General features: G+C 42.1%; 100 protein-coding genes (1 of these 100 only partly in view). 34 read left to right on the top strand and 66 right to left on the bottom strand.

All coding sequences use genetic code 11. From position 1 onward, the window contains the following. The 8 genes from UE46_RS04815 to UE46_RS04780 form a co-directional block, all read right to left on the bottom strand. On the bottom strand, positions 1-666 hold the 5' portion of the coding sequence (locus UE46_RS04815) for an ABC transporter permease (protein ID WP_036058467.1). The gene continues 423 nt to the left of window position 1, outside the view; 666 of the gene's 1,089 nt are visible here — the first part of the coding sequence; it begins with the start codon at positions 664-666; its stop codon lies off the left edge, out of view. Positions 667-747: 81 nt separating this feature from the next. Then, positions 748-2,127, bottom strand: a complete 1,380-nt coding sequence (locus tag UE46_RS04810; protein ID WP_036058465.1) for a sensor histidine kinase — start codon at positions 2,125-2,127, stop codon at positions 748-750. Further along, positions 2,124-2,801, bottom strand: a complete 678-nt coding sequence (locus tag UE46_RS04805; RefSeq protein WP_036058463.1) for a response regulator transcription factor — start codon at positions 2,799-2,801, stop codon at positions 2,124-2,126. The genes UE46_RS04810 and UE46_RS04805 overlap by 4 nt, the downstream gene beginning before the upstream one ends. A gap of 107 nt (positions 2,802-2,908) precedes the next feature. Continuing rightward, positions 2,909-3,637: an amino acid ABC transporter ATP-binding protein gene (locus UE46_RS04800; RefSeq protein ID WP_118907448.1), complete on the bottom strand. Its 729-nt coding sequence runs from the start codon at positions 3,635-3,637 to the stop codon at positions 2,909-2,911. Beyond that, on the bottom strand, positions 3,630-5,063 hold the full coding sequence (locus tag UE46_RS04795; RefSeq protein WP_118907808.1) for an amino acid ABC transporter substrate-binding protein/permease: 1,434 nt from the start codon (positions 5,061-5,063) through the stop codon (positions 3,630-3,632). The genes UE46_RS04800 and UE46_RS04795 overlap by 8 nt, the downstream gene beginning before the upstream one ends. Before the next feature lie 192 nt (positions 5,064-5,255). Then, on the bottom strand, positions 5,256-6,359 hold the full coding sequence (locus UE46_RS04790) for a 5-methyltetrahydropteroyltriglutamate--homocysteine S-methyltransferase (RefSeq protein WP_051492752.1): 1,104 nt from the start codon (positions 6,357-6,359) through the stop codon (positions 5,256-5,258). Between the two features lie 43 nt (positions 6,360-6,402). Further along, the gene (locus tag UE46_RS04785; RefSeq protein ID WP_036058457.1) at positions 6,403-6,780 is read right to left on the bottom strand and encodes a RidA family protein; all 378 of its coding nucleotides are present in this window, start codon (positions 6,778-6,780) and stop codon (positions 6,403-6,405) included. A 67-nt stretch (positions 6,781-6,847) separates the two neighbouring features. After that, complete coding sequence (locus UE46_RS04780; protein WP_036058455.1) at positions 6,848-7,525, bottom strand: hypothetical protein; 678 nt, start codon at positions 7,523-7,525, stop codon at positions 6,848-6,850. 99 nt (positions 7,526-7,624) lie between these two features. On the opposite strand from UE46_RS04780, the gene UE46_RS04775 reads away from it, so the two are divergent. The 3 genes from UE46_RS04775 (at position 7,625) to UE46_RS16470 (ending at position 8,428) form a co-directional block, all read left to right on the top strand. Then, positions 7,625-7,900, top strand: coding sequence for a DUF1294 domain-containing protein (locus UE46_RS04775; RefSeq protein ID WP_118907447.1), 276 nt, complete (start codon positions 7,625-7,627; stop codon positions 7,898-7,900). A 65-nt stretch (positions 7,901-7,965) separates the two neighbouring features. Then, on the top strand, positions 7,966-8,253 hold the full coding sequence (locus UE46_RS04770; RefSeq protein ID WP_036058452.1) for a rhodanese-like domain-containing protein: 288 nt from the start codon (positions 7,966-7,968) through the stop codon (positions 8,251-8,253). A gap of 58 nt (positions 8,254-8,311) precedes the next feature. Next, the gene (locus tag UE46_RS16470; RefSeq protein ID WP_411431050.1) at positions 8,312-8,428 is read left to right on the top strand and encodes a putative holin-like toxin; all 117 of its coding nucleotides are present in this window, start codon (positions 8,312-8,314) and stop codon (positions 8,426-8,428) included. Between the two features lie 409 nt (positions 8,429-8,837). Here the strand turns inward: UE46_RS16470 and UE46_RS04765 are convergent, their stop codons facing one another. The 5 genes from UE46_RS04765 to UE46_RS04745 form a co-directional block, all read right to left on the bottom strand. Next, on the bottom strand, positions 8,838-11,492 hold the full coding sequence (locus UE46_RS04765) for a cation-translocating P-type ATPase (RefSeq protein ID WP_118907446.1): 2,655 nt from the start codon (positions 11,490-11,492) through the stop codon (positions 8,838-8,840). A gap of 118 nt (positions 11,493-11,610) precedes the next feature. Further along, positions 11,611-12,021 (bottom strand): DUF805 domain-containing protein, encoded by a 411-nt coding sequence (locus tag UE46_RS04760; protein ID WP_036058451.1) that lies wholly within the window; start codon positions 12,019-12,021, stop codon positions 11,611-11,613. A gap of 162 nt (positions 12,022-12,183) precedes the next feature. After that, on the bottom strand, positions 12,184-20,379 hold the full coding sequence (locus tag UE46_RS04755; RefSeq protein ID WP_159103070.1) for a SpaA isopeptide-forming pilin-related protein: 8,196 nt from the start codon (positions 20,377-20,379) through the stop codon (positions 12,184-12,186). 403 nt (positions 20,380-20,782) lie between these two features. Next, complete coding sequence (locus UE46_RS04750) at positions 20,783-22,504, bottom strand: ABC transporter ATP-binding protein (protein ID WP_036058449.1); 1,722 nt, start codon at positions 22,502-22,504, stop codon at positions 20,783-20,785. Between the two features lie 130 nt (positions 22,505-22,634). Continuing rightward, positions 22,635-23,294 carry a Crp/Fnr family transcriptional regulator gene (locus tag UE46_RS04745; protein WP_036058445.1) on the bottom strand — a complete coding sequence of 220 codons (660 nt, stop codon included), beginning with the start codon at positions 23,292-23,294 and terminating at the stop codon, positions 22,635-22,637. Between the two features lie 238 nt (positions 23,295-23,532). Here UE46_RS04745 and UE46_RS04740 point away from each other — a divergent pair, with 238 nt between their 5' ends. Both UE46_RS04740 and UE46_RS04735 read left to right on the top strand, forming a co-directional pair. Next, positions 23,533-24,738, top strand: coding sequence for an MFS transporter (locus tag UE46_RS04740; RefSeq protein WP_118907445.1), 1,206 nt, complete (start codon positions 23,533-23,535; stop codon positions 24,736-24,738). Beyond that, positions 24,735-24,986, top strand: coding sequence for a hypothetical protein (locus UE46_RS04735; RefSeq protein WP_036058443.1), 252 nt, complete (start codon positions 24,735-24,737; stop codon positions 24,984-24,986). Before UE46_RS04740 ends, UE46_RS04735 begins: the two co-directional genes overlap by 4 nt. A gap of 206 nt (positions 24,987-25,192) precedes the next feature. Here the strand turns inward: UE46_RS04735 and UE46_RS04730 are convergent, their stop codons facing one another. From UE46_RS04730 to UE46_RS04700, 7 genes are all read right to left on the bottom strand, one after another. Continuing rightward, positions 25,193-26,245 (bottom strand): lysylphosphatidylglycerol synthase transmembrane domain-containing protein, encoded by a 1,053-nt coding sequence (locus UE46_RS04730; RefSeq protein WP_036063256.1) that lies wholly within the window; start codon positions 26,243-26,245, stop codon positions 25,193-25,195. A gap of 6 nt (positions 26,246-26,251) precedes the next feature. Next, positions 26,252-27,274: a glycosyltransferase family 4 protein gene (locus UE46_RS04725; protein WP_118907444.1), complete on the bottom strand. Its 1,023-nt coding sequence runs from the start codon at positions 27,272-27,274 to the stop codon at positions 26,252-26,254. Continuing rightward, positions 27,267-28,550 carry a glycosyltransferase family 4 protein gene (locus tag UE46_RS04720; RefSeq protein WP_118907443.1) on the bottom strand — a complete coding sequence of 428 codons (1,284 nt, stop codon included), beginning with the start codon at positions 28,548-28,550 and terminating at the stop codon, positions 27,267-27,269. The genes UE46_RS04725 and UE46_RS04720 overlap by 8 nt, the downstream gene beginning before the upstream one ends. Positions 28,551-28,779: 229 nt before the next feature. Next, positions 28,780-29,157, bottom strand: a complete 378-nt coding sequence (locus UE46_RS04715) for an OsmC family protein (RefSeq protein ID WP_036063258.1) — start codon at positions 29,155-29,157, stop codon at positions 28,780-28,782. 16 nt (positions 29,158-29,173) lie between these two features. Next, the gene (locus UE46_RS04710; protein ID WP_036063259.1) at positions 29,174-29,773 is read right to left on the bottom strand and encodes a short chain dehydrogenase; all 600 of its coding nucleotides are present in this window, start codon (positions 29,771-29,773) and stop codon (positions 29,174-29,176) included. 18 nt (positions 29,774-29,791) lie between these two features. Beyond that, positions 29,792-30,205, bottom strand: a complete 414-nt coding sequence (gene psiE / locus UE46_RS04705; RefSeq protein ID WP_036063315.1) for a phosphate-starvation-inducible protein PsiE — start codon at positions 30,203-30,205, stop codon at positions 29,792-29,794. 131 nt (positions 30,206-30,336) lie between these two features. Beyond that, complete coding sequence (locus tag UE46_RS04700) at positions 30,337-31,068, bottom strand: gamma-glutamyl-gamma-aminobutyrate hydrolase family protein (RefSeq protein WP_051493074.1); 732 nt, start codon at positions 31,066-31,068, stop codon at positions 30,337-30,339. 151 nt (positions 31,069-31,219) lie between these two features. Here UE46_RS04700 and UE46_RS04695 point away from each other — a divergent pair, with 151 nt between their 5' ends. After that, positions 31,220-33,181, top strand: a complete 1,962-nt coding sequence (locus UE46_RS04695) for a fructose-bisphosphatase class III (RefSeq protein WP_036063261.1) — start codon at positions 31,220-31,222, stop codon at positions 33,179-33,181. Positions 33,182-33,367: 186 nt separating this feature from the next. Then, positions 33,368-34,723 (top strand): aspartate kinase, encoded by a 1,356-nt coding sequence (locus UE46_RS04690; protein ID WP_036063263.1) that lies wholly within the window; start codon positions 33,368-33,370, stop codon positions 34,721-34,723. Between the two features lie 52 nt (positions 34,724-34,775). Here UE46_RS04690 and UE46_RS04685 read toward each other — a convergent pair whose 3' ends face one another. The 19 genes from UE46_RS04685 to UE46_RS04595 all read right to left on the bottom strand — a co-directional run bounded on the left by UE46_RS04685 (position 34,776) and on the right by UE46_RS04595 (position 54,830). Further along, a complete protein-coding gene (locus UE46_RS04685) occupies positions 34,776-37,121 on the bottom strand; it encodes a cation-translocating P-type ATPase (protein WP_036063266.1) in 2,346 nt (781 codons plus the stop codon). 164 nt (positions 37,122-37,285) lie between these two features. Next, a complete protein-coding gene (locus UE46_RS04680; RefSeq protein WP_185426801.1) occupies positions 37,286-38,749 on the bottom strand; it encodes a helix-turn-helix domain-containing protein in 1,464 nt (487 codons plus the stop codon). 173 nt (positions 38,750-38,922) lie between these two features. Further along, positions 38,923-39,900 carry an acyltransferase family protein gene (locus tag UE46_RS04675; protein WP_118907441.1) on the bottom strand — a complete coding sequence of 326 codons (978 nt, stop codon included), beginning with the start codon at positions 39,898-39,900 and terminating at the stop codon, positions 38,923-38,925. Beyond that, positions 39,897-40,334: an FAD synthase family protein gene (locus UE46_RS04670; RefSeq protein ID WP_118907440.1), complete on the bottom strand. Its 438-nt coding sequence runs from the start codon at positions 40,332-40,334 to the stop codon at positions 39,897-39,899. Before UE46_RS04670 ends, UE46_RS04675 begins: the two co-directional genes overlap by 4 nt. A 16-nt stretch (positions 40,335-40,350) precedes the next feature. Continuing rightward, positions 40,351-41,508: a CDP-glycerol glycerophosphotransferase family protein gene (locus UE46_RS04665; RefSeq protein WP_036063274.1), complete on the bottom strand. Its 1,158-nt coding sequence runs from the start codon at positions 41,506-41,508 to the stop codon at positions 40,351-40,353. Beyond that, positions 41,492-42,769: an oligosaccharide flippase family protein gene (locus UE46_RS04660; protein ID WP_118907439.1), complete on the bottom strand. Its 1,278-nt coding sequence runs from the start codon at positions 42,767-42,769 to the stop codon at positions 41,492-41,494. Before UE46_RS04660 ends, UE46_RS04665 begins: the two co-directional genes overlap by 17 nt. A gap of 3 nt (positions 42,770-42,772) precedes the next feature. Continuing rightward, complete coding sequence (locus UE46_RS04655; RefSeq protein ID WP_118907438.1) at positions 42,773-43,669, bottom strand: glycosyltransferase; 897 nt, start codon at positions 43,667-43,669, stop codon at positions 42,773-42,775. Continuing rightward, positions 43,662-44,984, bottom strand: a complete 1,323-nt coding sequence (locus UE46_RS04650; protein WP_036063279.1) for a UDP-glucose dehydrogenase family protein — start codon at positions 44,982-44,984, stop codon at positions 43,662-43,664. Before UE46_RS04650 ends, UE46_RS04655 begins: the two co-directional genes overlap by 8 nt. Before the next feature lie 17 nt (positions 44,985-45,001). Beyond that, positions 45,002-45,919: a glycosyltransferase family 2 protein gene (locus UE46_RS04645; RefSeq protein ID WP_077912609.1), complete on the bottom strand. Its 918-nt coding sequence runs from the start codon at positions 45,917-45,919 to the stop codon at positions 45,002-45,004. Next, on the bottom strand, positions 45,916-46,611 hold the full coding sequence (locus tag UE46_RS04640) for a CpsD/CapB family tyrosine-protein kinase (protein ID WP_051493076.1): 696 nt from the start codon (positions 46,609-46,611) through the stop codon (positions 45,916-45,918). Before UE46_RS04640 ends, UE46_RS04645 begins: the two co-directional genes overlap by 4 nt. Beyond that, on the bottom strand, positions 46,608-47,330 hold the full coding sequence (locus tag UE46_RS04635) for a YveK family protein (protein ID WP_118907437.1): 723 nt from the start codon (positions 47,328-47,330) through the stop codon (positions 46,608-46,610). The genes UE46_RS04640 and UE46_RS04635 overlap by 4 nt, the downstream gene beginning before the upstream one ends. After that, the gene (locus tag UE46_RS04630) at positions 47,309-48,568 is read right to left on the bottom strand and encodes a hypothetical protein (RefSeq protein ID WP_036063284.1); all 1,260 of its coding nucleotides are present in this window, start codon (positions 48,566-48,568) and stop codon (positions 47,309-47,311) included. Before UE46_RS04630 ends, UE46_RS04635 begins: the two co-directional genes overlap by 22 nt. Positions 48,569-48,571: 3 nt before the next feature. Next, complete coding sequence (locus UE46_RS04625; RefSeq protein WP_036063285.1) at positions 48,572-49,612, bottom strand: glycosyltransferase family 4 protein; 1,041 nt, start codon at positions 49,610-49,612, stop codon at positions 48,572-48,574. Positions 49,613-49,776: 164 nt separating this feature from the next. Then, the gene (locus tag UE46_RS04620; protein WP_036063287.1) at positions 49,777-50,526 is read right to left on the bottom strand and encodes a WecB/TagA/CpsF family glycosyltransferase; all 750 of its coding nucleotides are present in this window, start codon (positions 50,524-50,526) and stop codon (positions 49,777-49,779) included. Beyond that, positions 50,526-51,134 (bottom strand): sugar transferase, encoded by a 609-nt coding sequence (locus UE46_RS04615; protein WP_233231013.1) that lies wholly within the window; start codon positions 51,132-51,134, stop codon positions 50,526-50,528. The genes UE46_RS04620 and UE46_RS04615 overlap by 1 nt, the downstream gene beginning before the upstream one ends. A 56-nt stretch (positions 51,135-51,190) precedes the next feature. Continuing rightward, positions 51,191-51,634, bottom strand: a complete 444-nt coding sequence (locus UE46_RS04610) for a DUF4352 domain-containing protein (protein WP_036063288.1) — start codon at positions 51,632-51,634, stop codon at positions 51,191-51,193. Positions 51,635-51,698: 64 nt separating this feature from the next. Next, complete coding sequence (locus UE46_RS04605; protein WP_036063289.1) at positions 51,699-52,016, bottom strand: immunoglobulin-like domain-containing protein; 318 nt, start codon at positions 52,014-52,016, stop codon at positions 51,699-51,701. 2 nt (positions 52,017-52,018) lie between these two features. Further along, the gene (locus tag UE46_RS04600) at positions 52,019-54,067 is read right to left on the bottom strand and encodes an immunoglobulin-like domain-containing protein (RefSeq protein ID WP_036063290.1); all 2,049 of its coding nucleotides are present in this window, start codon (positions 54,065-54,067) and stop codon (positions 52,019-52,021) included. 91 nt (positions 54,068-54,158) lie between these two features. Then, positions 54,159-54,830 carry a helix-turn-helix domain-containing protein gene (locus tag UE46_RS04595; protein WP_036063291.1) on the bottom strand — a complete coding sequence of 224 codons (672 nt, stop codon included), beginning with the start codon at positions 54,828-54,830 and terminating at the stop codon, positions 54,159-54,161. A 344-nt stretch (positions 54,831-55,174) separates the two neighbouring features. Here UE46_RS04595 and UE46_RS04590 point away from each other — a divergent pair, with 344 nt between their 5' ends. Then, positions 55,175-55,813: a Crp/Fnr family transcriptional regulator gene (locus UE46_RS04590; protein ID WP_036063292.1), complete on the top strand. Its 639-nt coding sequence runs from the start codon at positions 55,175-55,177 to the stop codon at positions 55,811-55,813. A 71-nt stretch (positions 55,814-55,884) separates the two neighbouring features. Here the strand turns inward: UE46_RS04590 and ltrA are convergent, their stop codons facing one another. Next, a complete protein-coding gene (gene ltrA / locus UE46_RS04585; RefSeq protein WP_036063293.1) occupies positions 55,885-57,273 on the bottom strand; it encodes a group II intron reverse transcriptase/maturase in 1,389 nt (462 codons plus the stop codon). Between the two features lie 496 nt (positions 57,274-57,769). Further along, positions 57,770-63,124 carry a toxin Cry1Ac domain D-VI-related protein gene (locus UE46_RS04580; RefSeq protein ID WP_233230986.1) on the bottom strand — a complete coding sequence of 1,785 codons (5,355 nt, stop codon included), beginning with the start codon at positions 63,122-63,124 and terminating at the stop codon, positions 57,770-57,772. A 431-nt stretch (positions 63,125-63,555) separates the two neighbouring features. On the opposite strand from UE46_RS04580, the gene UE46_RS04575 reads away from it, so the two are divergent. Beyond that, positions 63,556-64,194 (top strand): Crp/Fnr family transcriptional regulator, encoded by a 639-nt coding sequence (locus UE46_RS04575; RefSeq protein ID WP_036063296.1) that lies wholly within the window; start codon positions 63,556-63,558, stop codon positions 64,192-64,194. Positions 64,195-64,344: 150 nt separating this feature from the next. Here the strand turns inward: UE46_RS04575 and UE46_RS04570 are convergent, their stop codons facing one another. Beyond that, positions 64,345-64,995, bottom strand: a complete 651-nt coding sequence (locus UE46_RS04570) for a GntR family transcriptional regulator (protein ID WP_077912612.1) — start codon at positions 64,993-64,995, stop codon at positions 64,345-64,347. A gap of 142 nt (positions 64,996-65,137) precedes the next feature. Here UE46_RS04570 and UE46_RS04565 point away from each other — a divergent pair, with 142 nt between their 5' ends. From UE46_RS04565 to UE46_RS04550, 4 genes are read left to right on the top strand one after another with little or no spacing between them, the layout of a single operon-like run. Next, entirely contained in the window at positions 65,138-66,586 is a 1,449-nt protein-coding gene (locus UE46_RS04565) for a helix-turn-helix domain-containing protein (RefSeq protein ID WP_118907434.1), read from the top strand. A gap of 26 nt (positions 66,587-66,612) precedes the next feature. Further along, positions 66,613-67,509: an ABC transporter ATP-binding protein gene (locus UE46_RS04560; RefSeq protein ID WP_036063303.1), complete on the top strand. Its 897-nt coding sequence runs from the start codon at positions 66,613-66,615 to the stop codon at positions 67,507-67,509. Beyond that, on the top strand, positions 67,502-68,737 hold the full coding sequence (locus UE46_RS04555; RefSeq protein ID WP_036063305.1) for an ABC transporter permease: 1,236 nt from the start codon (positions 67,502-67,504) through the stop codon (positions 68,735-68,737). Before UE46_RS04560 ends, UE46_RS04555 begins: the two co-directional genes overlap by 8 nt. A 15-nt stretch (positions 68,738-68,752) precedes the next feature. Beyond that, the gene (locus tag UE46_RS04550; protein ID WP_036063306.1) at positions 68,753-69,226 is read left to right on the top strand and encodes a GNAT family N-acetyltransferase; all 474 of its coding nucleotides are present in this window, start codon (positions 68,753-68,755) and stop codon (positions 69,224-69,226) included. 886 nt (positions 69,227-70,112) lie between these two features. Here the strand turns inward: UE46_RS04550 and UE46_RS04545 are convergent. Continuing rightward, positions 70,113-71,129, bottom strand: a complete 1,017-nt coding sequence (locus tag UE46_RS04545) for a PTS sugar transporter subunit IIC (protein ID WP_036063309.1) — start codon at positions 71,127-71,129, stop codon at positions 70,113-70,115. A 264-nt stretch (positions 71,130-71,393) separates the two neighbouring features. On the opposite strand from UE46_RS04545, the gene UE46_RS04540 reads away from it, so the two are divergent. The 4 genes from UE46_RS04540 (at position 71,394) to UE46_RS04525 (ending at position 73,443) form a co-directional block, all read left to right on the top strand. Continuing rightward, entirely contained in the window at positions 71,394-71,573 is a 180-nt protein-coding gene (locus tag UE46_RS04540) for a hypothetical protein (RefSeq protein ID WP_036063311.1), read from the top strand. 41 nt (positions 71,574-71,614) lie between these two features. Then, on the top strand, positions 71,615-72,076 hold the full coding sequence (locus tag UE46_RS04535) for a GNAT family N-acetyltransferase (RefSeq protein ID WP_051493079.1): 462 nt from the start codon (positions 71,615-71,617) through the stop codon (positions 72,074-72,076). Between the two features lie 142 nt (positions 72,077-72,218). Beyond that, on the top strand, positions 72,219-72,743 hold the full coding sequence (locus tag UE46_RS04530; protein WP_118907433.1) for a transposase family protein: 525 nt from the start codon (positions 72,219-72,221) through the stop codon (positions 72,741-72,743). Further along, positions 72,691-73,443 (top strand): ISL3 family transposase, encoded by a 753-nt coding sequence (locus UE46_RS04525; protein WP_143812869.1) that lies wholly within the window; start codon positions 72,691-72,693, stop codon positions 73,441-73,443. Before UE46_RS04530 ends, UE46_RS04525 begins: the two co-directional genes overlap by 53 nt. A gap of 152 nt (positions 73,444-73,595) precedes the next feature. Here UE46_RS04525 and mreB read toward each other — a convergent pair whose 3' ends face one another. The 12 genes from mreB to UE46_RS04465 form a co-directional block, all read right to left on the bottom strand. Continuing rightward, positions 73,596-74,609 carry a rod shape-determining protein gene (gene mreB, locus UE46_RS04520; RefSeq protein WP_036060932.1) on the bottom strand — a complete coding sequence of 338 codons (1,014 nt, stop codon included), beginning with the start codon at positions 74,607-74,609 and terminating at the stop codon, positions 73,596-73,598. 160 nt (positions 74,610-74,769) lie between these two features. After that, positions 74,770-75,072, bottom strand: a complete 303-nt coding sequence (locus tag UE46_RS04515; RefSeq protein WP_036060931.1) for a nucleotide pyrophosphohydrolase — start codon at positions 75,070-75,072, stop codon at positions 74,770-74,772. Positions 75,073-75,121: 49 nt separating this feature from the next. After that, positions 75,122-76,267, bottom strand: coding sequence for a mannitol-1-phosphate 5-dehydrogenase (locus UE46_RS04510; RefSeq protein ID WP_036060930.1), 1,146 nt, complete (start codon positions 76,265-76,267; stop codon positions 75,122-75,124). After that, the gene (locus UE46_RS04505) at positions 76,264-76,698 is read right to left on the bottom strand and encodes a PTS mannitol transporter subunit IIA (protein WP_036060929.1); all 435 of its coding nucleotides are present in this window, start codon (positions 76,696-76,698) and stop codon (positions 76,264-76,266) included. The genes UE46_RS04510 and UE46_RS04505 overlap by 4 nt, the downstream gene beginning before the upstream one ends. A 2-nt stretch (positions 76,699-76,700) precedes the next feature. Further along, entirely contained in the window at positions 76,701-78,785 is a 2,085-nt protein-coding gene (locus UE46_RS04500; protein WP_036060928.1) for a BglG family transcription antiterminator, read from the bottom strand. Positions 78,786-78,800: 15 nt separating this feature from the next. Beyond that, positions 78,801-80,240 (bottom strand): PTS mannitol transporter subunit IIBC, encoded by a 1,440-nt coding sequence (locus UE46_RS04495; protein WP_036060927.1) that lies wholly within the window; start codon positions 80,238-80,240, stop codon positions 78,801-78,803. A gap of 277 nt (positions 80,241-80,517) precedes the next feature. After that, a complete protein-coding gene (locus tag UE46_RS04490; RefSeq protein ID WP_036060926.1) occupies positions 80,518-80,847 on the bottom strand; it encodes a thioredoxin family protein in 330 nt (109 codons plus the stop codon). Further along, positions 80,844-81,284: a flavodoxin gene (locus tag UE46_RS04485; protein WP_036060925.1), complete on the bottom strand. Its 441-nt coding sequence runs from the start codon at positions 81,282-81,284 to the stop codon at positions 80,844-80,846. The genes UE46_RS04490 and UE46_RS04485 overlap by 4 nt, the downstream gene beginning before the upstream one ends. Beyond that, the gene (locus UE46_RS04480) at positions 81,281-82,330 is read right to left on the bottom strand and encodes a ribonucleotide-diphosphate reductase subunit beta (RefSeq protein WP_036060924.1); all 1,050 of its coding nucleotides are present in this window, start codon (positions 82,328-82,330) and stop codon (positions 81,281-81,283) included. The genes UE46_RS04485 and UE46_RS04480 overlap by 4 nt, the downstream gene beginning before the upstream one ends. Before the next feature lie 72 nt (positions 82,331-82,402). Next, positions 82,403-84,730 (bottom strand): ribonucleoside-diphosphate reductase subunit alpha, encoded by a 2,328-nt coding sequence (locus tag UE46_RS04475; RefSeq protein ID WP_118907431.1) that lies wholly within the window; start codon positions 84,728-84,730, stop codon positions 82,403-82,405. 363 nt (positions 84,731-85,093) lie between these two features. After that, entirely contained in the window at positions 85,094-85,282 is a 189-nt protein-coding gene (locus UE46_RS04470; RefSeq protein WP_036060923.1) for a hypothetical protein, read from the bottom strand. A 138-nt stretch (positions 85,283-85,420) separates the two neighbouring features. Beyond that, on the bottom strand, positions 85,421-86,758 hold the full coding sequence (locus tag UE46_RS04465; RefSeq protein ID WP_036060922.1) for an MATE family efflux transporter: 1,338 nt from the start codon (positions 86,756-86,758) through the stop codon (positions 85,421-85,423). A gap of 190 nt (positions 86,759-86,948) precedes the next feature. On the opposite strand from UE46_RS04465, the gene UE46_RS04460 reads away from it, so the two are divergent. Both UE46_RS04460 and UE46_RS04455 read left to right on the top strand, forming a co-directional pair. After that, positions 86,949-87,308 carry a YxeA family protein gene (locus tag UE46_RS04460; protein ID WP_036060921.1) on the top strand — a complete coding sequence of 120 codons (360 nt, stop codon included), beginning with the start codon at positions 86,949-86,951 and terminating at the stop codon, positions 87,306-87,308. Between the two features lie 25 nt (positions 87,309-87,333). Continuing rightward, positions 87,334-87,675, top strand: a complete 342-nt coding sequence (locus tag UE46_RS04455; protein ID WP_036060919.1) for a YxeA family protein — start codon at positions 87,334-87,336, stop codon at positions 87,673-87,675. A 50-nt stretch (positions 87,676-87,725) separates the two neighbouring features. On the opposite strand, the gene UE46_RS04450 is transcribed toward UE46_RS04455, so the two are convergent. Then, the gene (locus UE46_RS04450; RefSeq protein WP_051492925.1) at positions 87,726-91,997 is read right to left on the bottom strand and encodes a putative mucin/carbohydrate-binding domain-containing protein; all 4,272 of its coding nucleotides are present in this window, start codon (positions 91,995-91,997) and stop codon (positions 87,726-87,728) included. A gap of 139 nt (positions 91,998-92,136) precedes the next feature. Next, entirely contained in the window at positions 92,137-93,567 is a 1,431-nt protein-coding gene (locus tag UE46_RS04445) for an aminotransferase-like domain-containing protein (RefSeq protein ID WP_036060916.1), read from the bottom strand. A 343-nt stretch (positions 93,568-93,910) separates the two neighbouring features. On the opposite strand from UE46_RS04445, the gene pdxS reads away from it, so the two are divergent. Beyond that, positions 93,911-94,798, top strand: a complete 888-nt coding sequence (pdxS, locus tag UE46_RS04440) for a pyridoxal 5'-phosphate synthase lyase subunit PdxS (protein ID WP_036060913.1) — start codon at positions 93,911-93,913, stop codon at positions 94,796-94,798. A gap of 1 nt (position 94,799) precedes the next feature. After that, positions 94,800-95,366 (top strand): pyridoxal 5'-phosphate synthase glutaminase subunit PdxT, encoded by a 567-nt coding sequence (pdxT, locus tag UE46_RS04435; RefSeq protein ID WP_036060911.1) that lies wholly within the window; start codon positions 94,800-94,802, stop codon positions 95,364-95,366. Between the two features lie 53 nt (positions 95,367-95,419). Here the strand turns inward: pdxT and pta are convergent, their stop codons facing one another. After that, positions 95,420-96,397 (bottom strand): phosphate acetyltransferase, encoded by a 978-nt coding sequence (gene pta, locus UE46_RS04430; protein ID WP_036060909.1) that lies wholly within the window; start codon positions 96,395-96,397, stop codon positions 95,420-95,422. A gap of 192 nt (positions 96,398-96,589) precedes the next feature. Further along, positions 96,590-97,309: a pseudouridine synthase gene (locus UE46_RS04425; RefSeq protein WP_036060933.1), complete on the bottom strand. Its 720-nt coding sequence runs from the start codon at positions 97,307-97,309 to the stop codon at positions 96,590-96,592. 182 nt (positions 97,310-97,491) lie between these two features. Here UE46_RS04425 and UE46_RS04420 point away from each other — a divergent pair, with 182 nt between their 5' ends. From UE46_RS04420 to UE46_RS04410, 3 genes are read left to right on the top strand one after another with little or no spacing between them, the layout of a single operon-like run. Then, positions 97,492-97,722: a FeoA family protein gene (locus UE46_RS04420; RefSeq protein ID WP_036060907.1), complete on the top strand. Its 231-nt coding sequence runs from the start codon at positions 97,492-97,494 to the stop codon at positions 97,720-97,722. After that, positions 97,719-99,707, top strand: coding sequence for a ferrous iron transport protein B (feoB, locus tag UE46_RS04415; RefSeq protein ID WP_036060905.1), 1,989 nt, complete (start codon positions 97,719-97,721; stop codon positions 99,705-99,707). Before UE46_RS04420 ends, feoB begins: the two co-directional genes overlap by 4 nt. A 15-nt stretch (positions 99,708-99,722) precedes the next feature. Beyond that, positions 99,723-99,878 (top strand): FeoB-associated Cys-rich membrane protein, encoded by a 156-nt coding sequence (locus tag UE46_RS04410; protein ID WP_077912517.1) that lies wholly within the window; start codon positions 99,723-99,725, stop codon positions 99,876-99,878. A 39-nt stretch (positions 99,879-99,917) separates the two neighbouring features. Here UE46_RS04410 and UE46_RS04405 read toward each other — a convergent pair whose 3' ends face one another. Then, a complete protein-coding gene (locus UE46_RS04405; RefSeq protein WP_036060902.1) occupies positions 99,918-100,142 on the bottom strand; it encodes a type IV toxin-antitoxin system AbiEi family antitoxin domain-containing protein in 225 nt (74 codons plus the stop codon). 137 nt (positions 100,143-100,279) lie between these two features. On the opposite strand from UE46_RS04405, the gene UE46_RS04400 reads away from it, so the two are divergent. The 6 genes from UE46_RS04400 to UE46_RS04375 all read left to right on the top strand — a co-directional run bounded on the left by UE46_RS04400 (position 100,280) and on the right by UE46_RS04375 (position 106,927). After that, positions 100,280-101,014, top strand: a complete 735-nt coding sequence (locus UE46_RS04400) for an NADPH-dependent oxidoreductase (protein WP_036060899.1) — start codon at positions 100,280-100,282, stop codon at positions 101,012-101,014. An 18-nt stretch (positions 101,015-101,032) separates the two neighbouring features. Continuing rightward, entirely contained in the window at positions 101,033-101,986 is a 954-nt protein-coding gene (manA, locus tag UE46_RS04395) for a mannose-6-phosphate isomerase, class I (protein WP_118907430.1), read from the top strand. A gap of 119 nt (positions 101,987-102,105) precedes the next feature. Further along, complete coding sequence (gene hemQ, locus UE46_RS04390) at positions 102,106-102,861, top strand: hydrogen peroxide-dependent heme synthase (RefSeq protein WP_036060898.1); 756 nt, start codon at positions 102,106-102,108, stop codon at positions 102,859-102,861. 886 nt (positions 102,862-103,747) lie between these two features. Next, positions 103,748-104,515: an ABC transporter ATP-binding protein gene (locus UE46_RS04385; RefSeq protein WP_036060897.1), complete on the top strand. Its 768-nt coding sequence runs from the start codon at positions 103,748-103,750 to the stop codon at positions 104,513-104,515. Further along, entirely contained in the window at positions 104,502-106,439 is a 1,938-nt protein-coding gene (locus tag UE46_RS04380) for an ABC transporter permease (RefSeq protein WP_036060895.1), read from the top strand. The genes UE46_RS04385 and UE46_RS04380 overlap by 14 nt, the downstream gene beginning before the upstream one ends. A gap of 116 nt (positions 106,440-106,555) precedes the next feature. Next, positions 106,556-106,927 (top strand): iron chaperone, encoded by a 372-nt coding sequence (locus UE46_RS04375; RefSeq protein ID WP_036060894.1) that lies wholly within the window; start codon positions 106,556-106,558, stop codon positions 106,925-106,927. Positions 106,928-107,098: 171 nt separating this feature from the next. Here the strand turns inward: UE46_RS04375 and UE46_RS04370 are convergent, their stop codons facing one another. From UE46_RS04370 to UE46_RS04345, 6 genes are all read right to left on the bottom strand, one after another. Then, on the bottom strand, positions 107,099-107,551 hold the full coding sequence (locus UE46_RS04370) for an MEKHLA domain-containing protein (RefSeq protein WP_036060892.1): 453 nt from the start codon (positions 107,549-107,551) through the stop codon (positions 107,099-107,101). A gap of 18 nt (positions 107,552-107,569) precedes the next feature. Further along, positions 107,570-109,282 carry a thiamine pyrophosphate-dependent enzyme gene (locus UE46_RS04365; protein ID WP_118907429.1) on the bottom strand — a complete coding sequence of 571 codons (1,713 nt, stop codon included), beginning with the start codon at positions 109,280-109,282 and terminating at the stop codon, positions 107,570-107,572. Between the two features lie 536 nt (positions 109,283-109,818). Beyond that, positions 109,819-110,193, bottom strand: a complete 375-nt coding sequence (locus UE46_RS04360; protein WP_036060889.1) for a DUF423 domain-containing protein — start codon at positions 110,191-110,193, stop codon at positions 109,819-109,821. A gap of 15 nt (positions 110,194-110,208) precedes the next feature. Next, positions 110,209-110,496 (bottom strand): DUF5327 family protein, encoded by a 288-nt coding sequence (locus UE46_RS04355; protein WP_036060887.1) that lies wholly within the window; start codon positions 110,494-110,496, stop codon positions 110,209-110,211. Then, positions 110,493-111,068 carry a sugar O-acetyltransferase gene (locus UE46_RS04350; protein WP_036060885.1) on the bottom strand — a complete coding sequence of 192 codons (576 nt, stop codon included), beginning with the start codon at positions 111,066-111,068 and terminating at the stop codon, positions 110,493-110,495. Before UE46_RS04350 ends, UE46_RS04355 begins: the two co-directional genes overlap by 4 nt. A gap of 113 nt (positions 111,069-111,181) precedes the next feature. Then, the gene (locus UE46_RS04345) at positions 111,182-111,562 is read right to left on the bottom strand and encodes a DoxX family protein (RefSeq protein WP_036060882.1); all 381 of its coding nucleotides are present in this window, start codon (positions 111,560-111,562) and stop codon (positions 111,182-111,184) included. A gap of 191 nt (positions 111,563-111,753) precedes the next feature. Here UE46_RS04345 and UE46_RS04340 point away from each other — a divergent pair, with 191 nt between their 5' ends. The 4 genes from UE46_RS04340 to UE46_RS04325 all read left to right on the top strand — a co-directional run bounded on the left by UE46_RS04340 (position 111,754) and on the right by UE46_RS04325 (position 115,207). Continuing rightward, complete coding sequence (locus UE46_RS04340; protein WP_036060879.1) at positions 111,754-112,620, top strand: Cof-type HAD-IIB family hydrolase; 867 nt, start codon at positions 111,754-111,756, stop codon at positions 112,618-112,620. 21 nt (positions 112,621-112,641) lie between these two features. Then, a complete protein-coding gene (pdxK, locus tag UE46_RS04335; protein WP_036060878.1) occupies positions 112,642-113,457 on the top strand; it encodes a pyridoxine/pyridoxal/pyridoxamine kinase in 816 nt (271 codons plus the stop codon). A 160-nt stretch (positions 113,458-113,617) separates the two neighbouring features. After that, positions 113,618-114,181, top strand: a complete 564-nt coding sequence (locus tag UE46_RS04330) for a DUF420 domain-containing protein (RefSeq protein WP_036060876.1) — start codon at positions 113,618-113,620, stop codon at positions 114,179-114,181. Between the two features lie 90 nt (positions 114,182-114,271). After that, on the top strand, positions 114,272-115,207 hold the full coding sequence (locus tag UE46_RS04325) for an LCP family protein (protein WP_118907428.1): 936 nt from the start codon (positions 114,272-114,274) through the stop codon (positions 115,205-115,207). Positions 115,208-115,343: the final 136 nt, after the last annotated feature.

Genomic DNA, 115,343 nt, shown 5'->3' with positions numbered 1-115,343 from the left:
TGCTAACTCTAGATTACCGAGCGACAATTTATCCGCCGTTTTCTCTGAAATATGGAGCGCTACAGCTGTATAAGCTCCTTCTGCACCCTTGTTAGTTTGGTGAACAAGATCCCAGCCGTCCCAGTTCGTAAATAAAACGGGAGAATGACTAAACGTATTGTCTTTCGTAAAACCAGTAATCGTGAATTTTTGGCCAGTGGCACTATCTTTAACCTGGTCATTTAGCTCATATCCTGATTCTTTCAAAGAAATATCCGCGACAACTTCATCTTTTGCTTTCGCCATGTTTCCTTCTGTTATATCAGGTTTCATAAAACTATCTAAGTCTGTCGCGAAATAAGTAATATCTGTTTTCTTATCCTTGGTCGGTGGCGTGATTGTCCCCATTTGGACACCTAAATTGGTCGCCTCCGTTTTCTCAACCTGATCCGTGACTTTATCTGCTTGTGTCTCCGTCAAATTCGACCGAGTTAAGCGATTATCCGAGTCTTTTTGTAATACATAATATGTCGCTTTACTCGAGTTAATCGCGGCACCATTGTCATTTGCCAACCCATTCGCAAGTCCCGACACAAAAAGTACCAACCAAACGATGAGCACCATAATTAATCCAATTAAAAAATACCGCAGTTTTGCGTGTCGTAATTCTCTCCATGCTAAAAACATTCCGTTTCACTCCTCCATCTAAGTTCATACGCTTAGTTTAGAGGAGTTTTGTAAACGGAATGTGAATCTAATTTTACAAATTCAATTTTTCGGTAGTCTTATCGTGAAGATCGTTCCTTTTTCGAGCTCACTTTCTACCGTTATTGTTCCATGATGTAGATCAATGATTTTCTTTGTAATCGATAAACCGAGCCCACTAGAACCTTCCACCCGCGGCCTTGTTTGATCGGTTTTATAAAAGCGCGTGAAAATTTCAGGTAAATCCGCAGCCTGAATGCCAATCCCGTTGTCCGCTACTTTCACAATGATATCCGTCTCATTTTCTGTTAAGCGAATCGTTATTTTGCCTTCTGGTGGCGTATATTTAATTGCGTTTACTAACAAATTAGACCACGCTTGGTATAACAATTCCGCATCGCCTTTATAGGATATATCCGCCAAGTCAATGTCTATTGTCAATCTCTTTTCGCGCCAACTCCACTCTGTCATTTGTAATAGCTGCTTCCATTGTCCTTTTAAATCAAATGTTTCCTGCTTGAGTAGGTCCACTTCTTGATCCAAAGAAGCGAGTGTTAGGAGTTGTTTCGTCAACGTGGATAATCGCGCCGTTTCGTCTGCCATAATCTCTAAATACTTCGCGCGCTCGTCTTTCGTTAATGTCTCCGAGCGTAACAACGTCGCAAAACCTTTCATCGAAGTTAGCGGTGATTGCAGTTCATGAGACACATTCGCGACGAATTCCTGCCTCGCTGCTTCTGATTTTTCGAGTTCCTTCACCATGATGGAAAAGGAATCTGCAAGCTGCCCAATTTCGTCTTTACGCCTGACTTGCAAACCGACATCGTAGTTGCCTTTTCGAATTTTTTTCGTCGCATTCGTCAGCTTCACAATCGGATGAACGATATACCGTCCGCTGATTAGAACGAGTAAAATGCTGATAATCGAGGTGAAAACCAGAATCATCGCAAAGAAAATTCGCAACTCGCCAAACTGTTGCTCCGGATCTTGCCGCACAAATAAGGCTTGTGTTTCTCCATCATTCGTCACCGGTACACCAATCGTATTCCTAATATCATTGTCAAAAAAACCGGTGATAAAAATTCCTGTATCAAATTGATCGATCCCATGATACGTTTTCCCATCCAAAACTTGTTGCACGGTTTCTTGCGGTAGCTCTTTTTTCCGAAATTCACCACCGAAATAAGCCGATTGATTAGCCCCATCTGTTAAAAATAGCTCATAACCAAGCTCACCGATATTGGCCAGATAATCTTTTAGCGCGAGTTCATCGTTTGCCTCATAAAACCCTTGAATTTCCTGCGCCATCTTCGTTACTTTTTGATCATTAAATGGTTTTAACTTCGTCTGATAGTAAATATTCGCGAACACAAAACCGAGCAGGCTGCTGGCGATAATAACAACAAACATCGTTATAATAATGCGGAAATATAGCGTTTTCATGTTAATTCCTCCAATTTATAACCGACGCCGCGCACCGTAGTAATCCGAATGCCATCCATTTTTTCATCAAAATGATCTCGCAACCGCTTAATATGAACATCTACCGTTCTATCACTCCCATCATAATCGCGATGCCAAATCCGCTCAATCAACTCTTCCCTCGTAAAAATGCGACCAGGATAGCTCGCCAACTGGTAAAGTAGCTCAAATTCTTTCACCGGAATCATCAATTCACGCTTCCCAATCGTAATACCGTAACTTTTCTGATCGATAATAATCCGCCCAATCTTAATTTTCACTTCACTCGCTTGGTTGGAGCGTCTAAGCAACGCCCTGATTCGGAAAATTAATTCTTGCGGTTCGAATGGCTTGGTGAGATAATCATCGGTTCCCGCCTCAAAACCACGCGCTTTATCCGTCAACGAATCTTTGGCAGTTAGCATGATCACCGGAATCTCCGCATGATTCTGACGGATTTTCTGGCATAGCGCGTAGCCATCCATTTCTGGCATCATCACATCTACCACCGCGACGTGTATTTGATGCGTTTCAAGTATCGTCTCTGCCTCAACACCATTCCCAGCCTCTACGACATGAAAACCCTCCGCCCGCAAATAATGTCCCGCAAGTTGGCGAATATTTTTATCATCATCTACTACAAGAATATTTTTCATCTTAAACCCACACTTTCTCATTGTCACCTTCATCATATCAAAAAAGTAGCCTAACTAAAAAAATAAACCGCTAAGCGCATCAAACACGTAGCGGTTTCTCTCTATTTTTACAGTACTTTTTCTAAAAAGCTGATGGTACGTTCATGTTTCGGATGATCGAAAACTTCTTCTGGCGTACCTTCTTCGACAATGTAACCGCCGTCCATGAAAATCACGCGATCGCCAACTTCTTTGGCAAAGCCCATCTCATGCGTCACAACCATCATCGTCATGCCTTCTTTGGCCAGATCCTTCATAACGCCAAGAACTTCGCCGACCATTTCTGGATCAAGCGCCGAGGTTGGCTCGTCAAAAAGCATGATATCTGGATTCATCGCAAGTGCTCGTGCAATCGCGACACGTTGTTTTTGTCCACCGGAAAGTTGACTTGGTTTTGCATCTGCTTTATCCGCCAGACCAACGCGTGTTAAGAGTGCCATACCAGCTTTTTTCGCATCTTCTTTGGACTGTTTGCTAAGCTCTGTTGGTGCGAGCGTGATATTTTTTAAAACGGACATGTGCGGAAATAGGTTAAAGTGCTGAAATACCATACCGATGTTCTCGCGCACTTTGTTGATGTCCGTTTTCTTGTCGGTAATATTGTAATCATCGACAACGACCTCGCCTGCCGTGATATCTTCTAGATGATTCATGCACCGCAAAAAAGTACTCTTACCAGATCCAGATGGGCCAATGACGCAAACTACTTCGCCCTCCGCCACTTCTAAATTGATCCCTTTTAAAACTTCATTGGTGCCAAAATTTTTCTTTAGATCGGTTACTTTGAGTTTAGTCATTATTAACTCTCCTTTCCATCACATTGGATAGTTTCGTTAACGCCGTGATGACAATGAGGTACATGATCGCGACAATCAACCAAATAGTGGAGGATTCAAACGTCCGCGCGATGATGATTTTTCCTGATTGGGTTAGCTCGACAAGACCGATAACACTCATGATGGACGTATCTTTCAGCGTGATGACAAACTGATTGATGAATGACGGAATCATAACGCGTATCGCTTGTGGAAGTATGATTTTGATCATGGTTTTGCCGTATGGTAAGCCTAGAGAACGCCCAGCTTCCATTTGGCCTTTATCAACTGCTTGGATTCCGCCTCGGATAATCTCGGTAATATAAGCACCTGCGTTTAAGCTCAAGGTAATAACGGCCGCGACGGTAGCATCCATTTTGAAACCTAGCGCCTCGGGAATACCGAAGTAAACGAAGAACGCTAGTACAATAAGCGGAATACCACGGAAAATATCGACATAAACCGTTGCTATTCCTCTCAAAATTTTACTACGACTCACTTTTAGGAATCCGAATACAAGTCCTAAAGCTGCCGCAAAAACAAGTGAAATCAGGGTTAATTTGATCGTATACCACAGACCGAGTAATAAAGCTGGCGCGCTTTCTACGAGAAGATCCCAGAACGATTTTTGTGTTGTTTCACTTCCGATATACGTGTCTACAATTTTTTTATACTCGCCGTTTGCTTTAATATTCGCAAGTCCAGCGTTGAATTTTTCGAGTAGTTCTTTATTTTGGCCTTTATTTACCGCGAAACCGTAAGAATTACCTTTTTCTTTCTCGGTTACAATTGCGAGGCCGTTTCCTTGTTTGACGCCATAAGCCAGCACTGGATAGTCATCGAAACAAGCCGCTGAATTACCAGTTCTAACATCCGCATACATGCTCGCAGAATCATCGAACGGCACTAGCGTAAAGCCATATTTATCTTTGTTCGCATTGGCAAATTCGAAGCCTTCTGTCCCCGTTTTGACCGCGACCTTCTTGCCACGCAAATCTTCATACGACTTGATCGTATCGTCGCCTTTTTTTATCGCCATCACAATACCTGACTCAAAATAAGGCTCCGAGAAGTCAAATTTCTGCTTGCGTTCGTCGGTGATGCTCATCCCAGCGATAACGCCGTCTACTTGATTACTTGCAAGCGCCTGAACCGCGGCATTAAAACCGAGTGGCTTCACTTTATAATCGAAATCTTGGTCTTTCGCAATGGCTTTTAAGATATCCATATCGATACCGATTAATTCGCCTTTATTATTCTGAAATTCAAACGGGGCAAAAGTTTCGTCCGTCCCGATCTCATACGTTTTCTTTTCGTCCGCGTGCGCAACTGGTACAAAGCTGCCCGCAACCATCGCGAATACAGCTACAAATGACAATAGTAAAAATAAGATTCTTGTCTTTTTCATTGTTTCCTCCCCATTTATGTGATTATGTATATAAAATTTATGTTCTTTTTTTAATGCTATAAAAAGCCAATCCACACTCGATTTTATCATAATGTAACCTTATTGGAAATACCCTTTTCGGATAAGTTTAGTAAAGCATACAAAAAAACCTTGAAAAAAAGGCGCTAATTCAAGGTTTTCTCTATTTTGTTTTTATTTATCCGACCAAATATCCTTCGCGATCGCAACAACGTGAGCCAACTTTGCCCATTGTTCGTCTTCGGTTAAAATATTACCTTCCTCGGTAGACGCAAAACCACACTGCGGGCTCAAACATAACTGAGAAAGTGGCACAAATTCCGATGCTTCTTTGATTCGCGCTTTAATTAACGCAGGATCTTCCAAAACGCCATTTTTCGAGGTAATCAAACCGAGTACAATTTTCAAATCTGGACGTTTTACATGACGTAATGGCGCGAAATCACCAGAACGATCGTTGTCATATTCCAAGAAAAAACCATCAATATTCAAGCCGCCAAAAAGTGTCTCGGCAACGGGTTCATAGCCACCAGAAGCAATCCACGTCGAACGGAAGTTTCCACGACAAATGTGCATCGTAATGACCATATCCGCTGGTTTTTCCGAAATCGCCTCATTGATCAAATCTTTATAAATCGTCTGCAATTCATCGGGATCAAAGCCCCGCGCACGAACAACTTCTCGCTCGGCGTCAGAACATAAATAACTCCAAGAAGTATCGTCCAGCTGCAAATAACGACAACCTTCATCGTAGAACGCCTGAATCGCTTTTTTGTATGCTCGTGCCAAATCATGCAAGAACAAAGCTTTATCTTCTAAATACGGCGAATACTCGATATCACCGCGATAATGTAACATCGCTGGGCTCGGAATCGTCATTTTAGCAACGGCATCCGTCCCCACAACGCTATGTAAAAATCGGTAATCTGCCAGCATCGGATGGTCGGAGAAATCGATAGGCGCTACGATTTTAACAGAATGCGTCTTGGTTTGAACAGCCGCAAATTGGATGCCATTTTCAGCGTCATATCCTTCCACGCCGTCAAGCCCCTCCAGAAAATCGAAATGCCACCAAGCACGGCGAAACTCACCGTCTGTCACCGCCTTTAAGCCAGCTTCTTTCTGCTTCTGAACGATATGCTTGATCTCGTTGTCCTCTACTTGTCGTAACTCAGCGGCTGTTATTTCGCCAGCCTTAAAATCTAATCGTGCCTTTTTAAGGGCCTCCGTTCGTAAAATACTACCTACTTGATCTGCTCTAAACGGTGCGTTTGCCATGTTCTTCTCTCCCATCTGTCTATGTGTCGCCTAGCTTTTTCATTTACGCTTCTGCAATTACTTCGATTTCAATATCCGCATCATTCGGCAATTTAGCGACTTGAAACGCGCTACGTGCTGGATAGTCCCCTTCAAAAAACGATGCATAGATTTCATTGACCGCGATAAAATTACCCAAATCTTTGAATAAGACGGTCGTTTTAACGATTTTATCAAGGCTCGATCCGCCCGCTTCTAGAACTGCTTTAATGTTCGTGAAAGCTTGCTTTGTTTGTGCTTCCACACCTTCCAGCATTTCACCCGTTGCTGGATCAATTCCAAGTTGTCCCGATGCATAAATAAAACCGTTTACTTTTACCGCCTGCGAGTATGGTCCTAGCGCTTTTGGTGCTTGATCTGTATGAATTATTTCTTTTGTCATTTGTCATATCCCCCTAAGTTATCATTTATGTTAGTATTGTATGTCAATTCTGATAGTTTTGCAATCTTTATCTAGGTAACTTCGCTTTTAACACCTCGATCCAATGTACCGCGTTTTGGTGAATCTCTTGTGTCAACGCCTGAATGTTAGATGTGAAAATTTGGACAAGAAGAACCATTCCTTCAATTGTAATCACCGCGACTAAAATAAAGACGAGTAAACTGATCCAATATACATCCACCCGTGATTTTTCGTAGTGCCCAATAATAAAGTACATCAACGCAAAAGGTAAGAATAAGAGCGCCACAATACAAAGCAAAACAGAAACAAGTGTTGAAACCCACCAAGTCGCGAATAGAGAAAGGATAATTATCACGAGTGGAACCGTCATCATGCCACCAATTCCAGCCGCGCATTTGAAAAATGTCACCTCTTTAATTCCCATCACATAACGTACCGCAAGCCAGACAACCATGATATTCAGTAACATCATCACAAGTATGTAGAAGAAAACCTGCCCCGATGACACAAAAATTGTCGTAATCACGCGCTGAATGACAGGAAACCCTTGCAGCGAATTAATAATCACATCTTTCATGTTCCAGCCATATTGGAATGTCAAACATAGAACAAATAACAACACATGAACAAGTCCGAAAGCCCCATGTCTATTTTCTGCTTGCATGCTCGTTTTCACTGGCCTCACAATCGTCATCCCCAAAAAAGTAGCATAATCTCGAATCATCGTCTAATTCCTCCCCTTCATTTCTAATATGATATAATTATAACCAGTTACCCGTTATTTAGCACTTTTAAGCTTTTCCAATTCACTAGGGAGGTATTTATGCTTATATTACTCGCTTCAGCGTACTATTTAATGATGAACGTGATTGGCTTTTCGACCATGGCTATCGACAAAAGTAAAGCCGTGAAACATCAATGGCGAATCCCTGAGGCCACGCTATTACTCTGCGCCTTTTTGGGTGGTGGCATCGGTTCTTGGATCGGCATGTACACCTTTCACCACAAAACACATAAATGGAAATTCAAGTTACTCGTTCCGTTTTCGATTCTACTTCACATCGGAATTATCAGCTATCTCATTTATTATTTCAGGTAAGCAGAGAACTTGTTTCGAAGCTCTCTCATGCGTTAAACTAAAACTATTCGAGAGGAGTTTTTTATATGAGTTTTAATCTAATTTCAGTCGAAGAACTAGAAAACAGATCCGCTACAAACATTATCGACGTCCGCGATACCGAAGATTTTAATGCCGTTCACATTGAAGGCGTGCGCAACATCCCATTAATTGGCCTGCCAAATTTCGTGGATGAACTTGATCCAAATACGATTTACAGCGTCATTTGTTACTCTGGCAATCGCTCCACACAAGCATGCGAGTATTTAAGTGCTCGCGGTTTCCAATGCGAAAATGTCGTTGGTGGAATGAACGCCTGGCTTGAGAAAGAATAAATTTCTCACGTAATTTATGTAAATAAAAAAGTACATTACGCCTATAAAAATAGGTACAATGTACTTTTTTGTTCTATATTATTTGATACTTATACTCGGTTTTGGAAGTTTCATCGTTTCCTTTATCGACCTAATTGTCTTCATTGTGAAAGCAATGCAAAAGGACAAAGAATAATCATCTACTCACTCTTGGCGGGGTAATAGATGATTATTATGATCTGAATTTACTTGCGCCACCGTCATAAACGGCTCTAATCTTAAAGGGAGTCGTGTTTGACTCATGGCTCTCTTTTCGCTTTCATCATATCAAATATCCTCTTTCCTTGCAAACTAGTAATCCAAAAAAATACAAGGTTGAAACAAAACTCAAGATAAAGCAGAAGCGCCTCTTTTCTTCGGGTAGGACGAAAAATTTTGCTTTAAACAAATCGAGCGAAAGCGTTTGTACTCAGGGAGTTTGGTGGAAGCCAGAAGCGGAGCATACTTGTGTATGTGAGAACTGGAAGTCCGCCAAACTCCCTGAGTGCGAACGCTTGCCGCCGATTTATCTTGGTTATGTCCCAGACTCATACTCTTTATCTACATTAAGATTCTTTACGTTTTCCAATCCGTCCCACAATTTTACCTAATTCCATCAAAATAACTGCGCCAAGTGCTAGTCCTGCAGCGATTCCCCACTCGCTTAAACCAAATGATGCCGGAATCGAGAAGATTTCACGCGCGCCGGGAAGTACGGTCACGCCATATAATACGAAACACACACCAACGGCATAAATCACGTATTTATTACTGAAAAATCCTGCTTCGAACGCTGTTTGTTTGTTCGAACGGGCCGCAAAAGTTTGCAAAGTACGCGCTAGAATCAACGTTGTAAACGCCATTGCGACACTGATTTCAGGTGAATGTTGTAAGCCGATGTACTGCGAAATAATAACCGCAGCCCCGATCAAAACACCACGCGTAATCACGGCCTGCATCGTTCCACCCGCAAAAATACCCTCTTTAATATCCCGCGGTTTGCGCTCCATCACGTCTGGCTCCGCTTTTTCCATTCCCAAAGCAATCGCTGGTAACGAGTCATTGACCAAATTGATAAACAGAAGTTGTAGCGCTGTGAAAGGATTAATCCAATCAAATACGAGTGCGAAAAGGATCGCAATAATCGCGCCTAAATTCCCTGCAAACAAGTAGGCAATTGCTTTTTTGATATTATCAAATACCGTACGGCCGACTTCCACCGCGCTCACAATGGATACAAAGTTGTCATCCGTCAAGACCATCGCCGAAGCATCTTTGGCAACATCGGTCCCACTTCCCATCGCCACACCAATATCCGCTTGTTTCAAAGCTGGAGCATCATTGACACCATCACCCGTCATCGAAGTCACCTTGCCTTTTTTCTGCCAAGCTTTTACGATTCGAATTTTATTTTCAGGAGAAACACGTGCATAAACAGAAATATGCTCCAATTTATCATCGAGTTCCTGATCCGATAAAGCGTCAAGCTCTTGCCCAGTTAGCGCGATGTCATCCGGCTCCATCAAGCCAATATCGCGTCCAATGGCCTGCGCTGTCGTCTTGTGGTCACCCGTAATCATTACAGTCCGAATTCCCGCTTTTTTCGACTCCTCAATCGCCGCATAAACCGCTTCACGTGGCGGATCGATCATCGCCGTCAAACCAACAAGCACCAAATCATGCTCATCGTCTAAATCAACATCCGTCTGCGTACCGTCCAAGCGCTTGTAAGCATAGGCCAAAACGCGCAATGCCTGATTCGAAAAGTCCTCGTTGGCCTGCATCAAAGTCGCTTTTAGTTCTTCTGTCAGCGGCTGCTCCTTGCCATCCAAAAATACTTGGCTACAGCGCGCAAACACGACGTCTGGTCCACCTTTTGTCAGCATCGCTTTTTGCCCATCAAATGTATGCACCGTCGACATCAACTTCCGTTCCGAATCAAACGGAATCTCTGCCTCGCGCATATACCGCTCACGAATCTCGTTGTAATTCTTATTATTCTTATTACTAAACGCGATCAGCGCAACCTCGGTCGGATCACCAAGCTCGAGGCCCTCCTCATTAATATTCGAGTCATTACAAAGCACCGCGATATGAATTAAACGTCGCTCACCCTCCGACCACGTATCTGGCGTATCTGGGAAAACTTCCTGCGTTCCATCCGGCAAATAATAATCCACGACAGTCATCTTATTTTGCGTCAATGTCCCCGTTTTATCCGTACAAATCACGCTCGTCGAACCAAGCGTCTCAACCGCCGGCAACTTCCGAATAATCGCGTGCCGTTTTGCCATCTTGTTCGTCCCAACCGACAACACAATCGTTACAATCGACGACAGCGCCTCCGGAATCGCCGCAACCGCCACAGCCACCGCAAACATAAACGCGTTCAAAATCGCTTTCGTCATATCTCCATCATCACCGCCAAGCCAAACACGCCCAGCCTCAATCGCGAAAATCAAGATACACAACAGCAAAATCCCGACACCCAGCTTCTTACTAAAGCTCTCCAATTTTTGTTGCAATGGCGTCTGTTTCGCCTCAGCACTCTCAAGCAGTCCAGCAATTTTTCCGATTTCCGTACCGCCACCCGTTCCAGTCACGACAAAAGCACCACGACCATAAACCGTCAGCGCGCCACTGAAGACCATGTTTTTCCGATCCCCAAGCGCCACGTCCTCCGAAATCACCCGAATATGTTTTTCGACCGCCTCCGATTCCCCCGTCAACATGCCCTCGTCCACTTTAAGCGAACCACTTTCAAAAATCCGCCCATCCGCCGGAACAAAATCCCCAGCATCCAGCAAAACAATATCGCCGACAACGAGTTCCCGCGCAGCAATCGTCAACTTCTCACCGTTCCTGATCACCTTAGCCGCGGGTGCCGACATCTCTTTCAGCGCATCAAGCGACCCTTCCGCCTTCCTCGTCTGCACAACACTAATCACCGAGTTCAGAATCAGCACCGCAAAAATAATCAGTGACTCCACAACCTCGCCAATCAAAATCTGCACAAACGCCGCTGCAAGCAAGACAATCACCATCGGATCCTTAAACGTCTCCAAAAACAGTTTCCATAAAGGATCCCGTAACTTGTCTTTCAACTCATTATAACCATCCCGCTCCAACCGTTTCGTAACCTCAGCCGTCGTCAACCCAGTTTTCGCAGAAGTTTCTAACTCTTCTAATACCTTATCCGCTTCCTCTTGATATCTCTGCATCCCCAAACACCTCATTTTTTACAGTATATTACCCATTATACCCGAAAAACCCCATTTTCAAATCAAAAAACCACGAAATCGCGAAAAACACCTTAACTAAAGATAAAAACTAGGCTCCTCAATGGATACTAGTTTTTTCATCATCATATTTATTGGGTCCGGGGCTCGACTTTGCACACATAAGCAGTAAAATCAAACCTTCCCCAATCGCCGGAATAAGTCCGACAAGGGCAACCCAACCAGTCACATCCATATCGTGAAGCCGCCTCACAATCAAGGCAATAAGCGGGACAATAATGGCTAGTTCATAACCCATCAACAAACCATTGGCAACCGCAACAACGATAATGCCCACATGACTATCAAATCCTAATAAATCAAAAATACTTCCCAATTGCGTGACTCCGTGCAGTATGCTAAAAATGGCGATGTGCCACAATAAAACAAACCAAAATTCCCATCTAACTGATCGGCCTTTAAATTCTGCATAATTCAGCCAGAACAATTTATAGGCAAAAAATAAATGCATCGTTTCCTCCTGTTTTCTTCTTAGTCTGAACTTCTATTATACAGGAGGGAGTCACAAATTGTAAGTTATTTTTTGGTGAATAATCTTACGTTGCAAGAAAAAGCGTTGCTATTCAAGGAGTTTCTGAAGCTCCCCGAACAGCAACGCTTTTCAACGTTCTACTTATCTTTTTCTGCGCGTATAAAGAATGCTTGCCATCGTTGTACTAAAAATCATGAACCCGCCAGCCAGTAAGTACAGCCATTCATCTGTATCACCGGTATGCGGCAACGTCTGCTTACCATTTTCCATCGGTGTTTTTATCGTTGTATTGCTGCCATGATTCATCGGTGTTGGTGTATTGGTATCCGGCTTGTCTGGCGTGCCCGGTTGATCCGGATTCGTCGGTGTCACTACAATCTTCGCGTTGGTTACAACAACCGTAATTGGCTCTGTACTAAGCTCTGGAATCGCTACTTTCTTCGGTGCCGGATCAATCGTATAACCTTTTGGTGGCTTCACTTCCTTGACATAGTACGTACCTGGAACCAATTTAGGGAAATGAACTTTACCATCTGCCTGCGTGATTCCTTTGGCAACGATTTTTTGATTCGCGTCTAGAATGCTATACGATGCGCCTTTTAACGATATTTTCTTATCATCGCGATCAACTTTATGAACGATGATGCTACCAAAATCTTTTTGATTGGTAAATGTTACTTCTTTCACTGCCATTTGGTTTTCATCAATCGTGAACGGTATTTTAGCGGTATTCAACAAATAACCTTTTGGCGCTGTCTTCTCTTGGAAATAATAATTGCCTGGTGCTAAGTCCGTCGCACCTAACTCGCCCAAATTATTGCTCACAAGATTTTCCTGGATGCGCGTTCCACCGTCCGTATATAAGTCAAAAATGGCACCTGCTAGCCGTTCTTTCGTCTCATTATCCGTCTTCGTCAACTTAACCGAACCTGGGATAAGCGTATTTGGCATCGTTACCTTGACTTCCTCTTGTTGCGATGGAACAATCGTGAAGGCTACAGGCGTTGGGTCAAGCTCATACCCAATCGGCGCGCTTGTCTCGATAAACTGATAGTCGCCTGGTAATAAATCAGCCGTTTCCATTTCGCCATCTGAATTCGTCGTTAAATCGCTCTGAATAACGTTGCCATTCATATCCTCTACCTTGAAAACTGCCCCAAACAAGTGGTTATCGCGATTGACGCTATCTTCCTTCAATAGCATCGCTTTGCCGCGTATAAGCTCATTCGCATAATTAATCGTCAAAGTTTGTTGCTGTCCTTTCACCACGGTAAATTTGAGCGGTATCGTCGGTAATTTGTAGTGCGTTGGTGCCTGTATTTCCATCAATTCGTATTCGCCCGGCGCTAGATTATCGATGTAGATATCTCCGGTTTCATCCGTTGCAGCCGTTTCTCCAAGCGAGATATTTAAGCCCAGCGATTTCAGTTTAAATTTAGCACCTAACAAACTCTTAGATGGGTTGATATTATCCGTTTTATGCAGCCGAATCGACCCGGTCAAAAGTGTGTTCTCAGCCTCCAAATACAGCCCTTCTGGTTGCGCTTTTACAATGGTGAACGGTATTGGTGTGCTATCTAACTGATAAAATTCTGGTGCTTGGGTTTCTTGCAAAATGTAGTCTCCTGGATCAAGATTCGGTATCGTTATCTTCCCAAATACGTCCGTCACCAAATTTTCTTGTAGCGTCGCGCCTTCACTATCTGTCAACTTAAACACAGCTCCTGGCAACGCTTCTCCTGACACACTATCCAATTTAGCTAACGACACAGTACCCGGAATAATCTTGTTAAGCGCCTGAACCGCCACAGCCTCTTGTTGTCCTTTTACAATTGTAAAGTCTACTGGTGTTGCATCCAAATAATAACCGACTGGCGCCTCCGTTTCAATAAATTGATAGTCGCCTGGAGCCAAATCATTCACATGGATAAGACCATCTTCGTTCCCAGTCAGACTGTCCTGCACAAGGTCACCATTGCTATCCACCACTTTAAAAGTCGCACCAGCAATCGGCGTTCTTGTTTTCTGATCGAGCTTCGTTAAAATAGCGCCACCTTTTGTCAGCGTATTCGTCGCCGTCACACTCGCAATATTTTGTTGCGATTTAACGATTGTGAACGGAATTGGCGTCGCATCTAACGTATAGCCAAATGGTGCCTCCGTTTCGACAAATGTGTACGCACCTGGCGCTAAATCTTTCGTGGTAATTTGACCATCTTGATCCGTCACTAATCCCGATTGGACCACGTTTCCTTGCGCATCTTTCACATCAAAAGTCGTGCCTTCAATCATGAGCAGTGGGTTCACGCTATCCGATTTCGTCAACATCGCCTTACCAGTTAATAAGGTATTCGTGTATGAGATTGCCAAAGCCGTCTGTTGTCCTTTGACAATCGTAAATGAAATCGGCGTCGTTGGCAGTTGGTAATCCTTTGGTGCCACCGTTTCCATCAGTTCATAATCCCCCGGTGCCAAATTATCAATCGAGAGTTTTCCCTCCTGATCCGTCGCTACCGTTTCGCCAAGGTCTGTATCCGTCGTCACCGATTTCAGTGAGAACTTCGCCCCCGCCAAATTCACATCCGAATCCACATCATCCGTCTTATGCAATGTCACAGCACCCGTTTCCAGCGTGTTCGTCGCCGCTAACTGCACCGCTTCCTGTTGCGCTTTTACAATCGTAAACGGAATCACCGTACTATCCAATTGATAATATTGCGGCGCTGTTGTTTCCTGCAAAGCATAATCGCCAGGATCCAAGTCCGGAATTGTGATTTTACCAAACGTATCCGTCGTCAAATCTTCCTGCAACACATTATTATCGCCATCCATAAGCTTGTAAATCGCACCCGGCAAAGCTTCTCCCGACACGTCATCCGTTTTCGACAACGTCACAGTCCCCGGTATAATTTTGTTCAGAGCACTCACCGATACAGGCTCTATCTGCCCTTTTGCAATTGTAAAAGGAATCGGCGTTGCGTTTAAATAATAACCAGTCGGTGCCGCCGTCTCGATAAACTGATAGTCACCCGGCGCCAAATCATTCACCCGAATCACACCATCAGAACCGCCAACCAAGCCCTCCTGCACCAAATCCCCATTGCTATCCACCATTTTAAAAGTCGCACCGGAAATCGGCGTATTCGTTTTCTGATCTAACTTCGTCAACATGACATCACCTGGCGTAAGCACGTTACTCCCGTCCACCTTCACCGCACCCACTTGTGACTTCCCAATCGTAAACGGAACTGGTGTCGCGTCTAAAATATAGCCAAATGGCGCGCTCGTTTCCACAAACATATAATAACCCGGAGCCAAGTCCTGCGTCGTGATCACACCGTCCGCGTCTGTCACCAAACCCGTCTGCACCGTGTCACCATCCGCATCCAACAGATCAAACGTCGCATCCGGAATCGTAAGCAGCGGATTCACACTATCCCGTTTCGTCAACTGCGCCTTGCCCTTAATCAACGCGTTTGCATAATTCACATCAAGCGCCGTCGTCTGATTTTTAACAATCGTAAAATGGTACGGCGTCGTTGGCAACTGATAATGCATCGGTGCCTTCGTTTCCATCAAATCATACTCACCCGGCGCCAAGCCATCGATGTACAAATCTCCATTAGCGTCCACTTCAAGCGATGCATCCACAACATTTCCCGTCGCACTATCCGTCAACGTAAATTTCGCGCCCGCCAATTTCTGCGCTGCCTGAACACTGTCCACCTTATGGAACATCATCGCGCCCGTCTTCAATGTATTCTCCGCCGTCAACTGCAAAGCATCCTGTTGCGCGAGCGTAATCGTAAACGGAATCGGCGTACTATTCAGCTGATACGCAGTCGGCGCGCCCGTTTCCACTAACGCATAATTTCCCGGATCAAGGTCCGCGATCGTCAACTTACCGGCCGCATCCGTCACAAGCCCCGTTTCCAGCTCATTCTGATCCCCGTCCACTAATTTAAAAGTCGCACCAGCAAGCGTTTCCCCACTCACATTATCAACCTTCGTCAAAACAACCGTCCCTGGAATGACCTTATCCAGCGCGTTAACCGTCACTTCCTGCAACTGCGATTTCACAATCGTAAACGGAATCGGCGTACTATCCAAATAATAACCCGTCGGTGCCGCCGTCTCCACAAACTGATACGTTCCAGGCGCTAAATTCGTCACATGCACCTTCCCAGACGCATCACTCGTCAAATTCGCCTGCACCACATCGCCATTACTCTTTTGCAAGGAGAAAACAGCGCCGGAAAGCGTTAATCCCGATTTCTTATCCTTCTTCGTCAACGTAACCCCGCCCGTTTTCAGCGTATTCGTCACCGTTTTAGCAACACTATTCGTACTCCCCGTCGCTTTTGAAATCGTGATCGGAATCGGCGTCGTGTCCAACTTGTAATCCGTCGGTGCCGCCGTTTCAACCAATGTATAATTTCCAAGTGGCAAATTCGGAATCTCCAACTTCCCTTGCATGTTCGTCGTCAAATTCGATTGCAATGTCGTCCCCGCACTGTTTAGCAGTTTAAACACCGCACCAGCAAGCGGCATATGCGTCACACTATCCTCTTTCGTCAGTGAAATCGTACCCGGAATCAACGCATCATAGGCACTCACCGCAACCGCCGTCGTCTGTTTCGCCGCAATCGTAAACGGAACCGGCGTCGTATTCAGTTGATAACCCGTTGGCGGCGTCACCTCAACAAACGAATAACTACCCGCCGTCAGATTCGTCACTTTAATTTTCCCGCTACTATCTGTTGTCAAATTGTCTTGAATCACATCGCTGCCTTTTTTCAACTGATAAACCGCACCAGCCAAAGCCGTCGTCGTACTCGTTTGATATTTCGTCAGCGTCGCCTCACCAACAAACAGCGCATTTTTCACCGTCACCGCTTTTGTCGTTGCTGCGATATTCACCGCCATCCCCGTTTCCAAGGAATCCGAAATAACATAACCCGTCGGTGCAACCAGCTCTTTTATAATGTAATTCCCATACCGTAAAGCACCAAAAACAACTTGACCATTGCTACCAGAAACGCCCGAGCGTAATACAACCGTCCCCGTCGAATCATAGAGCGCGAGCGTAGACCCAGCAAGCGGTGTCGTTCCACTATCCGTCTTCGTCACCGTAATCGTGCCCCGAACTCCAGTTGCACTACCACCACCGTCCGTCACTTTCACGACAATATCCGATGCCGTCTCCACCTGCTCCGTTGTAATATTGCTACCGGCCAGCTTAATACTATTGCTCACCGTTTCTTTATCATTCGCATCAATAAACGAACTATATTTCAAAATATACGCCGACGAAATCTTATTCGCAAAAGTAATCTTAAACGTCTGTGCCCCCGTCGTGTTATTCGTCGTAATATCTAACGTATAATCCTGCCCCTGCACCAACTCGGCACCTTGCGTAAACGTGCCATTCGCCGCAATCACCGTTTTATACAGATGGAATGTCGATGGAATCAACACTTGGTTACTCGTTGGCGTATCCACAATCGTAGCGTTGGAAATCGTAGACTGACCAGCATTGATATTCGCCGTCCAATCAATATTTTTCCCGTTTTGCACACCCGTTTTTGTCACGTAGCTACCACCACTCGGAATCGCCACCGTACCCGTCCACGACGCAAAATTCTGAGCCCCATCTTTTAACGTCGCCGTGTTTTGGTAAGACGCCACAATTAGCTTATCCGCGATGCTCGTTTTATACGTAATATAATAAGCCATCTGAATACTATGGTTGAAATGTACCGTGATCACACCGCCCGTCGTATCCAGCGTATACTCACTACTCGGCACAATCCCGCCATCCGAATAACTATTTTGCCCCGTACCAAGCGTCATCTTATGCACTTCAATCGTGTTCGACAACAGCGTCTGGTTCGCCGCAATCGGATCTGTAAAAATCGGATCCGCAACAGGCTGCAAATTATAGTTCATGCCAACCGTCCACGTGATTTCCTTCGTCTGAGCGTTATAAGTCCCCGATTTAAAGCCATTGTTCTTCGTATAATCACCCGGGTTCACGTTCACAACGACCGAACTCGTATCATCGCCACTAATATCCGTCCAAATAATCGATGCCACATTTTCAAAGTTGTTCGGCGCCGTCACTTCCGAATAATTGAACGACGTATTGTAGGTCAACTTCAACGTATGCGTCATATTATGCTGATAATTCCCAATCAATTCAATCGTGAATCCCTTTCCATCCGAGTTCATCGCAAGTACATAATCCACACCCGCAACAAGCACACTACTCGCATTATTCATATCCACTATCTTGACCGAATTCTGAACTAGCGTTAAACCATCCGAAGAAAAGCGATCCTTAATAAAAGCATCATTCATAATGTAGTTGTTGTTATTGATAATCTGTTCCCATTGCATCACTTTTGTATTATAGTTCGTGCTCGTGACACGCTTACTAATATTTCCTTGCGTCACTGCCCTCGTCGCCGTCACCGCCGTCGTATTCGGCGCGCTCACCTGATTAGACACCGTCAGATTACTCGTAACCAAATCCGTCGGCACCGTGTCATACGTAATCACATACGCCCCCGTAATCGGCGCATTGAACTGCAAATTAAAACCATTCTGCCCACTATTCGACACCGGCGTCACCGTATACGCACTACTCGGCACCACACTACCAACCGTCGCCGCACCCGCACCATCAATACTCACATTTTTAACAACAATCGATCCCGCCACAAGTCCATACGTATTCGTAAATAAATCGCGGATAATCGCGTTAGACTGCGAGATTGCAGCCGTATCATAATTATAATTAATCGTCCAAGAAATTTTTTGCGTTTTAGAATCATACGTACTTGACTTATTCAAACGTTTCCCACGATTAATATTCACCGTCGCCATCGCCGTAACAGAAGGATTTCCCCTACTCGTAAGCGTCGCGCTATTCGTAAACCTCGTTTTCGTCAAATCCGTAATCGTCGTCGTGTACCTGACCTCATACGCCTTAATCGTATTATCCGCAAACCTAATCTCAAGCGTATTATTCGCATTCGGCACGATCGTATACTCAGAAGGGTCCGCAAGCTCACCAAGCGCATTCGTCCCATCCACAAAAACATTCAATTTGTAGACTTTAATCGACGCCGCATCCAGCGAAAGTCCAGCCTGCATCGGATCTTTCAACACAGCATTTTTCAAAAGTCGTTGATTCCCGTTAACCTGCACCGCCCAATTCACCGAAGTCGGGTTATACGTAGCATTAGCGGCACCTGTTTTAGAAATGCTAGTCCCACCACTCGGTACAAAATGAAGCGTAAACGACATCGCCTCTTCTATTGGAAATGTAATCTCTTTCGTTGTAATTCCAATGACATGCTGCTTATCAAAATACGTTGTAAAATGAAGCTCACCGTGAACCTCCGATGAAGTCTCCGCATTTTCATTAAACGTCATGACCACTTTGTGATCCGTATTCACCACAAATGTCCCATAATCCCCAAGCGTACCCATAATTGGCGCCGTAATAGCAAAAATGCTCGGCAATGTAAACGTGTACGTATCGCCATCTTTAACATTAAGCGAATCCGGCAATGCCCACTCAAACTGAATTTTCGCTGAAGAATCCACAGTCGGTCGATTTTCATCCGTAAAAGGAACACCATCCGCATCTGTAAAAATAACGTTCGTCAAAATGTTCGATGTAATCGCTGTACCTTCAATAGAAGCAACTGATGCACTCGACTTAGCTTTAGGCTTTGTCACTGGATCTTTCTGCTTCTCTTTTGTAACCTCAGTATCTTTATCAGCAATTTCAGGCTTTACCTCCTTTTGCAACAACGGAATATCCACCGTCACTAACTGCGTACCAAGATCAAATTTCAGCGGCAATGACTTTTCTTTTGTATCACTTTTAAGCGTCGCATTTAGAACGATTTCCCCTTGTTGATCCGCCGTAAATCCAGTAGCCTTCTCATTAAATACCACATGCAATGTATGCTTCCCGTTATCCGTCGTAAGCGTCCCGTAAGTCACACCATCAATTTGGAAATCCTCATTCAAATCCTTCTCCAAATCCACATTTTCCGGAATCGTCAAATAAACCTCTTTGCCAGCTAAATTATCTCCACTAGCAATCGTCCAGCCATAGCGAATAGCCAGCTTACTTTTCCCCAATTCAAGTGGCGCCGTATCCGCGCTTATTACCTTCCCGTCCTCATCCGAAACAGCAACACTCGTAAAGAAATCCTTATCCACAGCATTCAGATTTTCAGACTGAGCAGGAATCGCCGTCAAAACCGTAAACGCCACCAACATAACAGTAAGTACCGAAGCAAGTATCCTCTTCATCATTTTCTCCCCCATTTTTAAAGCAAAAAAAGCAGCTACCTCTCTCTCTGAAAAAACCGAATATCTTTCTTATTCGACTATATGTAATGAAAGTAACTCAAAATTCGCATTATAATTATCTAAAATAATATATAAACGAGTGATATTTTTTACAAAAAACACTCCAGAAGTAATAAATACCACTATATACTATTTACAAACATACATAAATTTATAAAATAGGGGAATAATGGTACATTTGGATGGAAAAGGCTAATTAAATCGCGCCAAATCAGACATAAATGTTTTTTATTCTTTTTAAAATAAATTTTCTTATATAATTGTTATTCCTCTTAATTTGGAATTGTTTCCCTTTTTAATACACAAAAAAAGAAGAAACCCAACAAACAGATTTCTTCTCACAATCCTATTCATTTCTGGCAAACTGAGCATCGTGCAAATTACGATACGCCCCGCGTCTTGCAAGCAATTCCGCGTGTGTTCCTTGCTCTGCAATTCCCGACTCATTCACAACAATAATCCGGTCCGCATGCTTAATCGTTGCCAATCGATGCGCAATAATCAACGTTGTCCGTCCCTTCGCCAGCTCATCCAGTGACTGCTGAATCACTAGTTCCGTCTCCGTATCAAGCGCTGATGTTGCCTCATCCAAAATCAAGATTGGCGGATTTTTCAAGAACATCCGAGCAATAGCCAGCCGCTGTTTCTGACCACCAGAAAGTTTCACACCACGTTCCCCGATAATCGTGTCCAAACCATCTGGCATTTCATTTACGACTTTCTCCAAATGCGCCAGTTTGACAACATACAGAATCTCATCATCCGTCGCGTCCAATTTTCCATACGCAATATTTTCCCGAATAGTTCCCGAAAATAAGAATACATCCTGCTGCACAACACCAATCTGCGCCCGTAAGGAAGCAAGCGTCATCTCCTTTATATTCCTACCGTCAACAGTGATTTCGCCATCCGTTACATCATAAAATCGCGGCAACAAATTACAAATCGTCGTTTTCCCAGCGCCAGATGGTCCAACAAAAGCAATCGTCTCACCAGCCTTCACGCTCAAATTAATCTCATCGAGCACTTTTTTCCCAGAATCATATTGAAAAGAAACATTGTTATACGCAATATCTCCGCGCAAATCCGTCACATCGACAGCGCCTAGCTTATCCACAATCGAAGGCTCCGTGTCAATCACCTCAATAAAGCGCTTAAACCCAGCGATGCCCTTCGGATAACTCTCAATCACCGAATTAATCTTCTCAATAGGGCGCATAAACACATTCGTCAGCAAAATAAAACTCACAAACTGCCCATATGTAATACCATCATTGATGACGAAATACGAACCAAAAAAGAGTGCAAACAACGTAATTAGACGCATCAAAAAGTAATTAAACGAAAAACTAAATCCCATCACCTTGTAAAACGTCAATTTCGACTTGCGGTACGTCTGATTGAGTAACCCAAAACGCTCCCGCTCAAACCCCTCATTCGCAAACGCTTGAACAACACGGACACCACTAATCGCATTCTCCACGCCCGCATTAAAACTACCCAAATCCTTAAAAATCTGCGTATTAACACCCGTCATTTTTTTATTAAATAAAATAATCAAGACACCTAAAATCGGCACGAGCACCACCGTCATCACCGCGAGCTTCACATTGATCGTCATCATCAACAAGAACGCACCAACAAGCGACATAATCGAAATGAAAATATCCTCCGGTCCATGATGCGCGACCTCTCCAATCTCAAACAAATCCGTCGTCATCCGCGACATCAATTTCCCCGTCTTCTGATTATCATAATACTCAAACGGCTGCTTCTGCAAATGCGCAAACAAATCCCGGCGCATATCCGTCTCAATATTCAACCCCAACATATGCCCCCAATACGTCACAATATACTGCATAAACATATTCAAAAAATAGAAAAATAACAACGCCAAAGCCGCTGTCACGATCAAACCCCAATCCTTATTCGGCAACAATTTATCAATTACCTGATTCACAGCTACCGGAAACGCCAACTCTAAAAGCGCCGCAATAACCGCACAACCAAAATCAATTATGAATAAAAGCTTATAAGGCTTGTAATAACTAAAAAATCTCTTTAACATCTTCTTACCTCCCCTTTCTGTCACGGAAATTCTATTATAACAAACAAAATCGTTCGTGCCTAGTTGAGATTGATTCTCAATTAAAAAAAGTTCCTGCTACACACAAGAACTTTCCACAAGACATATTCCATTAAAAAATCACATTCTCCTGAATCACATCTAACTTCTTAATAATAATATAACGTTTGCGCATCATGATAACCCCCTCCGCCTTCAACTGCTGAAAAATACGGTTCACACTACTCGCCGAATTAATACCACAAAAATGACCAATTTCCTCATTACTCACTAAAAAATCAATCAGAAATTGGTCCGGCTCCATCTCCACACCAAACAATTTATATAACTCATAGAGCTGCGTACAAATAGCTCCCAGCTTACCATTCATCAACATTTGCTGCATTTTCTTGATAGACTCCAAAAGCCGCGTCCGGTAATAATCTTTCACATAAAATTGTAAATCAGCGTTCGTATTCACATCTTTCCAAAACTGAACCCGATCAATCCGATATAATTCCGCACGCTCTGATTCCACACGAATATTAAAAGGCGCGTTCGCAAACTGAGAGTACTCATCTTTCAGTAGTGAAACAATGTCCATTTTATTAATATAAGCTAGATTAAATTCCCTACCATCCCTAGAAATAATACTTGTCTTGATAATCCCATTTTTCAGTATATACACATACGAATCTTCCAATCCCTCGTAGGTTAAATACTTGCGCTTTCCCCTCGTAATAACCGGAAAATCATGGCTACTTACATACTCACCAAGAATATCATGATTCATTTTTTTAACCCCCATTTTTTGCAATTCCCGCTTATTTATATCCATCATACAAAATTATCCCGCGTTTCTTTTCAACATATGTTATACATTTTTGTATATATCATACTAGATTACCAAATTAAAAAGTAATACGCTACGAAAAGCCCTATAATAATCCTTGTTGCGGAGGTCATTTTTTTCAACTTGCATCACAAAAAGCCTCCAAGTACAACTTATAACCAGAAAGGGACATTAACCTATGAAAGAAAAATTATTTAATAAAGGCTTTGTTTTAATAACACTCATTAACTTCGTCGTCTACCTCGTTTACTATTTACTAATGGTTATCATCGCCGTCATTGCCCAAGAAGAATTGAACGCTTCACTTGGCGAGGCTGGTTTCGCGTCTGGTATATACATCATCGGCACTCTACTTGCCAGACTTTACATGGGCAAAAAATTAGAACTGATAGGCCGGAAGCGCGTTCTGAGGTACGGCATCCTCTTCTTCTTAGTTACAACGATGGCTTACATATATATGCCCTCTATCTCCATCATGTTCCTCATTCGTTTTTTAAATGGCTTTGCTTACGGAACGACATCCACTGCCACAAACGCGATCGTCACGTCCTATATTCCTAAATCAAGAAATGGTGAAGGTATTAATTATTATGGGCTTAGCACTAGTTTAGCGGCAGCAATTGGCCCATTTATCGGCATGATTTTACTCAGCACAACAAGTTTTTATACAATCATTCTCTTTTCCACCATCATCGTATTCCTAACAGCCATCCTTTGCTTCTATCTCCCTGTAAAAAATATCGTGTTAACCGACGAACATCGAAAAGCACTAAAAACGTGGACATTATCAAGCTTTGTTGAATTTAAAGTACTTCCGATTGCTTTTGTCGCGTTTCTAATGGGCATTTCTTATTCCACCGTCTTAACGTTCCTTGCATCTTACGCAAGAGCCATCGATCTCGTCAGCGCTAGTACCTTTTTCTTCGTTGTTTACGCTCTAGTCATCACCTTCACAAGACCGATGTCTGGCAAAATATTCGACGTTAAAGGCGAGAAATTTGTTATGTATCCTAGCTATATCTTCTTAGCCGTGGGACTATTTGTTTTAAGTACCGCCTCCACTAGCTTTGTCTTACTTCTCTCGGGTGGCTTAATCGGCTTGGGTTACGGCACCTTTATGTCGAACGGGCAAGCTGTCAGTTTGAAAGTTTGCGAACCACACAGAATCGGTATCGGCTTATCCACCTATTTTATTGGACTCGACTTGGGTCTAGGTATCGGTCCCTACATCATGGGCGAAATCCATCACGTTTTATCCTTCCAAGGCCTCTACATCATTGCCGGAATCATCGCCTTAGCTTGTATCTTCGTCTACATGTTCTTTTCCAAAAGAGATTTTTCAACACATTCAACTAAAAATTTAAAAGGAAGTGAAGAAATATGAATCCCACCAATATGCTACTAATCACAGCGGCAGGCTATATCGTAGGTTCAAAATTACTAGAAGACGAAAAAAAACAATCCATCACACTCGGAGACGTTCACATCAATAATACGGCTCAACGATTGATCGATCATTTTGAAAGCTTAGAAATAGCAAAAGAACATATTATCGGTTATAAATCGCTATCCACCGACGATAGTCGAAACCTAATCGCTAGATGGCAATCCGATTACTTTACTACCTCATAAGCCTATAAAGGGTCTAGGACATAACCCCGATAAATCGGCGGCAAGCGTTCGTATTCAGGGAGTTTGGCGGACTTCCGGTTCTCATGTACAGTCGTACACTCCGCTTCCGGCTTCCACCAAACTCCCTGAATACAAACGCTTTCGCTCGATTTGTGTAAAGCAAAATTTTTCGTCCTACCCGAAGTAATGAGAAGGGCGTTTTTGCTTTATCTCGCGTTTTGTCCCAGACTCTTTTTTCGTCTATTTTTTGCTCGACGTCCAAATGGAATCATCGCAATTGCTCCAAAAATCGTACAGCTATAATACGTAATCAAACGCCATAATATAAGTCCTATCACTAATTTATCAGGACTAAGCACCATTCCAAAGAACGACGTAAAGCTATATTCCGCGCCACCGCTACCACCAGGCGTTGGAATCGAGGACGACAGCTTCATCACAAACGCATGATATGTCATCACCGTCATTAAGCCAACATCGGTCACGCCCATACTGAGCAATACAAAATAAGGAATACTTAAATAAAACACTAACTGTACAATCGTGTACCCGACACATTCCCAAATTAATCGCTTGTTCCCACTAAAACGCACACTTTCCTCATGAAACGACTTAATCTTATCCGCTGCACTTTCACGGATGCCTTCACGCTTTTCCTTTTTAACGAATAAAAGTGCTGGCTTCAAAAGAAAATGCACAATCGCCGAAGCCACGCGTTCACTTCTTGCGACAGTCATTAGAGCGACAATCACTCCCAAATTAATCACAAAACCAATCAAAATTAAGTATTTAATTTCAAATGTTGTGTGTCCAAGTAACGGGAAGCCGACAATCAGAAAGAAAATGAAGGTTCCGACAATAACAGCTTGATAAATAATAAACTTGATGAGTAAAACGGAGCTAGCAAGGCCAATATCAATTTTACGTCGCGTCAATAAATAGAGTTGCGCTGGCTGTCCACCACTCGCAAATGGCGTTACCGAATTAAAAAACTGCCCAATCATCGTGATCCGAAACGAAGTCCGAAGCTTCAATGCAGGATCCGCTTGCTTGCCAAAACGCTGCAACACAACTGCTTCCAGCCACCAATACAAGAACATAGCTAAGCAGGCGATCCCGATATAGACTAGATTCACATTTTTTAAAACATCGAAAACCATACTCCAGTTCACATTGCGGAATTGAAAATAAATAAAACCAACACTAATCGCAACGACAAGTAAAATGCTGATTACATGCCGGCTCGTATTTTTCCCCATCAACCTCTATCCTTTCAAAAGCCCATCATAAAATTCCTGCCATATTCCTGTTAGTCTGGCTTCTGAATAGTAAGCTGCACCTTTTTTAGCACCATTTTTTGCTTCTTCTAAATAGGCTTTATCTGTCATCATACGTTCCAATTGCGCTTTAAAACCAGGAACGTCAGGTGCCGAGATATAATTGCCAGCAAGGATTCCCTCGTAAAGTTCTAAATCGCGCAACAACACCGAAAGCCCACTACTCATACCTTCTAAAATGGCCATTGGAAACAGCTCATTAAAGGATGGTAAGAAAAGGACGTCCGCCATATTGTAGTACGCGTTCATGTCCGCACGTTCGATAATACCTGGGAACTTTACATTTGCAGGAGGATTATCGTAAATTTCCTTCAACTCTTTATACCCCGCCGTAATTTTTCCGAACGAGAAACCGCCAGCCCAAATGAATTGCATCTCGGGTAACTGTTTTGCGACTTCGATAAAATCAAGCACACCTTTACGATGTTGCACTTGCCCAACACCAATCGCGACAAAAGCATCTTCTGCAATGCCATGTGCTGCGCGAAGCTCTTTCTTTTCCGAATCCGCCATTGGATAGAACGTGTTTGCAGATACGAAATTAGGAATGTATTTAATCTTCTCTTCTGGAATCCCGTATGCCACTAGTTCTGGAATAAACGATGGATTCACGACGACCAATATATCCATCCGTTTGTAAAACAAGATGACGTACTTATAAAAAACTTTTTTCGCAATCCAAGGAAGCTTTAAACTCTCATCTAAAGTCTCCGGCAAAAAATGCACATAGCCGACCATTACACCACGCTTTTTCTTTGCAAATGTTGATAAAAAAAACGGGAAGTCAATCGTGTGATAATGCGTGATCTCAGATTTGCGATATGTATTAATAGCGACATCATACTTATCCGCATGGTGTGTTGTCATTAAATTAACTAATTCTCGATAAGCAGAAGCTACCCCCTGTCCTTTTACTGTTTCCGCAGAGGATAGCATCGTAATTCTATTCATGGTATTTTCTCACTTTCTTCTCACGTTTTTGAAGGACTGCCGCTGGAATACTTAACACATAATTGCTAACCGTATACTGATCGAGCGGTTCATACGTTCTTTCTCCATTAACCCAACCATATTCCTCGCACATTTCCATGTACAATTGTTCAATGTTCGTACCAAATTGTTCCGCTGAAAAATGTTGAATATGTTCTAGTGCATTTGCTACTAATTGTTCTGCTACTTCTGGTTGCATAAGCGTTTCTTGTAACATCGCTGGTAATTGCCAATCTTCTTTAAAACTGCGACCCGTTTTCCGGTCTAAAATCAGATTTTCGTTACTGCGATCAGTTTTTGCAATGACAGGAATCCCAGAAGCCATTGCTTCGATATATGTCATACCTTGCGTTTCAGAGGTTGAAGCGCTCACGAACACATCGCCCAATTGATAATAACGACCAATTGTCTCCCAATCTTGCTCACCTGCAAAAATGACTGATTTTGAAATATCCTCCGTAAATGCTAACTCTTCCAGTTCTTTTCTAGAAGGACCATCACCAACAATCAGCAATTTCGCATTCGGTAACCGCTCCACAACACTCGGAAAAGCTTTCACGATAATATCGATGCCTTTTTCTTGAGCCACGCGCCCAATGGATACGACAACCTTATCCTCAGGTGAAATGCCTAAATCAGTTTTCAACTGCGACAAACCATCCTTATCAAAACGACCTGGTTGGAATGATCTGAATTCCGTTCCAGTTGGAATCACTCGAATCGGATTGGTCACACCATAACTTCTGAGTGACATCTGTACTTTTTCTGTGGGAACAATAACGGTATCCATCGAATCACAAAAAGCACGACTTAGTCGCTGTACAACGCCCTGTCCGATAAGTTTCCCCTTACCAATATAATGCAAATAATCCTCGTACATCGTGTGATACGTGTGCAAAACAGGAAGATGAAATTTCTTCGCCATTTTTTTCCCGAGTAGCCCCATGGAAAATTCAGTATGCGTATGGATCACATCAATTTCTAAACGTTTGATCAGATGGGCGATTTTTTGCGTTCCAGCAATCGCAATTCGTCGCTCAGGAAAAAACACAAACGGAAAGCTTGAAAAACGGAATACTTTGCCTTGCTCCGCTTCCAAGTCAGCCTGTGGATCTGAGGTCGTAAATATATATACGTTATGTCCTCGTTTGGTTAACTCTTTTTCCATCGTCTTAATTGATGTTGCTACACCGCTAATCTGCGGAAAAAAAGTATCTGTAAAAATGCCAATGTTCACTGTTTTCGCCTTCCCTCCACACCATGATTCTAGATCATCGTGCCTTTACCAAAGCTTTTTATTTCAAGCGCTTATCATTCATCCTTATATTATAACAAAAATTACACCAAAAAATCATTTTATTTTTCAACGTTTCCGTCACAAAGAGCTTATCTAATTCCATTATGCTACAATGTTGCGCAAATTGCCTAGGCCTATGGTTTGATTTTATCTCATCCTTGCGCCCATTTTATGAAAAGATAACTTTCTCGATAATTTCAATTTTCGGATCTAAGGACATCGCAACAGGACACGATTTCTTCACAAGATGAAGTGCTTTTTCAGCCTTTATTTGATCTGCATCCGCTACTTTTAAGGTGAAGGTTACTTCGATTTTCTTTAAAACGTGAATCACTGCTTCTTGATCTTGTTCAAACGTGACATGAATATTTTCAATCGTATAATCAATGCGTTTCTTTTCTAAGATTGAATCATAAACATAACCACTGCAAGCTGCTACAGCCGCAACGGTTGCTTGTGTTGGGGAAAAACCAGTATCCCGATTTAACTGCCAATTACCATTCTCATGTATCACGTCAAACCCGTGTTTACCTCTAACTAAATCCATTTTCTAATTCCCCCTACTAATACACTTCATAATTCTGACCAGTTTGTCCGCCTAAAATGCTTTTGACAAATGCTTGGGCGACTTTTTCAACAGGAACTGGGTTAAAGCCAACGAAGAAATCGGCAAACTTATCCCAGGATTCTTGTACTACGTTTGGACTCACACTATTGATCCGAATCGAACGAGGCATTTCAATCGCAGCCGACTTGACGAAAGCACGAATACCACCATTAACCATGGCTGCAGAAGCACCTTGTTTGATCGGATCATCCATCATAATTCCCGTAATAAGCGTGAAACTCCCGCCATCATTCAAATGGTTTAAACCTAGCAAAACTAAGTTCATTTGACCAGCTAGTTTACCATCGATTGATTGCTTATTTTCTTCTGGTGTCATCGTTTCAAGTGGGCCGAAATACGCTGAACCTGCCGCAACAGCCAGCGCATCTATTTTGCCTATTTCTTCATACATCTTCTGAATACTTGCAACGGATGTCATATCCAGCGTCACATCCGCATTTTTTCGGCTTGCTGTAATCACGGTATGCTCTTTTTCCAACTTGGCAACCACCGCTTTTCCAATGGTTCCTGTTGCTCCAACGACTAGTATTTTCATTCCCAATCCCTCCTAAAACTAATTCGTATCACGCCGAAGCGTCTTCGTATTAGCGACAAAAAGCGAGACGATGAGTACTAAAATCGCGCCGGATAGTAATAGTGTGGACGTAGCACTCTCGTGATCAATGATGATGTAACGAACAATCGCCGTAATTCCAATATAAATAAAATAACGTAACGGAAAATGATACTCCATCTCAAAATATTTAATAATCAGGGCTAAAAACTCAAAATAAAGAAAGAAAACTAAAATTTCTTCTGTAACCGTATAAAAATTCTCCGTTGTATCATAGAAAACGCTATGGAAAATCTCCCAAATTTCTTTAAACATAGAGATAACAAGTGTTAGTGCGACCAAGATTAAAGCCACATTTAGCGCTGCTCGCAATATTCTTGGTGTCCGATCTGACCATTTCTTAATAAAATCTATCAACTACTTCCACTCCTATCGTGTGTTCTCTATTGTACCAGAAATTAGACAAATATTCATCCATAAGTATCACGTAGATATCCTCGTCTAGCGTTTTATTTACAGCAAAACTTAGGCTTAGATAAGAATACTTATCCTCTGTTCTCTTCCACTTTTTGTACAAAAGTTCGGAATAACGTACACATTTCAGCACTCTGTTTCACCATGATTTCTGGATGCCACTGCACGCCTACAACAAAAAGATCCCCTTCTCGTTCCAAGCCTTCAATCACACCGTCCGACGCCCAAGCAGTAGCATGAAATTCATCAGCAATGTGTCGAATAACTTGATGATGTAGCGAATTTACCATTGTTTTCTCACCAAAAATAGCACGCAACTCAGAATCTTCTTTTGTCGTGATCGAGTGAATCGGGAATTCTGGATCTGTGCGTTGTAAATGTTGGCGCTCAATATCTGGCGCATAACTGATATCTTGATACAGCGTACCACCAAATGCCACGTTCATCAGTTGCACTCCTCGACAAATCGCTAATACCGGCTTATTTTGAGCAAGCGTCTCTTTTAAAAGCGCCATTTCATAAAAATCGCGTTCTGGCAATGTGGCGCTAAGCTGGGCTAATGGTTCCTCCCCATATAAAAATGGCGAAATATCATCGCCTCCTGTGAGTACAAGTCCATCAATCCGCTCGACAATTTCTTTTGCATAACCATTCTCTGTGACTGGCAAAATAATCGGCGCGCCTCCCGCCTCGGCAATTGCTTTCACATACGTGTCATTCACCGTTGCCCTCGCTTCAAATATATTTTGTGGAAACTCCATACTACGACGTGTTCCCGAAATTCCGATAATAACTGTCATCATTTTCGCATCCTCTCTAAACTCACTTTCTACTATAGTACATAACCATTATTTAAAATTCGAATCATCTGCCTTGCGATTCTTGCCTTTATTCACTATAATGAACTATACCAATTAATAATATCTGGCTTTTACAAAGGGAGGAATTATATTTATGCAAGCAGACCAATTCAAGTATTTAAGTTTGTTGTCTCGTAATTACCCTACTATCGCAAGCACCGCCACAGAAATCATTAATTTAGAAGCTATTCTCAATTTGCCTAAAGGTACCGAGCATTTTCTAAGCGATCTGCACGGCGAATATGAGGCTTTTGAGCAGGTACTCCGCAACGGTTCCGGTGTCGTCAAGCGCAAAATTCATGATGTTTTTGGCGATCGCTTAACGGATGCCGAGATCAATAGTTTGGCAACACTCATCTATTATCCCGAACAAAAATTAGACATTATCCTTGAAACGACGGAAAATTTGGATTTTTGGTATCGCAACACATTAGTCCAATTAATCGAACTCTGCGTCCATGTCTCCTCTAAGTATACCCGCTCAAAGGTCCGCAAAGCAATGCCCGCCGATTTTGAATATATATTACAAGAATTGTTGCACGAAAATCATCTCGTGATGGATAAATCGCTCTATTATCAGGAAATTATCACGAGTATTATTTCGCTTGACCGTGCCGCTGAGTTCATTGGTGCTCTCGCCAGGCTGATTCAGCGCCTTGTTGTCGATCATTTACATATTGTTGGTGACGTTTACGACCGCGGACCTTATCCTGATAAAATCATGGATTCTTTGATGAGCTACCACTCCCTCGATTTTCAGTGGGGCAATCACGATATGCTCTGGATGGGTGCTGCAAGTGGATCGCGCGTTTGTTTGGCGAATGTGCTGCGGATTTCGAGTCGATATTTGAATCTAGATATCATCGAGGACAGCTACGGCATCTCGATTCGACCGCTTGCTCTTTTTGCTGAGGAGAACTACGGCGAGGACCCTTGTACCGACTTTTTACCACAGAAAACGGCGATCACCGAGCAAAGTAAGACCGAGATTAATCAGATTGCGCGAATGCATAAAGCGATTGCAGTGATTCAGTTTAAGCTAGAAGGCGAGATCATTGCGCGTCATCCTGAGTTTGAAATGAACCACCGTTTGCTGCTTAATATGATCGATTATAGCGCTGGGACAGTGACGATTAAAGGCAAAACATATCCGCTCAAAGACACCCATTTCCCAACGATTGATCCCGCTGATCCGTATGCCCTTACAAAAGCAGAACATGAACTGATCGATAAACTTGTTTTTTCCTTTAAAAATTGTGAAAAATTGCAACGTCACGTTTCGTTTCTTTATTCTAAAGGAAGCATGGTACTCACGTATAACGGGAATCTGCTATATCACGGCTGCATCCCATTGAACGAAGATGGTAGTTTTATGGAAATGACATTGAAAGGACAAAAATATGCTGGGCGCGCGCTGCTAGAACAGTTTGAACAAATCGCGCGGGAAGGTTATTTTAGAACAAGCGGCACCCCAGAGAAAAAATACGCTCTCGATATCGTTTGGTATTTATGGACCGGCGCCACCTCTTCCCTATTTGGAAAAAGTGAAATGACGACGTTTGAGCGTTATTTTGTGGAGGATAAGGAGACGCATGTTGAGAAAAAGAATGCGTATTATAAACTGCGGAATGAGGAAGAGATTTGCCATCAGATTTTGATCGAATTCGATTTAGATCCGAGCGGTCATATTATTAACGGCCACACGCCAGTCAAAGAAGGTAAGGGCGAGAGTCCGATTAAGGCGGGTGGCAAGATGTTAGTCATTGATGGCGGTTTCTCCCCTGCTTACCAAAAAACAACAGGTCTGGCGGGCTATACGCTTCTGTACAACTCTTTTGGCTTACAACTCGTCTCCCATCAACCGTTTACTTCGACGGAAGATGCGATCAAGCAAGAAACCGATATTCTCTCGACGCGCCAGGTGATTGAGACAGAAACCGAGCGGAAATTAGTTCGTGATACGGATATTGGAAAGGATTTATTACAGCAAGTTGATGAGTTGAAATGTTTGATTAGCGCGTATCGGCAAGGTTTGATAAAAGAACAACGCAGTTAATAGTAAGCAGAGGTCATTTTTGTCGTGGCTTCTGCTTTTTCAGATCAACAAATTTTAATAATTCTAAAAACATATTGTTTTTTCTAGCAAAAACGTTCATAATGGATACTAATAATGGTCTAGGCATTTGTAAAAGTTATGTTAACAGAATACTTAGCCAAATGAATTAAATCAGGAGTGTGAAAAATGAAAGTTATTAAATTCGGCGGAAGTTCGCTGGCCTCGGCTACGCAACTACAAAAAGTATACAAAATCGTGGTAGATGATCCAAAGCGAAAGTTCGTTGTTGTATCTGCTCCTGGTAAGCGTTTTGCAGATGATGTGAAGGTAACAGATTTATTAATTGATTGTGGCGCGAAACATCTCTTGGGTGAAGCGGCGTCAGATTTGGAGGAGGCAGTCCTTGCCCGCTATGCATCGATTGCAGACGAGCTTGGGCTTGGTGAGGAAGTTATGGCGCGAATTACACGAGATTTCACGGAACTTCTTAATTCAGATAAGACAAACCCAGACCGCTATATGGACCGGATTAAGGCGAGTGGCGAGGATAATAATGCGAAAATGATTGCTGCATTTTTCCGACGTCAAGGCACCGAGGCGCACTATGTCAACCCGAAAGATGCTGGACTTTTTGTGACGGATGAACCGGGAAATGCGCAGGTTTTGCCAGAGAGTTATGATAACTTGTACAAGTTGTTGGACCGCGATGGGATCGTTGTTTTCCCAGGGTTTTTCGGTTACACGAAGGATGGCGAAATCAGCACGTTTTCGCGCAGTGGCTCAGATATTACGGGTGCAATTGTGGCGAATGGCGTGAAGGCCGAAGTTTATGAGAATTTCACAGATGTTGATGCTGTGTATGCGGTGAACCCATCGATCGTGCATAAACCGAATGCGATTGTCGAACTAACGTATCGCGAAATGCGAGAGCTATCTTATGCTGGTTTTTCCGTGTTTCATGATGAAGCGCTCGTTCCAGCCTTCCAAGCAGGGATTCCTGTGCAAATTAAAAATACGAATCGTCCTGAATTGCCTGGTACGCGCGTGATTCACCGTCGCGAAAACACGAATGGCCCTGTTGTTGGGATTGCGAGTGATGGCGGTTTTTGCAGCATTTACATTACGAAATATTTGATGAACCGCGAGATCGGATTTGGGCGTAAAGTATTGGAAATTCTTGAAGACGCCGATTTGACCTACGAGCATATGCCTTCTGGTATCGATGATTTGACGATTATTTTGCGAGAAAATCAGATGGACCGTCAAACCGAAACCACTGTTTTGGATCGTTTGAAAAATGAGCTGGCATCTGATGAGGTAATTATTGAACATGGCATCGCGCTTGTGATGGTCGTTGGAGAAGCGATGAAACATAACGTCGGAACAACCGCGCGAGCTTCGAAGGCTTTGTCTGAGGCGCACGTCAACATTGAGATGATTAACCAAGGTTCTTCCGAGGTCAGCATTATGTTTGGCGTGAAGGAAGATCAGGAGAAAAAAGCAGTACGTGCGCTATATAATGAATTTTTTGACGCAAAATAAAAAATGGATCGACTCTCAAATTCTGAGTCGATCCATTTTTTTCTGTGTTCATTTAGTCTTTTGCGCCAGCCCAGCTAAATCGCATAATCGTGTGGCGGAAAAACCAATACAATGGGCCACATGAAACGAGTAGCGGTACATAAATCAGCATCATTTGCCAATTGAAAATCGATACTAGAGAAAATAGTTTGCCGCCGAATAGGAATAAGCAAACGAATGCTGCCATCATGGTCACAACAAGTACCTTAGTTTTACGTCCAAATGGATGTCCCACACTGATTAGAGCGACGAAACATGTGGCACCTGTTAGCATCACGTTCATCGTAGACGTTTGTGCAAAGCTCAAGCCAAGCATATTTCCGAATCCTAAAATCAACATGATATACGCAATGACGCAAGTCGCTGCTGGGACGGAAGTTTGCAATACTTTGTGCAAAAATTGCCCTTTGATTCGTTCATAGTTCGGTTTTAAAGCTAAGAAGAAGGACGGAATACCGACTGTTAGCGCTGAAATCGGACTCAGTTGAATCGGTTGGAATGGGTATGCTCCCGCTAAGAAAATAAACGCCAGCGCCAATACCGTAGAATACATCGTTTTGATCAAATAAAGCGACGCGACACGTTCAATATTGTTAACCACACGGCGACCTTCGCGCATGACACCAATCATCGAATCAAAATTATTGGATAGCAATACAAAATCGGAAACGCTACGTGCAGCGTCACTCCCTTCTGCCATCGCGATGCTACAGTTCGCCTCTTTTAAAGCGAGTACATCGTTGACACCATCGCCAGTCATCGCAACCGTATGGCCCTCTTCTTTATACGTCCTGATTAAATCTTTCTTTTGATGCGGCGTCACACGACCAAAAACGGTATAGTTTTCAATGATTGGTAACAAATCCGCATCTGCTGCAACTTCGCTCATATCAATGTATTTATCCCCATTTGCGATACCCGCACGAACCGCGACATTCGACACCGTCACTGGATTGTCTCCAGAAATAACCTTGATTGAGACACCTTCTGCTGCGAAAAAAGCAAACGTATCCGGTGCTTCAGCGCGTATATTATCGGCAATCAGAATAAAAGCTAATAACTCGCATTGCTCCGGCAAAACGCTTTCTGTCAATGTTTCCAACGAATGCGCCACTGCCAAAACTCGAAAGCCCTGATTCGCATAGTCATCTAATTCCTGCCGATTCTCCGCGGATAAATCTCTGAAAATAAACTCCGGCGCACCAATCAAAAACGTGCCTTTTTCCGTAAAACTACAGCCGCTCCATTTACGTGCTGAGGAAAATGGAATCCGTTTTTCAATCTGCCATTCAGGATTCTCCGTAAAGTGTTTTCCAAGCGCGATACTCGTCGCATTATTATCAGAAAGCGAGGCAACAATGGCGCCAACACTCGCATCAATCTGAGAAGATGTCACACGCGGATGCTTCAGCACAATATCCGTTACATCCAATTTCCCATCTGTAATCGTCCCCGTTTTATCCAAACACAGCACATCCACACGCGCCAACGTCTCAATACACGGCATCGATTTCACGAGTACTTTTTGCTTCGCTAAATTGATAACTCCGACTGCAAGCGCGATACTCGTCAAAAGTACAAGCCCTTCTGGAATCATCCCAATCATCGCGGCGGCCGTTCCAAGTACCGATTCTTTCAGCGGCAACCCTTGAAAGTATTTCGAGAAAAATAGTGCGAGACCAATTGGAATAATGATAAAAGTCAGCACTTTGATAATTTTCTTAATCGAGCGAATCAGTTCGCTGTCCGGGCGTTTTTCCTGCTTCACTTCCATCGAAATTTTCGAAACAAAACTATGTTCTCCGACAGCCGAAACCTTCACGTAGGCCTGTCCACTGACGATATAACTTCCCGACATTACGTAATCTCCCGCGCGTTTTATCACGGGTTCCGCTTCACCAGTCAACTGAGATTCATCGACTTCCAAACCGTCCGTCTGCGAAATCCTCCCATCCGCACAAATCTGATCTTCGCGATTTAGCACCATCGGATCGTCCAGAACAAGCTCGTCTTGCTCCAACTCGTGAACGGTGCCATCGCGCATCACCTTCACTTTCGCCTGTGTCAAAATCGTGAGCTTATCGATGTTTCGCTTCGCCCTGATTTCCTGGAAAATCCCCATCCCCGTATTGCAGAGCGCAACACCGAGGAACAGCAAGTTTTGATAGCTTCCAACGAGAATAATAAAGCTCGCGATGACCACATTTATCATATTAAAAAGCGTAAACGTATTGTCTCGTATAATTCCTAACACACTGCGCGTCAATGGCTTCAGTGCGTGATTGACCTGTCCATTTTTTATTCGCGCGGCTACCTCATCCGAAGTTAAGCCTGGCGGAATTTGCGTTTTATTTTCCATCTCAACAGATCCTTTTCGCTTTATAATGGCCTCTATATACCTTTTATCATGATCGCATTGTATCAAAAAAAGATAAGAATTCGATGAAATTTATGAGAGATTTTCATAGCTACTCTCATTTTTGCGGGCATATTAAAGTACTACCCGTTTTGAGGGAAATCCATTCACAGATTCAGCAATAAACTGTTAATTCTCTCCCAATCATGCATGTTTGGTAAGCGTGAGGTTCGGTACTGAAGGCACTCCGTTATCACTGTCTCGTCCCGATAATTTTGTACTAGCATATCAACGCCAAGTTCGTGAATCAATTCGTTTGTAACCCGCTTATTAGAGATAAAGGTTACTTTTGAATGCTTGCTGATGAACTCGTTGACAAAGACCTGCATATAATTCATGTACGCTTTTTTACCATCCAATGCAAATAAAATATGCTTCTTCGCTTGATAACTTTGATGCGTGACATAGTAGGTAAACATGGCCAAATTAACAGCCACATCCTCTTTGTATTCCAGCGATTTAATCTCAGGGATATCACTAGTCACCAGTTCATTTAACCAGTGCTCGTAAAGAATAGGATGATTTAACTTCACAAACTGGTTGATTTCATAAAAATTTCTCTGGAAAAGCGGCGTTAGCCTTGATAGTAAAAGTACATTCTCCAAATAAAACATGAAAATACTTAGGCTAGATTCGTCTGGCTTCTCTATTTTACTATCACTAAAGAAAAGTTCAACAAATTCACGCAACCCTTCGTGCCAAGATTTGGACTCATAAAGGCGCTGCATCACTATTTCGTCTCTTTCTTTATACAGATAATTCTCTAATAATAACAGGTCAATATAAATGACTTCATCTTCTGGCATCGCATTATCCAACTCTGGATCCAACGTTTCTCTTGCCAGCTGATGCACGTAATGGTACCTTGGTGTTTTCATTTGCTCTGCTTTAAACGCTTCATCTATCTTAACAAAATGACCCTGCTCGATCCGGTGACTAATCACCTTAATCCAATATAATATACTACGATGCTGTATATAAACATCATACCCCACCTCTTTCATAAAAAAGAGGTAGTTTTTTTCAAAGATATCATATTGCTCTTGTCTTGGGCGATGTTCCATGGACATATCATTAATGTTATAGAAAAAATAGTAATAAAAATAGCGGATATTTTCTTCTTTCCCCTGTATATCAACTGGGTTCGTCGTCAACGTTAATTTGAACTCCGCAAGTAAAGCCCTTAAATGCTGTAAATAGCGATATAAGGTAGATGTCGATAAAAATAATTCATCTGCCCATTCATCAATCGACAAAAATATTTCTTCATAAACATTCGAAATGATTTGAAACAGCGGTGACTGCTTAGATACAACCATCAATAAATCGTCAATCGCCAATTTATCATTGATGCGATAACCTTGTACCTTCGATATTGAAAAAAAATCTCGTTCTGGAAAAGCCTGCTCTAATTCTCGGATATCTCGTTCCAATGTCTTCTGGGAAACATGAAACTCTTCGGAAATTTCTTCTAGTGTAATAGCATAATCAGCGTCATGAATGCGTTGAAGTAGACTCACTTGCCGTTTTATTTTCTTATCTGCAATAATTTGTAAATAAAAATGGTTCATCCTCATCATTCCTTTTACTAGATTCCAAATAGAGAATTCTTCTTAATGAAATTGTATCACTTTATTTTACTTCTAGTCCAGATTGGCATACTTAAATTATTATTTATTAAGAGAAAGCACAAAAAAAGGCCAAAAGCGACTTTTAAATTCACTAATGACACTTTTTCGAACTTTTATCTAATCCAAATATACTGGGCTATGCTTCGCTTTCGTAAAAGAAGGAACATACCTCCATATAGTAAAAACGTGAATATCGTCAAACCAAGCGTGATGCTTATTGGATAACTACTTATAGCCGGCTGACCAGTTATCAGATGGATGGCGTTCGCATATAGAATAAGAAAATAGTAATGTGTGCATAAAATGACAAGACTATTTTTCCCATAAAACGAGAGGATACGTATGTGTTGCAAACGTACGGCAAGGAGACATATCGCGAAAATACCGAGTAATGCGCCAATGAAAAAAACGACCGGTTGACCGATATCCATACTGCGTAAAGTAACGATTTTATAGTTGTTCGCGTACATCGTTAGAACATAGAGGCCAAAACAGCTAGCGAGCGTCCACCATGATAGGAACCATTTTCTTTGGAATAGCTTTCGTTCTCGGCTTATGAGTCCTACCCAGTAAAATAGAAAGGCAACGGGAATAATTTTAATACCAAGTGGCCAGCGAATGCCTTGATCGAGCGTACTCAGGATTGCTAGACCGATGACGGTAATAAGCACAAGCCACGACCATTTTGGCAGATATTTTTTAAAACAGAAAAATAGGATTTCGACTTCAAATAAGACGACTAAAAACCATAATGGGCTATTAAAACCGACTTCTCCGTTTAAAAAGTAGAACTCCATCCATGAAAAGGGATACTGTGCTTTTTCGTAAATAAATTGGAATCCAAACATGATCAGCGCTGTTATTGCTTGAAAAACGAAGAAAGGCACGAGTAAGTTGCGGCTTTTTTTTCGGATGTATGTGCCTAAGCTGCTCTGCCTTACTTGAAACGTGTAGCCGGAAAGAAAGAAGAATAGTGGCATATGAAAGCCGTAAATCCAAATTTTCACGCTATCAGTGGCATAGAAATGTCCCCATACAACAAGAAAAATACCTAGTCCTTTGGCGACGTCTAGCCACTCTATGCGTTTCACTTCACTGTCTCCTTACTGTTTATTCGTTGTAGTGCCGACCGCAGAGCCGTGGAGGATGTTCCACTTGTGTAAGGCAGATAGTGAATGTCCACGCCAACTTCTGCAAATGTTTGTTCCAACTGATTCCACGTGTCGCTTCCCTGCCAATCGCTTCCGACAAACATGACGTCAAAAGGATGCGCCTCATAAGCCTCCATTTTATTCATATTTTTTTGTGGTACGACTTGATCGACATAGCTGATTTGGCTTACAATCTCCATCCGCTCTTCGAAGGGGATGATAGCTTCTTTATTTTTGTAGGAAACAAGTTCATCGATGGTGACACCAACAATAAGATACTCGCATTGTTCTTTCGCTTTTTTCAGTAAGTTAAGATGGCCGATGTGAAACATATCATAAACGCCTGTTGTATAGCCGATTTTATATTTTTTCATGGTTTCTTTTACTCCTTTAATGGCAAAATGCCTTAATTTGGTTGGCGACGGTAAGCGCTGCGTTTCCCTTCTCGTAGGAACCTATTTGTTGGTTGAACAGGGCTAATTTATATTGGTAGGTCGTGGCGTCAAACTGGTGAATTTGGGTGAGAAGTGTCTCTGGGCTTGTCGCGATTGGGAATGGTAGGTCCTGTAGATCGAAGTACATCGCGCGTTCGTTTGCAATGTATTCCGCGGCATCTGGTGTATAAAGAATCGTTTTCTTTCCTGCCATGGCCATGTCAAACATGCTAGAAGAATAATCGGTGATGAGTAAGTCGGCCGCGGCGAGTAATTCCTGCATATCAGGATAATCAGTCGCATTGATGACACCTTCGCTGTAAGACATGTCGCCTGCTAGTTTAGCGATATTGGGATGTAGGCGGACAAGAATTGCCCATTCACCAGAAAATCTTGTTTCCAACGCTTGTTTCACATCCGAAAATTTTTGTAAATACACCGAGAGGCTCGCATCTTTTCGAAATGTCGGGGCATATAGTGCAAATTTCATGGTTGGCTTTGTTTCGAAATACTGTGCGACACGCCCGTGAACTGCAGTGTCTTCATTTATAAGTAGGTCGCATCGTGGGGTTCCAGTTGGTAAAACTTCTCCGTCAAACCAAAAGGAATTTTGATACATTGTGCGGCTGAAATCAGAACCTGCGAGCATGTAGTTGCATTTTTTAGCATCTCGTTTCGCACGATCAAGGTAAGCTACTGGCAACTGATTTTCTGCATCTTGTTCGATTTTTTTGAGTCGAAGTGGGCTGTGCCATGTTTGAATGTACACTTGCTGTCCGCGTTTTGGTGGGCTGTATTTTTGGCGGCAGTTATCGAGCCATATTTTAGCGGTCGCGAGTTCTTGGAGGGCTTGTTTGGAGCCGAATCTTACTGAACGCACGCCATCTGGAAGTGTGGATTCTTGATTCTCTGCAACTAGCCAAACGATGTCAAAATTTTGATTTAGTAGTTCCGCAACGATATATTTGGGACTGTCTCCGTAGCCTCGACCGTAATGCGTGGATACGACGATTTTATTTTTTTGTATCGGTAAAAACCAGTAATGATAGGCGAAATTGCCGTAATGCCAGCGTTGTTTTAAGAGGCACAGCGTTTGTTTAAGTTTTCGAAACATCCTTGATTGGCTCCTTTTCTGAGAAAATATGGCGGTTTTTCCAGACGATGATCACGCGGTAGAGTAGCACGGTGAATTGGGACACGACCGTGATAGCGCACAGCGTGGTGATTGTGAACGTACCAGTTAGGAAAAGTACCGTTAAACCGATGAGTTGGACGATAGCTGAAACAACCGTGGATGCGTTGGCATGTTTTGCGAGCCCCATCGGTGATAGCGTCGGAAAACCTAACATGTATACGAGCGGCGTGATGGCAACAATCGGGAGCAGTATCCGCAAAATTGATCCCGCATCGTAGAAAGCTGCGCCGAGAAATAGCGCCATGAACTCATTTGCGTAGATACCAAGCACGATACAACCAATCGTGACTGGCGGCATGATGATCCACATGATTTTTTTGAGCAAGCGGAAATCGCGATTTTTCACCATGTAGGGGTATAAACTGTCCGCAATTGGTGAAAACGCAGATTTTGCTGTACCTACGAGACGATCTGACGCTACGTACATCCCCACCTTCACGTTTCCGGGTGAGTACATTAAGCCAAGGAAAAACGTGTTGGTAACTTGATACATCGTCGCGGCGATCCGTGAAAAAAAGAATGGACTCGACTTTCGAATCGTTTCGTGAAGATAGCCTTTTTCTAGCGGCACGAACTTAATTCCCAGTTTTTTCGAGACGTGTCGTTGGGCTAAAATGAGGGCCACTGCATTACCAATTAGCGTAAAAAGTGGCACGAAGTAATATTGTTGGGGGGTTTTTAAAAAAAGGAAAATCATGAGTACAAAGAAGGCCTGAATCGCCACGGTCCGAATCGTAATTCGTTTCATTGTTTCCAATCCTCGGTAAAGGAAGTCTGGCAAGAAGGCACTCACCGCAACCGAAGCGAACGTTAGGAGGTATAAAGAGATATCTTGTCGGAACATCGGAACGAAGTAACAAATACTTAGAAGTACTGCGAAACTCAAACCCGTGAAGAGCATTTTAGCGCGCATTACGGCCGTATAAATTTTTGCGACTTCCTGTTTATCCTCCCGATGTTGCGAGATATCAGCGGTGGCCGATAAAATAAAGCCAAAATCAATGACGAGCCGGAAATAAGTCATCATCGCAATCGCAAAACCGACTTTCCCGTAAAATTCGGGGCCTAGTACTCGCGTTTGATATGGCACTGTGATGAGGCTGAAAAAATAGCCAGAAAAGGTAAGCGCGTAGAGGAATAATGTATTGTGTAGTAGCCGCTTTTTTTTCATATCCTTCATATCTTATCTTCTCCTTTTCCTTATCCAAACCCGTGCCATCAAGGGCCAACGAACGAATGGATGCATCGCTATTTTCACTTGAAGTGCTTTGTCATAACTCAGACTATCCATATACAAGATATTACGGCGCTGACTTAAAAAACGTTTGGCAGCGCTTGTGTTAACCATAGATTTTTCCTTGTCTAACAAGCGAATAACACGTTTTTTTGAGTCATACGAGGCACGACTATAATAAATATTGTTCTGCATAATCGAACCCTTGCGATACCTTCTTTTAAAAAACGTTTGGCGAATATACATCACTCGCTCTACTTTCGTAAACAATTGCGGTGTGAAAATTTCATCTTCATGCAGGAGGTTATCAACAAACGTCATCTTATTATTCAAAACTAGCGCGGTGCGAATAAAGAATAGCCAAACAGGTGAATTATAATGCTTGTGTTGCGCTACCAGCCATTCTTTTTGCGTATAGATTTTATCTTCTTGCAAAACCGCGCTAGAATCATACGGATTTGTCGTCATCACGCCATCTTCGGTGAACGGCTCCGCATCAAATTTGACCAAATCCAGCTGTTCCTGTTCCGCAAGCGCAAAGCATCTCGCCAGCATATCGTGTTGCAAATAATCATCAGAATCTAAAAAATAAAGATATTTCCCAGACACGTGTTTTAACCCCGTATTCCGAGCAGCCGACAACCCCTGATTTTGCTGTGAAATAACACGAAGTTGCGGTAATTTTGCTTGATATGCCTCCAAAATCGCTAAACTGCCATCCTGACTGCCATCATTCACCGCAATCACATCAAAATCTTGATACGTTTGCGCAACAAGACTGTCTAAGCAAGCTTCCAAATACGGCGCGACATTATACACTGGTAAAATAATCGAAATACTAGGCAAGCACGGTCCCTCCTATTTTCGCGCGACCGATGGAATAATAGCTCAGTCCCGCATCACGCGCGGCTTGTAAAGAAAAACAATTCCGTCCGTCATACACGAGCGGCTCCGACATCGTCTGAAATAACGCTAAATCCATCTCTTTAATCTCTTGCCATTCGGTGAAAATAAAACAGGCATCGGCGTTTTCCAACACATTCGCAATCGAATCCCCGTACGTTAAACTATCTCCAAAAGCATTCGCTAAATTCGGCAATCCAACGGGATCGTAAACGTGGACATCTGCACCATGATTCAACAATAACTGCAAATTCGGAATCGACGGTGCCTCGCGTAAATCATCCGTTCCTGGTTTGAACGTTGCGCCTAAAACCGCGATTTTTTTACCCGTAAATTGCGGTATATCTTTTCGCGCCGCTTGAATCAACTTAAACCTCTGCTTCTCATTGACCGCAATCGCCGCTTGGACCGTCCGCAACGTGTAACCTTCTTCCTCCGAAAGCCAATGAAGCGCCTTCGTGTCTTTCGGAAAACACGAGCCTCCATAACCGATTCCTGGTGATAGAAACTGCTTGCCAATCCGCGAATCCGTTCCCATACCGCGTGTTACTTCTTCAATATCCGCGCCGACAACCTCACATAGATTCGCAATATCATTCACAAAAGAAATTTTGAGCGCTAAAAAGTCATTCGACGCATACTTCACCATTTCCGCGCTTCGACGGTTCATCGTCAAAATCGGCTGTCCAAAAGGAGCATACATCGCAGTTAACGTTTCCGTTGCCGCCGCACTTTCTGTCCCAATAACAATCCGCTCTGCGTGCAATGTATCTCGAAGCGCCGTACCCTGCGATAAAAACTCCGGATTCGATGCAATTTCGACAAATCCCTGACGATCCTCACCAAGTATTCGCTTGAAATGGCTCGCCAATTTGTCATTCGTCCCAATCGGAACTGTCGATTTTATCACGACTAAGGTCGGCTTCTCGATTGACTCCGCAATTTCTCCACAAACGGCATACAGCGCTTGTAGACTCGCAGAACCATCCGCATTTTCTGGCGTCGCAACACCAACAATGATGACATCCGCGTCAAGGTAGGCCTTTTTATAATCGATCGTAAAGGATAGTTTTCCAGCCTTTTGCGTGGCTTTCACTTCCACTTCTAGACCTGGCTCATAAATCGGTGACTCACCTCGACGCAACTTCTCAATCTTCGCCTCATTTTTGTCTACACAAACGACCGTATGCCCAACACCTGCTAGACAAGTTCCCGTCACTAAGCCTACATATCCCGTGCCTGCTACAGCAATTTTCATATATTCCATCCTCATTTCTATTTAAAATAAACTCTGATTAGATTGATCAATAGCATATACAGATAACTTCCGCTATACGTGGTATTCCAATGTACCTTTCGACCGCGTGCTACAATTGCTTTTTGCCGTTGCCATTTCGTTAAACTTTTATCCGTTGCAATCCCGCGATTCACAATCGATAACAAAAAGGAATCGCGTGCCGTCCTTGTTAATGGCGCCGTTCCCATCCATTTTTCTGAGAAAGTCCATGCGTTCAGTTGCCCCACACGCCCTGCCGTCGCGACATGTTGATGGTAAACCGTTTCGGCGCTTGCTAAATGTTTGATCTCAACACCCGCCTGCTCCATCCGCAACAATAAATCCCAATCTTGATGTTTTTTGAGCCCGTCTGTGAACGGTATTTCGAGCAGAATTTTTCGAGGAATTAGTAAAGTAGAGGTTTGCATAAAGCCAATCGTTTTCCGACCTTTGCGAGAGAACAAGTAATCACCAACAGAGTATACCCCTGCCTGCCAAGGTATATACGGCAAATGATACGACCGATTTGGTTTCCCAGGTGCATACGTTGCAACAGAAGTAAACGCGAGGTGTCGCTCCTCTGGATTCTCATCTAATAACGCGAGTTGCTTTTCCAATTTATCCGGTAGAAACTCATCATCATCATCCAAAAAGGCGATCCATTTCCCAGCGGCTATTCCGACGCCGAGATTTCGAGCGGAACTGCCGCCAACACCTTTTGTTTGGAGCACTTTCACCGGTATTTCACTATTTATATAACGCTGCACAAACTGTTTTGTTACACCTTCTTCGCCATCAATCACGATACAGATTTCAACGGCTGGATACGTTTGCGACAAGACACTCGCTACCGCCCGTTCCAACATCTTCACACGATTTCGCGTTGGTATCACGACACTCACTAAATCGCGCATCATAGATTCTCCTGATAATAATAGTGATCCTGCTTCTGTTTTTGATTATTAAAAATTGCACCTAGAAATAGCTTCGAACTCTGCTCCAATCGCGTACTGGCCTTGCGTGCTCGCTCCGTCACCGTGTAATCGTTGCGAATCACGAGCACCGACGCATCCGTCATCCCTGACAAAACTTGCGCATCTGCTACAGCCAAAATCGGCGGCGTATCCATAATTATATGGTCAAACTTCTCTCCTAGTTCTGCGAGCACTTCTTTCAACCGATCCGACGCTAAAATGGACGCTGGATTCACTGGAATAATACCAGCCTGTAAAATATACAAGTTCGGCGTATCACTCTTAAATACCGCACCTTCCACCGTGGATTCTTTTTTAATAAGTCCCATCAAGCCAAGCGACACGCCATTTCGGAAATACTTATGAATCGTCGGTTTCCGCAAGTCCGCATCAATGAGCAAGGTTTTCTTACCCTTCTGAGCAAACGCAATCGCGAGGTTACTCGAAATAATCGATTTCCCAGAACTCGGATCGGCAGACGTGATCAAAATCGATTTTAGCTTCTGATCAATACTCATTAATTCAATGTTCTCAACGACCATCCGAAACTGTTCCGACAAGGGTGATAAAGGCTTGTTCTGCACGATAAGTTTGCGGTCTTCGCGCTGTACTTCTTTCTTTTTACGTAACATCATTTTTTCTTTCGCCTCCTTGCTGCATTGTCTTCATGACTCGCTGTCTCCGTCGAAGTAATGTTTCCAATCGTTCCAATCACTGGAATTTGCAAACGAGCAACGATCTCTTCTTCCTTCTTAAATCGTTCATCGAAAATCCGTCTAGCAAAACCGATAACAACACCAATCACGAGTCCTGCAAACATTCCCGTGAGCATCCCAACTTTGATATTTGGGCTAATTTTTTGTGAGGTATAGGCGTCTGCCAGCAGCTCGACATTCGAAATTTTCATCATGCTTGGCGTCTCTTTCAAGAAGTGCTTCGTCACAATCCGAACCATTCGAATCGCTTCGTCCGGATTAGCGTCGACCACATGAATGTTAATCACTTGCGAATTTTGCACGCTATCAACGGATACTTTCCCCGCCAGCGCCTCAAGACTCATCTGTGGACCGATTTCCTGTGCCGCACTTTTCAAAATACGCGGGCTCTTGATAACGACGCTATACGTGTTTACCATCTGAATATTCGCCTGAATTTCCGAGTTTTGCACTGCGGAGTTCTGGTCTTGTGCGTTTTGTGTAATGAGAACTTGCGATACCGCTTCGTACTGCGGTGTCACAAAAAATTGCAGATAGCCGAACGTGGCCGCGGCGCAAAGGCACATAGAGGCAATGATAATCCACAGGTTTTTGCGTAAGACTTCCATAATTTCTCTTAATGAAATGGTTTCTTCCATAATGCATCCTTTCCTAAAGCCGGCTTTGTTTTCTCATTTCCAAACGAGATTCCGATAAGGAAAAAAGTAATGATGCCAAGGCTTGTCGTGAGATAGAGTTCTGTAAATAAAGAGGTGATCGCGTACAGGAAAAGCACGAGCGTGAAGGCCTGCGTCGATCCCGACCGCCGATTAATCATGAGTAGAAATAACATGATAATCAGTCCAAAGCACACCACGCCGATATACCCGAACTGCGCTAAAAACATCGCGACATAACTATCATTCAAATACTGCGGATTTTCTCTCGTAAAACCATAGTAGTCATAAAATCGCAACGTATCATAAAGCGACGAGTAATTTTTCACCGAACTTCCCGATCCAAAAGAAGCAAAACCAGCTCCAAATGGCGCGTACATATCGGCTATTTTAAATGCCCCTTGGTAAAGTAAACTACGCGCAGAGGTCGTTGAGGAAAGCAGCCGCGTATCGATAACTTCCCAAAACATAGCGATGAGCGCGACGCCCGGCAAGATCAGATAACTAATTTTAAAACTTTTCTTTTTGGCGTAATATTGGAACAACAACATGAAGAAATAAATCGCGATAAAAATCAGACCTTTATTTCGAGCTGCGAAAAAGATTAGCGTACTGCCCATCAATAAGAATGGGATGTGGTAGCGTACATTTTTTAAACCGAGGAATAACATGCAGAAGAATACGGTTGCGCTTAGATAAGTCGCGTGTGGGAAAAGCAGATATTGCGTTCTGATACCAAATCTGAATTCAGTGGAGGGCCAGATTGGATAGGCTAGATTCACGAGGAGTAGCAAGAATAGAATCCCAATCACCCATTTTGCGTAAAGAACCAATCGATCCGTTTGGGAGGTGAAAAAACCTTCTTGAAAAGCCAATCGACCGAAGAAATAAGCGACAAAACATTTCGAGATGCTCCAGATGTCAAGGATAATAAATGACGTACCGCGAATACCAGAGGCCATATTTCCAAATAAACCGAGGATAATAATGATGAGCATGAGCCCAATAATGATATATTCCTGCGTCATCAATGCTTTTGGTTGCTTCAGTTGAAATAAAATAATCCCGATAAGACATAGAAATGTAATCACGTTATCCAGATTTAATGTGGCCAAATACGCTATGTTTTCAATCGCTGGTGCAAAAAGAATGAGCGTAAGGAACGTAAAAAATAGAAAACTGGCAAAGGCTTGCTTCTCTCGTTTCAAAACTGGCTCCAATAGCTATTCATTCCATTCTGTATAAATTTGATCCCATTTCCGGTTATAGGCTGGCATCGAAAACGCCGACTTGATTTTGTGTGCGGCCGCCGCGCCCATTTTGCTCCGCTCCTCTTCTTGTTCTATCAAAAAGGACATGGCATCATAAAGCGCATCTTGATCTCCAGGTTCGATGAGTAAGCCGTCTTTGCCTTGCTCCATAACATCTGGAATACCACCAACATACGTACTAATATTTGGTATCCCGCGAGCCATTGTCTCAAGTATCGCCATCGGTAAACCTTCTTGATAAGACGGTAACAAGTGAATGAGCGTTTGTTGCATCGCCTGTTCTTTTTCTTCCGCTGTTATCCAACCGCCAATGCGTACGTTGTTCAGTTGTTTTTGCGTGATGATCGCTTGCGCTTGCTTTGTGTCACCATCCCCATACAGATAGATGAGAGTCTCAGGATGCTCGTCTTGTAAACGTTCCGCTACTTGTAAAATATCGTACGTGCCCTTTCGTTCGCCGAGTTGTCCAAAACTGCTTATTTGTGTGCGTTCTACCGGTTTCTCGCTAGGTTCTGGAATTGGAACCGCATTTTGGACGATTTCCATCGGTATTCCATATGCCGCAAAATAAGTTTGCACGTCTTCATTTAGCACGATGATCTTGTCTGCTTTTCGCAAGGTTTGCAGCACGTGTTTTTGTAGTCGCGGTCCACTCATTTGATGATACTGATCGAAGTGAGAGCCATGAATATGCAACAATACTTTTCTCCCACACAGTTTTGCTATCCTTGTCGCGATGGCCTTACGAAAATAGCTGCCGTCTTGCGCCATGTGGATATGCACCAAGTCGATTTTCTTGCCTATGATTCGAAATGGCAAAGATAGAATGCCTAGCGCCGAGTAAAAAGTACGCCGGAACAAGCTGCCTTCTTTCCAACTTTCTGCATAAAATATCGTGTTGTCCGAGGAGCTGAAATGATTTTGAAAGTTTGCAATCACCGTCGCAATCCCGCCCTTCGTCGTCCGATCTGGACCAAACATTAGGATTCTCATTTTTGAAGCCTCTCTTTTCAGCCTATTTTTTTCGTGACTAATTGTCATGTTCTATTGATTCGTTTTTGAGGCGCTGTCTTGTATTGCCCCTACTTCTATTTAACCATGTATCGTCAAAAATGCGTATTCATGTTTGTCTGGACTCTAGACATTTGTAAGAATTTCTAGGCTGGTCTTTTACGCGTTCGTTTCTCTCTTAGCACATGATCTAAAAACACGAGGTTTCCGACGACATATCGTTTTGCGAGTCGCTTCGGTTCTTGCATCATGCGGTACACCCATTCCAAGCTGCATCGTTGCATCCATTTTGGCGCTCGTTTCAATTCACCAGCAATGACGTCAAAACTCCCGCCAACGCCAATCGAAACTGGCACGCCCATCTCATCCATGTACTGATCTACGAAGAATTCCTTTTGCGGGCTTGGTAACGCGACAAATAATAGGTCTGCGTCGCTCGCTTTAACCTGCGCCACAACATCTTCCTCCTGCGCTTCATTGAAAAAGCCATGATGGTAGCCGGCAATCGGTAACGTCGGATAATCGCGCTTCACTTTGGCAATCAGTTTATCAAGAATGGCTTCACTCGTACCTAGAAAATAGACACGGTATCCTTTTATAGCCGCTTGTTCAAGAAGATGTAGCATCACATCGATTCCCGCCACACGTTCGAGCGCAGGTTTCCTGAGTAGTTTCGCCGCCAATACCACGGACATACCATCGGGATTAATTAGCGCCGCCTCATTGATAATTCGTTTGAACCGCGGATTTTTTTTCATCAGATTAATCTTGTCTGCATTGACGCCAGTATGATGCACCGGTGTGCGATTTTTAATATAAACTTCTATTTGATCGATCGTTTCGTTAAAATTCAGGGTATCCAAGTTAGCTTCTAAAAATCGAATACGGTTTGCCACTATATCCCACTTCCTTTTCCAGTGAGTTCGCGCCATGTTTTCATTAAAATAACGAAATTGAAGCGCAGGGAGCGATTTTTGATGTAACGCAGGTCTAGTTCGACCATTTCTTTGAAGCTTAAGTTATTGCGACCACTTACTTGCCATAATCCTGTACAGCCTGGTTTCACAAGTAAACGCAACTTGTCATAGCTTGTATAGTCTGCCACTTCATCTGGTAACGGTGGACGCGGGCCAACGACGCTCATATGACCTTGCAATACGTTTAACAGTTGTGGAAATTCATCGAGGCTTGTTTTTCGTAAAATTTTACCGATTTTCGTAATACGCGGATCTTCTTTCATTTTGAACATGCAGCCGGCCACTTCATTTTGCGCTAAAAGGCTTGCTTTTTGTTTCTCCGCATCCACAACCATCGACCGAAATTTGTACATGTAGAACGGCTTTTGATCTTTTCCAATACGACTCTGCTTGAAAAAAACGGGTGCTTTTATATCGCTTAATTTGATGATGAGCATGATCAAGAGAAGCACCGGGGCACTAATAATGAGCGCTAGTGTTGCGATGGAGACATCTAAGACACGATAACGCCATTCTTTTTCCTCTATCCTTTTTAATTCTTGGGTTTCTTGCGATGAGTAAAACAATCATTTTTCCTCCTCCATCATTTACCAGGGAATGAAAGTAACCATTCAGCCACAGGTTCTTGATCCATTTGGAAAACATAGTTCATCCAACCTTTTTCAAGACTCGCAGGAATTTCAAAATAGATATTCCCAGTAATTGTTTTGCCAGCGGCTACTTCCTGACCAAGGCTATCCGTTTTCATACCATAAATATCATATTCCTTGCCATCAGCATCTTTTAGCGCGAAATTTCCAGCGCCAATACCGATCGGCTTCTCCGTGTTGTTCTTCACTTTCACTTCGATTTTCAAGATACGCTTGCGATCAGTCGCTGCTTTTTCACGCGTCACTTTTGTTGGTGTTACAGTCATTTCCTTAGCTCCTAATGCTTTATTCAAATCGGTCTCTTCGCTATTGCCACAACCTACCAAAACCACAGAAAGGAGCAATGTCGCGAGTATTGTCATTATAATTTTTTTCATAATCCCTACCTTATTTTTAAAAGGGAAACTCTGATCAGCTTCCCTTCGTTATTTTGTTAAAAGTCTACTCTGAAATGGTTACTTTTTTTTCCGCTAATTTCTTATTATCTGGGCCATAACCATAAAGCACCACTACATCGTCAGCTTTAATTTTCTTGTCTAAGGCGTAGAATTTGTAAGTGCCATCCGCCGAAATCGTTCCACCGTAATGCATTTTTCCGTTAACTGAAATTGCTATCTGCTTGATATGACCAGTCAGCGATCCCTTGATATTTGTATCTGTCAGCTTCAAATCGGCGGTTTTGATATCGTCTGCATAGAGGGCTTCGATTTTCAGCGTTTTGGATGTTAATAATCTGCTTTTCGCATCATAAAAATTCATCGTTACTTGGGCATCTCCTTCGTGATTTTGTCTAAGGCGTAGAATTTAACGGTGCCATTCACGACCTCGCCACCCCAATATTTATTGCCGTTCACAACAATACCAACTTGCGCAATAGCTTCACCTGTATAGGTTGCTTTGATATAATTGTCGCCTAGTTTGTAATCCGCCAGGGCAACTTCCCATGCTGACTTCACTTGAAGCGGAAAACTGTGTTTGACCTGTTTCGCGTCATCATACAAGTTCACCGTGACCACATCACCGACCTGCGTTATTTTATCTAAGCCATAAAATTTGAGCGTCCCACTCTCCACTGTTCCACCGTAGTAGCGTTTGCCATTAACATCGATGCTCATTCCTGTTGCAGCGCCCGTGTATGTCCCTGTGATATATAAATCGCCAAGTTGGTACGTCGCGGCTTGCCCCACAATCGGAATCATCGCAGTTAATGCTGTTTGAGCCTTATTGATGCTTGCTTCCAGTTCTTCTTTTAACGTGATATCTGTGATGTCTGCCACAAACTCCAGCGCGCGGTCGATTTCTGCTTGTGTGAGCGCAGGCTTGATATCATTTACCGGTTTGTCATCTTGGAAAAGTTCATTTACTGCCGTTTTCGCTGCAAGCTCTGCGGCAAGTCGTGCATCTTCTAACGCTTCTTTTTGAGCCGTTAACTGTTGTTTGGCCTCGTCCAGTTGCGCTTGGAGTTCTGCTTTTTTCACTCTGTCCATGACACTATCCACACGTTCCTGAGCGGCTTCAATCGCCGCGTCATCCGTAGTTACTTTAATCGTCCCTGCAACGTCCTCATCGATAAAAAGCTTTTGAATTCCTGTTTCCGCTTCTTGTTGGCGAGTCCTTTCTTCTAGTCCTGCTGCCTCACGTGCCTCCAATTGCCCGTTCGCTTCATCCAGTTGCAACTGTAATTCTGCTCTAATCGCGGAATCCACTACCGCATCAATCAATGTTTGCACGTCCGCAATCGCTTTTGCATCTGTCGCTGCGTTGATAACATCCGCAGAGTTTCCATTTTCAAAAAGTGCGTTCAAAGCCGATTCCGCTAGTTCTTGACGAGCTTTATCCGCGTTTTCTAAGACCTCAAGCTCAGCTTTTGCCCTATCCAATATTGTTTGTAACTCTGCTTTTTTAGTCGTATCTTGTATCACTGCAATTAGATTTTGAACGTCATCAATCGTATACACCGTGACTTCTGGCAACAATTCGCCATCTGGATTTTGATCTACAAACAAGTTGCTCAGTGCTAATTCTGCAATCGCTTGATTTTCCATTTCCTCATCGGCTTCTTTTTGAATTTGGGCAACGGATTTCACGAGGTTTAAAGCACTCATCGAATGATTTCCGTTAACATAGGCATACGTCACTGTCCCCGCATCCATTTTGTAGAATACTTTCGTTACATCTGACGTAGCGGTAAATGTGATCGTCCGTGGTGTTGTTTTCGTTGTTGCCGTTCCAAGGTTCGTCTCGACCGCAGTCGTTTTATTGCTTGCTATCACTTGATTATTACTATCTGTAACACCAAACTCAGTGGTGGAACTGAATAATTCCAAGGTCGCGCTACTTTTATTTCGAGTCTCATTACCAGTCAATGTATACTCTTTTCCAGGAACCGTTCGGACTTCTTGGTGGGCAATATACGCCACATTATTTTCCTTAGCATTCGTTGTTAACAGGTTCGCTGAATTTATAAGAAAAGCTATGGTGGTACCCTTCACGGTTGGACTCGCTCCTGCCCCACCTAAACCAACTACGGTCCCAGCTGTAAAATAATTATTAGCGTCCACTGCCAACGTTGCGCTTCCTGAAATCGTCGTGCCTTTTTGATACTTCCACGGCCCAGTTGCATAGACGATACCAGTACGCTGATCTATTAAACTTGGGTTATCGACAACATATGCTGCGGGGGTAACCTCTGGATTTTCCGCTGCCAATCCTTTTCCAGCTAGTATTTGAAATGGCGTCATAACAGTCGTTCCGAGTAGAGATAAAATGGCTAAGGTACTCATCATTTTTTTCATGTTCGTTTTTTTCATATATTCTTATTTTCCTACTTCCTTCTATATTCCCCTTTTTGACAAAAAATTAAAAATATTTAATTAAAAATAATTTCACATCATTATCTATCTAGGCCATCTTGATGAAGAGTTGTTGTTGCTCATTGGTAAAAATCAATTGTTCTTTTTCGAGCGACGTTAAAACCGTGCTTAGTGTCGTCCTGCTTATCCCCATATAATTCGCTAATATCTTCCTTGTGAAGCATGTCGGTATTTTGATAAAGCCATTGCAAACTTCTCCAGTACCGTACCAAAGTGCTACCGAACGAAGGGATAATAATACTTTCTCCACATTCATTTCTCCCATCGATGCAATTTTCTGGGTGTAGCGATCATAAATCAACCGCATATAATTATAATGATACAGGTATCCTTCTTGAATATTCATGACTTTTGCGATCACATCGGTAAGTTCAAATTTCCAAACGACAAGTTCTTTACTTAAGGCTACGGCATGAAAGTCTGTGTTTTCTAGTTGTTTACTGTGATGTAACCCAATAAACCCGCTCTCGCTAGCGAAATCAATAATCTGCGAATTAAGCACAAGCGCTGATACGCCATGTTCAATAGCATAAACAAAATCGGTTTCTTCTACTTGTAACATCAATTCTTCTGATTTTTTGATAATCAGCTGCTCTTTTGGAATGGAGAATATTGTATCATCGAGTAAAATTGGTAATAGTTTCTTCGGGTTGAAATCTTCTTGGATGGCATCAATTGCGTACAGTTCTTGTAATTCCATTACGTTCGCCTCCTATAATAATAATAACAGCTAAAAATCAATCAACCTTTTTACAATTTTGCACGTTTTATCGCGATTTGTGTCGAAATCTTGAACTTTGCTCTTTTTTTCACTCACAGTTGTTAATTCTATTTAATCATGACTGGTGGATTTTACATATTCATGTTTGTCTGAGTTCTAGACTTTTATGAGAATCGCATTTCCCTTCCATAAAAGTCTAGAAATACACGTATTCCGTTCTCATATCTGTCTGCTTTTCTGACAATCTTGAATTTGCTTCTTGGTATATTCATGGTTTAATGGTTATAGAGGCAAAAGCCGTAAGAAATTAGGAGGAGATACTCATGTCAACAAATACACAAAATCAAACAGGAAATTTACTAGCATCTTTACTCGAAATAAATATCCCCAGCGAAAAGATGATTTTACTGAAAAACGACAAAATCGAGCTAACATCTATAAATAAAGAGCCGTACATCTTCATTATCGTATCTGGTGTCGTTGGTATTTCCTCTAATACAAATGCTATGATTGACTTTGCTGGTGAGGGTGATTTACTAGACTACAACGCTTACTCTAGCTATTTATCTGGCCAGGCATTAACAGATAAAGTGACTATATGGAGATTTGGTCAAATGGATATATTTACTCAAATTGCGCAGAATCCAGTCATTCAAATGCAGCACTACCACATGTTACAGTCGATTCAACGTCGTTTAGAGCAGAAACAAATACATGCCACACTAGATACCAAAAATAAAATTGCAGTGTTCATTCATACGTTAGCAGTACGCTACAATACAAAAGTGGACAATCAAGGTATGTTGGAATTACCTCACTATTTTTCAAGAAGAATGATTGCGAATTATGCTGGCGTTAGCCTTGGTACATTGACAACGCACTTGCAACAATTAGCGGTAGAAGATCGTGTAGTTTTCAACAAGCATGTCATTCTTATCAGTGAAAATAACGGTGTTTTATAATAATCGAGTAGGAGGAGCCGTTAGGCTCCGACCTCTCACACCACCGTACGTACCGTTCGGTATACGGCGGTTCAATAGCTTGAGTGTAGTGCCTCGTATCTTTTGGAGATGTCCTTATATCCAATCGATACGAGGTATTTATCTGTCAGTGTACGATGTAAAATGCCACTGCTCGCAATACGCCAGTAGCCTTTTCGAGTATTCGCCCATTGCCAAGCTTGATGCTTATCTGTGCCTAGTTGTCGCAGGCGACTGAATCTCGTTCGTACTCTTTTCCATTGCTTCCAAATATATTGTCTGATTCGACGTCTTAACCAACCATTTATTTCTGAAAGAAATACCTTCATGGATGCAATACCATAGTAATTAATCCATTCTCGTGTTACGCGATCCAATTCTTGGAATATTGCTTCTACGGATCTACCTCTATTTCGTTTGGTGATCCTTTTCAACTTCTCCTTGAATCGCTTTTTGGCCTGATAATGTGGGCGTAGTTTAACGCCGTTTGCTGTCGGTAATAGACAGAAACCTAGAAACTTTCGTTTCGTTGGGCTACCCACTTGGCTTTTCTCAAGGTTTACCGTCAGGTATAGCTCCTTCTCCAAAAATGTGGTACAGCTTACCATGACTCGCTCTCCTGCACGCTTACTACAAACGTAGATATTACAGTCGTCTGCGTAACCCACGAATAGGTGCCCTCGTCGCTGTAGCTCTTGGTCGAATGCGTGTAGATAGATATCGCTGAGAAGCGGAGATAGGTTGCCACCTTGTGGTGTTCCTTTCTCTGTTTCTTGCCTTTCCATACCTACCATGACGCCACTTTGTAGGATGCGCCGAATAAGGGATAGTAGCTGTTTATCCTGGATATGCACTTCAATAAAGCCCATCAATTTATCATGATGTACGGTATCGAAGTATTGCTTCATATCAATATCTACCACATACTTATAGCCCGCTTCATAGAAGCTTTTTGCCTTCCGAATGGCTTGGTGTGCATTTCTTTTTGGACGGAAGCCGTAACTATTATCAGAGAATAATGGGTCAAAGATGGGTTCTAATATTTGTGCAATGGCTTGTTGTATCAGTCTGTCCAGTACACAAGGAATGCCTAATTGGCGCTTCCCTCCATCCGCTTTAGGAATCAGAACACGCTTGACTGGTTGCAGTTTATACTGCCCTGTACGCAGTTGTTCTAGTATGCTTTCTCGGTGGTCGCGTAGATACGGAAGTAGTTCATCTACTGTCATCCCATCGATTCCTGCGGCGCCTTTATTACGGACTACTTTCTGATACGCAAGGTTCAGATTATCTCGATGAATAAGTTTATCTATCAGATTTTCTACACCATCTTGTCTGCCAATTTCACCAGAAAGAATACTATGCGCTTCGTCATAACTTTCGGCTTCCAGCCTATCCTTTTGATGATAGCTCGATCTCTCGATTTTCTGCAGTGAATGCATCCTCTCCACCTCCATTGTTTTCAAGATTGACTATTGTTCAGCCCTTCATATCAATAAAGTTGATACTACTATGGCGTCTGCTGACTTCTTGTGATTCAAAGGACCATCACTTGATCCCCTTGCTTCTGTAGGACATGCCGTCCTTCTTGACGGAAGCCCTCACAAGACCTCCCCAGGTAAGCGCAAATACTTTCCTCCCATGTAGCCACTGCATTTACTGTGGAAGATTCGGGCAGTATTGGACTTTGATTTGTTTGGCAATCTCATCCGTCTTCGCACAGCCTTCTATGCAATTTCTGTTCGTCAGCTCGGGATTTTGCCGCTGGCTTCCTTCAGATTCTACGCACGCGTTGGACACCCTTGCCTTGAGCTAACAGTTCCTACTGCCAAGTCTGTAGTGGACTTTCACCACCTAGCATTTGCGCATGCTGGGCGCACTAAAAAGATCACAATTAAGCTAAGCTAATTGTGATCTTTTTTGTCGTTCTAAAAATACTTATTCAGAGATAGTTACTACTTTTTCGGCGATTTTCTTATTATCTGGGCTGTAGCCGTAAACGATAACTTCATCTGTCGCTGTGATTTTTTTGTCGAGTGTGTAGAATTTGTACATGCCGTTTGCTGCGATCGTCCCACCATAGTACATTTTGCCGTTCACAGAGATTGCTACTTGTTTGATGTCGCCTGTGAATGTACCTTTGATGTTTGTATCTGTTAGTTTCAAGTCTGCAGTTGTTACCTCACCTTCGTAAGCTGCTTGAATTTTTAGCGCTTTCGATGCTAGTAGATTGTTACTCGCATCGTAGTAATTCATAGTAACTACAGAATCTGCGGATTTGATTTTGTCTAGGGCGTAGAATTTGATGTTACCATTCGCAACATCTCCACCCCAGTATTTCTTGCCATCTACAACAACGCCTATTCTTGTTACATCGGAGTTATTGTATGTTGCTTGGATGTAATTTTCACCAAGTTTGTAATCAGCAAGTGTGACTTTCAATGGTTCTACGACTTGTACTGGGAATGAAGTTTTGATTTGTTTGTTGCTGTCGTATAGGTTGACTGTCACTACATCGCCTACTTGTGCGATTTTATCCAAACCATAGAATTTCAATACGCCATTTTCTACTGTTCCGCCGTAGTAACGTTTACCATTAACGTCCACACTCATACCTGTTGCAGCTCCTGTGTATGTGCCTGAGATGTAAAAGTCGCCAAGTGTATACTTCGTTGCTTGTCCAACGATTGGAATGATCGCATCTAGTTGTGTTTGTGCTTTGGCAATGCTTGCTTCTAGGGCTGCTTTCGTTGCTGGATCTGTTACCGCAGCTACCAATTCTTTCGCTTGTTTGATTGTATCTTGTGTCAATGTTGTTGCAATGTCATTGGCTGGATTGTTGCCTTGGAATAACGCGTTGACTGCTTTATCAGCGGCTAAGCGTTCTGCTTCGGCTTTCTCTGCTGCTTGACGTTCTGCCAATTGTTTCGCGGCTTCGTCTAGTTGTGTTTGTAATTCTGCTTTCTTCGCTTCATCTGTTAAAGCGTTGATCACTTTTTGTGCTGCTGCAATTGCTGCCTCGTCTGTTGTTGGTTTGATCGCATTATCGGAACCGAATAGGTCTTCAACTGTTTGTGCAGCTGCATCAGATGCTTGGCGCGCTACTAATTGTTTCGTTGCTTCGTCTAGTTGTGTTTGTAATTCTGCCTTCTTCGCTTCATCTTTTACTTCGTTTACGAGTGCTTGTGCTGCAGCAATTGAGGCTTCGTCTGTTGTGCTATTGATGACATCATTCGCATCGAATAATGCTTGTACAGCTTGTGTTGCTTTTTCAGCGACTAAACGTTCTGCTTCAGCTTTCTCTGCTTCTTGACGTTCTGTCAGTTGTTTCGCTGCTTCGTCTAGTTGTGTTTGTAGTTCTGCTTTTTTCGTTTCGTCTGTTAGGGCGTTGATCACTTCTTGTGCTGCTGCAATCGCTGCTTCATCTGTGGTTGGTTTGATCACGTTATCGGAACCGAATAGGTCTTCAACTGTTTGTGTGGCTACTTCGGATGCTTGACGTGCTATTAATTGTTTCGCTGCTTCGTCTAGTTGTGTTTGTAATTCTGCTTTTTTCGCTGCGTCTTTTACTTCGTTTACAAGTGCTTGTGCGGCTTCAATTGCGGCTTCGTCTGTCGTGCTGTTGATAACTGTATCCGCATCGAATAGTGCTTGTACGGCTTGTGTTGCTTTTTCTGCTGCTTCTCGTTCTGCCAATTGCTTCGCTACGTCATCTAGTTGTGCTTGTAGTTCTGCTTTCTTCGCTGTATCTGTCACGGCATCTACAAGTTTTTGTGCATCGGCAATCGCTGCTGCATCTGTTGCTGGTTTGATGTTATTCGTTGCGTCTACGAGGTTTTTAACTGCGTCGCTTGCTGCATCTTGGCGTGCTTTTTCTGCTGCTACAAGTTGGTCCGCAACCATTTGTTCTGCTTTTTCAATTTCTTTGAGTAACGCTTGTTTTGTCACAACGTCTTCGATACCGTTGACTAATTTCTTCGCGTTATTGATTTTTTGTTGTGTAATATCTGTTGCCGTGGCAGTATGTGCGTCATTTGTGAATAATTTATTCACGGCTGCTGTTGCTTCGGCTACGGATGTGTAAACGCGGATTTCAATGGAACTGTTTTTACCATTGGCAAGCGTCGCGGTGATGACTGTTTTACCTGCGCTTAAACCGACTATTTTACCTGTCGCGTCAATGCTTGCAATTTCGGGATTAGATGATGTCCATGTAGTTCCTAGTTTGCTGGCTGTAATCGCATCTAATTGTACGCTTTCCGTTGTTAAGATGGTACGGTTTCCGCTGTTGATTGTGACCGTGGCACTTGCTTCTGCCGCAGATGCTGCTGCCTCGTCTAAGAATGCTTGGGCTTTATCGATTTCTGCAAGTAAAGCATCTCTTAAATCGCCATTTGGCAATTTACTCACGGCTGCTTCCGCACGGTTAATCGTTGTTTGTGTTGTTGTTGTTGTTTTGATTGCTGTATGATCTGTCGTTGTGAATAGATCGTTAACAGCTTTCTCTGCGGCTGCGCGATCTGCTAATAAATCGGTAGCTTTCGCAAGTTCTGTTTCCAATGCGCGTTTTACTGCTGGATCGGTTACTAAATCAAGCAATTCTTTCGCTTTGTCTAGATCTGTTTGGATAGTTGGATCTTTCAATGCTAAATGTGCACTACTACGGAATAGATCATCAATCGCTTTTGTTGCTGCGTCTTGACGAGCTTTTTCTGCCGCCACAATAGCTGCTTGTTGCTCTGCTAATTGACGTTTCGCTTCATCCAATTGTGCTTGAACGGCTGCTTTTTCAGTTGGATTCGTGATTGCGTCTACTAATTTTTGAGCATCTGCAATGGCTTTTTCATTCGTTGTTGTTTTGATCGTTCCAGTCACATCATTATTGTTGAAAAGTTCTTTCACGCTCGCTGCGGCTGCTTCTTGACGCGCTACTTCTTCTGACGCGGCTAGTTCATTCGCTGCTAATTGACGTTTTGCTTCTACGATATTCGCTTGTAATTCTGCTTTTTTCGCTGGATTCGTGATGGCGTTAACCAATGCTTCTGCGGCTGTAATTGCGGCTGCGTCCGTTAGAAGTTTGATCGTACCATTTACGTTACCGCTGTTGAATAAGTCTTTCACTGCTGTTTCAGCAAGAGCTTGACGGGCATTTTCCGCTTGTTCTGCAGCTTTTTGATCCGCCAATTGTTGTTTCGCTGTGTCTAGTTGTGCTTGTAGTTCTGCTTTTTTCGCTGTATCTGTCACAGCATCGATGCGTTTTTGTGCATCTTCAATCGCTTTCTCATCTGTTGTTGCTTTGATTGTTCCAGTTACATCATTGTTGTTGAAAAGCGCTTTAATGTCTGTCGCTGCCGCTTCTTGACGGGCTTGTTCTGCGGCTGTTTCTGTTGCGGCTGCTTCACGAGCTGCTAATTGACGTTTTGCTTCGGTGATATTCGCTTGTAATTCTGCTTTTTTCGCTGTATCTGTCACAGCATCCACACGTTGTTGTACGCTCGCAATTGTTTGATTGTCTGTCGTCGCTTTGATCGTTCCAGTTACGTCATTGTTGTTGAATAGCGATTTGACTTCCGTTGCGGCTGCATCTTGTCGTGCTTTTTCTGCCTCGCGTGCTGCCAATTGCGCTTTCGCTTCATCTAATTGACCTTGTAATTCCGCTTTTTTCGCTTTATCTGTCACGGCATCGACACGTTGTTGTGCATCTGCAATTGCTTGCGCATTCGTTACGGTTTTGATCGTTCCAGTCACATCATTATTGTTGAAAAGCACTTTGATTTCTGTTGCCGCTGCTTCTTGACGTGCGCGTTCTACAGCTGCTTCACCGTCACGATCTTCTAGTTGGCGTTTCGCTTCGTCTAGTTGTGCTTGTAATTCCGCTTTTTTCGCTGCATCTGTCACCACGTCGATACGCTGTTGCGCACCCGTAATTGCTCCAGCATCTGTTGTCGTTTTGATTGTACCTGTTATATCATTATTGTTGAAAAGTGCTTTGATTTCAGTTTCTGCTGTTTCTTGACGCGCTGTTTCTGCGGCTATAGCTGCGTCACGCGCTGCCAATTGACTTTTCGCTTCGTCTAGTTGCGCTTGTAATGTTGCTTTTTTCGCTGTATCTGCCACACCATTAATGAGTGCTTGTGCATCTGCAATGGCTTTGGCGTCTGTTACCGTTTTGATTGTTCCGGTTACATCATTATTGTTGAATAATGCCTTCACTTCAGCTGTTGCTGCTTCTTGACGCGCTGTTTCTTCTGCTACCGCTGTTTCACGGGCTGCTAATTGATTTTTAGCTTCGTCTAGTTGTGCTTGTAATGCTACTTTTTTCGTTGCATCTGTTACAGCATCGATACGTTGTTGCGCACCTGCAATGGCTTTAGCATCTGTTTCTGTTTTAATAGTGCCCGATACATCATTATTATTAAATAGAGCCTTTAACTCAGCTTCTGCATCTTCTTGACGCGCCGTTTCTGCGGCTATGGCTGCGTCACGCGCTGCCAATTCACTTTTCGCTTCATCTAATTGTGCTTGTAATGCTGCTTTTTGTGTTGCGTTCTCTACTAAATTAATTTGTTTTTGAACATCAGCAACCCAAGCATCTGTTACGTTTGGTTTTATTTTACCATCTGTACTAATTAAGGTCGCTACTGCTTCTTTTGCTAATTGATTGTCCGATTTACCTGTAGTGAAGTCAGTTAGATTTAATGTTTTAACTACATTTAGTGGTGAAACTAACTGAATCATAATACGTGATGTAGTTTCTGTTGCAACGAACGTATGTGAAGCAACTCCACTTCCTGTTGAAATTTTAATATCTTCCGCAACATTAGCAGGTGTAATGATTCCTAGCCAAAAATGACTAGTTGCTGTTGCTGTGGCTTGCGAAAAGTTTGTCGACACTGTATATTCCTTACCAATTTCTGTAGGTATTTTCTGTGCTATCATAAAGTTACCTGATGCACTATATACCGATAAATTGCCTTCTCCAGTACTACTTAGTCGCTTCGTTGGTGCAACTGTACTTGATACGCTACCACTACTTTCTGTGAATACATAAGTATCTGCGGCCAAGTTTGATGTTTGCGTTCCAGTGGTCCAATTTTTCAGTTTCGCCGACGTAGCTGTTGATACTCGTTCAATTGATGTTGTCATTAAATTCGGATTGCTTAACTCAAAATAAGGTGATACAGTAACTTCCTTCTGTACAGCGTATCCTTTTGTCGATAATACATTTAATGGTGTTAATACCGTTGTTCCTAACATAGAAGCAATGGCCAGTGTACTAATTACTTTTCTCATTTTCATGTTTTTCATGTGTTTTAGTTTCCTTCTTTCTTTTTGGTTTTTGTCTCCCTGAAAATCACATATTTTTCTAAATACTCAATCAAATAACTACCTACTATTTTTTAGTTAGCCTCTAACAAACTTCTTAGTTTCCGATAGTAATAACTATTAGGTAAGTTTATCAGGGATAGGTTTTACATGATTTTCATCATAGCGACCTCCTATAAACATCATAACAGCTAAAAAACAAGCACCCTTTTTACAATTTTGCACGTTTTGCCACAATTTGTGTCGAATTTTTGAACTTTATTTTTTTAATTCTGCTTTGATCATTCATTTCTGTCCATTTCGATGACAATAATGAATTCCTCAATTTCGGTATTCGTGGTTTAATGGTTATAGAGGCAGTTAACGAAACGCCATAAAAAATTGTAGGAGGAGATACTATGAAAACAAATACATTAACTTTAGATACAAAGATACAAGCTGGGAAGTTCCTTACTTCTTTAATCGAATCAGATATCGCCAAGGAAAGATTGGACTTAAAAAAGAATGACAAAATCGAATTAACGGCAACGAACAACACGCCTTATATCTTTGTGATTGTAGCTGGTGTTGCTGGTATTTTCTCCAATACAAATGTAGCGATCGATTTTGCTGGCGAAGGGGATTTACTGGATTACAATGTGTACTCTAGCCAACTATTTGGAAAAGCTTTGACAGACGAAGTGACGGTTTGGAGATTTGCACAGAGTGATGTATTTAACAAAATCGCGCAGAATTCAGAGATTCAATTACAGCATTACCATATGTTACAGACGATTCAACGCCGTTTAGAAAAGAAGCAAACACAAGCAACTTTAGATACGAAAAATATGATTGCAGCGTTTATCCACACATTAGCGACACGTTACAATCCAAAAGCAGATGACCAAGATATGATCGAGCTACCAAGATATTTTTCAAGGAAAATGATTGCGAACTACGCTGGTGTTAGTCTTAGTACGCTAACTACACATTTACAACAATTAGCAGATGAAGATCGTGTACTCTTTAATTCGCGCGTACTTCTTATCAGTAAATAAACCACAAAAAATAGCCCTTCATGTAGTCTTATCTACACCAAGGGCTATTTTTGTACAACTATTTACTATATCAAAAAAAATCCCACAAATCGCGATATTATAATGGCATTATCCCACAGAAAGCGCTACTATAAGAAGGAGTGGAGTGGACTAATCTATTAATAACGAAATATAATATTGATACAATTGCTGGATCACATCGGTTGCCCGATCATAATCTCGATCTTCTAACGCCATTAAAAGAAGTCCCACAGCCTCTACTGTACATTGGGCTGAAGTCAATAAAAACTTCTTACCAAATATATTATCAAATTCTGTCAACTGATTATTAATCGCTTTTAAACTTTTACCTAAAATACGCATTTTCGCCTGCTTGCAAAGTTCCAAATAAAACTGCTCACACGAAACTACATAGGACTTATAATCACCATTTTCAAGTCCCATCTTCATACTTTCTAGCGACTGTTTAAGCGTTTTTTTCGAAATTGGAACGTTCATCTCTTTTAGCTTCTGGATAATATACTCCATGTTTAAAAACATGATCTGAAATCTACCCGAATAATAAAACTCTTGACCATGCGTTTCCTTCACACAATACATATTCGTTGAAATCTCGTTCAGCAGTCCTCTTTGACACAACAATATGAGCGCTTGCTCGGCGATATTACTCGACACACCAAATTCAGCTGCCAAATTTTGCACCTCAATCGTGTCGCCTATTTTGTATTTCTGGCAAAGAACATCGGCCTTAATAGCTGCGTATATCTCATCTGCGACTCGTTCATTGTTTAATATCATCATTATTACCTGCTTTATCTCATATTGTTCTCTCACTCATTGTAAACGATATGCGCCAACTAAAAAAGGGCGATATGTCTCAAACTTGACTTTGGGCAACGGCAAAAATAAGAAGTTTTATAACTCAAGAAAGGATGAATGCATCATGAACGGTATTTTAGAAAAAGATAAGGAACGGCAATTGCTCATTATTAAAGTCCTGTTATCTGATTATAAAATCTGGGATCGTCAAGAAATTTGTGAGCGCGTGAATTGCTCTAAAAAAACACTTGCGCGTGATATTAAAAATCTAGATCTTGCATTGCCAGACAAATGGCACCTCGTCAATACAATCGAGGGTATCTGTCTTGAAAAACCACTCGATGAAAATTTTATTCACTTGTTTTCTGCTTTCTTTTCCGAAACCTATTTATTCCGACTATGTTACGATATTTATGATGAAAAAGAGCTTTCACTTGCCGCGTGGTGTAAAGAAAATTTCGTTAGCCCAGCTACCATCTATCGCAAGCTAGCACCTGTTGATCGCTATTTGGAATCCATCCATTTGAAGCTCGAGAATAAGCCACTACATCTCATTGGGAAGGAATCACAAATCCGTTTTTTATACTATGATCTCTTTTTTAATGCTTATCCAGCACGCGATCTTTTCTTTATTGATATTCGTTTTGAAATCATTGATAGCTTTATTGAGGATATTATGAGAAAATTGGATATATATTTCTCACCAGCTGCTAAAATTCAATATGCCGCGTGGATTGGGCTTTCCTTAACACGAATCAAACGAGGCTATCCAATTGATATTCGCGGAGAACGGACAACTAAGACATGGGAAATTTTTAATGCCAAGAACGATCTTGTAAGTAGTTTCAAAATGCTTGCCGATGAACTGCAAATTCAGATTTCTGAAGCGGAATCAATCTTCATCATTTCCTGTATTTTCTTTTGCTCCAAATCGTATACAAGCGAGGAGTCTAAGGCTTATCGAATCAAGGTTTGTAAGGAAACAACACCCGTTACATACCAGCTCGTAGAATCTATCTTTAATGTTCTACCTCAGACCGGCTGGGACGCAAATGACCTACTAGTGAGCCTCATCGATACATTCGCCATGTTTCATGCCGTGGAATGTCCGCTTTTCTTGGCACAAGAACGTTTTTTAATCACGGAAGAACATGTTTTATCCCCTGATTTAGAACGGGAAATTGCGGCTATCTTTCATAAGTTCTCCAAAGAACCGATGTATGCTTATCTACATGAAAATCAGGATGTTTTGATGTATCGTATCGGAATTAGTATCCAAACTGCGATAGAACGCACCAATCGACCTCCTACTTTAACCGCTAAAATTTTCTCGCAAAACGGATTTTTATGGGAGGATCTTGTGAAGAAGACAATTCGCTCACGCTATTCAGTGCAGCAACTCATTATTGTCGGCGGTGGGCATCCGCAAGCTGATTTTATCATTACCGATCTACCACTTCCTCGTAGTGAGATTCCGCAACTTGTCTGGAATACGAATCCAACATCACGCGATTGGCAGATGCTTGACGCCTATTTAGACGCTAAAACACATCAAGAAGATGAACTACTTTAAACCAAAAAAAGGGAGATGATACACAGATGTTACAAGTTAACAATGTATCCAAACAATTCGGCGCGAAAACCGCTGTCGACGATCTACATTTCGAAATTAATCAAGGGGAAATTCTCGGCTTAATCGGCCAAAACGGCGCTGGAAAAACAACAACTTTCCGCCTTATTCTTAATTTTTTACGCCCCAACAGTGGGGAAATTCTTTGGGATAATCAAGATATCACGAAAATAAATACCGATATCATTGGCTATCTTCCAGAAGAGCGCGGCCTTTATCCAAATGTCACGATTGAAGACCAAATTACCTTTTTCGCTGAGTTAAAGGGCTATTCTCGCACTAAAATCAAGCCAGAAATCGATCTTTGGATGGACCGCGCTGAGATCGTTGGGAAAAAGACCGACCTTGTTAAAACGCTATCCAAAGGGAATCAACAGAAAATTCAACTAATCAGCACGATTATTCACCGTCCGAAACTCGTTATTCTGGATGAGCCATTCAGTGGCCTTGATCCAGTCAACGCTGAGATCTTGAAGAAGTTCGTTTTTGACCTTAAAGCAGACGGCGCTACGATTATTTTCTCCAGCCATAGGATGGAAAATGTGGATGAATTATGCGATTCACTCGTGATGCTAAAACAAGGAAAAACGGTATTACGCGGTAAATCAGAGGAAGTAAAAAACAGTTTTGGCCGTAAGCGAATCATGCTTGACGCGCCACAACCAACCGAAGCCATCGAGGCCCTCCAAGGTGTGACGCAAGTTGAGAATCACAAAGGCATTCGTATTGTTCATCTCGCAGACGAGTCCGACGCGAATACCGTATTTGATTTCGTTACAAAAGACGGCTTCATTCCCATGTTTAGCCTAGAACCGCCAACTCTCGAAGAAATTTTCAAATGGAAAGCAGGTGAGGTAAATGAGTAAGTTCTGGGTCATAACGTCGCAAGTATACAAACGCCGTGTCAAAACCAAATCATTTCTGATCTCGCTGTTACTTCCCTTATTGATCGGTGCACTCATTTTCGCACTTCCTAAAATAGTCGATTATTTCGGCGGTGGCGATGAAGCAACAAAAATCGCTGTTCTTTCCGAAAATCCCGCTTTTTCAGCTGTTATTGCCGCCGATAAAGCTAATTTCAAAGTCGATAAAAAAATAAAAACGGAAAAAGCTGCTAAAAAAGCGCTCACAGATGGAGATATTAAAGGTTTCGTTACGATCACACCACTCGGCGATGAAGTCAAAGCCGTTTACACATCGCAAGAAACCGCTGGAAACGCCTTAATTACAGCGCTGCAAAACGATATTACTAGCGTCACACTCCAACAGAAAATCAAAGAATACAATATCACGGAGAAACAACTTGCTAGCCTAACTACACCGATTCCAATTAAAAACGAATTGCTTTCCAATGACCAGTTAACGAACAGCCAAAAAGAAGCGATGAGCGCCGCAATCCTAATGCTAACACTTGTCATCTTCATTTTCGTGATGAGTTACGCCAGCATTGTAGCCGCTGAAATTGCAAATGAAAAAGGGACGCGGATCATGGAAATCATTTTATCCAGCGTTTCCTCAACGACGCACTTAATGGCCAAGCTGACCGCGATTTTGCTTATGTTGCTGACCCAGATCGCCTTTTACGGGCTATGTATCGCTGCTGTCATGATTGTAGGTAAAAACACCGAAGTTATCCAAGGCGTACTCGATCAACTCGCGCAATTCCCGACGTATTATCTAATTTTAAACATCCTATTCGTCGTGCTTGGCCTGCTTCTCTACATTCTCCTATCAGCCATTATCGGTTCGATGGCACCAAATGTCGAGACCGTATCGCAGTTCATGTATCCAATGACGATGCTTGCGATTATCGGTTACTGGGGCTCGATCGCAGCTGCTAATGCACCAACCAACATGCTTGTCGTGATCGGTTCCTACGTTCCTACATTCTCGCCGATGATGATGCTTGCGCGAATGGACTTGCTAGCCGTTGATGCCACTGGTATTTTCATCTCGCTCGGTATTCTTATCCTGACCAACGCCCTTGCATTCTGGCTAGCGATTAAGCTTTATCGTGGCAACGTGCTTCTTTACACCAACGATGGCCTGTTCAAAACTTGGAAAACATCCTTAAAATATGCTAAACGTGATTAGAAAAGAGGTTTTACCATGATAATTAGAAAATCAACAAAAAAAGATGCCGCCGATATGATTGAACTGGAACACCTTACGTGGACTTCTGGAACGACGCCTGGCGAGATTCATTTTAGCAATGAAGCCGAATATATATTAAAAAATCCGCCCGGTTCTAAGGTCGTCGCGGAAATTGATGGAAAAGTTGCGGGGATTCTCGGTTACCACTCGCCCATCCCGCTAAAAAGTAATCAACATGTGCTGGATCTAGATATCGCCGTACATCCAGATTTCCAAAAACACGGCGTCGGCTCAGCGCTAATGGAAGAATTATTCCGTATCGCCAAAGCAGAGGGCAAAGAAAAAGTATCGCTTCGTGTCCTCTCAACCAATGAAAAAGCAATTAACTTCTATACGAAACATGGTTTTAAAAAAGAAGGCCAGCTTCACAACGAATTTATCATTAACGGCGAGTATGTAGATGATATTTTTATGGCGATATTCCTTTAAAATCGATTACTTTTGATCGTTAAAATTGGCTCGATTTTCCATGCATGCTTATATCGACATATCCCAAATGTATCATTTTTTACTATTTATGTTTTAACTTCAGCAAAAGTGGCTATTGTATAGTATCAAAGCGATAGAGGGTGATTGGATGACAGAATCGCACAGACTGAAGAGTAAGCTTATAGGTGAAATGGACAAATTAGCCGCACAAGCCAAGGATCAGTTTAGTAAGTTAACCAATGACATTGTCGGAGCAGCCCGTATTTAAGAAGCACGTTTTTTAAAAAAGATTTCGATTATTGTTTGCACAAGTTATACGTATCCCAAATCTAAATTCTCGTTAACGAAAGCGGTATTTGTTTTTCCTAAGAATATCGTGCGAGTAATCTATATGTTTTGTCTCACATTTAGTGCATATGGATGTATGGACGGGATACCTTGACTTTGCTATAGTCGGATATCGTCTGGTGAAGGAAGTTTTTAAGTAGCTGGTCAGTCTTGCGGGAGCTTGAGGAAGACCACGGTAAATGAAAAGGTCGCGTCAGGAGTTTTGCCCACTCGTCAAGGCAAGGAATGCGGAAAACACGATACGTCGCTCCGAATATATCATGATTGCTTTACCTCACTTTTGATATATTTAGCGAAAAAGTTTCGTTTCCAAAAGTTGAATTCTAAAAATGTCTGCCAGGTAGTGATGTTTGCTAGTCCAAAGTTGTCTGGTAAATATCTGGATTTCCCAATTCTGTCTACCGCTAATTTTTAGATATTCCATCGTATTTCGATTTTTTTAAACCAGTTACTCAGGCAAATTCCGACACATCACGAGGAAAGAGGATGAATAGGTCGCGACGCTTTTACAGGTCACTTCCTACTTCATCCTCTTTTTTTATTCTAATTCTACGCGTAAATCCCCACTTCGAAGCCAGGAAGACTTGAGCAAGAACGGTCTCGCCACTAGTGCAATCGCCGCTGGAATCACAACAGCCACAATTAAAAATGCCCCAAACGATAGCCAGCCATAATTAGCAATCAAAAATAGCGGTGCAACAAAGGCGCATAATCCAAGCCCCGCCACTTCTGCTGATGCTTGCAAGTGAAATACGAGTACCCCGATTGGACTCGCGATCACCGCCGAAATAAGTGGCACAATCATCACCGCAGGCCGCTTAATAATGTTTGGCGTCTGCAATTTTGGCGTACAAATCAGTTGTGCAAAAAACGCGCCCCAATTATTATCCCGGAACCCTAAAACCGCAAAAGAAACAAATTGTACCGAACAGCCTATCAATGCCGCCGCACTTGCCGTTGGATCCAGTTGTAAAGCAATCGCAAGCGCCGCAGAAGATGCTGGACTCAAAATCAAAATCGCAAATATAAGTGAGATAACCATCGATGAAAGAATCGGCGACCCATCAACAAGCGACGTAATCCCACCACTCACCGACGTTAAAACTGGCGCCATGATCTTCGAAAATAGCAACCCACTAATCCCACCAGAAAGCAGGGCCGCCGCAGGAATGAGAATCATATCAAAATTCGTTTTTCCAGTCACGCGTTTACCGACCCAGACCGCAACAATAACCGCTAAAATCGCGCCAATCGGTTCACCACCGACGATCGAAAAGCCGCCATTCTCAAGCGCCAGTATCGCGCCACCTCCAATGACTGATGCCGCTGCTGCACTGATGACCACGAGCGTATTCGCACCGAGACAAATCGCAATTCCCACACCAAGCCCTGGAATCAACAATAATTTACCGACGGCACCAATTTCCGTCAGCCACGTAAACCCGACCATCTGCCCAATTGTCTGTAACAATAAACCCATGCCAAGCGTTACTAAAACCGCATTCGCAATCCCCATCGACGCCTTATAAGAGCGGTCTACAATATAATCCTTCATGCCTTATCCCCTTTTCTCGTTTAATCCTTTCCATCTTATCGAGAATACAGGGTAAAAGCAAAAAAAGTTTTACTTACTAAACAAAAACAGATTTAAAATGCTTGAAACAACACAAAAGTAGCTATTACGAACAAAATAAAGAAATCTTGTTTAATATCTTGTTTAGCCAATTAAATTTTCATTTCATGCCAAAAGTCACTTAATCTTTCTTACATTTTTCTGTATAATAGATAACATATCCTCTACATAGAAAGGAGTTTTTTTATGAAACTTATCGGATTGATCTTGCTTATTTTAGGCATTGTTGGTGTTGGTGTATCGTTTAGTATCGTTGGGATCATCGGCTTTATCGTTTGCCTTGTATCTATTGTTCTCTTCATATTGGGCATCCTATTCATGATCCGTTCCAAGAGAAAAAATAATCGTTCTTACTCATATAGATAGTTCATCACATCACCAAATTTTATTTATCGCGGAGGATTACCATGACTAATACGCGTTTTATCGCTTGGGAAAATCAGTATCTTGAGGATGCGATCCAGTTATATATCGATGTTTTCACCGATGAACCCTGGAATGATATATTAACCTATGAAGAAATAAAGCTATATTTTGATCGCTTGCTAGCTATGAACACGTTTGAGGGCTATCTCGCACTCCATGATACTGGCACGGTTATCGCTGCCTCACTTGGCTTCATTCGTCCTTGGTTTCGCGGTGTACAGTACCATTTAGATTCCTTTTATATTGCTAGTGCCTTTCAAAGTAAAGGGATTGGTGGCGCCTTTTTGGATTTTGTCAAAAATGATTTGGCGCAAAAGGATATTCCAAATATCGTACTTGATACCGAGATAGGTTATCCATCCGACCATTTTTATCGCAAGCATGGATTCAGTAGTAATCCAGATTCCGTCACTATGTATGGAAGTACGAATCGACAAAAATAACGGTTCTATAATAAATGTTGGGGTAGAAAATAATCTACCTCCGCATTTTTTTGTTCTCATTTCAAGACAAAAAAATACACAGTAATATCAAAATCCTTTAAGATAAAAGTGACGAAACCCAATCCAAAGGAGCGATATTACCATGCCAGACCATTTTATCATACAACTCATCGGTTTAGAAAATAAAAACATCCAACTTCTTGATTATTCGATTGAAAATCATATCTGCCACATTCATATCCAACTAAAACGAAAAAAACATGCCTGCCCCTCTTGTAAAACACGGACAGATCGCATTAAAGACTATCGTACGCACACTTTCCAACATCTAAAAGTCGCAGAAAAACGTGTCTATGTGCACTATCGAAAACGCAGATATGCTTGTTCCTGCGGAAAATCATTTGATGAAAAAAATCAAGGACTTGTGGCACGCTATCAGCGTTTTTCGACATCTTGGCATCAAGCAGCCCTTTTCCATAGTATCTCTGCCCCCTCCTTTACCTATACTGCCAGAACGTTTGGAACCACCGCACCTAAAATTATGCGCCTATTCGACGCGCGTACAGAAGCCTTTTCCACGCCTCCCGTCGCTCTTCCTAAAGTCATCGCTATCGATGAGTTCAAAGGGAGATACCGACAAAGGCAAATTCCAACTCATTATCGCTGACCCCATGACTCGTCGCCCCATTGATATCTTAGAAAACCGTCGCGCCAAAACCATTCAACGTTATTTAAGAGAACGCGGGCATCAGGTAGAGATGGTTATCATGGATTTGAGCTCGACCTTCAAAAACGCTGTGCAACAAGCTCTTGACAAACCAGTTATTATTGCCGATTCTTTCCACTTCTCTCGCTACATCTATTGGGCGCTGAATAAAGTCCGCGTTCGTGTCCAACAGCGTTTTTCAGAAAAAGATCGAAAACACGGGAAACGGATACAAAAACTCCTTTTCAAGCGATCTCATAAGCTGGATACAGCGCAAAAAAGCATCATTCGCCGTTACTTAAGCTTGCACCCTGATCTACAAACCGCCTACACCATCAAGGAAGCCTATCAGGCTTGGTTTGATGCCAATAAAGCACAAGAACGCCGCGACGTTCGTCAATCCTTACACGATTTCTATCAACTCGTACAAGACAAACAGCTTCCAGAATTCATAAAAGCTATCGGTACTTTCCGACGCTGGGAAACAGAAATCATCAATGCCTTCATTTACCCACATCTGTCCAATGGTTTCGTAGAAGGAATTAACAACCGAACCAAGGTCATCAAGCGTACTTCTTATGGCTATCAAAACTTTTCACGGTTCCGCGCCAAAATACTTGCCCAGCACTTTATCAAAAATTTTGACATTTCTGTAGGCTAAAAAGAGGTACAAGCCACTATTTCCCTAGCTTGTACCTCGATATTTCACCCCAACAATTGACAAAGAGCCAAAATAACAACTGTATATCTGAAAAAGAAAAACCGAAAGATTGTATAAAAATCTTCCGGTTTTTCTTATGTTTAAATCCCTTTTTATCGTGCCGTTACTTTTTCAACATTTATCAATCGATCTAAATGTTCCACTGCCATGCTCGTTCCAAGTGCTACGGACTCGAACGGCGCTGGCGCCATATGAACAGGTACCATAATTTGACTGTGTATCCAATCTGCAAGGCCTTCTAGTAGTGCACCACCACCAGTAAGTGTGACACCACTTGCACGGATGTTTCCGCTTAGTTCTGGTGGACTCGTTTCTAGTGTCGATTGTATCACACTCAAAATTCGTTTCAAGAATTCATCAATTTCTGCTTGAAATTCAGTCGCCGGGACTTTAATTGTAATCGGAAAACCAGTCACCAAATCGCGTCCTTCAATTTCAATTACAGTGCTGTCAATAGACGTATCACAATGAAGTTGCCATTTCACTTGTTCCGCTGTTTCTAAACCAATCAGAACGTTATACTTATTTCGTATAAGTTGCGCGATATCTCGATCGAGTTCATGACCTGATTTGCGTAGCGTTGCACTCGTAACGATGCCACCATAGGAAACCAGCGATGTTGTAATTTTGCCTGCACCGATGTCTACAATCACGTTTGCAATAGGTTTCTCAAACGGCAGTCCCGCGCCCATCGTTGCTGCGAGCGATCCTTCTATAAAATAAAGCGACTTAACTCCCAGTGAAAACAAGATGTCTCCAATCGCTTGACGTTCAATATTAGTAGCTCCAGGAAGTAACGCGACAATCAAATCCATCTGTTTAAAACGCTTCCCAGTGACCGCACTCACACGACCTTCAACTTTCTTCATTAATCGCAATGTCATCTCAAAATCGACGATAATACCGCCTTGTAGGGGGCTAATAACCGCGATCGAACCCGGTGTCTTCTCTGCCAGCTCTTTCGCTTCATGACCAATTTCTAGAACTTTATTTTTTTTCGTATCATATGCTAAAACTGTTGGCTCATGAAAAATCATTTTTTCCAAGTCTGAGTAGATACTAATATTAGCCGTGCCAATATCAATACCAATTGTTACTTTCCCCATATTCCTTTTCCCACTTTCCTAAATGTTGATTTTCAGATTCGCCTCATCGTTTATAGCTATCCTCTTCTAGTATATCAGGTCTAAAAAATATAATCCATGACGAAACCGTGAACAATCCAAAATAATTGTAAGAATGCATGACAAAAAGTACCCATTGAAGTCAGGTACTCTTCGCTGGATACTTTGTAGCATTTTTTACTAGCTTTGCTTTTACAATCTCATCTATGTTGACATCCATTGCTACCGCCATCTGGGTTGCATAGATAAAAACATCTGCCAACTCCTCTAAAATTTCCGCCTTATTCTCTGACAACGCCTCATTATCTGTCTTCCATTGGAAACATTCGAGTAACTCACTTGCCTCTAGTGTGAGGGACAACGCCAAGTCTTTTGGCATCTTATATTGCTCTTCCCAACCGCGTTCAGCTAAGAATTCATGTACTATTTGTTTCAATTGCTCCATTTTTGCACCCCTACTTCTTTTAGAAAGTAGTGTATCATATAATACAACATCAAGCCAATTTTAAATAAGAATCCTTCACTTTCTCAAAAAGCTTAGAATAACTCTCGATTCCCGTCACATCAGCGATTGCTTTCTCAAGACCAACAGCGGCAACAAGGGCTTGCAATTCCACCGCTTCCGCATCATCTGGATCATTGAATCGCAAGGCAGCAGCAATCGCGTCCGCTAGCGCTTTCGGTGTTTCGTTAAAAGCCTCGACAAATTGACGTGCTGGTTGTACGAAACGATCATTTGGACCAAGTTTGCGCATTGGCGAACGGCCGACACGTGATACATAATCTGAAATGTGCGGATTTTTGAATCTTTCGATAATTTTGTCAATATAAGCTTGATGTTCTTCATGTCCAAAGTCAAATTTCTTTTCTAACAGCGCTCCCGTTTCTTCAAGCGCACTACGAACAGCGAACAAAACTTTGTCATTATGAATTGCGGCTTCAATAGAATCAATATTTTTCATGTGACCGATGTACGCCGTCACCGCATGCCCCGTATTCACTGTGAACAATTTCCGCTCAATATATGGTGTCAAATCATCCACATACGTAATCCCAGGAATCGCTGGCACTGCGCCCTTAATCGCACTCTTTTCCACAACCCACTCATAAAACGGCTCTACCAACACAGTCAACGGATCATCATGCGTTTGGTTCGGAACAATTCTGTCCACCGCAGCATTTGGGAAGGACACGAACTGATCAGCGTACTTCTTCTCGTCTTCCGATAATTCCGCATACACGTTGTCCTGCAACGATTCCGAAGCACCGATCATATTTTCACACGCCATCACAATCAATGGTTTTTCAATCACCGTTCTCGCTCTGATCGCCGCCACCAATGTTTTCGCAATAAACGGTAAAATGGTAGGCCCAACCGCAGTCGTCACCAGCTCCGTTTCTAGAATTGCCGCGATCACCTGCTCCGGATTTTTCTGGCTATTAATTGCACTCACATCCGTGATCAAATCCACCTGCTTCGAATCATCCGCCAAAATCACATTGTATTCTTTTTTCTCATTCAAAGCATTTACAACCGTCTCGTTCACATCCACAAAAGTGACATGATAATTCGCCTCATGAAGTAGCTGTCCAATAAAACCGCGTCCAATATTACCCGCACCAAAATGTACTGCGATCATGCGCTTTCGCTCCCTTCAAAGAAATCAATAATCGCTTGTTTCGATTCAGCCGCAACGATCTGCGCCACGTTCTCTTCCTCCGAGCAAACAATCGCAATACTGCTAAGTAAATCCATATGCTCACCGTCCGCACCAGCAATTCCGATCAAAACTTTCACTTCATTCCCATCAAACGACACGCCATCCGGAACTTGCAAAATAACGATCCCCGAATTCTTAATCATATCCCGCGAATCATCCGTACCATGCGGAATCGCGACCATATTCCCGATAAACGTTGACGTCATCGCGTCCCGCTCCTTCATTTTCTCAATATAAGGCGCATCCACGTATCCTTGCTCCACCAATAATTGTCCCGCGGCTGTAATCGCCTCTTCCTTCGTGCTAAACGCCTGTTTCAACGCAATATCTTGACTATTAAGTGCTACCATCCCTATTTCCTCCTCATATCATATAAAAATTGATTTAATTTACCAATCACAAATGTCGTGATTTCCGCGCCATTCCCTGATTCAAGCAAGCGCGTCGTTCCCTCATTTTCAATCGCCATCGCACTAATAAAACTCATCACTTCGAGTCCCTGCGGCGCCAATTTTTCCGGTGCTAGCAAAACAAGTAATGTTGTCGCCGCCACGTTTCCCCCACCCATCGCTGGTACATCGACCGCATCTTGCAATGAGAAAATCTGAAAAACGGGCTGGTGTACAAACTCATTTCGGACATGAAACAACGCGAGCTTCGTCTCGGGAATTCCAAAACCACTCCATTTTTCCCGTTCCAAGAGCGATTTCAACAGAATTTCCACCTGAATATCCCGCTCCTGCTCAAACATCGCCATACAAACCGCACGCAATGTATCTTCCAAATTATGTTGCGTCTCCTCCATTTTCGCGACCTGAAACCCTTTTAAAATCGCTAAAACCGTGTTCGAATACTCCTGCTGTCCTTCCAAATGATGCACCGCCTCAAGCAACGTCATCTGCTCCTCTTGTTCCTGCGGCGCCTTTTGCGGTACAAACATCTCCTTTTGTTTCAGAAAAACCTCAATCTGCGAAATTTCCCGATCCGTCAACATCGGACTCACCAGAAAATACTCAAAATCAACTTTTCCCAAATCAATCGTTGACACAATCACATCGAAATGTCGCGTATTCCGATGATTCAAAACCTCAAATAGCGATACATTGTGCAAATCCTTGAGCTGAGGTAACGCCTGTTTCAGACGTGTTGCAAGCATTTTCGACGTTCCAATCCCACTCGAACAAACAACAAGGCCCGAGAACACACGACTCTCATTTTTCTGTAATAACGCTGCTCCGAAATGCAAGACCAAATAGCCAATCTCCTCATCAGGAACTTCCCGCTGTTGATAAATTTCGGAAAAGGCCACGCGCACAATCTGGAACAACGACGGATAATCATGTTTAATCGTTTTAATCAACGGATTGTGAATACGCATATTCTGATCTAATCTGCGTAACGCCGGTCGTAAATGCGCGGTTAGGCCGCTTAGTAACGCCGCTTCCTGAAAAGAACTGCCTAGCTCCAATTCCACTTTTGAAATCAACCGTTTGGCAATCGTCACCGCCTGCACATTCTCATTTCCCGAAAACACGCCCGTCTCATCCTGCGCTTTTGCCCCACGAATATGCATCGTCACGTATAGCGCCTCACCCTCCGGTACCACAAACGGTTCCATATCCAAGCACGCAGCTAACAATTCTTTTGCCACAGTAAATTCTGGAAAATTCCGAAAATATTCTTGGTCCGGTTTCATATCCTGCAAATAGTTTCCACTAATCATTCGTTCCACTGAAATCGAGATATGCACGACGAGCGTCAAATAAGCATCATCCGTCATCTCGTACGCCAAATCCTTGCGCCACGCCCGTACATTCTCCTCCACTTTCTGAATCAGCACATTATCAATCACATGAAGTAATCGCTCATCCGCCAGCATCTCAATTTCTTCTTGCTTTTGCTGCTGAAATAGTTGGAATAGCGAGTCCTTTGATCCCGTCGTCGCGATCAAATCACTTAATAAAGCTCGTTTCGTGGCCTCTTCCGCGATCAATTTCACACCATATCCACGTTTGCGCTCAATCTGAGCTCGCCCAATTAGTTCATCCTCAAGCTTCGTTAAATCACTGCTGACCGTCGATATCGTCACATTGAGGTCATTTGCCAGCGCGATTAATTTCACCGGTTCATTTTCCTTCAATAACGTTTTTAAAATAAACTGCTGCCGCTCCATCGGTGTGAATTCATTGTAAGATAAGTCGAGCAATTGCCATTTAAAAGCTTGGCGGCTAGACTCCGATCCAAACACAGACAGCTTGGCATCCTTTCGTTCCAAAGCCAACTGATACGATCCTAGCACCGCCTCTACTTCCTTCAAATCACGCCTGATCGTACGCTCACTCACATCCATATATTCCGCCAAATCCGCCGTTGCTACAGGTTCATGGCTCATTAAAAGCTGCTCTAAAATAAGTCTCGTCCTTGCCGAAATATACATCTAAAATTCCCCCAGTTATTTCTGGTCAGCCAAATTCTCCACTAGCTCATCATATTTATGGCTATTCAAGAAATTGTCGACCGAAATATGATAGGCCTTTGGTAGTTTTTCCGTCGCACGAGCCGTCAAATCCTGATGCGTCACGACAATATCAGCGTCCGGAGGCAACTGCGCAATTGCAAAGTTCACAACCTCAATATCGAGTCCCGCCTTCTTCACCTTGTTCCGCAATACCGAAGCACCCATCGCACTTGATCCCATTCCCGCATCACATGCAAAAATAATTTTTCTCGTCCCAACTGGAATCCCATCCGCTGCAAGTTCCGCATCCGTCGTCCCAACAACCGCGCTAGCTACCATCGCCTTCTTACCTTTCATTGTAGCCATTTTTTGCTCCGCTGTCGCGAGTTCTGCATCATCACTTGCTTTCGAGGTTTTCAATACTACAGCCGAAACTGCAAATGACGCAATCGCTGCAAACAAGACCCCACAAATAATACCAAGATAATCACCACGCGGCGTCAAAGCAAGTATCGCAAAAATACTACCTGGAGAAGCCGTCGCAACAAGTCCTACATTAAATAAGTTAAACGTGATAATACCCGTCATACCACCAGCAATCGCACCAATAATAAGCGCCGGTTTCATCAATACATACGGGAAGTAGATCTCATGAATCCCGCCTAAGAATTGAATAATAATCGCACCAGGAGCCGTCTGTTTCGCCGTCCCGCTACCAAAAATCGTATACGCTAGCAAAATACCAAGACCAGGTCCCGGATTTGCTTCCACTAAGAAAAGAATCGATTTCCCAGTGCTAACTGCCTGATCTATCCCCAGCGGCGCCAGAACCCCCTGATTAATCGCGTTATTCAAGAACAACACTTTACCAGGCTCGACTAACAAGCTAACTAGCGGCAACAAATGATTATCAATTAAGAACTGGACACCCGAAGCCATCGCCGTATTCACAGCCTGAAGCGCAGGTCCAATCGTTTTCAAAGATACAATCGCCAAAATTCCTGCTAAAATCCCTGCTGAGAAATTGTTCACCAACATTTCAAAACCAGCGCGAATTTTTCCTTCTATCATTTTATCGAATTTCTTAATTAACCAAGCAGCGAGTGGACCTAAAATCATCGCACCCAAGAACATCGGCATCGACGTCCCTACTACTGCCCCCATCGTAACTGCCGCACCAACGACACCACCACGCGTATCATAAACCAATTTACCACCCGTATACCCAATCAAAAGCGGCAATAAATATTTAATCATCGGATCGACTAATTTCGCGATCTCTTCATTCGGCCACCAGCCAGTCGGAATAAACAGGGCCGTGATCAATCCCCATGCAATAAACGCCCCAATATTAGGCATAATCATACCACTTAAAAAACTCCCAAAATGCTGTACCTTCACGCGAAAACCTGACTTCGCTTGTTGTTGTTCCATTTCTATATCCCCCTCAGTTTTTTTACTGATTTATAAATCCCTCTAAGTTCTGCTTCAAAGCATTTGCCTCGCCAGCTCCACTAATAGAAGTGCGCCCTTCCAAATCTTAGTTTCACACATTGGCTTAGCTCTTATATACATTGTATGACAGCGGTACCAAGTTAGCAATACAATCAAAATTGGAATTTGTCCTCAGGAGGTGGACAAGATTGGAGAAGGACAAAAGTACGCAAAAAAGACACCCCTATCAACATGGAGTGCCCATTCTAATCCTCTATTATGCTTCCTGTGCTACAACCGCTTCCTCAATATGCTCTGGCGGAATAAATCCATTCAACCGCGAAACCTCTTCGCCGCCTTTATAAAGCACCAATGTAGGTGTTTGACGGATATTGCGATTGAAAAAGAAATCTTCCCCTACTTCTTCCAATTTCACTTTCAATACCTTCACCTTATCTGCCATCGATGAATTCTTAAACTCTTGAAACGAGAGATCTAACATCTTACAGTTTGGGCAGTTGTCTTTCCAGTAATCCACGTAAACTAACTCTCCTGCAGCAACATGTTGATCAAATTCTTCCATTGTTTTAATTTCGATACTTGTCATTTTACTACCCCTTCTCTCATGGACAATACTTCCGCGACCCAATTTCGGATCGCTTCGTGGTCCCTTTCATTATTCGGCATTTGCTCGATTTTTAACCTCGGATAATCCGATTCAAAATACGTAGCCATCCGATCGACTGCCCCGCAAAAATAAGCCATGCTCCATTGTGTTTCACCCGTCCCAAAAATCGCGACGTGCGGCGGTTTCATTCCCAATTCTGCGATAAAATCCTTCATATCTGGCGGTGTCCTACCTAAATCAGCTGTCCAAGCCCCTAAAATGAACAAATCGTAGTCCGTCTCGAGTGGATACTGCGCGTCAGGATGGACACGAAACGAAGTCACATCATGCCCTGACTTCTTGAATTCCGCTTCCACTTCCTCTGCCACCATTTTCGTATTACCACTCAGAGAATCATACGCCAAGAGGATTCTCATAGATCGTCAAAACCGTTGTCGACATTTGTTTTTTTGTAACTACTATTGCGCATTTCGAAAAAGTCCGTTTTCGTTTCCGTAAAGTTATCTGCATATGCCTTAATCCACGACATCTTGTTCTCGCTGTGACCCGGATAAAGTTCTGGAATCCCAAGCATACCAAGCATCTTATTGGCACGGTATTTCACGTAGTCCACCATTTCCGATACATCAATACCTTCAATCCCGTCCAATACTTCCTCCGACCAAATCGTTTCAAGTTCCACAGCATGGCGGAAAGCCTCATGTGTATATTCCACAAGCTCATCTGTTTGCAATTCTGGATTTTCACCAAGAATCGCGCGAATAACTTCTGAGATAAACTTAGAATGTGCCAATTCATCACGATTGATAAAGCTAATAATTTTCCCAGTTCCCGTCATTTTATTTTGACGAACTAAGTTATAAAAATAAGCAAAACCACTATAAAAATTAATACCTTCTAAAATAGAAGACTGAATCAACGCTTTAACTAAATTTTCGCCTGTTTTGTTTGTCATAAAATCATCATACGACTCCATGATTGGCTCGTTACGCTTCACAATCGTCGGATGCGTCCGCGCCAATTCAAAAATACGTTTCTGCTCTTGCAAATTCGTAATTGAAGCAAGCACGTAAGAATAACTCTCATTATGAATCACTTCTTGCTGACCAATAATCGCGGTATTCGCGTGCACCGCTGGATCTGTAATATATTCCGCAACATTATAAATAAACCTTGTCTGCGGAGAATCCAATGTCGCCAGCAAACCAATAATCGCATCAAAAGCATACTTCTCTTCTTCTGAAAGTAGCGGATATTGCTTCGCGTCACTCTTCATATCGACCTCATCGGGAATCCAATAATTCGTCGATAATTCTTTATACGCGCGGTAAAACGATGGATACGGGATATCATTCCAATTCAAAATCCCACTCGTGTCACCATTTATAATTGCAGTTGAGCGATTCGGGCTCAACGGTTCCAAAATTTTAATACGGTGCAATTCTTGCTTTTGATCCGTCATATAATAACCTCCTCTAAAATATGTAAAACACGAGCAAAGACAATCGCTTTGCTCGTTTCATTATTTAATTTATCAGCTTGAACACCATTCGCACTCTTCAACATCGATATCGTTTGAGCGGACGTAGTAAGTCGTTTTCAAGCCTTCACTCCAAGCTAGCATGTGAAGTTCTAACAATTTACTTGCTTTAATCCCACTCGGCACATAAAAGTTGAAGCTTTGCGATTGATCGACATGGCGTTGACGGCGACCGTTTTGGCGGACACTTGCGAATTGGTCCACTTGGTACGCGCCTTTGCCGTAGTACGGATACGTTTTAAGCGAAAGATCCGGCGCAATCACTGGACGGCGATAATCTTTCTTCTCTTCGTAATAAAACGGACTGAAAATTGGATCGATCGATGCCGTTGATCCTGCGATTTGCGCTGTACTCATGTTTGGAGCAACTGCTAACAAGTACGCGTTACGGATACCATTTTTAGCAACATCTGTCGCAAGCTCTTGCCATGCGTCTGACTGATACCCACGACGCTCGAAGTATTCACCAGTATTCCAATCACTACCTTTAAAGACAGAGTACGTGCCTTTTTCTTTTGCTAGAGCTGCACTCGCTTTAATAGTTAGGAAATTGATTTGCTCATATAGTTCATCGGCATACACTTCTGCTTCTTCGCTATCCCAAGCAATATTTTTAAGGGCTAGCAAGTGATGCCAACCGAAAGTTCCTAGACCGATCGAGCGGTATTTCTTATTCGTAATCGTTGCTTGCGGTACTGGTAGTTCATTCAAGTCGATAACGTTATCCAACATACGAACTTCAATCGCGATCAAGCGTTCCAATGTTTCTGGATCTTCTGCGAGTACAGCACGACCTAGATTCACAGATGATAAGTTACAAACAACGAAATCGCCAGCTTGTTTTGTAATCACAATTTGATCACCACTAATGATTTCTTGAATCATACGTGTAGGACTCATATTTTGCATAATTTCGGTACATAGATTACTAGAGTAAACCATGCCCGCGTGTTTGTTAGGATTCATCCGGTTGACTTCATCACGATAGAACATGAACGGATTACCCGTTTCCAGTTGACTCACCATGATGCGTTTCATAATATCAATCGCCTTCACGATCTTTCTGCTCACCGTTTCGTCCATCACTAACTCTTCATATTTCTCGCGGAACGAGCCATCACCTTTTTGCTCATCATAGAAGTCTTGTAGGTACCAGCCTTTTTTCTCCTTGACTTCATGTGGATCAAATAAATACCAATCTCCACGACGCTCGACAGCTTCCATAAATAAATCTGGCATACAAACTGCTGTAAACACGTCATGTGCGCGTAAACGTTGGTCTCCGTTATTTAAACGAAGATCAAGGAACGCTTCAATATCTTTATGGAAAACGTCCAAGTAAACCGCAATCGCGCCTTTACGTTGACCTAATTGATCGACACTAACCGCCGTGTTATTCAGTTGCTTAATCCATGGAACAACGCCACCACTAGCACCACGTACGCCACGAATCGCCGAACCTGACGAACGAACATAACCAAGATAAGCTCCAACGCCGCCGCCATGTTTACTTACACGCGCCACATCTGTATTGCTATCGTAAATGCCTTGCAAACTATCATCCACTGTATCAATGAAGCAACTCGACAATTGCCCGCCGACTTTACCAGCATTAGCAAGTGTCGGTGTCGCTACTGTCATATACAAATTGCTAAGCGCCCAATAAGCTTCACGAACAAGTTCCATCCGTTTTGCTTTTGGCTCATCTTGCATTAAATAAAGGGCAATCGTCAACCAGCGTTCTTGCGGTAATTCATATACATTACGCGCTTGATCTGTCGCCAAGTAACGCGTTGCAAGTAAATACAAACCGTTATATGTGAAAAGTTTATCCTTCTCTGGATCAATCATTTTGCCAGCTTCGATTAACTCATCCTTCGAGTAGTTCTTTAAAATACTACCAGAATAAATGCCACGCTCGCCAAGACTTTCCTGTAAACCAACATATGAACCGTATTTATCATCGTCATTGTAAAAGCGATTTTTACTTGCTTTCTTATATAACTTGTTCAAATAAAGTCTTCCTGCGAACAATTCCCATGCTGGAAGATGAATATCTGTACGTGCTTCCGCTTCACGAATCAAGTAATCCACTAACTCATCCGCTGCGTAATCACCTTTTTTCTCGATAAAAGTAAATACTTTACGCTTGTAATCTTCCATCTCAAGTGCTGGAAATTCTGCATGAATCGTATCTAGATATCTGTTTAGCCGTTCCTTGTCGAAAGGTAGTTTGCGATTCCCTCCGTCTTTCACTATGTAAGTTGTCATTTGTAGTCCCCATTTCTTTCCAATATTTCGCGTTATACGTGGTTCATTCATCCATCGAAACAAGCCTCTTTCGAGCAAAAAAATTAACTTTCGCAAAAGTCAGAGCCTTTGTAAAAGTTAAAATAGCAATTCATGTTTTAACGGCTATCGATACTATATATAGTACCTTGTTTCGAATGTGAAATCAAGATATTGTGCTTTTGATAATTAGTCATAACCTTCGTCAGTCGTTTGATTTCACGGGTTTTGCCCCATAAAAATAATTTTTAGGGGTAAATTTCTTGTGAAACGTTACGCAAAGATGAGCCTTAATAACCACTAGAAGTTGTGCTTGACCCCCACAGAAAAACTACATTTAGTATTAGGTTTTTTATGACTTTTTCAATTTCACAAACTCTGCATTTTTTAGTCTATTCATGATTCATTACTAATTTTAGATTCTCGTGCTTTTTTACGCGCTCGAAATCCTACAATCATAATGAGTAGACCAAATACAAAACCTGCCATCATAATCGATGTACTAACCATATGAAGGACGTATAGAATGGCCGGGATCACGAAAATAAGCTGTCCAAAATAAATAAAGTACGTATATTTCCTCATTTTAAGTTCCCTCCCAGTGTTAAATGCTCCCATCATAGTACCACTTGAACTTGGTTAATGCACGCGTTAAATATGTACAAACAAAATATGCTGAGTATTCATAGGTAGAAACATGATCTCAGCATATTCTATTGAAATTTATACTGCCTTACTAAAAATATGTTTGCGTCGTGCGTAAATAACGATCGACAAGGCCACTATCGCTTCTGAAACTGGAATCGATGCCCAAACACCTTCCGCTCCGAAAAATGGCGGTAAGATGATCAGGAAGGCCACCATGAACAGCATTTCGCGCGCAACAGTAATCCAAATCGCCATCCCAACACGGCCAGTCGTTTGGAAATACGTCATCATGACAAAGTTGAAGCCCATGAATAAATATCCGGCAAAGAAGATACGCACGGCTGTCGTCGCTAAATTAACGATATCCGCATCAAAAGTTCCAAACATCGCTACGATATGCCCTGCTCCGAAGAATCCACCAACGAAAAACACAAGTCCTGTGCCAATCGCCGTGATAATCGCAAGTCGAATCGTCGCTTGTTCTCGGTCCTGTAGTTTGGCCCCGCGGTAGTAACTAATGAGCGGTTGAATTGCCGAGCTCATTCCGAGGAACAACATCAAAATAACGCTATGCGTGTAGTTCAATACGGAGAATGCTGCAACCCCAGCTGTTCCTGCCACTGCGGCGATCGCGATATTATAACCCATCGTAAACACGGACAGACCGAATTCTGATAAGAAACTTGGTAGTCCAATCGAGAATGTTTGTCCCACTGCTTTTTTCGTAAAGCGGAATTTCACGAATTTTAAACGAGAGGTCTTCTTGAAAAAGTGCGTGGATAATACGCCGATTCCGACAACAACCGCAATAATCGTCGCCGCTGCTGAGCCACTTACACCCCAATTGAGGATGAATAAGAAGCAATAGTTCAAAATGATGTTCACGACTGCTGTCACAATCAATGCGACCATCGCCAAATTCGGATCGCCATCATTACGCACAAAAATACTCAAAATATTCTCGATCGTAAAGGCAAAACCGAACATCAATAAAATCGTCATATAATCCATCACATACGGCAACGTCTCTGGATTCGCACCCAACACGTTCGCAAGTGGTACCCGAAACACAAATGCAATGGCCGCAAGCGTAATCGTAATCACAAACACCATTATAATAGAACGAGTAAAAATCCGTTGCGCCGCTGGAACGTCCTTCTCACCTAGCGCAAATGAAAACTGCGTTGCCCCACCAATCCCGATCCAAAGCGAAATCGCCGTGAAAATCGAGAAAACTGGTACCGCAATATTAATCCCAGCAAGTGCCACCCCGCCAAGTCTATGTCCCACAAAAATCCCATCCATCACGATGTTCACTGACATCAGCAACATCCCAACAAGCGAAGGAATTAAATATCGTAAAAACACCTTTAAAACGGAATCTGTTTCCATTCTTGTATCCATTTCTTTCATACGTTTCACTTCCTAACCTAACGTTAATTAGTTTCCTATACCATTTAATCACATTTTCAAAAAAAATGCAACATGACAGGGAACATTGCAAAATTGTAAGGTTCGGAGCTCATTTTGTTAGTTAAGAAGCAGGAACCAAATCTTTTTGCACGGTATACTTAGGTTATCAAGTCAAAGGAGCTGACAACTTATGAAAAAATTAATGATTGCCCTTATAATTCTCGTTATTATCATTGGTGGTGGAATACTTGCCATGCGTTTTATAAACTTCAATCGAATTGGCGCGGATACATACTATGTGAAAATAACGACAGATGGTCAAGCAAAAAGTGGTCACGCAAGCGATGGTACTGCCTATACCGATTACAATTACGACCTACCAGGCTATAACGAAGATGGTAAAGAAAAGAAAATCGAGTTTACCGCCCAGAAGAATTTACGAAAAGGCGCTTATCTTGAAGTATTCGTGAAAGAAGATAAAGGTGTTACATCTTATGAAGAAGTCAAAGCCGCAGACGTTCCAAAGAAAGCCGCTGAAAAATTAAACTAATTTATTTTAAGAAAGGTTGAGGGAAATGAAAAACAAAAAAGGATTGTTATTAACGTTAGCAGGATTACTCATAGCGCTTTGCGTTGTGTTTGAATATGGCATGCCATCAGATACTGCTTCTAAAGCCTACTTTGTAGATGTAAATACGAACGGTGAACAGGTACAGAAAAACCAATTTTCAGGCTATAAATACTCATTAAAAGGCTATAAAAAAGACGGCAGTTCGGAAAACATCACATTTTACTCACCTGACAAACTTGCGAAAAATAAGAAATTCAAGATTCATGTCACAAATAATCAGTTTGTAGCGAACTATAAACAAGTAAAGAAAATGCCGTCAACGATTCAATTCTATGCGGAAAAATAAAAACTGGTGTTACACATTGGAGATATCCCTTGATGTAACACCAGTTTTATTTATTCTGCTTTAAGCCCCGTAGGTATTACGTTAAATACAGATGTTGTTTGCATTGTATAACGAAAATCCGATGAGCTATCCACAACAAATAGACGCCCATTTTCTCTATGCATAATCGCCAAAGTATAACCATCTAATATCGTCACATCCACCACCTCAGCTTTTCCAACCTCATTACCGATAAATGATTTGGCATAGACAACTTGATCATTAGTATTGCGCACTTCTATACTTGCATACGCATCACTGAAATACGAATGTGGACGTATCGCGCGCGTCTCAATATGCAAGTTATTAGTGGCTTTATCTAGTACCATCGTTGCAAACTGATAATCACTCAACCCTTTGAATGTAACGTTTAATTTCTGGCTGTAGATCATTGCTTTGTCAAATCTACTTAATACCGGAATATCTTTTTCAGTAACTAATTTCAAGCCATTATCCAGTACTCGATAGATTTGTGCTTGCCCAACTGGTAGAACAATCGCGCCCGTATTTAAAGCCAAGCGTTCCTGACCTTCTTGATGCGTAACTTTTACATAAAAACCTGTATTCAACAATGCAGTTACTTCCTTGTCATTGTATTGTTCAGAGCCGTTATAGTTCTTCATATAAACCATGTTACCTTTTTCGTCATATATCGTTATCGTTGCATAGTCGCTTACAAAATCAACATTCGGTTTCCCAGCTTTTGTAGCTACCTGAATGGATTTGTTCGCTAAATCTAGTTTCACATTGGTAAATACTTGATTCGCTCCTCCAGTGAAGTTGAATGTAAACATCTTGCCAGCTATAATACTACCATCCGCTGTCGGAACATCATCCATTGCAACTTTTACTAAACCATTGGCGGTTACAAGAAAGGCATTTTGCACAGGTAAACGATCCATTTGTTGTTCGTTTTCCACCGAATATTTCAGTCTGCTTGGTGCCTCTGCATGCTTGATAAGAATATAATCTCCAACTTTCAGATTAGCCTTACTGGTCACAGCACCAACATTTACATTTCCGATAATACTATGATTGTAAATCTCAATACCATCCTTATCCCTTACTTGAAGCGTTACATACGGATTTTCAGAACCAAAATAAGCATGCGGCTTACCACTAAGCTGACTGAGTTCAAGCTCCTCTTTTTGGAGATTCACTGTTATATTCGCAAAATTCCAGTTTCCTAATCCCAACATCTCAAAAGAAAAATTTTGACCTTCCAATAGATTCGGATCTGGAACAGGTACACTCACTACCTTCACTAAACCATCTGCTGTTACTCTATACGTATTGGTTTCACTTGCCGCATAAATTTGTTTCGTATCTTTATTCATAATCGTAAGGTAGTGCTCATACTCTTGATGTGTCAGCGTAATATAATAACCTTCCGCTATTGATACATCTTTGGAAATAGTTCGATTGTCTCCATTCAGAGCTTGTGAATATAGTTGCTTTCCAGCCCTATTGTAGATTTTAACACTTGCATAATCGTCCTTAAAATCCCAATAAGCTTCTTGATCTAATTGTTTCACGGTTACTACATTTTTTGGTATATCGACGGTTACATTAGCCAAATTCAAATAACTAGGTCCGAAAATATCAAAAGTAAAGATAGAACCATCCATCTCATTCGCATCTATTCCTGGAATCGCGGATACATCAACTTTTTTCAGCCCATCCTTGGTTACTACGTAAGTGACCTGTTTACTAGCTGGATAACGTTCGTCTGTTTCTTCATTAGTAATTATTAATCGACTTGCTGCTTCTTGATGCATAACCGTAATAAAGTAACCAGTTTTGATACTAACATCCGTTTTCCTTTCTGGTATCGAAGTATTTCCAAGATAATCTGTTGCTAATACTTCTTTTCCTCTTTGATTGTAAATTTTAATGAAAGCATAACTATCTGGAAAATAATTGTGTGGTTTACCCGCAACATTAGCGGCTGTTGCTGTTTCATTGTCTAAGTCTAGCACAAGAGATGCAAAATTCCTGTCTCCTAGACCTTTCATCTGGAATTTTATTTTTTCACCAGTGATTATATCCTCAGCTAGATTATTTTCTGCAATCAGATCTTTGTATCGTTGTTCTAGCGCTGTTCTATCTGGAGTATCAAGATAACTTAACATCTTTTTAAGTCTCGTGATAGAATTAGCGTTCGCTTCTTTACTAACAATAGGATTCTTCTCGATTTGGTTAGCAAATGCAATCAGTTTCTCCTTGTATTCAGCCAATGCGTCTTTTGCATCTACACCCATAGCTAGATTTGTTAAACCATATTTCGTCACTTCGAATGTTTGGTTTACATCCTTATTTGTCATGGCCTTAGAATTTCCTGTCATTGAAAAACGGCTTGGTTCAGCCAATCTAAGCTTAATAAGATAGCCCGTTTTAATATTCGCTGTAAAAACTCCTACTGGCGATCCACTCCCAGTCATCACTTGCTTAAATATGGAATTTCCTTTTTCATCTAAAATTTCAACACTTGCATACTCAGAACTACCAAAATAGACATGAGGTGAGCTCAGTATCGAATTCAGTTCAAATGTACCTGCTTCTGTATCAATGTTTGCGGTAGCATAAGTATAACTTAGTCCCGTAAACTGCATTTTTTGTATGGAAACGGCAGATGATTTCAGTACTTTCATGTTGATGGTTTGGTCATTCTTTCCATCAGAAACGGGTAAATAATTGGTACTTGGCTCATATAATTCACTTTGACCTGTAGGGATATTTAGCGAATAAATGCCCACAGGAAGGTTTTTCACTACTATTGTTGGTGTACTTATTTTCAATTCCCTAATCACTGCATTACCGTCTTTTATTTGTAATCCTTTCCCTTTAATTTGATTAAAATCATCCATATTAAATGTAATAGTTGCATTCGCTTTCATGTTGAACGTCTGCAATTGGGTATTATCAACCAAACCCCATTTAGTGTCTAATTCTATTTTTTTGCGGGCCTCTTTTAAATTCGTACCAGATAATAATGCCGCTAAAGGATATACGGCCTTGTTCCCAGAATACAAGTTTGCTTCTTTTTGCTCTCGTGACATTGGCCCATGTATAAGCTCCGAGTAGGCCGCGAAATCATAATGACTCGCTTCACCATAGTATTTATTCAAAAGATCGAATAAATAACTAGATTGTGGTGTACCTTCATTTTTAGCCGTACGGTAGGATTGATTAAAGTGTGTAAAAGCATCGTCTCCAGCTTTATCTTTCATCATTACAAGCGCATAAAGTTTTTCTTTTAAGCTCCAATCAGAAACAGCTCGCTTCTCTTCATATACTAACCGATTGAATGCATCTTCCATTTTTCGAACATCCGTACTATAGAGCCAACCATCATAGTATTTTGCTCCTAACATTTTCTTTTGCATTGAGTCTGCATAGAGGTTATTCCACACCTCGGAAGTCGAAAACGAGCTATCACTCATAAAAGCTCCTTGATAACCGTGTCCAATTTCATGCAGTCCTCCCCACGTTGGTTGTAACCAAAAACCAGCAACAGACCCAGCAGTTTGCGCTGTGTATGAACCGCCGTAGTAAGCCGCTCCAACCCCATGCTTATCCGCTTTTGCAAAATAGCGGTTAGGAATATTTTTGTCCGTCGCTTTGTCTGGTGTAAAAGATAATCCTTCTAGTTTATTGTATGTTTCAAACATTGTATCGTAGTAGGCCAGTAGCTTATCGATAGATTTAAAATCAGACATTTTCTTCAAATAAGCCTGGTCTAGAATGGGTACTAATATTTGAATATAATCATTACCAACAAGTGCAAATGACGCCTTTGAACTTTCCCACTTCGCGAAAAATGCTTGCTCATCATCTTTCGGTTTAAAGCTAGGCAGTTCTTTCGCTGATTCACTCACTCTATATTCAATTACTGGTTTTTCGGCTGTAAAATTCGTTTTTACGAAAGGAACGGAAGGGACACTTGCAGTCAACGTTACCCAATTATCCCCCACACTAACAGAGGTTTCCGTATTTCTATCGTCATTTAATAATTCGACCGTTATGTTTCCTTTATAATCAGGATTCGTTTGTCTGACTTCTATAAATCCATCTTTAGGAAGTACCACACCTAAATCTTGGCGGTCATGACCTGTCCCTTTTGATAATCCTTGATTGGACATCCATATGGGATTTTCTAGCGTATTCAATATTTTTTTATTTACCTCAACAGCACTTACTTTTGTTCCTGTTTGCATCATAGCTATCGCAATAATGAACAAACAAAGCATTCCATACAAAAACAGCTTCCCTTTTAGTTTCATCTCATGTCTACTCCTCTTTCATAATTAGTACATCTTATTTTCAGTTGTACTAGTTAGTCAAAGATAGCATTTTTTTACACAGATAAACAATACGTATTTCCCACATTATTCTCTATATCAGAAGCTTAATGTGAACATTTTATGACAATTCATCTGTATTAAATATTTCCTTCAACACTTGCTTTATTTCTAAAAGATCTGTTTCATTTAATCTCGCAAAAGTTAATCGCAATGCCGATTCCTTCACACCAAATAGAAAAGCTGGCATAACTAATAATTTATGCTCTAGAAAGACATCGAAACTCCGACTCGTCCAAGTCTGATTAGGGGGCAAATAACACCATAAATGAAATCCACCATTTGGAATACTATACTCTAATTCTTCTGGTAAACAAGTAATCAGTAAATCACGTTTTATCTGAAGGGCTTCCCGTAACCACGTAATGTGCTGGTTGAAATCTGAATCATTCAACACATGATTCGCGAGTACTTGCGGGAAAATACTGAGACCAAAATCCATTTCTTGACGTGCTTCAGCGAGCCTCGTCACGACCGCTGCAGGGCCTAAAAGCCAACCAATACGCGTGGTCGAACCCATCACTTTTGATAACGAACCGATATAGAGGACATTATCAGGGTCTAATTTTTTTAAGGGCGGAGGCATTGGTTGTTCTGTGAAAGCTAGCATGCTGTATGGGTCATCCTCAACGATTGGTACTTGGATTTTAGCGCATAGCTTGACAAGTGCTTCGCGACGTTTGGTCCCCATTGTTAAACTAGTCGGATTTTGAAAAGTTGGATTTACAAAGACCATTTTGATCCGATGTTTGCGGTAAAGTTGTTCCAGTTCATCCAATTTCACACCATTTTCATCCATAGGCAGCGCATAAATACGTAAGCCTGCTGATTGGAATATCGAGAGTGCATAAAAATAAGATGGAGATTCTATCGCGATCGCATCTCCACTCGTTAATAAACATTGCGTAATTAAAAACAAAGCCTGCTGCGCACCGGATGTGATAAAAATTTGATTTAGATTTATTTGGACATCACGATCTCGATCAATCATAGTGCGAATCGTTTCTTTTAGGGGGCGATATCCAGCCATATCTTCACTATCTTCTTCTGCTAAAAAAGTTTGCCAAGATAGGGCTGGAGTAGAGATTTTGGGCATCATATTTAATGGAAGTTCCCCCGACGCAAGATCAATAACTTTTTCTGAAGATTCATTTAACAGTTGCTTCATCTTGTCCATATAAGGCGTTGTTTGTAAAAAAGAACCTTGCGAAACGTAGTGACGCCAGTTTGTTTTTTGCCCAGTGAAGACACCCCATTTATCTTCGCTAATCCAGGTTCCGCTTCCTTGTTTTCGCGTAAGGATTCCTCGTGCACTTAATTCATCGAGGGCTTTAACAAGCGTAGAACGATTGACCGTCAGCATGGCAGCCAACTCCCGCTCAGCTGGAAGTTTATCGCCTGGTAGTAATTGGCCAGCCTCAATATAATCTTCAATAAGTGTGATGATTTGTTGGTAAATTGGAAATGACTCTGTTTTGATAATTTTCCACATAGTTTGATTCTCCTTTATTGAAACTCTGTTGAATTATGTTGTGGTTATTATGAGGCATCATTCGCCGATTTAGAACCTCAATATGCAGTGGAATGTAATGAAACTGCCATCCTTTTGGCCAACTCCTCGAAAACTTCACGCCCTCCATAAAAAGCAAGAGCGGCTTTTTACTGCGGCCACTCCAGTTTTTTTCGGAGCTAAACGGGCCGTTTCAGCTTTTCTAAATTGGACCACTAATCCCTCCACCAATTGGCTGTTTCTTTCATTTTGGTTTTAGCTTACCATATAGAGGTACAGGTTTCCAAGGCAGAGGTTCTACATATATAAAGGAGGAATGGATCAAATGGAAAAGCAAACTGGTAGTGAATTGGTAAAAAGAGGTATGGCGCAGATGCAAAAGGGTGGCGTTATCATGGACGTTATTAACGCGGAGCAAGCGAAAATTGCGGAGGACGCGGGTGCTGTTGCCGTTATGGCGCTAGAACGCGTGCCTTCTGATATTCGTGCCGCGGGTGGGGTTGCTCGTATGGCCGATCCGCGTATTATCGAGGAAGTGATGAACGCGGTTTCGATTCCAGTTATGGCGAAAGCTCGTATTGGTCATATTTCTGAAGCGCGCGTGTTGGAAGCGATGGGCGTTGATTATATCGATGAAAGTGAAGTTTTGACTCCTGCTGATGATGAATTTCACCTTCTAAAAAGCGATTTTACCGTGCCATTCGTATGTGGGTGTCGTGATCTTGGCGAAGCGCTCCGTCGTATCGGTGAAGGTGCTTCGATGCTTCGTACAAAAGGTGAGCCCGGAACTGGAAATATCGTGGAAGCCGTTCGCCACATGCGCAAAGTCAATAGCCAAATTCGCAAAGTCAGCGTGATGAGCGATGATGAGCTGATGACCGAGGCCAAACTTTTAGGCGCTCCTTATGAACTTTTAAAAGAAATTAAAACACTTGGCAAATTACCAGTCGTGAATTTCGCTGCTGGTGGTGTGGCGACTCCTGCTGATGCGGCCTTGATGATGGAACTTGGCGCGGATGGCGTTTTCGTTGGATCTGGTATTTTCAAATCGGATAATCCAGCTAAATTTGCAAATGCAATCGTGCAAGCGACAACTTATTATACAGACTACGAGCTGATTGGCAAACTTTCCAAAGAACTTGGCGCACCAATGAAGGGAATCGAGATTTCTCGTTTGAACCCAGAAGATCGTATGCAAGATCGAGGCTGGTAAGATGAAAAAAATTGGTGTTTTGGCGCTACAAGGTGCTGTATCGGAACATTTGGACGCGATTTCACGGACTGGCGCTCTTGCTGTTACCGTGAAGCATCCCGATCAGTTGGCCGATCTCGACGGACTTATTTTGCCCGGTGGCGAAAGCACGACCATGCGCCGCCTTATGAAGAAATACGATTTATTCGAAACGATTCAAATTTTCGCGAAGTCGGGAAAAGGCATTTTCGGAACATGCGCAGGTTTGATTTTGACGGCACACGAAATAGACGGTAGCGATGATGAAACACTGAATCTAATCGATACCGTTGTGATGCGAAATGGTTTTGGTCGGCAAAAAGATAGTTTTGAAGCAGCGATTGAGATAAAAGGATTGGTAGGCGAACCGTTTCCCGCGGTTTTCATCCGAGCGCCTTACATTGCTTCTGTTGGAGAACAGGTCAATGTCCTCGCAACGATTGATAACAAATGTATCGCCGCACAACAAGGAAAAATTCTTGTCACCGCGTTTCATCCTGAATTAACAGGAGATACACGCTTGATGGAACTTTTCCTTGCGTCGCTGTAAACTGAAAAATACCGATTGCGCAAATAAGTCGCAATCGGTATTTTTATATGGAATTATTCTGCTATAGCTTGTGCCGCAGTGATTAGCGTCAAATTGTAAACATCTTTCGTATTACAGCCACGAGAAAGATCGTTCACTGGTGCGTTCAAGCCTTGTAAAATCGGCCCAACCGCTTCAAAATTACCGAGGCGTTGCGCAATTTTGTAACCAATGTTCCCGGCTTCTAGACTTGGGAAAATAAACACATTCGCGTCACCCTTAAGAACGGAGTCAGGTGCTTTGCTCGCTGCAACAGATGGGACAAACGCCGCATCGAATTGGAACTCACCATCAAGCACTAAATCAGGTGCTTTTTCTTTTGCAATCGCGGTTGCTTCGGCCACTTTCTCTGTTTCTTCCGATTTAGCCGAACCTTTTGTCGAGAAGCTAAGCATAGCAACACGTGGATCGATTCCGAATACCGAAGCCGTTTCTGCGCTGACAATCGCGTTTTCTGCCAAATCTTGCGCAACTGGTGCAATATTAATCGCTACGTCACTGAAGACATATTTTTCGTCGCCGCGAACCATAATCATCGCGCCTGCTACTTTTGAAATGCCAGGTTTTGTTTTGATAATTTGCAGCGCTGGGCGAACCGTATCCGCTGTAGAATGCGCCGCACCACTTACAAGGCCGTCCGCTTTCCCAGTGTAAACCAACATCGTGCCGAAATAGTTCGGATCAACAAGGATTTTACGCGCGTCCTCTTCTGTTGCCTTGCCTTTACGACGTTCCACAAATGCCGCAACCAACTCATCAAAAAGTGGATCTGTCGCTGGCTCATGAATCGCGATACCATCCAAAGATACATTCAATTCCTTCGCTGTTGCCGCGATCGCCGCCTTATCCCCTAGCAAAATTGGTGTTACAATCCCATCTTTCAAAAGTTCTGCGGCCGCACCAACAATACGCGCATCTTCGCCTTCTGGTAATACAATACGTAACCCTTTTCCAGTCACTTGCGCTTTTAACGTTGTAAATAAATCACTCATAATTTCCTTTTCCTCCAATTAAATAATAATATGATATCTCTATTCTACTATGAATCCGAACACTTTGACAGCAATACAAACCGACTAGCACAGTTTGAAATAAGCGAGCTTTGTATCAATACAGGAATGAACAGTCATTCAAAATACTTTATCAAACTGTAATTATTGATTAACCCATATGACTAGTACAGTTTATTTTTCAAATGTCGTTAATGCGGCTAACTCGTCTTTCGTTAACGGCCGATATTCCCCGAGTCCAAGCGTTTCATCTAAATGCAAAGTCCCCATCCGCAAACGTTTCAAATAAACGACCTGCTTATCGACCGCCTCAAACATCCGCTTCACTTGGTGGAACTTCCCTTCTTGGATCGTTACTTCCACATCAGAAAACCCATTTTCGATCTGCAAAATGACCAATTCAGCCGATTTACACGTATAATTATCCGAAATCGTAACGCCATCTCTAAAAATCGCGATATCCGCTTCCGTTACAACACCTTCTATTTTCGCAAAATACGTTTTATCCACATGCTTTTTAGGAGATAATAAATTATGCGCCAAAACCCCGTTATTCGAAATAAGCAACAATCCTTCTGTATCTTTATCCAAACGACCAACCGGGAAAAGTTTCTTCAATTGGTCTCGCTCGTCTAGTATATCAATGACTGTCTGATCCCAATTGTCCTCCGTCGCACTAACAACGCCTGGTGGTTTATTCATCATCAAGTATGTAAATTCCTCGTAAACGACCGCTTCTCCGTAAACTTCCACTGAATCTTGCGCAGCATCCACTTGAAATTTCGCCTCTTTTTGCCGCACATCATTCACCGTAACCGCGCCATTTTTCAGAAGTTGCTTGACTTCTGTCCTGCTTCCAAAACCACTATTGGCGAGCAATTTATCTAATCTCATTCCTTCCAACGCCTCCATACCCGATTTTTGCATTTCTTCTATATAACTCATTCTAACGTTTATTTTGAATCCTGACAATTGCGCTCGTTGTGATTTCACTTTTCAGACGCGCTTTTATATGCTAAAATAAAAGTAATTGATAATGATAATCATTATACATACGATCGGAGGCGCCAGTCAAAATGAAACAACTTAATGAAGTCGCTATTGGGGAACACGTTACGATTACGCAATTAAACATCACAAATCCTAAGCTTGAAAAACGGCTTTTATCGCTTGGTTGTAAAATCGGTTGTGAAGTTTGTATCAAACAAAAGGGTTTATTTGGTGGGCCTTGCACATTCGAGACGAAGGGGCAGTATATCAGTATTCGAAACTGCGATGCGTGCGCCATCTTGGTCGAAATGCCATGACAACAATTTGTTTACTTGGAAATCCGAACACGGGGAAAACCTCACTTTTTAACGCGCTTACTGGTTCTTATGAAACGGTTGGCAATTGGAGTGGCGTGACGGTGGAAAAGAAACTTGGGATGCTACGTCAAAAAGCAGGGAAAATTATTGATTTACCGGGCATCTATGATTTAAGTCCGCTTTCACGTGACGAGACGATTGTCACCCGTTTTTTGCTAGAGGAGCGCTTTGATTCTATTTTAAATATTGTCGACGCATCGCAATTGGAGCGTAATTTGCATCTGACCGTACAATTACTTGAACACGGCGCGCCAGTTGTTATGGGATTGAATATGGTGGATGTCGCTGCTAATCGCGGTATTCGCATTCAAATTCCTGCCATCGCGCGCAAATTGCATATTCCGATTTTGCCTGTTGTCGCTAGAACTGGAAAAGGTACCGATGAAATTCTAGCCGCCATTACTGAAAAAAGTCCAGCGCCTGCACGTGGTCTTATTTTACCTTATGGAGACATGGTAGATAAAGCGATTTCCGAGTTGAAACCGCTCCTTGAATCGCATGTAAAACCAAAACAACAGCGCTGGTTTAGCGTCCAGTTTTTCAGTGGGAATGAGGCGATGAATGATTTCTTGGCGAACCACAATTTGCTCAAAGATGCACTCCTGATTCGGAATCGTTTGCAAGAAAAGCTAGGAACACCGCTAGAACAGTATTTCTATCAGATTCGTGAAGCCTTTATTGCCGATATTTGTCTCGAAACCGTCGAACATACGAAAAAACATAATATCCCACTTTCCGATAAGCTTGACCGTCTGTTTACGCATCCATGGCTTGGTATTCCGCTATTTCTGCTCGTGATGTATCTGATTTTCCAGATTACATTTACGTGGATTGGCGTCCCACTTTCTGATTTGCTCGATAGCTTTTTCGGCGGTACTTTATCCGATTGGGTTACTTCTGGTCTAACGTTTATCGGAGCCTCCCAGTTCATTATTGACCTCGTCGTTAGCGGTATTATTGCGGGTGTTGGCGGCGTGCTCGTCTTTATTCCGCAGATTTTGGTCCTGTTTTTCTTTATTTCATTGCTGGAAGACTCCGGCTACATGGCGCGGATTGCGGTCGTTATGGACCGGGTTATGGAGTTTTTCGGCTTAAATGGTAAGGCGTTCATACCGATGATCATCGGCTTCGGCTGTAACGTTCCCGGAATCATGGCCGCGCGATCCATCGAAGAATCCAAAGAGCGAACCTTGACCATCCTTGTGACGCCGTTCATGTCCTGTTCCGCGCGGCTTCCCGTTTACGCGCTTTTCGCCGGTGTATTTTTCGCCCAAAATCAAGCGCTCGTCGTTCTCTCCTTTTATGTAATTGGCATCGCGCTCGCCCTACTTGTTACAAAAATTCTATCCGTGACGCTGCTCAAAAAAGATAATTCAGTATTCGTCATCGAGCTTCCACCTTACCGCGCCCCATCTTTTCGAACATTATGGCGCAGCACCTGGGAAAAAGGACGCGGATTTTTACGAAAAGCAGGGACCTTCATATTCGCAGGTTCCGTTATTATTTGGCTATTAAATTACACTGGCCCCACCGGATTCAACGTCCCAATGGGAGATAGTTTTCTCGCTATGATCGGTGGTTTTATCGCTCCAATTCTAGCACCACTCGGATTCGGAACGTGGCAAGCCGGCGCGACACTCATCCCCGGTTTTCTAGCAAAAGAAGTCGTGATTTCCACTATGTCGATTATTTACGCAACAAAAGAAAGCACGCTCGCATCCGTCGTTGGCGCGCATTATACACCACTATCCGCCTACTGCTTCATGCTTTTCATTCTATTATATATTCCCTGTTTGGCAACAGTCGCAGCGATTCGTAAAGAGATCGTCTCCTTCAAATGGACAGCTTTTGCAGTAATTTACCCACTCGTAACAGCTTACATTCTCACGCTTTTAGTGTACCAAATCGGAAGCTTATTCTTATAAAGGAGGCTGTGAAAAATGGTATCCCTACTCGTAAATATAGTAATTGGCAGCCTCATATTTGGCTACACAGTCTATGCACTTGTCCGCCACATCCAAAAAAGTAAACAAGGAAAATGCGGCGGTTGCGATTTAGAAAAATCCTGTGACAGTGAAAATTCAGCGCCATTCTAATACCTAAAAAGTCCGCCTAATTTTTTAGGTGGACTTTCGTTATGTATACGGTCTATATTTTTTGCGAAGTATCACTTGCTCATCCTTCCGTGCTTCCAGATCATCTTTAAAGAACAAACTAACTTGCCCCTTCTCCACGCGTTCTATTTTTCCACGTTTCACCAGCGATGATAAGGCTTGTTTCGAAATCCCTAAGAAGGCAGCTGCTTCCTCTGTTGTAAAGAAATATTTTTCTAAAAGTCCGATTGCTCTCTTTTTTTCCACATTGCCACCTACTTTCCATTCCCTATTTTACTGGATATCAGAACTCTTTTTCAACCCATAACCTAAAAATACTTTCATCTAATTCTAAAAAAGGCTATACTTAGTTTGTTAGTGTACTCGAAATGGAGGTTTTCTGTGTGAATCCAATCATAAATCATTTGCAAAATCATCGTTCTTTTCGTAAATATAAAACGGATAAAACGATTCCAAAGGCACAATTAGATAGTATTATTCGTTCTGCTCAAAGTGCGCCGTCCTGGATTAACGGCCAGCAATATTCGATTATCGCTATCCAAAATCCTGAGCGCAAACAGAAAATCGCGGAACTCTGTGGCAATCAACCGTACATAGCGGAGTGCTCCGTATTTCTTGTTTTTGTGGCTGATTTTTATCGGACGCATTTGGCGAGTGAGCAGCACCAAGGTTCGCATTCTGCTGTGGAAAATGTGGACGCTTTACTTGTTGGGGCAACGGATGTTGGACTAGCTTGTGAAAATGCGATTATCGCAGCGGAATCCTTTGATTTAGGTGTTGTTTGTATCGGCGGAATTCGTCGAAATATGGCAGAAGTTATTGATTTTTTGAAACTGCCTAAACATGTTTTCCCGGTTGTCGGGCTGTGCGTTGGTTATCCTGACGTGGAGATGCCGATTAAACCGCGTTTTCCTAAGGAAGCTATCTACTTTGAGGAAACGTACCAAACGGACGTTGCAGACTTAATGTCGGCCTATGACGAAACGATTATTCCTTTTTCAGCACGTGAAGGTGGCATTTCGTGGACGAAGCGTGTTTCTGCATTTTATGATAAAGATTATTATCCTTCGATCGCAGAAACATTGAAGCAACAGGGTTTTTTGATGAAAGATATATAAAATTAGGAGGCTATTATGATGACAAAAGCTTTATTTTTAGATTCAGTTTTTCAAGATCGTATTTGGGGAGGCACGAAATTACGTGACTTCTTTGGCTATGCTATTCCGACGGAGACAACTGGCGAACATTGGTCGATTTCGGCGCATCCGCACGGCCCTTCTACTGTGAAAAATGGTGAGTTTGCTGGGAAAACGTTGATTGAATTATGGGCGGAGCAGCCCGCTTTATTCGGTAACCCGAAAGAATCTGTATTCCCGTTGTTAACTAAGATTTTGGATGCGAACACGGATTTATCGGTGCAAGTTCACCCGAATGATGCTTATGCGAAAGAACATGAAAACGGCGAGCTTGGCAAGACGGAATGTTGGTATATTATTGATTGCGAGCCCGGCGCTGAACTTGTTTATGGCCATAACGCGACATCGAAACAAGAATTGATTGACTGGACGCGTGACGGTAAATGGAGCGAGTTGCTTCGTAAAGTAGCGATTAAACCAGGTGACTTTTTCTATGTTCCGAGCGGTACGATTCACGCGCTTTGTACGGGGACGCTTGTTCTTGAGACGCAGCAAAGCTCTGATACAACTTATCGCGTGTATGATTACGATCGCGTCGATGATCATGGCAATAAACGCGAACTTCATTTGGAAAAAGCAATTGACGTGACTACTGTCCCGCATCACGATGCCGTTTTAGACATCAAAACAAAAACGACTGGTGCTTTGACAGAAACTACTTTTGTAGATAGTGAATTTTTCGCGGTCTATAAATGGGATATCGATGGAAAAGCTGATTTTGAGGCAACAGCGTCCTATACACTCGTCAGCGTACTTGCTGGATCCGCGACGCTAACGATTGATGGCGAATCAACACCGATCAAAAAAGCCGATCATTTCATCCTACCGAACACATGCAAAAATTGGACAATCGATGGCAACGTTAGCTGCATTGTTTCGACGCCGCCAAAATAAATTTCGCGTAGAACCCTTCCCTTTTTTAAGCGGAGGGTTTTTCACAAACATAGAGTGAGACAGTGTTCTCTTATTTGTGTTACAATTTAAGCAGTACATAAGGAAGGAAGTGCGTTACTATGAACGAAGCAGTTAAAACGTTAGACGGTTGGTTTTCGATCCATGATTTCAGAACGATTGACTGGCCAGCTCTCAGAGAAGTTTCCCCTGTCGATCGCGATTCTATGCTCAATGAATTACAAAACTTCTTGGGCGACATGAACATCACGAAAAAAATGGGTGAAGGCGAACACACGATTTACTCGATTATCGGTCAAAAAGCTGATTTACTTTTTTTCACGCTTAGACCAACGCTTGAAGGTTTGAATGAAGTTGAGAATCAATTGAACAAACTGCGTATTGCGGATTATTTATTGCCAGCGTACTCGTATATTTCTGTGGTGGAGTTAAGTAACTACTTGGCAAATCACTTATCAAAAGGTGAAGATCCATATGAAAATAAACACGTGCGTGAGCGTTTATATCCCGAATTACCAGCACGCAAGCATATTTGTTTTTATCCGATGACGAAACGACGCAACCTTTCTGATAACTGGTACATGTTGCCGATGGAAGAACGCCAAGCGATGATTCGCGATCATGGTGCGATTGGTCGTACGTACGCTGGGAAGATTAAGCAGATCATTGGTGGATCTATTGGTCTGGATGATTTTGAGTGGGGCGTGACACTATTTGCGGATGATGCGCTTGATTTCAAACGAATTGTGACAGAGATGCGCTTTGATGAGTCTAGCGCTCGCTTTGCAGAGTTTGGTTCCTTCTTGATTGGGAATTACATTGCTTCAGAGAATTTGAGTGAATTTTTTAGGATTTGAATGGATTAAAAAAATAGATTTGACACCTAGCTCCAGATGGGGCTGGGGATTTTTGTTGTGGGTTTTATGAGGCATCCCCTGCCGATTTAGACCCTCAATATGCATGAGAGCAAAGCGGGCATGTAATCCATCAGTGGCTCTTATACGCCAAACCCAGAACTACTAGTATGCAAATAAGGAGCAGCTAACCTTGAGAGCCTCAATATGCATGAGAACAAAGTGAGCATGTAATCCATCAGTGGCTCTTATACACAACACCCAGAACTACTACCATGCGAATAAAGAACAGCTAATCCATCAAGGGCTCTTACCCGTCGAGTCTGGAATTAGCGCTTTGTTTTTATTGAAGTGTTGCATTTAGAGAAACTGTGGTCTCGAATTCGTGTGTTTGTTCATGCTCGGCGCCGTTGGATCTAGCTTCAACGGCCAACTCCTCGAAAACTTCACGCCCTCCATAAAAAGCAAGAGCGACTTTTTACTGCGGCCGCTCCAGTTTTTGTCGCAGCTGTACGGGCCGTTTCAGCTTTTCGGGTGATCTAGCTTCAACGGCCAACTCCTCGAAAACTTCACGCCCTCCATAAAAAGCAAGAGCGACTTTTTACTGCGGCCGCTCCAGTTTTTGTCGCAGCTGTACGGGCCGTTTCAGCTTTTCGGGTGATCTAGCTTCAACGGCCAGCCTCTCGGAATTTTCGGTACCTCCGCAAAAACCAAAAAAGGGTTTTCACTACGCCCCCTAACAAATTCTGTCGAGGCTATACGGGCTGTTTACGCTTTTCAAGTTACAAAATTGTAAGTCTTCCTCCTCATAATGTCATCTAATTCAATGGAACGCCTCCTCTTTTATCGTTAAACTAAGGTTATAGTTATTTATTTAGGAGGAGTTTATATGGAAATAGTTCTACAAGCAAAGAATGTTCGCAAGGTTTATGGTATTAAAGGCAATGTCTATACGGCCTTGGATAATATTAGTTTGGAAATTGCAAAAGGGGATTTCGTCGGTATCATGGGGCCAAGTGGTGCTGGTAAATCGACACTTCTCAATGTTTTTTCAACAATCGACAAACCAACATCTGGTGAGATTCAAATTTCTGGGCAGGAGCTTGAAACGATGAATGAGCAGCAAATGTCTTCATTCCGCCGTGATCAGCTAGGTTTTATTTTTCAAGATTATAATTTACTGGATACGCTTAGTGTTCGTGAAAATATCATTTTGCCGCTTGCTCTTGCGAAACGTCCTGTGAAAGAGATGGAAGCGAGTCTTGAAAAAGTCGCGGATACGTTTGGTATTCGTGAAATTCTAGATAAATATCCAAATGAGATTTCTGGTGGGCAAAAGCAAAGAACAGCTGCAAGTCGTGCGATTATCGCTAGCCCAAGCTTGATTTTTGCGGATGAGCCAACTGGTGCACTTGATTCTAAATCAGCGACGGACTTGCTTGAGAGTTTGAAAGGCCTCAATGAACAAGAACATTCGACGATTATGATGGTAACTCACGATGCTTATGCCGCGAGCTTTTGTAAACGGATTTTATTTATTAAAGATGGTGCTATTTATACAGAAATTTATCGTGGTACAAAGACTCGTAAGGAATTCTTCCAAAAAATTCTCGATGTGTTGGCGCAGCTAGGAGGGGACATGAATGACGTTATTTGATCTAGCAAAAAAGAATATAAAACATAATTTTATTCATTATTTTCTCTACTTCGCTTCGATGATTTTCTCGATCATGATCTACTATACATTCGTTTCGTTAGCTCAAGACCCTGCTGTTGTCGCACGTATCGATAAGAGCGCCAAGCTTTCTACTGTTTTTGATGCCTCGTCGATTGTACTTATTATTTTCGTTGCGATCTTCATTTTGTACTCTAATCATTTTTTCACCCGTAAACGCAAAAAAGAAATTGGTATATACTCCCTACTCGGCCTTCGTAAAAAAGAAATCGGCAAGATGCTCTTTTATGAAAATTTCTTAATGGGGATCGGTGCGCTAGTTATTGGAATTGGTCTAGGAACGCTACTATCCAAATTCTTTGTCATGGTGCTACTCCGAGTAATGAATTTTGGTGGTGTCAGTAATTTCGTCTTTTCACTAGATGCCGTGATTAATACGGTCATTATTTTTGTGATTATTACGCTGATCACCTCGTTTACTGGCTACCGAATTATTTATCGCACGACACTGCTCGACCTTTTTCATTCAGAAAGTAAACGTGAGAAAACGCCGAAAAGTAACCCCGTTCTAGCGATTCTTTCTATCTTACTAATTGCATTTGGCTACTTTATCGCGCTACAACCAGTCAATGCAATTTCCATATGGGGTAGAATTGGATTCGGCCCTGGTGCATTGGTTATCTTAGTATCCGTTATACTAGGAACAGTGCTTTTACTCAGCAATTTCTTACCATTCTTGCTTAATCAGATTCGCAAAAATAAACGAATTTTCTATAAGGGCACGAATATTATTAGTAATTCTCAGCTTGCTTTTCGGATTGCTTCTAACGCCAGAACGCTTGCTGTTATTGCGATTTTGAGTGCTACAACGCTTACCGCAATTGGCGCGATCGGCAGCCTTTATTACAATGTTAATAAGGATGCCAATGCAAGTTATCCCGCCACTTTTGAATATACTGTCGTTGATAATGCGAGCAATCAAAAAGCGCTAGGACTTGCTGAAAAGAACACCAAAACACCGATGACCGGTCACCTGGAGACTACTGTAAATCATGTGAAAGCAACGAGTGATCGCGAAATGCCGGTGGAATATAGTCCAGAAGAAGGCTTTTCCGTGATTGGTCAAACCGCTTATAACAAGCTTTTAAAACTAGAAGACAACACAGATAGCGAAAAAGCAGATTTAAACGATGATGAAGCGATTTTGATCGCGCCAGCATCACTTTACTCTGAAGAAACTGCCAAAACGTTAAAAAATCAAAACTTCACTTTGCAAAATAGTACGAAACAAAAAGTGACCGTGAAAGATGCACTGAAACAATCCCCTTTTAGCAGTATTTTTGGTTTGATTATCGTTTCTGATGATGTCGCTAACACAATTTCTAGTCAAAAAGCACGCACAATCCAATCGATTATGGTAGATAATCCAAAAGACGCCGTCGCACTAGGCGAACAAATGGCGAAAGTGCTGCCTGAGGATGCTGGATTTGTTAGTTTCCCTCAAGGCTATGAAGCAGGAATGAGCACGATTGGTGTCCTACTTTTCATCGGTATGTTCATCGGTCTCGTATTCCTTGCAGCAACGGGAAGTATCATTTACTTCAAACAGCTAACCGAAGCCTATAATGACGTCGCAACTTATGATATCTTGAAAAAAATCGGTTTAGATCGCAAAGAAATTCGCAAAACGATTGCAAAACAAGTACTGGTGATTTTCCTCGTACCGCTCGTTCTTGGTATTGCGCATAGTTCGGTGGCACTTATTGCCCTATCAGGAATGCTGCAAATGGATCTAACTTTACCGGTTCTTCTAAGTACTGGCCTCTACACCTTGATGTTTGCAATTTACTATATATTGACTGTGAATACCTATACGAATATCGTGATGGGGAAAGAGAAACAATAAATAAGAAGTATGGCGCACCTATTATGTTGAATGGTGCGCCATACTTCTTCCTTGTATTTTCAAGCATTTACGCTAGAATAGACTTATAGCTTTAAAATCGACTGGAGGAATCAAGTATGGAAACAATATCAGACTTTTTAGTAAAAATAGACAATCCTGAACATCGCGCGCAACTGGAAGATGTTTTTAATTGGATAAAAGAAGAATTCCCCAACTTAAATTCAAAAATTGCATGGAATCAACCCATGTTTACCGACCATGATACGTTTATTATTGGATTCAGCGTTGCTAAGAACAACTTTGCCGTATCTCCTGAAGCAGTTGTTATCACTCGTTTCTCAGAAGCCATCAAGGCAGCTGGCTACACAAACACTGCGAATTTAATCCGCTTCCCGTGGGATAAACCGGTGAATTATGATTTGCTGAAAGATCTAATCGAGTTCAACATATCAGATAAAGCCGATTGCGAAACATTTTGGCGGAAATAAGAATATATGTGTTAAAACGTCCTCTTTTTAGCGGGCGTTTTTTGTATTTGAAAACAAAAAAATATCGCTAGACCGGCAATGTCAGCAGGTTTAACGATTAAAAGGGAGTTTATGTTAAGAAAGCACGATGTTAGGATTACAGTAGCGATGAACAAGTTTTAATAGAATGATTTATGTTTCCGATTTGCAAATCAGTGCTGCCATTCCAATTGTTTCACCTGATTTACTTATTAAGTTCCAAATCATCCCGTTCTTTATTTCAAATAACATCCCTTGTTTATCTACCCTTGTGCCATGATAACCCATTAATATTCCTTGCGTAGTAACTTTTTCTAGCAAACATTCCCGATCTCTTTGCATCTGAGGTGGTGCACTTTTTCTTGAAGGGGTCGATAAAAATTCTTCTAAACTATAGCCAAAAATAATTTGTGCTTGTTTATTTGCATAGATGAAAAGTGGCTCTTCATTATTATTTTGAACCAACAAACCATATGGTGATTGCTCATCTAGCCAACGTAGACGCTCTTCTTCCATGATAGAAGGTGTGGGTAATTTTTTGCTTGTCCAATGTTCATAAGATTGCTCAATTAAACGAAGCATTTGATATCGTTCGTCTTCATACATATAAGATTAACCTCCATTCTATAAATTACGAACTCGTGGATTTTGCCCAAGGATTTGTTCTGGATCTACGGGAATACTCACAATAATTGATTGTAATTTATTTTTTTCGATTTCCCGCAAAATGTCATCAAAATTGGATAAATCGGATAATACTGAATAACTTAACCAGCCAGATGCCTCCGCTATTTTACAGTAATCCGTCTTATTTAGCTTATCATGGAATCTCTCAGAATCAACTGTTGGGAGAATTATCGGTAGGCCTTGAGCGACAATAGAGTACGTATGATTATCTAGCAGAAATAAAACAATCCCTAAATCTTTGGCTTCACTTAAACTCCCCCCATACAATCTGAAGCAACCATCTCCGCTAAAAAGATAGACGCGTTTATCTGGTGAAGCTAACTTTGCACCTATCGCAACCCCGTAAGCACCGCCCATAGCAGAACCCCTGTAAAAAGAAAAATAGGTTATCGCATCATTAGGCCGTTGCGTTACATATTGATAATCTTTGTAAGCAAGGCAAACATCACTTATAACCACACTGTTGGGTTGCCACCACTTATATAATCGCGCATAGACTTTTGCCATGTCGGCATATTCTTTTTGAGGTGGTAAAATTTCTCGCTTATTTAAATCGGCAGTGGCAACTTGACAAGGTTTTGTGGCGAATGATTTTTGTTGAGTTTCATTGATAATTTTCTGCAATACCTCATTCATAGGGGCATTAAGTTGATGCACACGATGCTGCGCACTATGATGAAGATTTCCTCTTATTTGTCCATAAGCATTTTCAGTATTTGTTAAAAAGAAGACATCTCCAGCGGATATTTTTTTTAGATCCGTCGTATATTCATCAGGCGTTACTCCGACACAAAGTACCACATCCTCTTCATTTATAGAGTCCCAAATATCCAGAGCCTTATCATTTCCTCCAAAAGAAATATACCCATAAGCATAAGGATTACTAGATTCAATACAGTTTCCACCATTTATACTCCATACCACAGCCGCTTTCAACTCGCGACAAACAGCTGTTGTCAGTTTTCTCATAGAAGAATCATGCATACCTTCTTCCCCCACTAGTAAAAGCACCTGCTTGTCCTGCACGCTTTCCCGAAATAGGCGGATAAATGACGTTATCTCGGAATTTTTATTGATTGGTTTATTATTTGAAATTACTGGAAACTCAGTGACTGGCAGTGACATCATTTCATTGTCTAATAAAAAAATAACTGGCTTTCGCGATAGCAATGCTTGATGTGCACGTTCTAATTGTTTGGCGAACGTAAATGGATTATCTAGAAGGAATACATGTTGAGGGAATTCAGCCAATAGCTGTTGAACAATATTACTACCATAAATCGAAGAATCTTGTAACGAAGCATCTTCCACATGCCGTGCAGTCGAAATGGGGAAAATATAAACAGAGGGGATATCGTGAAGCTTAGCATCGCTGAGTCCACAAGATAATAGTTTAGTTGCAGCACCCGTCGTGGCTATCGCTGCTGAAATTTTTCCAGTGGAAACATAATATCCTAATGGAGTAAAGCCAGCAGGATACTCGCTAATCGTAAATAAAGAGGGGCTTTTCTGCTCAGACGTATATGGCGCAAGATATTTTAAGTAATGAATCACACCTCCACCTGTAACTCCAGTATACAAAGTAATCTCCATTGAAGTTAAATAATCTGCAAGTACTTTAAATCCATTTTCCTTAATAATACTCATCATTTTAATTCCTTTCTGTCTATAAAATTTAACTTAAAATGCATACAGAGAATTATGTACCAAATTAAAACTTGAGATCTATACAAAAGCGTAGCTATTTAAACAAAAATTTCTAAGTCATAGCTTTTTATTCAATACAAATAGGACTACTCACTATTGAGATATTTCTTTTTTATTGTTCCTCGTTAATTTTTTCTTTTCATATGAAAAAAATGTTTTATTTTCCACTTTAGTTAGTAGCCCTTGCTTTGGTATAAACATAGGATAAGAGTTCTGATTAAAAGTTGAAAACAAAAAAATATCGCTAGACCAGCAATGTCAGCAGGTTTAGCGATTAAAAGGGAGTTTAAGGTAAGAAAGATTCTTAATTACTAAAAAGGGAGAAAAAGTAATTAAGATATCGTTGCTTACATGTATAATACCCCGCTATTTTGGAAATGAATCCTTTTCTTTCACTTTCTTTTGTTAAAGTTTGGTAACAAAAATTACCACGATTCGAGTGGAACTTCGAAATCCCTTCTTATACCACACTTTTTATATTACAGAGTGGGTTTATCCTTTGCTACAGCGATAATAAAACAAATCCATCCTGCGATAAATGCAACGCCTCCAAGTGGTGTTACAGCGCCGAGTACGGATACTTTTGTAATACTGAGCACGTATAAACTTCCTGAAAACAACACGATTCCCGTTGCAAATAAATATCCTGCTGTTCTAAGTAAGCCCCGATCCATTTTTCCGAGTAATAAACCTACGACTAGAATAGCTGTTGCGTGGAACATTTGGTATTGTACACCGGTTTCAAAGGTTGTATGGTAGCTGCCGAGTGTTTCTTTCAAAGCATGCGCCCCAAAAGCGCCAATTCCCACGGCTAAACCTGCAAATATTGCACCTAAAATTAACATTTTTCGCATTTCTTGAAAAACCCCCTAAAAGTCTAACAATGAATCGCCATTCGATCCATCTTCTATTTCTACTTTTTCAGCACCGAGCGTCACTGGTTTGGCGACTGGCAATTCGCCTGTCATCGCTTGGTACTCCATGCTTGAGCTGAAACTTGCTGTTTGTTTTACTTCTACTTCTTGAGTGCGCATAACTTCTATTAATACTGCTAATCCGTGCAAATGTAATTGTTTCGCTTGTTCTGATGATGCTGTTTTGGCCAGATTTAATTCTCGTTCCATTTTTGCAAAAAGGGCTTGGTCAGACACTGTCATCTTGCGTTGCCCTCCTGTTTGTCTAATTGACGAATAACACGCGCTGGATTTCCTGCTACAACGGCATTGGCTGGTACATCTTTGGTTACGACCGAACCTGAACCAATGACCGCATTATCACCAATATTAATTCCAGGATTAATGACACTGCGACCGCCAACCCAGACGTTATTGCCGATCGTCACGGCTTTAGCGAGTTCAAGCCCACTATTTCGTTCGTCCGCGTCGAGTGGATGATATGCTGTATACACATGTACACCTGGTGCGAACATGCAGTTATTCCCGATCTTGATTGGTGCGCAATCAAGGAACACGCAATCGAAATTCGCATAAAAATAATCGCCGACTTCAATGTTATAACCGTAATCACAACGCACATTCGGCTCCATATAAACGTCTTTACCCGCCATACCTAACAATTCACGAATGGGTTTCTCGCGTTCATCCTTATCACTCACAACACCGTTTATCGCTGCACATAAATGCCGCGCTCGTTCTCGGTCTGCTACAAGTTCCGCGTCCCCCGCTCGGTATAATTCGCCACTAATCATCTTTTCACGTTCTGTCATCATGATTTTTGCCACCTTCCTTTTTAGCTACTCCTTCCATTATACCGTTTTTCCAACTAAAAACACACATTAAAAAGCCCAATTCGAAATTACTTCCAAATTGAGCGAGTTTCTTCTTATTTCTCCGTCGTAGCAGGAATCCATTGAAATACCTTTTTAAACGATCCTGTAAGCAACGTTACGATTGCGAGTACCAATAATACGAATTCTGGCTCATATCCACCGAGGAATCCGCTCGAGAATTTCACGGTCACGATGGCCACGCCTAACACACCGATAAATAGTGCCGAAACATATGGCACCAATACACCAAAAACAAGCGCCAATCCGCCAACTAGTTCAATCAATGCCACCACGTACGCCATGAAGCTTGGAATCCCTAAGCTATCAAAAAACTGGACCGTCCCGCCAATTCCATTTGTGAATTTTTGCAATCCGTGCAGGAACATGATGCCCCCTAGCAAAACCCGAACAATCAAAATACCGTATTTATTCATTATTTATTATCTCCTTTGTCTGTGTAGTAAGCTTAGTATGCCGCAAAAATATATCTTACCAATTAACTAGGTATTAAAATTTTATTAAATTCGAGCCTTACCTAACCCATTTCCCAATTTTACTTACTGCAATTTTGCTCGAAAAATGATATCCTAGTGGTGTAGGAACGAAAATGGGAGGATTATAATCTATGATAAAAGTAATTGCTTCAGATATGGACGGCACCTTGCTTAACTCAAAAATCCAAGTGGACGAAGACGGGGTAAAAGCGATTGAACTGGCTCGGGCGAAAGGGATTCACTTTGTCCTATGTACTGGTCGGATGTACGATGACGCGACGCAACTCATCAACCATGCTAATCTTTATGCACCAGCAATCTGCATGAACGGCGCTGAAATCCGCGACGAACATGGCAAAATTCTTAAACAAATCCCAATTGACAAACCATCTGCGCGAAAGACGTACCAAGTTTTGAAAGATTTGGGTATGTACTGTGAGTTTTTCACCGATATTGGTCCAATTTCACCGAATAAAGATAAAGGTATTGAACTAATGAAGGAAATTCAACACAAGGTTCATCCTGAATTAAGCAAAGAAGAGGTTCACCGCTACGTCGAGGAACGCTTTGAAAGTAAAGATGTTCACGTAATCGATGACCCAGAACGTCTTTTCCAAAATGACGAAATTACGATTTTGAAGTTCATCGCTTTTTCTTCGGATCAAGTCGTGCTCAAAAAGGCGAAAGATACGCTTGAAGCAGAGGGAAACTTAGCGGTCAGCTCTTCTTTTTCTGATAATATCGAAATAACGCATATCGATGCTCAAAAAGGTCTTTCTTTACAATATTATGTGGAACAAATGGGCGTGACGATGGATGAAACCTTTGCGATTGGTGATAACTTCAATGATGTCTCGATGCTAAAAATGGCTGGATATAGCGTTGCAATGGGCAATGCAGAACCCGCTGTTAAAAAGCTAGCGAAATATGAAACAGATTCCAATGACGAGCATGGCGTTGCAACTGCGATCCACAAGATGCTTGAATCAAATCATTAATTTTACTGGGAGGAAATTAGTATGACTATCAAAAAAACATTAACCATTGCAGGCTCCGATTCAAGTGGCGGCGCTGGACTCCAAGCTGATTTAAAAACATTTGAAGAATACGGTACATTCGGATTTTCGGCGATTACAACCATCGTAACCATGGACCCTGATAACAACTGGAGCCACGGGGTGACACCACTTGACGCTGATCTTTTGCGCGCCCAATTAAAAACAATTTTGTCTGGTGGTCCGGTTGACGCAATGAAAACTGGTATGCTAGGCTCGGTTGAGATCATTGAAGCAACACGCGACGCCATCGATGAGTATAAATTACAAAACGTCGTGATCGATCCCGTGATGGTTTGTAAAGGCGAAGATGAGCTGATCCAACCTGAAAATGCTGAAGCAATTCGCGACCTTTTACTACCTCGCGCGCTAATCACAACGCCGAACCTTTTCGAAGCTGGCCAACTGTCTGGTCTCGGTAAACTTTCGACGCTTGACGACATGAAAGCAGCTGCCGAAAAAATCGTGGCACTCGGCGTGAAGTATGTCGTTATCAAAGGCGGAAAAGCACTAAAAAGTGATAAAGCGATCGATCTATTATACGATGGAACAACATTCACCGTTCTTGAAACACCCAAAATCGATACCAACTTCAATCACGGCGCAGGCTGTACTTTTGCAGCAGCGATCACAGCTGGACTTGCAAAAGGCTTAAGCGTCGAAGAATCCGTGCATAAAGCGAAAGATTTTGTTACAGCTGCAATCAAAGGTGGCTTCGCACTAAATCAATTCATCGGTCCAGTATGGCACGGTGCTTACAATAACGCAGAAAACAGATAATTTTAAAGCCAGTCTACTCAAGTAAAGTCGGAGCAAGTCTACTCGGAAATACGAGTTGGCATTCTCCGGCTTATTTTTGAGTAATTATTCATTTCGCACCAATTCACATACTTCTCATGTTATAATATATAAGACACTTATTTTAGGGGGATTTAAATTTATGACACAAAAAAAAGATGCGCTCAACAAACCGACATCTGAAAAAAATTATTTCTGGCCCATCATGATTTTATCATTCGTAGCGGTAGTGGTCATTTTACTACTGTTCTTCTCGCCTATCGGTTACCAAGGAAAAGTACACTATGATTTAACTATTTTCCCACGATTAAATGCGATTTTTAATAGTTTTACCTTTGTATTTCTATTGATTGCGCTCTGGGCCATTATTGTGAAAAAGAATATCAAGATGCATAAAGGATTCATTTTAGCTGCTTTTACATCCACGTTATTCTTCTTAGTCGGCTATTTGACATTCCATTACATGTCTGCTGAAACATCTACTTTTGGTGGTGAAGGAATCGTTCGTCCTATCTACTTCTTTATTCTAATCACACATAGTTTCCTTGCTGCAATCGTCGTTCCTCTAGCGCTATTTTCACTCGTGTGGGGTTGGACAAATCAAATCAGCAAGCATAAAAAAATCGTTCGTTGGACTATGCCAATCTGGTTGTATGTCAGTTTAACAGGCGTCATCGTTTACTTGTTTATGGCACCATACTATTGATTTTCGCCACATTCATGTAACATTGCTTTGCTATAGTAGTTGTAGGAGTGTTTTGCTGTTAGTTTCAATCTATCAAATGAGGTGAAGGATATGGCAACACGCCAGGATCGTAATCAACCAACTAAGAAAAAAATGCGAAAAGGCAGAACTATTTTCACAGTTATTCTAGTCATCATATTAGCGATTGCAGGATTCGGTTTTTATCAATATAAATCGAGCTTGAACGCGGCTGAAGCAGATAATAACATGAAAGATTTTGAATTCAATGGTCAAAAAGCAGAAGACGTGAATGATCTCAATGTACTTTTGATAGGGAGTGACTCGCGCGGTAAAGACCAAGGTCGCTCCGATTCTTTGCTTATCGCACACTATGACACAAAGTCAAAAAGTCCGAAATTGGTCTCGATTATGCGAGATACATATGTCGATATTCCAGGGCATGGCTTGAATAAGATCAATGCCGCTTATTCATTCGGTGGTCCAGAGTTAGTTCGCCAGACAATCAAAGAGAATTTTGGCATAAATATTGAGTATTATGTTGTTGCGAATTTTGAAGGATTTCCGAAGATTGTCGATACACTTGCGCCCAATGGTATTGAAATTGACGCAGAGAAAGATATGTCAAAAAACATCGATGCAAATATCAAAGCTGGTAAACAAACGATGGATGGTGAGACGTTACTGCAATATGCGCGTTTCCGTCATGATGCTGAAAGTGATTTTGGCCGGGTTCGTCGTCAACAGCAAGTCATTAGCGCCTTGAAAGATAAGGCTCAAAGTATTGGGACTGTTACGAAGTTGCCAAGTCTGATTGGTACAATGGAAGGCTACACAAATACAAACCTTTCTACTGGCATGATGATTTCTATTGGGAAAGACTTTATTTTAGGGAATGCGAAGGATATGCAAGATTTCCGTCTTCCTGTTGATGGAACGTATACGAATGTCCGTAACTCGCATGGTTCTGTTCTAGATATTGATGTCGCGGCAAACGCCAAAGCATTACAAGATTTCTTGAAAGACTGATAGCTTATGAAACTGAGATCAAACTCAAAATAAAGCAAAATCGCCCCATTTCGGGTAGGACGAAAGATTCTGCTTTATACAAATCGAGCGAAAGCGTTTGTATTCAGAGAGTTTGGTGGAAGCCGGAGAGCTGCGT

This window comes from Listeria weihenstephanensis (assembly GCF_003534205.1).
Lineage (GTDB): Bacteria > Bacillota > Bacilli > Lactobacillales > Listeriaceae > Listeria_A > Listeria_A weihenstephanensis.
Note: the sequence above shows the minus strand (reverse complement) of the source record. Positions and strands in the feature narration are given on the sequence as shown.

Bases quoted from the DNA above. Each gene is read 5' to 3' on its own strand.
- UE46_RS04810 (WP_036058465.1), bottom strand. From the start codon at position 2,127: ATGAAAACGCTATATTTCCGCATTATTATAACGATGTTTGTTGTTATT.
- UE46_RS04805 (WP_036058463.1), bottom strand. From the start codon at position 2,801: ATGAAAAATATTCTTGTAGTAGATGATGATAAAAATATTCGCCAACTT.
- UE46_RS04800 (WP_118907448.1), bottom strand. From the start codon at position 3,637: ATGACTAAACTCAAAGTAACCGATCTAAAGAAAAATTTTGGCACCAAT.
- UE46_RS04795 (WP_118907808.1), bottom strand. From the start codon at position 5,063: ATGAAAAAGACAAGAATCTTATTTTTACTATTGTCATTTGTAGCTGTA.
- UE46_RS04790 (WP_051492752.1), bottom strand. From the start codon at position 6,359: ATGGCAAACGCACCGTTTAGAGCAGATCAAGTAGGTAGTATTTTACGA.
- UE46_RS04785 (WP_036058457.1), bottom strand. From the start codon at position 6,780: ATGACAAAAGAAATAATTCATACAGATCAAGCACCAAAAGCGCTAGGA.
- UE46_RS04780 (WP_036058455.1), bottom strand. From the start codon at position 7,525: ATGATTCGAGATTATGCTACTTTTTTGGGGATGACGATTGTGAGGCCA.
- UE46_RS04775 (WP_118907447.1), top strand. From the start codon at position 7,625: ATGCTTATATTACTCGCTTCAGCGTACTATTTAATGATGAACGTGATT.
- UE46_RS04770 (WP_036058452.1), top strand. From the start codon at position 7,966: ATGAGTTTTAATCTAATTTCAGTCGAAGAACTAGAAAACAGATCCGCT.
- UE46_RS16470 (WP_411431050.1), top strand. From the start codon at position 8,312: ATGTACTTTTTTGTTCTATATTATTTGATACTTATACTCGGTTTTGGA.
- UE46_RS04765 (WP_118907446.1), bottom strand. From the start codon at position 11,492: ATGCAGAGATATCAAGAGGAAGCGGATAAGGTATTAGAAGAGTTAGAA.
- UE46_RS04760 (WP_036058451.1), bottom strand. From the start codon at position 12,021: ATGCATTTATTTTTTGCCTATAAATTGTTCTGGCTGAATTATGCAGAA.
- UE46_RS04755 (WP_159103070.1), bottom strand. From the start codon at position 20,379: ATGATGAAGAGGATACTTGCTTCGGTACTTACTGTTATGTTGGTGGCG.
- UE46_RS04750 (WP_036058449.1), bottom strand. From the start codon at position 22,504: ATGTTAAAGAGATTTTTTAGTTATTACAAGCCTTATAAGCTTTTATTC.
- UE46_RS04745 (WP_036058445.1), bottom strand. From the start codon at position 23,294: ATGAATCATGATATTCTTGGTGAGTATGTAAGTAGCCATGATTTTCCG.
- UE46_RS04740 (WP_118907445.1), top strand. From the start codon at position 23,533: ATGAAAGAAAAATTATTTAATAAAGGCTTTGTTTTAATAACACTCATT.
- UE46_RS04735 (WP_036058443.1), top strand. From the start codon at position 24,735: ATGAATCCCACCAATATGCTACTAATCACAGCGGCAGGCTATATCGTA.
- UE46_RS04730 (WP_036063256.1), bottom strand. From the start codon at position 26,245: ATGGGGAAAAATACGAGCCGGCATGTAATCAGCATTTTACTTGTCGTT.
- UE46_RS04725 (WP_118907444.1), bottom strand. From the start codon at position 27,274: ATGAATAGAATTACGATGCTATCCTCTGCGGAAACAGTAAAAGGACAG.
- UE46_RS04715 (WP_036063258.1), bottom strand. From the start codon at position 29,157: ATGGATTTAGTTAGAGGTAAACACGGGTTTGACGTGATACATGAGAAT.
- UE46_RS04710 (WP_036063259.1), bottom strand. From the start codon at position 29,773: ATGAAAATACTAGTCGTTGGAGCAACAGGAACCATTGGAAAAGCGGTG.
- UE46_RS04700 (WP_051493074.1), bottom strand. From the start codon at position 31,068: ATGATGACAGTTATTATCGGAATTTCGGGAACACGTCGTAGTATGGAG.
- UE46_RS04695 (WP_036063261.1), top strand. From the start codon at position 31,220: ATGCAAGCAGACCAATTCAAGTATTTAAGTTTGTTGTCTCGTAATTAC.
- UE46_RS04690 (WP_036063263.1), top strand. From the start codon at position 33,368: ATGAAAGTTATTAAATTCGGCGGAAGTTCGCTGGCCTCGGCTACGCAA.
- UE46_RS04685 (WP_036063266.1), bottom strand. From the start codon at position 37,121: ATGGAAAATAAAACGCAAATTCCGCCAGGCTTAACTTCGGATGAGGTA.
- UE46_RS04680 (WP_185426801.1), bottom strand. From the start codon at position 38,749: ATGAACCATTTTTATTTACAAATTATTGCAGATAAGAAAATAAAACGG.
- UE46_RS04670 (WP_118907440.1), bottom strand. From the start codon at position 40,334: ATGAAAAAATATAAAATCGGCTATACAACAGGCGTTTATGATATGTTT.
- UE46_RS04665 (WP_036063274.1), bottom strand. From the start codon at position 41,508: ATGTTTCGAAAACTTAAACAAACGCTGTGCCTCTTAAAACAACGCTGG.
- UE46_RS04660 (WP_118907439.1), bottom strand. From the start codon at position 42,769: ATGAAGGATATGAAAAAAAAGCGGCTACTACACAATACATTATTCCTC.
- UE46_RS04650 (WP_036063279.1), bottom strand. From the start codon at position 44,984: ATGAAAATTGCTGTAGCAGGCACGGGATATGTAGGCTTAGTGACGGGA.
- UE46_RS04645 (WP_077912609.1), bottom strand. From the start codon at position 45,919: ATGATGCGCGATTTAGTGAGTGTCGTGATACCAACGCGAAATCGTGTG.
- UE46_RS04640 (WP_051493076.1), bottom strand. From the start codon at position 46,611: ATGATGTTACGTAAAAAGAAAGAAGTACAGCGCGAAGACCGCAAACTT.
- UE46_RS04635 (WP_118907437.1), bottom strand. From the start codon at position 47,330: ATGGAAGAAACCATTTCATTAAGAGAAATTATGGAAGTCTTACGCAAA.
- UE46_RS04625 (WP_036063285.1), bottom strand. From the start codon at position 49,612: ATGAGAATCCTAATGTTTGGTCCAGATCGGACGACGAAGGGCGGGATT.
- UE46_RS04610 (WP_036063288.1), bottom strand. From the start codon at position 51,634: ATGAAAAAAATTATAATGACAATACTCGCGACATTGCTCCTTTCTGTG.
- UE46_RS04605 (WP_036063289.1), bottom strand. From the start codon at position 52,016: ATGAATTTTTATGATGCGAAAAGCAGATTATTAACATCCAAAACGCTG.
- UE46_RS04600 (WP_036063290.1), bottom strand. From the start codon at position 54,067: ATGAAAAAAACGAACATGAAAAAAATGATGAGTACCTTAGCCATTTTA.
- UE46_RS04595 (WP_036063291.1), bottom strand. From the start codon at position 54,830: ATGGAATTACAAGAACTGTACGCAATTGATGCCATCCAAGAAGATTTC.
- UE46_RS04590 (WP_036063292.1), top strand. From the start codon at position 55,175: ATGTCAACAAATACACAAAATCAAACAGGAAATTTACTAGCATCTTTA.
- ltrA (WP_036063293.1), bottom strand. From the start codon at position 57,273: ATGCATTCACTGCAGAAAATCGAGAGATCGAGCTATCATCAAAAGGAT.
- UE46_RS04580 (WP_233230986.1), bottom strand. From the start codon at position 63,124: ATGAGAAAAGTAATTAGTACACTGGCCATTGCTTCTATGTTAGGAACA.
- UE46_RS04575 (WP_036063296.1), top strand. From the start codon at position 63,556: ATGAAAACAAATACATTAACTTTAGATACAAAGATACAAGCTGGGAAG.
- UE46_RS04570 (WP_077912612.1), bottom strand. From the start codon at position 64,995: ATGATGATATTAAACAATGAACGAGTCGCAGATGAGATATACGCAGCT.
- UE46_RS04565 (WP_118907434.1), top strand. From the start codon at position 65,138: ATGAACGGTATTTTAGAAAAAGATAAGGAACGGCAATTGCTCATTATT.
- UE46_RS04560 (WP_036063303.1), top strand. From the start codon at position 66,613: ATGTTACAAGTTAACAATGTATCCAAACAATTCGGCGCGAAAACCGCT.
- UE46_RS04555 (WP_036063305.1), top strand. From the start codon at position 67,502: ATGAGTAAGTTCTGGGTCATAACGTCGCAAGTATACAAACGCCGTGTC.
- UE46_RS04550 (WP_036063306.1), top strand. From the start codon at position 68,753: ATGATAATTAGAAAATCAACAAAAAAAGATGCCGCCGATATGATTGAA.
- UE46_RS04545 (WP_036063309.1), bottom strand. From the start codon at position 71,129: ATGAAGGATTATATTGTAGACCGCTCTTATAAGGCGTCGATGGGGATT.
- UE46_RS04540 (WP_036063311.1), top strand. From the start codon at position 71,394: ATGAAACTTATCGGATTGATCTTGCTTATTTTAGGCATTGTTGGTGTT.
- UE46_RS04535 (WP_051493079.1), top strand. From the start codon at position 71,615: ATGACTAATACGCGTTTTATCGCTTGGGAAAATCAGTATCTTGAGGAT.
- UE46_RS04530 (WP_118907433.1), top strand. From the start codon at position 72,219: ATGCCAGACCATTTTATCATACAACTCATCGGTTTAGAAAATAAAAAC.
- UE46_RS04525 (WP_143812869.1), top strand. From the start codon at position 72,691: ATGAGTTCAAAGGGAGATACCGACAAAGGCAAATTCCAACTCATTATC.
- mreB (WP_036060932.1), bottom strand. From the start codon at position 74,609: ATGGGGAAAGTAACAATTGGTATTGATATTGGCACGGCTAATATTAGT.
- UE46_RS04515 (WP_036060931.1), bottom strand. From the start codon at position 75,072: ATGGAGCAATTGAAACAAATAGTACATGAATTCTTAGCTGAACGCGGT.
- UE46_RS04510 (WP_036060930.1), bottom strand. From the start codon at position 76,267: ATGATCGCAGTACATTTTGGTGCGGGTAATATTGGACGCGGTTTTATT.
- UE46_RS04505 (WP_036060929.1), bottom strand. From the start codon at position 76,698: ATGGTAGCACTTAATAGTCAAGATATTGCGTTGAAACAGGCGTTTAGC.
- UE46_RS04500 (WP_036060928.1), bottom strand. From the start codon at position 78,785: ATGTATATTTCGGCAAGGACGAGACTTATTTTAGAGCAGCTTTTAATG.
- UE46_RS04495 (WP_036060927.1), bottom strand. From the start codon at position 80,240: ATGGAACAACAACAAGCGAAGTCAGGTTTTCGCGTGAAGGTACAGCAT.
- UE46_RS04490 (WP_036060926.1), bottom strand. From the start codon at position 80,847: ATGACAAGTATCGAAATTAAAACAATGGAAGAATTTGATCAACATGTT.
- UE46_RS04485 (WP_036060925.1), bottom strand. From the start codon at position 81,284: ATGAGAATCCTCTTGGCGTATGATTCTCTGAGTGGTAATACGAAAATG.
- UE46_RS04480 (WP_036060924.1), bottom strand. From the start codon at position 82,330: ATGACGGATCAAAAGCAAGAATTGCACCGTATTAAAATTTTGGAACCG.
- UE46_RS04475 (WP_118907431.1), bottom strand. From the start codon at position 84,730: ATGAATGAACCACGTATAACGCGAAATATTGGAAAGAAATGGGGACTA.
- UE46_RS04470 (WP_036060923.1), bottom strand. From the start codon at position 85,282: ATGAGGAAATATACGTACTTTATTTATTTTGGACAGCTTATTTTCGTG.
- UE46_RS04465 (WP_036060922.1), bottom strand. From the start codon at position 86,758: ATGAAAGAAATGGATACAAGAATGGAAACAGATTCCGTTTTAAAGGTG.
- UE46_RS04460 (WP_036060921.1), top strand. From the start codon at position 86,949: ATGAAAAAATTAATGATTGCCCTTATAATTCTCGTTATTATCATTGGT.
- UE46_RS04455 (WP_036060919.1), top strand. From the start codon at position 87,334: ATGAAAAACAAAAAAGGATTGTTATTAACGTTAGCAGGATTACTCATA.
- UE46_RS04450 (WP_051492925.1), bottom strand. From the start codon at position 91,997: ATGAAACTAAAAGGGAAGCTGTTTTTGTATGGAATGCTTTGTTTGTTC.
- UE46_RS04445 (WP_036060916.1), bottom strand. From the start codon at position 93,567: ATGTGGAAAATTATCAAAACAGAGTCATTTCCAATTTACCAACAAATC.
- pdxS (WP_036060913.1), top strand. From the start codon at position 93,911: ATGGAAAAGCAAACTGGTAGTGAATTGGTAAAAAGAGGTATGGCGCAG.
- pdxT (WP_036060911.1), top strand. From the start codon at position 94,800: ATGAAAAAAATTGGTGTTTTGGCGCTACAAGGTGCTGTATCGGAACAT.
- pta (WP_036060909.1), bottom strand. From the start codon at position 96,397: ATGAGTGATTTATTTACAACGTTAAAAGCGCAAGTGACTGGAAAAGGG.
- UE46_RS04425 (WP_036060933.1), bottom strand. From the start codon at position 97,309: ATGAGATTAGATAAATTGCTCGCCAATAGTGGTTTTGGAAGCAGGACA.
- UE46_RS04420 (WP_036060907.1), top strand. From the start codon at position 97,492: ATGAAACAACTTAATGAAGTCGCTATTGGGGAACACGTTACGATTACG.
- feoB (WP_036060905.1), top strand. From the start codon at position 97,719: ATGACAACAATTTGTTTACTTGGAAATCCGAACACGGGGAAAACCTCA.
- UE46_RS04410 (WP_077912517.1), top strand. From the start codon at position 99,723: ATGGTATCCCTACTCGTAAATATAGTAATTGGCAGCCTCATATTTGGC.
- manA (WP_118907430.1), top strand. From the start codon at position 101,033: ATGACAAAAGCTTTATTTTTAGATTCAGTTTTTCAAGATCGTATTTGG.
- hemQ (WP_036060898.1), top strand. From the start codon at position 102,106: ATGAACGAAGCAGTTAAAACGTTAGACGGTTGGTTTTCGATCCATGAT.
- UE46_RS04385 (WP_036060897.1), top strand. From the start codon at position 103,748: ATGGAAATAGTTCTACAAGCAAAGAATGTTCGCAAGGTTTATGGTATT.
- UE46_RS04380 (WP_036060895.1), top strand. From the start codon at position 104,502: ATGACGTTATTTGATCTAGCAAAAAAGAATATAAAACATAATTTTATT.
- UE46_RS04375 (WP_036060894.1), top strand. From the start codon at position 106,556: ATGGAAACAATATCAGACTTTTTAGTAAAAATAGACAATCCTGAACAT.
- UE46_RS04370 (WP_036060892.1), bottom strand. From the start codon at position 107,551: ATGTATGAAGACGAACGATATCAAATGCTTCGTTTAATTGAGCAATCT.
- UE46_RS04365 (WP_118907429.1), bottom strand. From the start codon at position 109,282: ATGATGAGTATTATTAAGGAAAATGGATTTAAAGTACTTGCAGATTAT.
- UE46_RS04360 (WP_036060889.1), bottom strand. From the start codon at position 110,193: ATGCGAAAAATGTTAATTTTAGGTGCAATATTTGCAGGTTTAGCCGTG.
- UE46_RS04355 (WP_036060887.1), bottom strand. From the start codon at position 110,496: ATGACAGTGTCTGACCAAGCCCTTTTTGCAAAAATGGAACGAGAATTA.
- UE46_RS04350 (WP_036060885.1), bottom strand. From the start codon at position 111,068: ATGATGACAGAACGTGAAAAGATGATTAGTGGCGAATTATACCGAGCG.
- UE46_RS04345 (WP_036060882.1), bottom strand. From the start codon at position 111,562: ATGAATAAATACGGTATTTTGATTGTTCGGGTTTTGCTAGGGGGCATC.
- UE46_RS04340 (WP_036060879.1), top strand. From the start codon at position 111,754: ATGATAAAAGTAATTGCTTCAGATATGGACGGCACCTTGCTTAACTCA.
- pdxK (WP_036060878.1), top strand. From the start codon at position 112,642: ATGACTATCAAAAAAACATTAACCATTGCAGGCTCCGATTCAAGTGGC.
- UE46_RS04330 (WP_036060876.1), top strand. From the start codon at position 113,618: ATGACACAAAAAAAAGATGCGCTCAACAAACCGACATCTGAAAAAAAT.
- UE46_RS04325 (WP_118907428.1), top strand. From the start codon at position 114,272: ATGGCAACACGCCAGGATCGTAATCAACCAACTAAGAAAAAAATGCGA.